Source organism: Virgibacillus sp. CM-4, from assembly GCF_000445495.1.
Taxonomy (GTDB): domain Bacteria; phylum Bacillota; class Bacilli; order Bacillales; family Amphibacillaceae; genus Virgibacillus; species Virgibacillus salexigens.
In genome coordinates, this window is sequence record NZ_AUQA01000007.1 from 230,686 (window position 1) to 346,028 (window position 115,343).

At 36.5% G+C, this 115,343-nt stretch carries 122 protein-coding genes, 1 tRNA gene, 2 pseudogenes and 1 other annotated feature (2 of these 126 only partly in view); of the genes and pseudogenes, 77 read left to right on the forward strand and 48 right to left on the reverse strand.

The genetic code is table 11. The features are described from left to right. The 7 genes from M948_RS39965 to M948_RS39995 form a co-directional block, all read left to right on the forward strand. Positions 1-546, forward strand: the 3' portion of a protein-coding gene (locus tag M948_RS39965) for a phosphatase PAP2 family protein (RefSeq protein WP_021292218.1). The gene continues 96 nt to the left of window position 1, outside the view; 546 of the gene's 642 nt are visible here — the last part of the coding sequence; the start codon falls outside the window, past its left edge; it ends in the stop codon at positions 544-546. Between the two features lie 92 nt (positions 547-638). Further along, a complete protein-coding gene (locus M948_RS39970) occupies positions 639-1,868 on the forward strand; it encodes an MFS transporter (protein ID WP_021292219.1) in 1,230 nt (409 codons plus the stop codon). Between the two features lie 12 nt (positions 1,869-1,880). Continuing rightward, positions 1,881-2,627 (forward strand): cell wall-active antibiotics response protein LiaF, encoded by a 747-nt coding sequence (gene liaF / locus M948_RS39975; protein WP_021292220.1) that lies wholly within the window; start codon positions 1,881-1,883, stop codon positions 2,625-2,627. Between the two features lie 12 nt (positions 2,628-2,639). Beyond that, positions 2,640-3,671 carry a sensor histidine kinase gene (locus tag M948_RS39980; RefSeq protein ID WP_021292221.1) on the forward strand — a complete coding sequence of 344 codons (1,032 nt, stop codon included), beginning with the start codon at positions 2,640-2,642 and terminating at the stop codon, positions 3,669-3,671. An 18-nt stretch (positions 3,672-3,689) separates the two neighbouring features. Continuing rightward, complete coding sequence (locus tag M948_RS39985; protein WP_021292222.1) at positions 3,690-4,322, forward strand: response regulator; 633 nt, start codon at positions 3,690-3,692, stop codon at positions 4,320-4,322. Between the two features lie 117 nt (positions 4,323-4,439). Then, the gene (locus tag M948_RS39990; RefSeq protein WP_021292223.1) at positions 4,440-4,874 is read left to right on the forward strand and encodes a disulfide oxidoreductase; all 435 of its coding nucleotides are present in this window, start codon (positions 4,440-4,442) and stop codon (positions 4,872-4,874) included. Next, on the forward strand, positions 4,875-5,354 hold the full coding sequence (locus tag M948_RS39995; RefSeq protein ID WP_021292224.1) for a thioredoxin family protein: 480 nt from the start codon (positions 4,875-4,877) through the stop codon (positions 5,352-5,354). It abuts the gene before it with no gap. A gap of 99 nt (positions 5,355-5,453) precedes the next feature. On the opposite strand, the gene M948_RS40000 is transcribed toward M948_RS39995, so the two are convergent. Continuing rightward, the gene (locus tag M948_RS40000) at positions 5,454-5,954 is read right to left on the reverse strand and encodes an antibiotic biosynthesis monooxygenase family protein (protein WP_231378706.1); all 501 of its coding nucleotides are present in this window, start codon (positions 5,952-5,954) and stop codon (positions 5,454-5,456) included. 718 nt (positions 5,955-6,672) lie between these two features. Here M948_RS40000 and M948_RS40005 point away from each other — a divergent pair. The 4 genes from M948_RS40005 (at position 6,673) to hemY (ending at position 12,359) form a co-directional block, all read left to right on the forward strand. After that, positions 6,673-8,841, forward strand: coding sequence for a transglycosylase domain-containing protein (locus M948_RS40005; protein ID WP_021292227.1), 2,169 nt, complete (start codon positions 6,673-6,675; stop codon positions 8,839-8,841). A 102-nt stretch (positions 8,842-8,943) separates the two neighbouring features. Then, positions 8,944-9,981, forward strand: a complete 1,038-nt coding sequence (hemE, locus tag M948_RS40010) for a uroporphyrinogen decarboxylase (protein WP_021292228.1) — start codon at positions 8,944-8,946, stop codon at positions 9,979-9,981. A gap of 30 nt (positions 9,982-10,011) precedes the next feature. After that, positions 10,012-10,953 (forward strand): ferrochelatase, encoded by a 942-nt coding sequence (gene hemH / locus M948_RS40015; protein ID WP_021292229.1) that lies wholly within the window; start codon positions 10,012-10,014, stop codon positions 10,951-10,953. Continuing rightward, positions 10,950-12,359, forward strand: coding sequence for a protoporphyrinogen oxidase (hemY, locus tag M948_RS40020; RefSeq protein WP_021292230.1), 1,410 nt, complete (start codon positions 10,950-10,952; stop codon positions 12,357-12,359). The genes hemH and hemY overlap by 4 nt, the downstream gene beginning before the upstream one ends. Before the next feature lie 123 nt (positions 12,360-12,482). On the opposite strand, the gene pepF (M948_RS40025) is transcribed toward hemY, so the two are convergent. Beyond that, positions 12,483-14,285: an oligoendopeptidase F gene (pepF, locus tag M948_RS40025; protein WP_021292231.1), complete on the reverse strand. Its 1,803-nt coding sequence runs from the start codon at positions 14,283-14,285 to the stop codon at positions 12,483-12,485. Positions 14,286-14,450: 165 nt separating this feature from the next. After that, positions 14,451-14,579, reverse strand: a complete 129-nt coding sequence (gene yhfH, locus M948_RS42985; RefSeq protein WP_021292232.1) for a protein YhfH — start codon at positions 14,577-14,579, stop codon at positions 14,451-14,453. Between the two features lie 104 nt (positions 14,580-14,683). On the opposite strand from yhfH, the gene M948_RS40030 reads away from it, so the two are divergent. The 5 genes from M948_RS40030 (at position 14,684) to M948_RS40045 (ending at position 19,131) form a co-directional block, all read left to right on the forward strand. Next, on the forward strand, positions 14,684-15,415 hold the full coding sequence (locus M948_RS40030) for an MBL fold metallo-hydrolase (protein WP_021292233.1): 732 nt from the start codon (positions 14,684-14,686) through the stop codon (positions 15,413-15,415). Between the two features lie 83 nt (positions 15,416-15,498). Then, positions 15,499-16,494, forward strand: coding sequence for a lipoate--protein ligase (locus M948_RS40035; RefSeq protein ID WP_021292234.1), 996 nt, complete (start codon positions 15,499-15,501; stop codon positions 16,492-16,494). Positions 16,495-16,711: 217 nt separating this feature from the next. Then, positions 16,712-18,247 (forward strand): fatty acid--CoA ligase family protein, encoded by a 1,536-nt coding sequence (locus M948_RS40040; RefSeq protein WP_021292235.1) that lies wholly within the window; start codon positions 16,712-16,714, stop codon positions 18,245-18,247. 102 nt (positions 18,248-18,349) lie between these two features. After that, complete coding sequence (locus tag M948_RS43330) at positions 18,350-18,505, forward strand: hypothetical protein (protein ID WP_021292236.1); 156 nt, start codon at positions 18,350-18,352, stop codon at positions 18,503-18,505. Positions 18,506-18,600: 95 nt separating this feature from the next. Further along, on the forward strand, positions 18,601-19,131 hold the full coding sequence (locus M948_RS40045) for a competence protein ComK (RefSeq protein ID WP_021292237.1): 531 nt from the start codon (positions 18,601-18,603) through the stop codon (positions 19,129-19,131). Here the strand turns inward: M948_RS40045 and M948_RS40050 are convergent. Continuing rightward, complete coding sequence (locus tag M948_RS40050) at positions 19,067-19,456, reverse strand: hypothetical protein (protein ID WP_021292238.1); 390 nt, start codon at positions 19,454-19,456, stop codon at positions 19,067-19,069. The two genes, M948_RS40045 and M948_RS40050, sit on opposite strands and share 65 nt — an antisense overlap. A gap of 196 nt (positions 19,457-19,652) precedes the next feature. Between M948_RS40050 and M948_RS40055 the strand changes: the two genes are divergently transcribed. The 4 genes from M948_RS40055 to addA all read left to right on the forward strand — a co-directional run bounded on the left by M948_RS40055 (position 19,653) and on the right by addA (position 28,243). After that, positions 19,653-20,309: a TVP38/TMEM64 family protein gene (locus tag M948_RS40055; protein ID WP_021292239.1), complete on the forward strand. Its 657-nt coding sequence runs from the start codon at positions 19,653-19,655 to the stop codon at positions 20,307-20,309. A gap of 55 nt (positions 20,310-20,364) precedes the next feature. After that, a complete protein-coding gene (gene lepB / locus M948_RS40060) occupies positions 20,365-20,919 on the forward strand; it encodes a signal peptidase I (RefSeq protein ID WP_021292240.1) in 555 nt (184 codons plus the stop codon). Between the two features lie 104 nt (positions 20,920-21,023). Next, a complete protein-coding gene (addB, locus tag M948_RS40065) occupies positions 21,024-24,521 on the forward strand; it encodes a helicase-exonuclease AddAB subunit AddB (RefSeq protein WP_021292241.1) in 3,498 nt (1,165 codons plus the stop codon). Further along, positions 24,515-28,243, forward strand: coding sequence for a helicase-exonuclease AddAB subunit AddA (gene addA, locus M948_RS40070; protein ID WP_021292242.1), 3,729 nt, complete (start codon positions 24,515-24,517; stop codon positions 28,241-28,243). The genes addB and addA overlap by 7 nt, the downstream gene beginning before the upstream one ends. A gap of 164 nt (positions 28,244-28,407) precedes the next feature. Here the strand turns inward: addA and M948_RS40075 are convergent, their stop codons facing one another. From M948_RS40075 to M948_RS40100, 6 genes are all read right to left on the reverse strand, one after another. Next, complete coding sequence (locus M948_RS40075; RefSeq protein WP_021292243.1) at positions 28,408-28,626, reverse strand: spore germination protein; 219 nt, start codon at positions 28,624-28,626, stop codon at positions 28,408-28,410. A gap of 70 nt (positions 28,627-28,696) precedes the next feature. Further along, on the reverse strand, positions 28,697-29,065 hold the full coding sequence (locus tag M948_RS40080; protein ID WP_021292244.1) for a spore germination protein GerPE: 369 nt from the start codon (positions 29,063-29,065) through the stop codon (positions 28,697-28,699). Between the two features lie 12 nt (positions 29,066-29,077). Beyond that, positions 29,078-29,254 (reverse strand): hypothetical protein, encoded by a 177-nt coding sequence (locus M948_RS40085; protein WP_021292245.1) that lies wholly within the window; start codon positions 29,252-29,254, stop codon positions 29,078-29,080. Positions 29,255-29,256: 2 nt separating this feature from the next. Further along, the gene (gerPC, locus tag M948_RS40090; protein ID WP_021292246.1) at positions 29,257-29,841 is read right to left on the reverse strand and encodes a spore germination protein GerPC; all 585 of its coding nucleotides are present in this window, start codon (positions 29,839-29,841) and stop codon (positions 29,257-29,259) included. Between the two features lie 76 nt (positions 29,842-29,917). After that, positions 29,918-30,118: a spore germination protein GerPB gene (locus tag M948_RS40095; protein WP_021292247.1), complete on the reverse strand. Its 201-nt coding sequence runs from the start codon at positions 30,116-30,118 to the stop codon at positions 29,918-29,920. A gap of 17 nt (positions 30,119-30,135) precedes the next feature. Beyond that, positions 30,136-30,348, reverse strand: coding sequence for a spore germination protein (locus M948_RS40100; protein ID WP_021292248.1), 213 nt, complete (start codon positions 30,346-30,348; stop codon positions 30,136-30,138). A gap of 118 nt (positions 30,349-30,466) precedes the next feature. Between M948_RS40100 and M948_RS40105 the strand changes: the two genes are divergently transcribed. After that, positions 30,467-31,654, forward strand: coding sequence for a DUF418 domain-containing protein (locus tag M948_RS40105; protein WP_031335773.1), 1,188 nt, complete (start codon positions 30,467-30,469; stop codon positions 31,652-31,654). Between the two features lie 16 nt (positions 31,655-31,670). Here M948_RS40105 and M948_RS40110 read toward each other — a convergent pair whose 3' ends face one another. Further along, positions 31,671-32,867, reverse strand: coding sequence for an ornithine--oxo-acid transaminase (locus M948_RS40110; RefSeq protein WP_021292250.1), 1,197 nt, complete (start codon positions 32,865-32,867; stop codon positions 31,671-31,673). A gap of 157 nt (positions 32,868-33,024) precedes the next feature. Here M948_RS40110 and M948_RS40115 point away from each other — a divergent pair, with 157 nt between their 5' ends. The 3 genes from M948_RS40115 (at position 33,025) to M948_RS40125 (ending at position 36,174) form a co-directional block, all read left to right on the forward strand. Continuing rightward, positions 33,025-33,390 carry a YisL family protein gene (locus tag M948_RS40115; protein WP_021292251.1) on the forward strand — a complete coding sequence of 122 codons (366 nt, stop codon included), beginning with the start codon at positions 33,025-33,027 and terminating at the stop codon, positions 33,388-33,390. A gap of 242 nt (positions 33,391-33,632) precedes the next feature. Next, the gene (locus tag M948_RS40120; protein WP_031335774.1) at positions 33,633-35,123 is read left to right on the forward strand and encodes an alpha-amylase family glycosyl hydrolase; all 1,491 of its coding nucleotides are present in this window, start codon (positions 33,633-33,635) and stop codon (positions 35,121-35,123) included. Between the two features lie 208 nt (positions 35,124-35,331). Further along, on the forward strand, positions 35,332-36,174 hold the full coding sequence (locus tag M948_RS40125) for a glycerophosphodiester phosphodiesterase (protein ID WP_021292253.1): 843 nt from the start codon (positions 35,332-35,334) through the stop codon (positions 36,172-36,174). A 165-nt stretch (positions 36,175-36,339) separates the two neighbouring features. Here M948_RS40125 and M948_RS40130 read toward each other — a convergent pair whose 3' ends face one another. The 3 genes from M948_RS40130 to M948_RS40140 all read right to left on the reverse strand — a co-directional run bounded on the left by M948_RS40130 (position 36,340) and on the right by M948_RS40140 (position 39,003). Further along, on the reverse strand, positions 36,340-37,212 hold the full coding sequence (locus M948_RS40130; protein WP_021292254.1) for an SDR family oxidoreductase: 873 nt from the start codon (positions 37,210-37,212) through the stop codon (positions 36,340-36,342). 186 nt (positions 37,213-37,398) lie between these two features. After that, the gene (gene yppF / locus M948_RS40135; protein ID WP_021292255.1) at positions 37,399-37,623 is read right to left on the reverse strand and encodes a YppF family protein; all 225 of its coding nucleotides are present in this window, start codon (positions 37,621-37,623) and stop codon (positions 37,399-37,401) included. A gap of 516 nt (positions 37,624-38,139) precedes the next feature. Beyond that, the gene (locus tag M948_RS40140; protein ID WP_021292256.1) at positions 38,140-39,003 is read right to left on the reverse strand and encodes a DegV family protein; all 864 of its coding nucleotides are present in this window, start codon (positions 39,001-39,003) and stop codon (positions 38,140-38,142) included. A 137-nt stretch (positions 39,004-39,140) separates the two neighbouring features. Here M948_RS40140 and M948_RS40145 point away from each other — a divergent pair, with 137 nt between their 5' ends. After that, positions 39,141-39,983 (forward strand): YitT family protein, encoded by an 843-nt coding sequence (locus M948_RS40145; RefSeq protein ID WP_021292257.1) that lies wholly within the window; start codon positions 39,141-39,143, stop codon positions 39,981-39,983. Between the two features lie 22 nt (positions 39,984-40,005). Further along, positions 40,006-40,422, forward strand: a complete 417-nt coding sequence (locus tag M948_RS40150; RefSeq protein WP_021292258.1) for a hypothetical protein — start codon at positions 40,006-40,008, stop codon at positions 40,420-40,422. A gap of 65 nt (positions 40,423-40,487) precedes the next feature. On the opposite strand, the gene M948_RS40155 is transcribed toward M948_RS40150, so the two are convergent. The 4 genes from M948_RS40155 to M948_RS40165 all read right to left on the reverse strand — a co-directional run bounded on the left by M948_RS40155 (position 40,488) and on the right by M948_RS40165 (position 42,325). Beyond that, the gene (locus M948_RS40155) at positions 40,488-40,751 is read right to left on the reverse strand and encodes a NifU N-terminal domain-containing protein (RefSeq protein ID WP_021292259.1); all 264 of its coding nucleotides are present in this window, start codon (positions 40,749-40,751) and stop codon (positions 40,488-40,490) included. A gap of 186 nt (positions 40,752-40,937) precedes the next feature. Continuing rightward, the gene (locus M948_RS40160; protein ID WP_021292260.1) at positions 40,938-41,153 is read right to left on the reverse strand and encodes a DUF3813 family protein; all 216 of its coding nucleotides are present in this window, start codon (positions 41,151-41,153) and stop codon (positions 40,938-40,940) included. Between the two features lies 1 nt (position 41,154). Continuing rightward, entirely contained in the window at positions 41,155-41,304 is a 150-nt protein-coding gene (locus M948_RS43505) for a hypothetical protein (RefSeq protein ID WP_021292261.1), read from the reverse strand. Positions 41,305-41,491: 187 nt separating this feature from the next. Next, positions 41,492-42,325 (reverse strand): Cof-type HAD-IIB family hydrolase, encoded by an 834-nt coding sequence (locus tag M948_RS40165; protein ID WP_021292262.1) that lies wholly within the window; start codon positions 42,323-42,325, stop codon positions 41,492-41,494. A 143-nt stretch (positions 42,326-42,468) separates the two neighbouring features. Here M948_RS40165 and M948_RS40170 point away from each other — a divergent pair, with 143 nt between their 5' ends. Together M948_RS40170 and M948_RS40175 are read left to right on the forward strand one after the other, a co-directional pair. Continuing rightward, a complete protein-coding gene (locus M948_RS40170; protein WP_021292263.1) occupies positions 42,469-43,230 on the forward strand; it encodes an alpha/beta fold hydrolase in 762 nt (253 codons plus the stop codon). A gap of 76 nt (positions 43,231-43,306) precedes the next feature. Continuing rightward, on the forward strand, positions 43,307-43,618 hold the full coding sequence (locus M948_RS40175; RefSeq protein WP_021292264.1) for a metal-sulfur cluster assembly factor: 312 nt from the start codon (positions 43,307-43,309) through the stop codon (positions 43,616-43,618). A 379-nt stretch (positions 43,619-43,997) separates the two neighbouring features. Here the strand turns inward: M948_RS40175 and M948_RS40180 are convergent, their stop codons facing one another. Then, on the reverse strand, positions 43,998-44,825 hold the full coding sequence (locus tag M948_RS40180; RefSeq protein WP_021292265.1) for an undecaprenyl-diphosphate phosphatase: 828 nt from the start codon (positions 44,823-44,825) through the stop codon (positions 43,998-44,000). An 87-nt stretch (positions 44,826-44,912) separates the two neighbouring features. Here M948_RS40180 and M948_RS40185 point away from each other — a divergent pair, with 87 nt between their 5' ends. Beyond that, complete coding sequence (locus tag M948_RS40185; RefSeq protein WP_021292266.1) at positions 44,913-45,230, forward strand: hypothetical protein; 318 nt, start codon at positions 44,913-44,915, stop codon at positions 45,228-45,230. Between the two features lie 148 nt (positions 45,231-45,378). Here the strand turns inward: M948_RS40185 and M948_RS40190 are convergent, their stop codons facing one another. Continuing rightward, on the reverse strand, positions 45,379-45,561 hold the full coding sequence (locus M948_RS40190) for a DUF2929 family protein (protein WP_021292267.1): 183 nt from the start codon (positions 45,559-45,561) through the stop codon (positions 45,379-45,381). Between the two features lie 109 nt (positions 45,562-45,670). Between M948_RS40190 and M948_RS40195 the strand changes: the two genes are divergently transcribed. The 6 genes from M948_RS40195 (at position 45,671) to M948_RS40220 (ending at position 50,218) form a co-directional block, all read left to right on the forward strand. After that, entirely contained in the window at positions 45,671-46,258 is a 588-nt protein-coding gene (locus tag M948_RS40195; RefSeq protein WP_148530716.1) for a hypothetical protein, read from the forward strand. Positions 46,259-46,310: 52 nt separating this feature from the next. After that, a complete protein-coding gene (locus M948_RS40200; RefSeq protein WP_038245629.1) occupies positions 46,311-46,625 on the forward strand; it encodes a hypothetical protein in 315 nt (104 codons plus the stop codon). A gap of 101 nt (positions 46,626-46,726) precedes the next feature. Then, a complete protein-coding gene (locus M948_RS40205; protein ID WP_021292270.1) occupies positions 46,727-47,668 on the forward strand; it encodes a beta-ketoacyl-ACP synthase III in 942 nt (313 codons plus the stop codon). Positions 47,669-47,690: 22 nt separating this feature from the next. Beyond that, on the forward strand, positions 47,691-48,929 hold the full coding sequence (fabF, locus tag M948_RS40210; protein WP_021292271.1) for a beta-ketoacyl-ACP synthase II: 1,239 nt from the start codon (positions 47,691-47,693) through the stop codon (positions 48,927-48,929). 128 nt (positions 48,930-49,057) lie between these two features. Beyond that, on the forward strand, positions 49,058-49,267 hold the full coding sequence (locus M948_RS40215) for a hypothetical protein (RefSeq protein WP_021292272.1): 210 nt from the start codon (positions 49,058-49,060) through the stop codon (positions 49,265-49,267). Positions 49,268-49,456: 189 nt separating this feature from the next. After that, the gene (locus tag M948_RS40220) at positions 49,457-50,218 is read left to right on the forward strand and encodes a YjbA family protein (RefSeq protein ID WP_021292273.1); all 762 of its coding nucleotides are present in this window, start codon (positions 49,457-49,459) and stop codon (positions 50,216-50,218) included. A gap of 60 nt (positions 50,219-50,278) precedes the next feature. On the opposite strand, the gene trpS is transcribed toward M948_RS40220, so the two are convergent. After that, a complete protein-coding gene (gene trpS, locus M948_RS40225) occupies positions 50,279-51,277 on the reverse strand; it encodes a tryptophan--tRNA ligase (protein ID WP_021292274.1) in 999 nt (332 codons plus the stop codon). Positions 51,278-51,334: 57 nt separating this feature from the next. Further along, positions 51,335-51,515: a binding site (T-box leader), on the reverse strand. A 140-nt stretch (positions 51,516-51,655) separates the two neighbouring features. On the opposite strand from trpS, the gene M948_RS40230 reads away from it, so the two are divergent. Continuing rightward, a complete protein-coding gene (locus tag M948_RS40230; RefSeq protein ID WP_021292275.1) occupies positions 51,656-52,606 on the forward strand; it encodes a ketopantoate reductase family protein in 951 nt (316 codons plus the stop codon). A 43-nt stretch (positions 52,607-52,649) separates the two neighbouring features. Here the strand turns inward: M948_RS40230 and panD are convergent, their stop codons facing one another. Together panD and panB are read right to left on the reverse strand one after the other, a co-directional pair. Beyond that, positions 52,650-53,039, reverse strand: a complete 390-nt coding sequence (panD, locus tag M948_RS40235) for an aspartate 1-decarboxylase (protein ID WP_021292276.1) — start codon at positions 53,037-53,039, stop codon at positions 52,650-52,652. Between the two features lie 50 nt (positions 53,040-53,089). Next, positions 53,090-53,914 (reverse strand): 3-methyl-2-oxobutanoate hydroxymethyltransferase, encoded by an 825-nt coding sequence (gene panB, locus M948_RS40240; RefSeq protein WP_021292277.1) that lies wholly within the window; start codon positions 53,912-53,914, stop codon positions 53,090-53,092. Between the two features lie 204 nt (positions 53,915-54,118). Here panB and M948_RS40245 point away from each other — a divergent pair, with 204 nt between their 5' ends. Next, positions 54,119-55,327, forward strand: coding sequence for a putative glycoside hydrolase (locus tag M948_RS40245; RefSeq protein WP_021292278.1), 1,209 nt, complete (start codon positions 54,119-54,121; stop codon positions 55,325-55,327). Positions 55,328-55,613: 286 nt separating this feature from the next. Further along, positions 55,614-56,195, forward strand: coding sequence for a GNAT family N-acetyltransferase (locus M948_RS40250; RefSeq protein ID WP_021292279.1), 582 nt, complete (start codon positions 55,614-55,616; stop codon positions 56,193-56,195). Between the two features lie 56 nt (positions 56,196-56,251). Here the strand turns inward: M948_RS40250 and M948_RS40255 are convergent, their stop codons facing one another. Next, positions 56,252-57,625 (reverse strand): ammonium transporter, encoded by a 1,374-nt coding sequence (locus tag M948_RS40255; RefSeq protein ID WP_021292280.1) that lies wholly within the window; start codon positions 57,623-57,625, stop codon positions 56,252-56,254. Positions 57,626-57,648: 23 nt separating this feature from the next. Next, the gene (locus M948_RS40260) at positions 57,649-57,990 is read right to left on the reverse strand and encodes a P-II family nitrogen regulator (protein WP_021292281.1); all 342 of its coding nucleotides are present in this window, start codon (positions 57,988-57,990) and stop codon (positions 57,649-57,651) included. Between the two features lie 396 nt (positions 57,991-58,386). Between M948_RS40260 and spxA the strand changes: the two genes are divergently transcribed. The 5 genes from spxA to pepF (M948_RS40285) all read left to right on the forward strand — a co-directional run bounded on the left by spxA (position 58,387) and on the right by pepF (M948_RS40285) (position 63,342). Beyond that, on the forward strand, positions 58,387-58,782 hold the full coding sequence (gene spxA, locus M948_RS40265; RefSeq protein WP_021292282.1) for a transcriptional regulator SpxA: 396 nt from the start codon (positions 58,387-58,389) through the stop codon (positions 58,780-58,782). 393 nt (positions 58,783-59,175) lie between these two features. After that, the gene (gene mecA / locus M948_RS40270; RefSeq protein ID WP_021292283.1) at positions 59,176-59,862 is read left to right on the forward strand and encodes an adaptor protein MecA; all 687 of its coding nucleotides are present in this window, start codon (positions 59,176-59,178) and stop codon (positions 59,860-59,862) included. 115 nt (positions 59,863-59,977) lie between these two features. Further along, the gene (locus M948_RS40275) at positions 59,978-60,184 is read left to right on the forward strand and encodes a hypothetical protein (RefSeq protein WP_021292284.1); all 207 of its coding nucleotides are present in this window, start codon (positions 59,978-59,980) and stop codon (positions 60,182-60,184) included. 36 nt (positions 60,185-60,220) lie between these two features. Beyond that, on the forward strand, positions 60,221-61,396 hold the full coding sequence (locus M948_RS40280; RefSeq protein WP_021292285.1) for a competence protein CoiA: 1,176 nt from the start codon (positions 60,221-60,223) through the stop codon (positions 61,394-61,396). A gap of 134 nt (positions 61,397-61,530) precedes the next feature. Continuing rightward, positions 61,531-63,342, forward strand: a complete 1,812-nt coding sequence (pepF, locus tag M948_RS40285) for an oligoendopeptidase F (RefSeq protein ID WP_021292286.1) — start codon at positions 61,531-61,533, stop codon at positions 63,340-63,342. Positions 63,343-63,390: 48 nt separating this feature from the next. Here pepF (M948_RS40285) and M948_RS40290 read toward each other — a convergent pair whose 3' ends face one another. The 4 genes from M948_RS40290 to M948_RS40305 all read right to left on the reverse strand — a co-directional run bounded on the left by M948_RS40290 (position 63,391) and on the right by M948_RS40305 (position 65,945). Beyond that, on the reverse strand, positions 63,391-63,570 hold the full coding sequence (locus tag M948_RS40290; protein ID WP_021292287.1) for a hypothetical protein: 180 nt from the start codon (positions 63,568-63,570) through the stop codon (positions 63,391-63,393). Positions 63,571-63,895: 325 nt separating this feature from the next. Further along, positions 63,896-64,786 carry a ClpXP adapter SpxH family protein gene (locus tag M948_RS40295; protein WP_021292288.1) on the reverse strand — a complete coding sequence of 297 codons (891 nt, stop codon included), beginning with the start codon at positions 64,784-64,786 and terminating at the stop codon, positions 63,896-63,898. A 17-nt stretch (positions 64,787-64,803) separates the two neighbouring features. After that, a complete protein-coding gene (locus M948_RS40300) occupies positions 64,804-65,184 on the reverse strand; it encodes a globin domain-containing protein (protein WP_021292289.1) in 381 nt (126 codons plus the stop codon). A gap of 194 nt (positions 65,185-65,378) precedes the next feature. Continuing rightward, positions 65,379-65,945 (reverse strand): CYTH domain-containing protein, encoded by a 567-nt coding sequence (locus M948_RS40305; protein ID WP_021292290.1) that lies wholly within the window; start codon positions 65,943-65,945, stop codon positions 65,379-65,381. 144 nt (positions 65,946-66,089) lie between these two features. Here M948_RS40305 and M948_RS40310 point away from each other — a divergent pair, with 144 nt between their 5' ends. From M948_RS40310 to M948_RS40320, 3 genes are read left to right on the forward strand one after another with little or no spacing between them, the layout of a single operon-like run. Continuing rightward, positions 66,090-66,698: a GTP pyrophosphokinase gene (locus M948_RS40310; protein WP_021292291.1), complete on the forward strand. Its 609-nt coding sequence runs from the start codon at positions 66,090-66,092 to the stop codon at positions 66,696-66,698. A gap of 49 nt (positions 66,699-66,747) precedes the next feature. After that, positions 66,748-67,551, forward strand: coding sequence for an NAD kinase (locus M948_RS40315; RefSeq protein WP_021292292.1), 804 nt, complete (start codon positions 66,748-66,750; stop codon positions 67,549-67,551). Positions 67,552-67,577: 26 nt separating this feature from the next. Beyond that, positions 67,578-68,459, forward strand: coding sequence for an RluA family pseudouridine synthase (locus M948_RS40320; RefSeq protein ID WP_021292293.1), 882 nt, complete (start codon positions 67,578-67,580; stop codon positions 68,457-68,459). On the opposite strand, the gene prpE is transcribed toward M948_RS40320, so the two are convergent. Next, a complete protein-coding gene (gene prpE / locus M948_RS40325; protein WP_021292294.1) occupies positions 68,443-69,183 on the reverse strand; it encodes a bis(5'-nucleosyl)-tetraphosphatase PrpE in 741 nt (246 codons plus the stop codon). The genes M948_RS40320 and prpE overlap by 17 nt on opposite strands. A 180-nt stretch (positions 69,184-69,363) precedes the next feature. Here prpE and mgtE point away from each other — a divergent pair, with 180 nt between their 5' ends. Together mgtE and M948_RS40335 are read left to right on the forward strand one after the other, a co-directional pair. Continuing rightward, the gene (gene mgtE / locus M948_RS40330; RefSeq protein WP_021292295.1) at positions 69,364-70,749 is read left to right on the forward strand and encodes a magnesium transporter; all 1,386 of its coding nucleotides are present in this window, start codon (positions 69,364-69,366) and stop codon (positions 70,747-70,749) included. Between the two features lie 401 nt (positions 70,750-71,150). Beyond that, the gene (locus M948_RS40335; protein ID WP_021292296.1) at positions 71,151-71,621 is read left to right on the forward strand and encodes a CotO family spore coat protein; all 471 of its coding nucleotides are present in this window, start codon (positions 71,151-71,153) and stop codon (positions 71,619-71,621) included. A gap of 138 nt (positions 71,622-71,759) precedes the next feature. Here M948_RS40335 and M948_RS40340 read toward each other — a convergent pair whose 3' ends face one another. Continuing rightward, positions 71,760-72,218 (reverse strand): CotY/CotZ family spore coat protein, encoded by a 459-nt coding sequence (locus tag M948_RS40340; protein ID WP_021292297.1) that lies wholly within the window; start codon positions 72,216-72,218, stop codon positions 71,760-71,762. A gap of 228 nt (positions 72,219-72,446) precedes the next feature. On the opposite strand from M948_RS40340, the gene M948_RS40345 reads away from it, so the two are divergent. The 3 genes from M948_RS40345 to M948_RS40355 all read left to right on the forward strand — a co-directional run bounded on the left by M948_RS40345 (position 72,447) and on the right by M948_RS40355 (position 73,334). Next, positions 72,447-72,731 carry a hypothetical protein gene (locus M948_RS40345; protein WP_021292298.1) on the forward strand — a complete coding sequence of 95 codons (285 nt, stop codon included), beginning with the start codon at positions 72,447-72,449 and terminating at the stop codon, positions 72,729-72,731. A gap of 59 nt (positions 72,732-72,790) precedes the next feature. Continuing rightward, on the forward strand, positions 72,791-72,994 hold the full coding sequence (locus M948_RS40350; RefSeq protein WP_021292299.1) for a hypothetical protein: 204 nt from the start codon (positions 72,791-72,793) through the stop codon (positions 72,992-72,994). 82 nt (positions 72,995-73,076) lie between these two features. After that, on the forward strand, positions 73,077-73,334 hold the full coding sequence (locus M948_RS40355) for a hypothetical protein (protein WP_021292300.1): 258 nt from the start codon (positions 73,077-73,079) through the stop codon (positions 73,332-73,334). Between the two features lie 31 nt (positions 73,335-73,365). Here M948_RS40355 and M948_RS40360 read toward each other — a convergent pair whose 3' ends face one another. The 13 genes from M948_RS40360 to M948_RS40420 form a co-directional block, all read right to left on the reverse strand. Continuing rightward, the gene (locus M948_RS40360) at positions 73,366-74,073 is read right to left on the reverse strand and encodes a DUF421 domain-containing protein (RefSeq protein WP_021292301.1); all 708 of its coding nucleotides are present in this window, start codon (positions 74,071-74,073) and stop codon (positions 73,366-73,368) included. 125 nt (positions 74,074-74,198) lie between these two features. Continuing rightward, the gene (locus M948_RS40365; RefSeq protein WP_021292302.1) at positions 74,199-74,624 is read right to left on the reverse strand and encodes a GNAT family N-acetyltransferase; all 426 of its coding nucleotides are present in this window, start codon (positions 74,622-74,624) and stop codon (positions 74,199-74,201) included. Continuing rightward, positions 74,621-75,139 carry a YjcG family protein gene (locus tag M948_RS40370; RefSeq protein WP_021292303.1) on the reverse strand — a complete coding sequence of 173 codons (519 nt, stop codon included), beginning with the start codon at positions 75,137-75,139 and terminating at the stop codon, positions 74,621-74,623. Before M948_RS40370 ends, M948_RS40365 begins: the two co-directional genes overlap by 4 nt. Before the next feature lie 206 nt (positions 75,140-75,345). Continuing rightward, the gene (locus tag M948_RS40375) at positions 75,346-76,071 is read right to left on the reverse strand and encodes an alpha/beta hydrolase (RefSeq protein WP_021292304.1); all 726 of its coding nucleotides are present in this window, start codon (positions 76,069-76,071) and stop codon (positions 75,346-75,348) included. A 53-nt stretch (positions 76,072-76,124) separates the two neighbouring features. Beyond that, a complete protein-coding gene (locus M948_RS40380; RefSeq protein ID WP_021292305.1) occupies positions 76,125-77,948 on the reverse strand; it encodes an ABC transporter ATP-binding protein in 1,824 nt (607 codons plus the stop codon). After that, positions 77,938-79,668, reverse strand: a complete 1,731-nt coding sequence (locus M948_RS40385) for an ABC transporter ATP-binding protein (RefSeq protein WP_021292306.1) — start codon at positions 79,666-79,668, stop codon at positions 77,938-77,940. The genes M948_RS40380 and M948_RS40385 overlap by 11 nt, the downstream gene beginning before the upstream one ends. A gap of 287 nt (positions 79,669-79,955) precedes the next feature. Continuing rightward, positions 79,956-80,780, reverse strand: coding sequence for a carbohydrate ABC transporter permease (locus tag M948_RS40390; protein ID WP_021292307.1), 825 nt, complete (start codon positions 80,778-80,780; stop codon positions 79,956-79,958). Beyond that, positions 80,780-81,688, reverse strand: a complete 909-nt coding sequence (locus M948_RS40395; RefSeq protein WP_021292308.1) for a carbohydrate ABC transporter permease — start codon at positions 81,686-81,688, stop codon at positions 80,780-80,782. Before M948_RS40395 ends, M948_RS40390 begins: the two co-directional genes overlap by 1 nt. 30 nt (positions 81,689-81,718) lie before the next feature. Beyond that, on the reverse strand, positions 81,719-82,975 hold the full coding sequence (locus M948_RS40400; protein WP_021292309.1) for an ABC transporter substrate-binding protein: 1,257 nt from the start codon (positions 82,973-82,975) through the stop codon (positions 81,719-81,721). 43 nt (positions 82,976-83,018) lie between these two features. Further along, positions 83,019-84,041 carry a LacI family DNA-binding transcriptional regulator gene (locus M948_RS40405; protein ID WP_021292310.1) on the reverse strand — a complete coding sequence of 341 codons (1,023 nt, stop codon included), beginning with the start codon at positions 84,039-84,041 and terminating at the stop codon, positions 83,019-83,021. A gap of 207 nt (positions 84,042-84,248) precedes the next feature. Beyond that, positions 84,249-85,547 carry an alpha-glucosidase/alpha-galactosidase gene (locus M948_RS40410; protein WP_021292311.1) on the reverse strand — a complete coding sequence of 433 codons (1,299 nt, stop codon included), beginning with the start codon at positions 85,545-85,547 and terminating at the stop codon, positions 84,249-84,251. Between the two features lie 108 nt (positions 85,548-85,655). Beyond that, a complete protein-coding gene (locus M948_RS40415; protein ID WP_021292312.1) occupies positions 85,656-86,534 on the reverse strand; it encodes an AraC family transcriptional regulator in 879 nt (292 codons plus the stop codon). Between the two features lie 37 nt (positions 86,535-86,571). After that, positions 86,572-88,041, reverse strand: a complete 1,470-nt coding sequence (locus M948_RS40420) for a flavin monoamine oxidase family protein (protein WP_021292313.1) — start codon at positions 88,039-88,041, stop codon at positions 86,572-86,574. A 200-nt stretch (positions 88,042-88,241) separates the two neighbouring features. Here M948_RS40420 and M948_RS42635 point away from each other — a divergent pair, with 200 nt between their 5' ends. The 7 genes from M948_RS42635 (at position 88,242) to M948_RS40450 (ending at position 95,034) form a co-directional block, all read left to right on the forward strand. Beyond that, positions 88,242-88,943 (forward strand): hypothetical protein, encoded by a 702-nt coding sequence (locus M948_RS42635; RefSeq protein ID WP_021292314.1) that lies wholly within the window; start codon positions 88,242-88,244, stop codon positions 88,941-88,943. A gap of 692 nt (positions 88,944-89,635) precedes the next feature. After that, positions 89,636-89,830 (forward strand): hypothetical protein, encoded by a 195-nt coding sequence (locus M948_RS43760; RefSeq protein WP_021292315.1) that lies wholly within the window; start codon positions 89,636-89,638, stop codon positions 89,828-89,830. 5 nt (positions 89,831-89,835) lie between these two features. Continuing rightward, complete coding sequence (locus tag M948_RS43765; protein ID WP_231378707.1) at positions 89,836-90,048, forward strand: YrvL family regulatory protein; 213 nt, start codon at positions 89,836-89,838, stop codon at positions 90,046-90,048. 526 nt (positions 90,049-90,574) lie between these two features. Then, the gene (locus M948_RS40435) at positions 90,575-91,261 is read left to right on the forward strand and encodes a response regulator transcription factor (protein WP_021292318.1); all 687 of its coding nucleotides are present in this window, start codon (positions 90,575-90,577) and stop codon (positions 91,259-91,261) included. Continuing rightward, positions 91,258-93,042 carry a sensor histidine kinase gene (locus tag M948_RS40440; protein WP_021292319.1) on the forward strand — a complete coding sequence of 595 codons (1,785 nt, stop codon included), beginning with the start codon at positions 91,258-91,260 and terminating at the stop codon, positions 93,040-93,042. The genes M948_RS40435 and M948_RS40440 overlap by 4 nt, the downstream gene beginning before the upstream one ends. A gap of 415 nt (positions 93,043-93,457) precedes the next feature. Then, on the forward strand, positions 93,458-94,309 hold the full coding sequence (locus tag M948_RS40445; RefSeq protein WP_031335783.1) for a polysaccharide deacetylase family protein: 852 nt from the start codon (positions 93,458-93,460) through the stop codon (positions 94,307-94,309). A gap of 38 nt (positions 94,310-94,347) precedes the next feature. After that, positions 94,348-95,034, forward strand: coding sequence for an N-acetylmuramoyl-L-alanine amidase family protein (locus M948_RS40450; protein ID WP_021292321.1), 687 nt, complete (start codon positions 94,348-94,350; stop codon positions 95,032-95,034). Between the two features lie 485 nt (positions 95,035-95,519). Here M948_RS40450 and M948_RS40455 read toward each other — a convergent pair whose 3' ends face one another. Continuing rightward, the gene (locus M948_RS40455) at positions 95,520-96,539 is read right to left on the reverse strand and encodes an alpha/beta fold hydrolase (RefSeq protein WP_021292322.1); all 1,020 of its coding nucleotides are present in this window, start codon (positions 96,537-96,539) and stop codon (positions 95,520-95,522) included. A gap of 143 nt (positions 96,540-96,682) precedes the next feature. Between M948_RS40455 and M948_RS40460 the strand changes: the two genes are divergently transcribed. The 11 genes and pseudogenes from M948_RS40460 to M948_RS42995 all read left to right on the forward strand — a co-directional run. Further along, the gene (locus M948_RS40460) at positions 96,683-97,591 is read left to right on the forward strand and encodes a LysR family transcriptional regulator (RefSeq protein ID WP_021292323.1); all 909 of its coding nucleotides are present in this window, start codon (positions 96,683-96,685) and stop codon (positions 97,589-97,591) included. Positions 97,592-98,135: 544 nt separating this feature from the next. Next, a complete protein-coding gene (gene map, locus M948_RS40465; protein WP_021292324.1) occupies positions 98,136-98,879 on the forward strand; it encodes a type I methionyl aminopeptidase in 744 nt (247 codons plus the stop codon). A gap of 95 nt (positions 98,880-98,974) precedes the next feature. After that, positions 98,975-99,208, forward strand: a complete 234-nt coding sequence (locus M948_RS40470) for a hypothetical protein (protein WP_021292325.1) — start codon at positions 98,975-98,977, stop codon at positions 99,206-99,208. Between the two features lie 128 nt (positions 99,209-99,336). After that, positions 99,337-99,516 (forward strand): DUF3784 domain-containing protein, encoded by a 180-nt coding sequence (locus tag M948_RS43770; RefSeq protein WP_155974838.1) that lies wholly within the window; start codon positions 99,337-99,339, stop codon positions 99,514-99,516. A 406-nt stretch (positions 99,517-99,922) separates the two neighbouring features. Further along, complete coding sequence (locus M948_RS0122285; RefSeq protein WP_188943829.1) at positions 99,923-100,225, forward strand: PH domain-containing protein; 303 nt, start codon at positions 99,923-99,925, stop codon at positions 100,223-100,225. Positions 100,226-100,384: 159 nt separating this feature from the next. Beyond that, a complete protein-coding gene (locus tag M948_RS40480; RefSeq protein WP_021292327.1) occupies positions 100,385-100,705 on the forward strand; it encodes a hypothetical protein in 321 nt (106 codons plus the stop codon). 73 nt (positions 100,706-100,778) lie between these two features. Beyond that, complete coding sequence (locus M948_RS40485; protein ID WP_021292328.1) at positions 100,779-101,120, forward strand: hypothetical protein; 342 nt, start codon at positions 100,779-100,781, stop codon at positions 101,118-101,120. Between the two features lie 236 nt (positions 101,121-101,356). Continuing rightward, positions 101,357-101,744 (forward strand): annotated as a pseudogene (locus M948_RS42990) (NUDIX hydrolase). Between the two features lie 84 nt (positions 101,745-101,828). Next, complete coding sequence (locus M948_RS40490; protein ID WP_021292329.1) at positions 101,829-102,398, forward strand: non-canonical purine NTP pyrophosphatase; 570 nt, start codon at positions 101,829-101,831, stop codon at positions 102,396-102,398. A 188-nt stretch (positions 102,399-102,586) separates the two neighbouring features. Next, positions 102,587-102,895, forward strand: coding sequence for a TIGR04104 family putative zinc finger protein (locus M948_RS40495; protein ID WP_021292330.1), 309 nt, complete (start codon positions 102,587-102,589; stop codon positions 102,893-102,895). A gap of 110 nt (positions 102,896-103,005) precedes the next feature. Beyond that, positions 103,006-103,190, forward strand: a pseudogene (locus M948_RS42995) (GNAT family N-acetyltransferase); the annotation flags it as partial. A gap of 212 nt (positions 103,191-103,402) precedes the next feature. On the opposite strand, the gene M948_RS40500 reads toward M948_RS42995, so the two are convergent. Further along, on the reverse strand, positions 103,403-104,641 hold the full coding sequence (locus M948_RS40500; protein ID WP_021292332.1) for a CynX/NimT family MFS transporter: 1,239 nt from the start codon (positions 104,639-104,641) through the stop codon (positions 103,403-103,405). A 226-nt stretch (positions 104,642-104,867) separates the two neighbouring features. On the opposite strand from M948_RS40500, the gene M948_RS40505 reads away from it, so the two are divergent. The 7 genes from M948_RS40505 to ppsA all read left to right on the forward strand — a co-directional run bounded on the left by M948_RS40505 (position 104,868) and on the right by ppsA (position 113,089). Beyond that, positions 104,868-105,296, forward strand: a complete 429-nt coding sequence (locus tag M948_RS40505) for an RDD family protein (protein WP_021292333.1) — start codon at positions 104,868-104,870, stop codon at positions 105,294-105,296. A gap of 125 nt (positions 105,297-105,421) precedes the next feature. After that, positions 105,422-106,060: a hypothetical protein gene (locus M948_RS40510; RefSeq protein ID WP_021292334.1), complete on the forward strand. Its 639-nt coding sequence runs from the start codon at positions 105,422-105,424 to the stop codon at positions 106,058-106,060. Positions 106,061-106,314: 254 nt separating this feature from the next. Continuing rightward, on the forward strand, positions 106,315-107,103 hold the full coding sequence (locus M948_RS40515) for a phosphotransferase (protein ID WP_021292335.1): 789 nt from the start codon (positions 106,315-106,317) through the stop codon (positions 107,101-107,103). A 61-nt stretch (positions 107,104-107,164) separates the two neighbouring features. Further along, on the forward strand, positions 107,165-107,602 hold the full coding sequence (locus M948_RS40520; RefSeq protein WP_021292336.1) for a GNAT family N-acetyltransferase: 438 nt from the start codon (positions 107,165-107,167) through the stop codon (positions 107,600-107,602). 478 nt (positions 107,603-108,080) lie between these two features. Continuing rightward, positions 108,081-108,668 carry a DUF1062 domain-containing protein gene (locus M948_RS40525; RefSeq protein WP_021292337.1) on the forward strand — a complete coding sequence of 196 codons (588 nt, stop codon included), beginning with the start codon at positions 108,081-108,083 and terminating at the stop codon, positions 108,666-108,668. Between the two features lie 344 nt (positions 108,669-109,012). Then, the gene (locus M948_RS40530; RefSeq protein WP_021292338.1) at positions 109,013-110,275 is read left to right on the forward strand and encodes an Nramp family divalent metal transporter; all 1,263 of its coding nucleotides are present in this window, start codon (positions 109,013-109,015) and stop codon (positions 110,273-110,275) included. 183 nt (positions 110,276-110,458) lie between these two features. Next, complete coding sequence (gene ppsA / locus M948_RS40535; protein ID WP_021292339.1) at positions 110,459-113,089, forward strand: phosphoenolpyruvate synthase; 2,631 nt, start codon at positions 110,459-110,461, stop codon at positions 113,087-113,089. 299 nt (positions 113,090-113,388) lie between these two features. On the opposite strand, the gene M948_RS40540 is transcribed toward ppsA, so the two are convergent. Next, a tRNA-Val gene (locus M948_RS40540) sits at positions 113,389-113,461 on the reverse strand. A 1,036-nt stretch (positions 113,462-114,497) separates the two neighbouring features. On the opposite strand from M948_RS40540, the gene M948_RS40545 reads away from it, so the two are divergent. After that, positions 114,498-114,929, forward strand: coding sequence for a hypothetical protein (locus M948_RS40545; protein WP_021292340.1), 432 nt, complete (start codon positions 114,498-114,500; stop codon positions 114,927-114,929). A 332-nt stretch (positions 114,930-115,261) separates the two neighbouring features. On the opposite strand, the gene M948_RS40550 is transcribed toward M948_RS40545, so the two are convergent. Then, positions 115,262-115,343, reverse strand: partial view of a helix-turn-helix domain-containing protein gene (locus M948_RS40550; RefSeq protein ID WP_021292341.1) — the 3' end only. It continues 152 nt past the right edge of the window; 82 of the gene's 234 nt are visible here — the last part of the coding sequence; the start codon falls outside the window, past its right edge — the gene reads right to left on this strand; it ends in the stop codon at positions 115,262-115,264.

The following is a 115,343-nucleotide window of genomic DNA, read 5'->3' on the forward strand; positions in this document are numbered from 1 at the left end:
CCTTATGTGGATCAATGGACAAGAGAACCGGTTGAGCAATTAGCAAACACAGGGATGTACAGCATCTTCCGTTGGATAACCGAATTAGGATCATCTACCTTTACCATACCGCTCGTAATTATTATGGGCATGATCTTATGGCGGATGTACCAAAATTGGCTACCTGCATTGGTTTTTAGCGGAGGAACATTAGCAACACATTATTTAAATGTAGCAATAAAACATCTAGTCAATAGAGAACGTCCCAGTATATTAGTTGCAGCTAATGCAGAAGGACATAGTTTCCCTTCCGGGCATGCAATGATATCGATGGTATGCTATGGTTTATTAGCTTATTTTTTCTCAAAAAAGGTTAAATCATCAAAGAAGAAATTGTTTATTGAGTGTTTCTTTGCATTGCTTATTTTATTAATTGGAGTTAGTCGATATATCATTAATGTTCACTATTTGACAGATGTTTTGGCAGGGTTCTTTATTGGCTTTTTATGTTTAATTGCATGCATATATTTATTTCAGTTTCTAATGAGAAAGCAACGCTCAGTCTAGGGGCGGATAGAAAAGCATCCCTTGGTAGGTTTCCCTCGTTTTGGGATATAGGTAAGCTAACATTATATCAATCGAGGGGGGAGATTTTTGTCATGGATGCTGTTGTTCAAGAAAAGCAGGTAATACCAATATTAAAAAACCGGAATTTTCTACTTTTATTTATAGGGTCGCTTTTTTCTGCTCCTGGTTATTATGTTTATTTAATTGGAGCGGAATGGTTAATGCTTTCTTTAAATGATAATCGCTTTTACTTTGGCATGTTATTCTTTGCTGCCTCCATTCCTCGTTTGCTGTTATTAACAATGGGTGGAATTGTGGCAGATCGTTATAATAAGCGAACAGTATTATTTATTTCGGATTTATCCCGTGCGCTTTTAATTGTTATTTTATTGGTTTTACTATATCTCGATGCAGTATCTGCTTGGCATTTAATTGGTTTAGCAGCATTATTTGGTATTGCAGATGCGTTCAGCTATCCAGTTATAAATTCATTAACACCAATGGTACTAGAGGAGAATCAATTACAGCGGGGGAATTCGTTTATTCAAATGACGATGCAAATTAGTCCGATTTTTGGTCCCGCCTTAGGTGGGACATTAATTGCAGTCTTAGGGTTCAAAGGGGTTTTTACTGTAGCTTGTGTCATGTTATTAGCTGCTTCCGTTACCGTTATCTTTATCCGGTTAAAACCAGAAGAGACACCTATCGTATCCTCGCCATGGGAAGATCTTAAAGAAGGATATAGGTATGCTCGCAGGAATCGACTCATTTTGTCTATCGTAAGTATGGGATTTTTTATTAACTTCTTTTTTACAGGTCCATATACCATTGGTATACCAATCATTGTAAAGGATATCTTTCAAAGTAGTTCGATTAGTCTGGCTATCGTACAAACTGCGATGGGGGTAGGAGCCTTAATCGGTGCGATCTTCTTAGCATCAAAAAAATTAAAAAAACCTGGGATAACTATGCTTACAAGTTTAGCATTATTGGGATGTATTTACACTAGTATTGGCATGTCCAGTTATCTTTATCTCACAGCAGTATTGGTAGCGATGATGGCATTTTTATTGCAGCTAATTAATATTCCAATTACTACAGTTTTGCAAGAAACGACAGAGAAACGTATGCTTGGGAGAATGATGAGTCTGCTTATGACTGTATCTACAGGGCTTATCCCGGTTTCTTATATCGCAACTTCTTTATTAATAGCTATGGGGCTATCGATTCTAACGATTATTATGGTCTCTGGACTGGTAATTCTATTTATTGCTCTCTATAATTTGAAGAATAAACCGCTTCGTACGCTTGGAACTTCGTAAAGGGTGAAAAAAATGAAACAATTTGCACGCATTGTTGTCGCAATTTTTTTAATTATTATTGGTTTGCTATGGATATTAGCGAATATCAATGTAATATCGTTTGATGTTGCTTTTTTATGGGCCTATATATATCCGGTAATCTTGGTTATTTTCGGCAGTAGATGGCTGATTAATTATGTCCGAAAAGATGGTGGAAGTTGGTTTTGGGGTTGTTTCTTTATCCTGTTTGGATTGTTATTACTGTTGGACCGTTTTCAAATAATCGCTTTTTCCTTTTGGGATGTACTAAAGCTATGGCCGTTATTAATTATCTATGTTGGCTTCATGTTAATTAGTCGAAGAAACTATAATATTATTAATGCAGGAAGAGATAAGCCAGGGGCAAAAAATGGGACTGGTTCGCTTTTTTCTATTGGGAGTTATGATTATACCGAAGAAAATTGGAAGGCGGAACCAATGAAGTTAAATAACATGGCTGGGGATTTTTATTTCGACTTCTCTAAGGCTTTTATCCCAGAGGAGGAAATCCCAATTAGCATTCGCTCTCTAGCAGGAGATGTAACTATATTAATGCCTGAAACAATCCCTTTTCACGTAGAAGCATCAATGAAAGCCGGGGAAATTAACATTCTAGGCAGGGTGGCAGAAGGGGTAAATCGATCATTAGCATTTACAAGTGATGAGTATGACGCTTCAATTCGAAAAATTAATTTTACAATTATCCTAAAAGCAGGATCTATCAAAATCGATTATGTATAGGGAGGAGGTCGTATGAATAAACGATTTGCTAGTATTCGTTATAGTTATATTCGCTCTCATTTTCAAGGTCTATTTCTTACTGTTGTTACGATTCTCTCTATCTTACTCACTATTTATGTATTCATTCAACCAGACTGGTTATCTGCAGCAAGTATATTTCTGTTTATTTCGTTATATAGTGGTATTGGTTTCATTGTTACCGTCTATGCGGGATTTAAATCTGGTGGAGATATTAAAAATCGATTAGACTATTTATCCGTCCAAATTACCCAGTTTGCAAATGGAAATTACCAATCACGACTTTATTTTAATGAAGGGGATGAAATGGAGCGTATTGCCAATGAAATGAACGACTTAGGAGAGAAATTACAAAATCAAGTGAAATCTTTACAACGAATGGCAGATGAAAAATCAGATTTTGCAAAGTCAGCACATAAAGCAGCTGTTATCGAGGAAAGACAGCGATTAGCAAGGGATTTACACGATGCTGTAAGTCAACAATTATTTGCAGTCACCATGTTATCCGAGGCAGCTGTAAGGCAATTAGAAAACAATCCAGAAAAAGCCAAATTGCAAATACAAGAAGTAGCTAAAGCAGCTTTACAATCTCAATCAGAAATGCGGGCGTTGTTATTACATCTTCGTCCTGTTCATTTATCAGGAGAATCCTTATCAGAAGGGTTAACAAAGCTAATAAAAGAATTACAACAAAAAAGCCAAATAGATTTTCATCTTACTATTCCAGTGGATCTTTCGGTTTCGGTAACAATAGAAGACCATATGTTTCGAATTGCTCAAGAATCATTATCGAATATATTACGCCATTCAAATGCTTCAGAAGTAAAGATCATGATAAAGGAACGCCCAGGAGAATTATATTTTCATGTGCAAGACAATGGGAGGGGCTTTGATATGGAGCAAGAACGCAAAACGTCTTATGGCTTAAAAACAATGAAAGAACGTAGTGAAGAATTAGGAGGTGTTTTTGCCATCCGTTCAAACATAGGTGAAGGAACATATATAGATATTCGTATTCCATGTTAAAGGAGAAGGGGTAGTAGAATGATACGAGTTATCGTTGTAGACGATCATGAAATTGTGAGAAAGGGGATTATCGCATATTTACAAACAGATTGCGAGATTGAAGTTGTAGGTGAATCTTCAAATGGGAATGATGGAGCTGCGTTAATTATCCAAGAAAAACCGGATGTTGTACTTATGGATTTAATTATGGATAATGGAACTGGGATAGAAGCAACGAAACAAGTAATGGAATCTCATCCACTATGTAAAATTATTATATTAACAAGCTATTATGATGATGAACAAGTATTCCCAGCAATAGAAGCTGGTGCTTTCAGCTACTTATTAAAGACCTCCTCCGCTACAGAAATTACAGATGCAATCAAAAAGGCTGTCAAAGGGGAAACCGTCATTGAACCGAAAGTAGCTGGAAAGATGATGTCTAGCTTCCGAACGATCGATCGAAAATCACATGATGATTTAACAGAAAGAGAATTAGAAGTTCTGCTTTGTATTGGAAATGGTATGACAAACCAAGAAATAAGCAATCAATTATATATCGGTATTAAAACAGTAAAAACTCATGTAAGTAATATTCTATCGAAGCTTGAGGTGAATGATCGGACCCAAGCAGCAGTTTATGTACATCGAAATAAATTGACAGGTAATTAATCGTATAGATTTTCATAAAATTGTCACATAAACAAAATGAATAAAGCGTCACCCTTTGTCTTTCATCTCCCACATTTGTATAATACAGATGTAACTAAAAAAGAAAGGACTTCTTCTATGGCGAATCTATCGAAAAAAGCAGAGAATTTGCTAATGTTAATCTGGGCTCAAGCTTTAATTGCAATGCTAGGAAGTTTGTTTTTTTCAGAAATTATTGGGTATGAACCTTGTGAGTTATGTTGGTATCAACGGATCTTAATGTATCCTTTAGTTATTATTTATGGTATTGCAGCCTATAAGAGAAATCTCTCTATTGCATTACCGGGGTTGTTTTTGAGCGGGATAGGCGCGTTGGTTTCCATTTATCATTACGCTGTTCAGAAATTACCTGCATTACAGGAGGCAGGAGGTTCTTGTGGTACGGTTCCTTGTAATCTTACATATATTGATTATTTTGGATTCATTACCATTCCATTTCTAGCAGGTATCGCCTTCATTATCATATTTGTATTGCATGTAATTCTAAGGAAGCACCAAAGGGAGATGAAATAAATGAAGAAAAAAATGTTGATTTTTATTGGTATTATTGTTTTATTATTCGCAGGGTTATATTTTGTAATTGATTATAAGAATAATCAAGCAGTGGAGAACAATGACAACCCCTATGGTGATAAAGATCTTGAACAAGCAACAATTGATCAGCTTGATGACCCTAATTATCAAAATCAAATCATGCCAGACGAGTTGTCAGATGAAGTAGAGAGTGGTGAACCGGTTACTGTGTATTTCTATGATCCATTATGCCCGCATTGTCAGCAAACAACGCCATACCTTGTTCCATTAGCAGAAGAAAATAATATCGATATGAAAAAGATGAATTTACTAGAATTTCAAGATCAATGGAACGCTTATGGTATTGAATCTACGCCAACATTAATCCATTTCGATAATGGTGAAGAAGTTGCTCGAATTGTAGGGGATAAGGGAGAAGAAAATTTTCAATCCTTTTTTGACCAATATGTAAATAATTAAATGAAAAAAAGCCAACTGCAGGACAGTTGGCTTTTTACTTTTATCATGATCGACTAGTTGGGACACTATGTTTAAAGGTACAGAAGTGGCAAAGGCATCTTATTCTTCCGTTACCATATGATAGGTGGTAAGAAATGGTTGGTCAGCAAAATACGCAGGAGGTTTTCCGGATGATTGCCCCTTATGAGATTTTTTGAATGCGTCCGAGTTCTTCCAGTTATCAAAATCTTGAACGGAACGCCATTGTGTAAAAACAATATACGTATTCCCCTTTTTTGGTTTTAATAACCGAAATGCTTGAAAGCCCGGCATCATTTCAACATCATGTTTGCGATTTTTAAAACGATCTTCAAAGACTGGCTGCCCTTCTTCTGTTACGGGTATATTATTCATAACGACATATCCTTCTTCTTGAATCTTTCCATTCTCTATTATAATGTCGTATTCTCTTCCAGATGCAAATATGCTTTTTTTCTTATCTTCGTAATAAGCCAGCGCTCCTGAATTAGAACGCATAATCCAAATTCGTTTATCGGGATGGTTGTCATCCAGTTTTTGCAGAAAATCTATCGTTCCATTAGTCATAAAAGCTTTCATCATTGTTTTCCCCTTTCATATGACTTCCTATTTTCATCATAACCGATGTGTAGATAGGGTAGTCAACTATTATTTAGAAAAACTTATCATTTCATAGTTACAAAGATACTTAAATAGATTGGGGAGTTAGTTATCAATAGGACTTTAAGCTTGACCGACTATCATTTGATGTGATGTATGGAACTTATCCTGCGTTTGCTTATGAAGTAAGTAATCCGAATGTAATGTTTTATATTGGAGATAATATGGAAAATAAAGCCATTCATACCATGGATGAATAGGGGAGGGTATCTTATAAAACAAGCGCTATCATCAAGCAATACGTATCAACGAACGCCCAAGCGAATGTTGAATTTACTATTTGGACGGAAACCCGTATAAAAACAGAAGTGGATGACAGTGGACATACAAATCAAATTTTCTCCAATTAAAAGTGAACAAAAAAACGTTATGTGAATATTGGTAAGATCAAGTATATGTCTAATGGTTTCCTAAACAGACAAAATCGGATTCGACTTTTGGAATACATATGAAATTATTCTAAACCTTAACTCCTGAACTTAAATTGTATCTTTCTAGATAACCTGAAACGTTTATTTAACAAGTTGGATTTTCGGTTGTTCAATAATTTGTAATAATTATTAATTAATATGAAGTATAAAGCTTTAAGATTGTAAATATATGTCGTATAATGTAGGGGTGAATGTGTAGAGGTGAACAAATGAGCAGAATAGAAAGAAGGAATCAGAAGCGTTCTCACTTGATCGGCAGATTGAAAATAATTGCATTCAGTTGTTTACTTATTATATTTCTTGGGTTCATTGGATATGCTGCTATTGTTTTTGGAGGACGATTCGTTGTTGATGACGATAAATTTCTTTTAGATGCAACTACGACCATTGAAACAGAAGAAGGGCAGATAATTGGCCGATTATATAATGAGAATCGCAAACTGACAACACTTGGTGATATTCCAGAACATGTAAGACAAGCGTTTATTGCCATTGAAGATAGACGCTTTTATGGACATGCAGGTGTTGATTTTCGTTCTGTGTTTCGTGCTGTTTATAAAGATATTCTAGCTATGGCCAAAGTTGAAGGGGCGAGTACAATAACCCAGCAGCTTGCTAAGAACTTATTTCTAACAAATGATAAAACGTGGTTGCGAAAGACAAAGGAAGTAATGGCAGCTGTTTATCTAGAACAAACATTATCTAAAGATAAGATTCTAGAATTATATTTAAATGAAATTTATTTTGGACATGGGGTATATGGGATAGCTACAGCCGCAGAGTATTATTTTTCAAAAAATATTAAAGATCTGACTGTAGATGAAGGAGCGATGTTGGCTGGAATGGCAAAAGCGCCTAATGGATATTCGCCAATTAATCATCCTGAAAAAGCAAAAAGTCGTAGAAACACAGTGCTTCATGCTATGGAAGCAACCGGGGTATTAACGTCAAAACAACTGGCTACAGAGGAAGAGAAGCCGCTTGGATTAGAAGTGAATAAGTGGAATCCGTCCCCATGGACAGCTAGTTATGTCGATTATGTAATGAAAGAGGCAGCTAGTAAGCACGATATGTCCTTAGAAGAGTTAAAGCGAGGTGGTTATCGTATCATTGTAAATATGGATAATCACGTGCAAGAGAAAGCCTATGAACAGTTTAAAAATGCTGATTATTTCCCAGGGAATACAGAAGGGGTCGAAGGGGCTTTTATGATGATGGATCATGGAACGGGCAAAGTTGTTTCGGTGATCGGTGGTAGGGATTTCCAATTAGGTGATTTAAACCGGGCTACCGTTGCAAGACAACCAGGTTCAACCATGAAACCATTAGCGGTTTATGGGCCCGCAATGATGGAAAATGAAAAATATCAGCCTTACACACTTATACCAGATCAGAAAATTGATTATGATGGTTATACAGCCGAAAATTATGATAACGAATATACAGGAGCGGTTTCAATTTATGAAGCGATTGTTCATTCGAAAAACGCTCCAGCTGTATGGTTATTAAATGAGATTGGAATCTCAACTGGAAAGGCATACTTAGATAATATGAATTTATCAGTAGAGGATGATGGATTAGCAATTGCTTTAGGTGGATTATCAAAAGGTGTTACCCCTGCTAAATTAATGGAAAGTTATAGTTCCTTTGCTACAAATGGTAATATGGTTGAATCGCATTCAATTGAACGAATCGTACAAAATGGACAAACCCTTTTCAAAGCTAATCCAGAGATGAAAGAAGTGTTCGCCCCCCAGGTGGCTTGGAATATGACAGAAATGCTTGAGGAAACCGTTGCAAGTGGGACTGCAAGTTCAGGAAACTATTCAAAAGCATTAGCAGGAAAAACAGGTTCAACACAACACCCGCAAGTAGAAGGGCAAACCAAGGATGCTTGGTTCGCTGGATACACACCACAATATGTAATGACATTGTGGATGGGATACGATACATCCGATAAAGCGCATTTTCTAACAGGAGGAAGTGAATATCCAACTAGGTTAGTAAAATCGATTTTAACAGAGGTAGATAAAGAACAAGCCCTAACAGAGACATTTGCTAAACCTGAAGCGGTATCGGCCTTACCAAAACCAATTCAACTTCCAGAAATAAAAAACGTACAAGTAAGTTATCAGTTTGGAAGCCTACCTTTTGGAAAAGGAAAATTAACCTGGCAGGGATCCAATGACGAGCGTGTCATCTATCGTATTTACCGAGAGAAAGAGGGGATTGATGAACGCATTGGAGAGGTCGAAGGAAAGAGAGAGTTTGTAATCGATAATGCTCTATTTCATTCAAAGAGCTATTATATCGTTCCTTACAATCCATTAACCAAAACAGAAGGAAAGCGCTCAGAATCTGTCAAGCTTTCTTGGTAATTTAGACAAATTCATGACAATCAATAACCATTACTATACAGTTTCTATTGAAATCGATATAGTTATTAGTGGCAAAAGTAGTACGTGAAAAGGATGGATGGTATGTCAAAGCAATTAAATGATACGATAATTCGAGCATATAAAGGAGAAACTACTAATTATACACCCACTTGGTTTATGAGGCAGGCAGGTAGATCGCAGCCAGAATATCGTGAGCTAAAAGAAAAGTATTCGTTATTTGAAATTACGCATGAACCGGAATTATGTGCTTATGTAACAAGGCTTCCTGTTGAAAATTATGATGTTGATGCCGCGATTTTGTACAAGGACATAATGTCGCCATTACCTTCCATCGGAGTTGATGTGGAGATTAAATCTGGTATCGGTCCAGTAATTCATAATCCAATTACTTCCCTACAGGATGTTGAGAAATTGGGAACCATTCATCCACAAGCGGATGTTCCTTATGTTCTCGATACCATTCGCTTGCTGACAGAAGAACAATTGAAAGTACCGTTAATTGGCTTTAGTGGTGCACCATTTACATTAGCAAGTTATATGATTGAAGGTGGTCCTTCTAAGAATTACAACAAAACAAAAGCATTTATGTATCGACAGTCTGAAGCTTGGTTTGCGTTAATGGATAAGCTAGCTGATATGATCATTTCGTATGTGGATGCACAAGTCGAAGCTGGTGCGAAAGCTATTCAAATCTTCGATTCGTGGGTAGGAAATTTAAATGTTATGGACTATCGTATCTTTATTAAGCCTGTCATGACCCGCATTTTTTCTGAATTAAGACGACATGATGTTCCGTTAATCATCTTTGGTGTAGGAGCAAGACATCTTCTTCTGGAATGGAATGACCTGCCAGTAGATGTGATCGGCCTGGATTGGCGTACATCTATTATGGAAGCAAGACAAATGGGTGTAACTAAAGTAATTCAAGGAAACTTAGACCCAACGATATTACTTACAAATTGGGAGACAATTGAGAAACGCACAACGTCCATTCTGGATGAAGGTCGTGCAGATGGAAATCATGTATTTAATTTGGGGCATGGTGTTACACCAGATATTACACCAGCTACACTTAAAAGATTAACAGCCTTTATTCATGAATACACAGGGAAAGATTAATAAATTATTAAGTGAAGAGGTGCTTTGAAAATGGCAAAACAAAAAATGGGATTATTAGTAATGGCATATGGAACACCATATAAGGAAGAAGATATTGAGCGTTATTATACACATATTCGCCATGGAAGGAAACCAGATGAAGAAGCATTGCAAGATTTAAAAGATCGTTATAAAGCAATCGGTGGAATTTCTCCATTAGCCCAAATCACAGAACAGCAAGCTGAAACCTTAGAAGCAACATTAAATGAAGTACAGAATGAAATCGAATTTAAAGCATATATCGGACTGAAACATATTGAGCCGTTTATTGAAGATGCAGTTGCACAAATGGCTGAGGACGGAATCGAGGAAGCCGTGTCTATTGTGTTAGCTCCACATTATTCTACGTTTAGTGTAAAATCTTATAACCAACGAGCGAATGATGAGGCGGCGAAGTATGGTGTAACTTCTATCACATCCGTAGAAAGCTGGTATAATGAGCCTAGATTTATTCAATACTGGGCTGATCAGATTAATGCTGTTTATAATGGAATGCCCAATGAAGATAGAGAAAAAGCAGTATTGATAGTATCTGCTCACAGTCTTCCGGAGAAAATATTGCAAAATGGCGACCCTTATCCACAACAATTGGCAGAAACGGCACAGCTAATCTCTGAGGCAACGGGTATTACGCATTATGAAATTGGTTGGCAAAGTGAAGGCAATACGCCAGATCCATGGTTAGGACCTGATGTTCAGGATCTAACAAGAGAACTGTTTGAGCAAAAAGGATATCGTGCATTTGTCTATGCCCCAGTTGGTTTTATTGCAGATCATTTGGAAGTATTATATGACAATGATTATGAATGCAAAGTGGTATGTGATGAATTAGGTGCGTCGTATTATCGTCCGGAAATGCCAAATGTTCATCCACAATTTATTAAAACATTAGCTGAAGTGGTTATGAAAAAGGTAAAGCGTGAGGTTAGATGAAACCGAGCAAACAAATAGTGATTATAGGTGGCGGAATAACTGGGTTATCCGCAGCCTATTACATACAAAGAGAAATAAAAGCAAAAAAGCTTCCTTATACAGTAAAGCTGGTAGAAGCAAGTGAACGCTTAGGCGGAAAAATAAAAACCTTAAAGCGTGATGGGTTTACGATTGAACAAGGTCCTGATTCGTTATTATCCCGCAAACCTACAGCTATGAAATTGGTGAAAGAATTAGGTCTAGAAGATCAAGTTATTCGTAATGCAACTGGCCAATCTTATCTTTTAGTTGATAATAAATTACATAAGATGCCAAAAGGAACGTATATGGGAGTCCCGAAAAATGTTCGTTCCCTTTTATCATCAACAGTTTTATCTTCTAAAGGTAAAATACGTGCTTTAGCTGATATCATGGTGTCAAAAGGAAAAGCAGATACGGATCAATCATTAGGCGCTTTCTTTCGACGTCGTTTTGGTAATGAATTGTTAGTGAACCAAGTGGAAGCACTGTTATCTGGGATTCATTCTGGAAATATTGATCAGATGAGCTTGAAAGCAACATATCCAACCTTTTTAGAACTAGAACAAACCTATGGCAGTGTAATGAAAGGGTTATCCAAGACAATGCCGAAGCCGACGAAAACGAAGCGTAACCAACCATCTTCTGGAGCCTTCTTCTCATTTAAAAATGGATTGGAGACATTAATACACCGGCTTGAGGATAAATTAGATCTAGGAATGCTTCATAAGGGAACGGCAGTTGATCATATTGAGAAAAAGAATTATGGTTATCATCTTCTATTAAGTGATGGAAATGTTTTGCAGGCAGATGCCGTTATTGTGTCGACTCCTCACCTTACTGTTCCAAAAATTTTTAGTCAATATGATTTCTTCCATGTGTTTAAAGGTGTCCCAGCAACATCAACCGCAAATGTGGTCTTAGCATTTGACCAATCGGCGATAAAAAATGATATAGATGGTACTGGTTTCCTTGTTTCCAGAAATAGTAATTATCAAATTACTGCATGTACGTGGACCCATAAAAAGTGGCCAACGACTTCTCCTGAAGGAAAAATTTTATTGCGTTGTTATGTTGGCAGACCTGGAAACGAAGATATAGTAGACTTATCAGACGATGAGCTGACAGATATTGTACTTAATGACTTGAATAAAATAATGAAAATCAAGGATGATCCTGAGTTTTGTGTCATAACGCGTTGGAAAAATGCAAGACCACAGTACACTGTCGGTCATGTCGAACGGCTAGCTGAAGTAAGAAGAAAGACCGAAAGATATCTTCCAGGTGTCTTCTTAACAGGTTGCTCTTATGATGGTGCAGGCATCCCTGATTGTATTGAACAAGGGGAGAATACGGTAAGCGAAGTATTGCGTTTTTTACAAGATTAATTTATGAAACCTAACGCTAAAGCTTAACTAAAAAGACCCTTAAAAAAGCTTGAGAAAATGATTCTCAAGCTTTTTAAAACTTTATAACTTCAAACATGGATGAAATAACAGGTGCTTAATAATTTAGTTGTAGCTTTCTTCGAGCTGATCAATCAGTGAATCGACGAAAGCAACAGCATCTTTAATTGCATCTGGTTTTGACATATCAACACCTGCCTTTTGAATCAGATCCAATGGTTTCATCGTTCCACCTGATTTTAGCACGTCAAGCCAGCGATTGACTGCAGGCTGCCCTTCTTCTTGAATTTGTTTTGCAACAGCCGTAGATACTGTTAACCCTGCAGAATAGGTGTATGGATATAATCCCATATAATAATGAGGTTGTCGCATCCAAGTTAGTCCTGCACCATCGTCGAAAGTGACAGTGTCTTGCCAAAAATTTTTAAGCGCTCCTCTTTTTAATTCAGATAATACATTAGCAGTTAGTGGAGTACCTGTTTCTGCCGATTGATATACATTTTTTTGAAATTCTGCTTCTAAAAGATGCGTAACAAAATTATGATAATATGTTCCAAGTAGTTGGGTAATAATCCAACGTTTCATTCGTTTATCGTTTGTGTTACCTAATAAATGGTTGGCTAGGAGTAATTCATTCAAGGTGGATGGAGCTTCCACAAAGTAAGTAGATGGACGTGTATTCAAAAGGGATTGATTCTTTCCCGCCAAATAAAAATGTCCTGCATGGCCTAATTCATGGGCTAAGACGAAGGCTCCTCTCATCGTATCTGTCCATGTAATGAGAATATAGGGATGTACCCCATATGGACTAGAGCAAAAAGCGCCTGTTGCTTTCCCAACATTATCAGCTAAATCTACCCAGCGATTATCAATAGCTTGTTTGGTAATGCCACGATATTCTTCTCCCATAATCGTTAGAGCATCTAAAATAGTAGAAGTGGCTTCTGCGTATGTTGTTACTGGATTAAAGTCAGGATCCAACGGTGCTTTGAGATCATAGTAATGTAATTCAGGTAAACCTAACTTCTCTTGTTTTAGCCTAGCAAACCGGCGCATGTGAGGAGCTAACTCTTGTTGTAATAGTTGGAGCTGGTTTTCATACATTTCAAATGTTACTTGTTGTGGATGAAGCAGCATTTCAGTAACAGATGAGTAGTTTCTTAGTTTGGCCATGGTTACCTGCTTCGTAACCTCTGTTGCATATACAGCTGCGTAAGTATGTTTATACTGATCTAATGTCCTGACAAAGGATTTATATGCTTTCCTTCGTGTATTTTCTTCTGCGGCAAGCTCATATCGGTCTTCATATAAAGCAGCTGACATGGGAAGTTCATTTCCTGCATCATCCGTTATCGAATCAAATGTCAGATCAGAGGATTTGCTTCGTTGGTAAATCATATAAGGAGCATCATGAATTTCTGATAAAGCAGCAATGGTTTTCTCTACGATCGGTGCAAGTGCATATGGTTTCTTTTCCATCACATCTTTGAGCATCTTTAGATAGGGTTGCAGGGAACGCTGCTCTTGTAAAAATAAATCAATGGTGTGTGCAGGAAGATCTAATAATTCAGATTCTATAAATGCAAGTTCTGTATTAATCAAGGCTATCGCCTTCGCAACGCGTGAAGAATCACGTTGATTGATTGGGTTTGTTCCATCTGCATTTGAGCGTAAATTAGCATATACTGCTACTCGAATAACACGCTTTTGAAAATCCTCAAACGTAGTTAAACAGTGATCTAATGTCTCAGCATTCTCTCCTAAATTACCTTTAAAACGGGTGACTTTATGTACATCTTGCTGAATAGCTTCTAATTCTGTTTCCCATGCTTGATAAGTTGGAAATAAGTCATATAGATCCCAGGTAAGTTCCATTGGCACTTCCGAACGTTTAGGTCTTGTTACCACGTATGTATACCCCTTTCTCTTAACTATTTCGTAACTCTAAGTAATTATAATATAAAAATAGTAATAATGGTATGTTTTTTCAGAAAAAAACAGCTATCAATGGATAGCTGTTGGTAGAACATTGGATATGCGTATAGTACAGTAGAAAGAAGAATAAAGAAGGTGTTACCTAGCTGGATGATCACAATCGTCACATAAATTACCATAGCAATCGGCTTTCTCTATCATTTCATTTCCGCATTTACTACACTTTTTCTTAGGTAAATTACGAAAAAATTCGATGACGTTCATCATGTGATTTCTCCTCCTCTAGTTTGAATTATTTTTATTGTAATATAACAGTATTCAATCAGTCAACACTGTGTTACAACAAAAACTAAAATTAGGAGTGTGTACCTATGAAGTTTACGGTTATTGGTTATTGGGGAGGTTATCCTGCTCCAAATGAAGCGACTTCCTGTTATTTACTTGAATCAGGTGGCTTTTCCCTTGTCATTGATATGGGGAGTGGTGCCTTGGCAAAATTACAGCAATATAAGACAGTTACCGAGATTGATGCAGTCATTCTTTCTCATTATCATTTTGATCATGTTGCTGATATTGGTGTTTTGCAATATGCCCGATTAGTTACCTATTATATAACAGGAAAGGATAAAGTATTACCAATTTATGGACATGAGGAAGATGAAGCTGGATTTCAATCTTTGACGCATACATATACAAAGGGAGTGGCATATGATCCAAAAGAATCTTTGGAAGTGGGAGCCTTTACCATTTCTTTTTTAAAGACAAAACATCCCGTACCTTGTTATGGAATGCGTATTACTGATGGAACAAATTGTATTGTCTATACGGCTGATACAAGTTACCGAAAGGAGTGGATACCATTTGCAAAAAATGCAGATTTATTAATCACGGATTGTAATTTTTATGCCGATCAAGATGGAGAAAATGCTGGACATATGACAAGTAAACAAGGTGGTAAGATTGCAGAGGAAGCAAATGTAAAGCAATTACTGCTTAGCCACTTACCACAATATGGAGATCGTAACCAATTAATTGAAGAGACGAAGGAAGTCTTTTCTAGAACGGTTCAATTAGCTCATGCCGGTTTTATTTGGGAAAGCTAGGTTTATCTTTTGATTACTCCTTTAATTTACATTAAACTTAAACTATACAAAAGACCTATTTATATTGAAGGGAGTAAAAACGTATGAAGTTTATTGATAATAAAGGTATTACTGATCCATCAATTAATCTTGCTTTAGAAGAATATGTGTTGAAAAATTTTGGCGAACAGGATACATATTTACTATTCTACGTGAATGAACCATCTATTATTATTGGGCGTAACCAAAATACTGTAGAAGAAATCAATACGCAATATGTGGATGAGAATGGAATAAAGGTAGTGCGTCGTCTTTCCGGTGGAGGCGCTGTTTACCATGATGAAGGAAACTTGAATTTTAGCTTTATAACGAAGGATGACGGGAATAGCTTTCAAAATTTTGCTAAGTTTACACAACCAATGGTAGATGCATTAAATAAACTTGGGGTACCTGCCGAATTAAAAGGGAGGAATGATCTTACTGTGGAAGGCAGGAAAATTTCTGGAAATGCCATGTATTCTACAAAAGGTAAAATGTTTAGTCATGGCACACTCATGCTTGATTCTGAAATTGAGAACGTTGTTTCTGCATTGAATGTAAGAAAAGAAAAAATAGAATCTAAAGGAATCAAATCCATTCGTAGCCGTGTCGCAAATATTTCGGAGTTTCTAGAAAATAAAATTACAGTAGAGCAGTTTAAAGAAATTATATTGCAATATGTCTTCCATGTAGACGATATAATAGACGTACCTCGTTATGAACTATCCGAAGAAGATTGGGAAAATGTCCATCAAATTTCCAGAGAGCGCTATCAAAATTGGGAATGGAACTATGGGAAGTCTCCATCCTTTAATATTCAAGAATCTTATAAATTTGATGCTGGCTTTGTAGATGTTCGCCTTGATGTCAAAAAAGGAATTATTGAGAATTGCAAAATTTACGGAGATTTCTTTGGAGTTGGAGAAATTAGTGTTATTGAGGACAAGCTAACTGGAGTCCGCCATAATCGACAAGCAATAGAAGAAGCACTTGCTGGTGTGGATGTTCCACACTATCTAGGAAGGATTTCAAAAGAGGATTTTGTCAACTTGATATATTAAGTAAAAGCAGCCTTTTATTTGGGGCTGCTTTTTGATTAGGTTTATATAATATTTTGGCAGCGCTTCCACTTGAAAAGAAGATACCAGTACTTTATACTTGAAATAGTAAAATAATTCATATGGTTTTGACGGATAGAAGATTGTTTCGTGTACATCTTCTTTTAAATCTTAAAATATGAATGATCATTCATTCATATTTTTTCAGGGAGGAATATTAGTGAATGTAAGTGATCAATTAAGTGAGACTGCTAAACAGTATCCGGAAAAGATAGCTTATGTATATCAAGGAAAAGAAACAAGCTATGCTGAGTTGGATCGTGCTATCACGCAGTTTGCTTCTGGTTTGATGTCTTTAGGTTATCAAAAAGGTGACCATGTTGCTTTGATTGTCGGAAATAGTCCTTATTATATTGTTGGATTATACGGCGCGTTACGGCTTGGGTTAGTTGTCATTCCAATCAATCCGTTATATACATCAACTGAAATGAGCTATATTATTAAAAATGGAGATGTCAAAGCCATTATTACCATGGATAATTTACTTGAGAAATTTAAGACGATCAATGACCAATTTTCAAAGGTTAACCATTACATCGTTTGTGATTCTCATTCTAATCAACAACCTGTTTCCTTTCTCCAAGAAAATTCAAAATCATTCACAGCGGTTTTAAAATTAGGATCTCCCCACTTTACCGGTCCAGTATTAGAAGAGGATTCAATGGCAATTATTCTATACACATCAGGGACGACAGGAACACCTAAGGGTGCTATGCTTTCCCACAAGAACCTATACTCCAATGCTAAAGATACAGCAGATTATTTGCAGATAAACGAACATGATCGCGTTATTGCTGCGTTGCCAATGTTTCATGTGTTCTGTTTGACCGTATCGCTTAATGCGCCGTTAATGAACGGGGGAACAGTGCTTATCTTACCTAAGTTTTCTCCAACAGAAGTATTTAAAATAAGCAAACAGAATGAAGCAACCATTTTTGCTGGTGTGCCGACAATGTATAACTATTTATTGCGAGGTGGGAAGGCGAAAGTCGATTATTTTTCAAGTATTCGCTTGTGCATCTCTGGGGGCGCTTCTATGCCCGTTTCATTATTAAAAGCGTTTGAAGAAGCATTTCATGTTAAAGTTTCCGAAGGCTATGGATTATCAGAAGCTTCTCCTGTCACTTGTTTTAATCCGCTGGATCGTCCGCGAAAGCCAGGATCAATTGGATGTAGCATTTTAAATGTTGAAAATAAAGTCGTGGATGAGCTAGGTCAAGAAGTTCCTATTGGAGAAATAGGCGAACTAATTGTGCGTGGACCAAATGTCATGTTGGGATACTATAAAATGCCAGAAGAAACAGCGGCTGCTTTAAAGGATGGTTGGCTTTATACTGGTGATATGGCTCGTATGGATGATGAAAACTATTTTTATATAGTAGATCGAAAAAAAGATATGGTTCTTGTCGGCGGGTATAATGTTTATCCACGTGAAGTAGAAGAGGTACTATATGCTCATCCGAATGTGACTGAAGTTGCGGTTATTGGTGTCCCAGATCCACAGACTGGTGAAGCGGTACATAGTTTTGTAGTCATCGATAAGCCCTCACTGACAGAAGAAGACTTAATTGAATATTGCCAAGCCCATTTAGTGAAATATAAAGTCCCTACGTCCATTGATTTCTTAGAGGAATTACCAAAAAACACAACAGGTAAGATTCTGCGTAAAAATTTAAGAGATAAAGTTCGCTATTAACTTCCCTAAAGCTTTGAGGTATTAACTACACCTTAAAGCTTTTTTGTGTATGAATAACATATTAATCCTGGGGGAGAATGAGTAGAAGAAGGAGGGATAAAAATGGGCTTTGAATCTAACCGTTCAACAAAAGAACTAGATACATTTACTTTGTTAAACCCGCAATTTGATGTATTCGAACATAAAGAAAGATTGTATAGCAGCGAAGGGGACGTCATAACGGAAAAAGAAAAAGACACTACATCATCTAATTTTTAGAAAATATAGATTTTATATTCCATTTTACCTATAAATTTGTTAAATTAGTAAATAAGCCACTTTCTTTTCTATTTTTATAGAAAGGATGAAAATTTTTGATAAATCTTTATATGCAATCTCCAGAAGTTACTCCTCTAACCGTAGCACTTGTAGCTCAACGTAATTCTAGCAATAAACCAATTACTATGGTATTGGAAGAAGAAGCAGAGTATCCTGTTAATTATTCTCCTAGTAAAATTGTTGATCATGCGTGCAAGTTTTTCGGTTCAAGTCTAAAAGGCAGGCAAGAAGGGACAAAAGACATTTGCGGCATCACCCATAAAGCTCCAATTACGATTGATCCAATTAGTGGTATGTATTTCTTCCCTACCACTTCTCCCACAAGCTCAAATTGTTCATGGATTGCCCATTCCCATATTGATCAAGTTTTAAAAGCAGATAACTATGGTACAGAAATCCTATTTAAAAATGGAAAACGTATATTGATTGATATATCATATGGATCTGCTTTAAATCAGATTCAGCGAACAGCTCAATTTCGCTACTTGTTGGACAATCGGATTAAGTTTCTACAAAAGCAAATTGGGGGTCGGACTGCAGAGTTTTTCGCATCAATTCCCGAATAATAAGCTGTACTTTTTTGCGAATAGCAGGATTAAAATAATTTCGTTTTTCTTCACGCCCTCGGCAAAGGAACAGATAAGAAGAAAAGGAATCATTTTTTTCTAAGGTAACTACTTTTAATTGCATGGTTTGCATTGTTTTGCGCAAGCTTCTTCGTTCATTTAATGCTTCTGTTTCCATTTTCTTTAACAGTTCCATATATGGCTCTTTTATTTTAAATCCTCCGTTTTGGATATGCTGGATATCTTGTTGTATCACGACCATGGCCATCGATAGAAATAGAAAACGTGAGGCAATGGTAAATTCCTCTTCATTTAGATAGCGCATGATAATTCCCTCCTTAAACAGAACATTTGTTCTTTATCTAGTATATGCTAAATCATATAAAATATTCAATAGACAAGGCTTAAAAATGAAAAGAAAGTGGCAAAATAGTGATATTACTATGCATATCTATTGGATTACATTAAAATATACATATATCTAATATCTTGATCTTTTACATATTGAGGAGATTTACTGCATGTTTTTATTAGACGTTCAACTATCAGATTGGAAAACGATGATTGAAAATGACACTTTTGATGAATATATCATGCAATTACTAAATAACTATGAGAATCTAGGACCGCTTCCAGGGATATTGTTACCGTTTGTGGAAGCATTTCTGCCATTTCTCCCACTGGTTGTATTTGTATTTGCGAATGCGGCTGCTTATGGACTAATGGAGGGATTTTTATTATCTTGGTTAGGAGCTGGACTTGGAGCTATCCTTGTTTTTCTAGTTATTCGTAAGCTTGGTAATAGGAAAGTGTTTAGAGCGGTTCGGGAAAATAAACAAGTGAAGAGAGTAACTAGCTGGTTAGAGAGACATGGTTTTGGACCCTTATTTTTGCTTATGTGCTTTCCATTTTCTCCATCGGCAGTGATTAATGTTGTTGCTGGTTTATCAAAGGTAAGCACGCAACAGTTTATATTGGCTGTGATCATGGGGAAATCAGTAATGATTTTTTCAATTGCTTATGTAGGTTCAAGTATTATGGAGTTCGCCAAAAATCCAGTTAAGACGATTGTAGTTGGTGGATGTATTGTCTTATTTTGGATGATTGGTAAATATATTGAAAAACGGTTGCAAAAAAAGGCGCTGTTAAAGGATAAAATGGGCTCTGAGAACGATTAAGACGGGATAAACCAGGGTAAGATGTTAAGAGAACTTACTCTGGAGGAAGATGAACATGAAGAAAATAAAATATCGGAAAGTGGTTCCAGTTATTTTACTTGGAGTCATTCTTGCAATTGTATTCCGTACAGCTATATTTGCAAGCTATGTGGTAGATGGAGAATCGATGGAACCGACATTAAATGATGGTAATTTGCTAATGGTTAATAAAGTAGTATATGATTTAGCAGATGTTGATCGTTTTGATGTCATTGTGTTTCATGCGAATAAACAAGAAGACTATGTTAAGCGAGTTATTGGAATACCAGGTGATGAAATAGAATATAGAGACGATAAATTATATATCAATGGGAAATATGTAGAGGAAGAATTTCTAAATGATTATGCAAAAGCGACAACTGGAGAAAAACCATATACAGAGAATTTCAATTTAAAAGAGGTTACTGGTAAAAAAACCGTGCCGAATGGAAAGCTATTCGTAATGGGCGATAATCGCGGAGATAGTTTAGATAGCAGGTCTTTTGGTTTTATCTCACAGACACAGCTCGTTGGCAAAGTAGATGTGAAGTATTGGCCGCTTTCACAAGCAAGTTTAAGCCTTGGCAAATAGTTATGTAGAAGCTCTTATCTTTGATAAAATAAAAGATAAGAGCTTCTTTATGCAGTAAATATATCTTATTAATAATTGTTTAATAACTGAATGGAGGAAACAGAATGGGACTCCGTTTTATTACAGGACGAGCAGGAACGGGGAAGAGTGGTCGTTCCTTAGACGAAATAAAAGCAAAACTACTGGAGGATCCACAAGGTCCACCAATTTTTTATATTGTACCAGATCAGATGACATTTCAACAGGAGTATACCCTGTTTAATAATAGTGAGATTACCGGAAGTATTCGCGCACAAGTTGCAAGTTTCTCTCGATTAGCTTGGAGAGTACTGCAGGAAACAGGTGGGGGAACGAAACAATTTATTAGTACCATCGGAATCCAAATGATGCTTCGTAAGATAATTGAAGAAAAGCAGGGAGATTGGCGTGTATTTCAAAAAGCGATGGAGAAACAAGGATTTCTCCAGCAGCTGGAAACGATGATAACTGAGTTTAAACGTTATACAATCACCCCTGAGACGTTGCATATGCAAATTGAAGAAATTGAGCACTATGTACATAAAGAACCTGGGGAAGTAGGTCTGGTAAATAAGCTAGAAGATTTAGTCTATATATATGAAAAGCTATTATTTGCCTTGCAAGGGAAATATATAGATGGAGAAGATCAACTGCAATTATTAGCAGATAAAATCCCAGCGTCTTCTTTATTAAGTGAAGCCGAAATTTACTTCGATGGTTTTCACCGTTTTACACCAACAGAAATGATGGTAGTAGAAGCGCTTATGAAAAAATGTAAAACGGTCACGGTAGCTTTAACAGTGGAAAAGCCAGAAGAATACGAGGCTTCTGAATTAGATTTATTTTATCAAACAACCGAGACATATTTTATGCTGAAACAGACAGCAGAAGTAAATCAAGTGAATATTGAAGCGAATATTGAATTAGATCCGGAAAATGGGAGGTTTCGAGATCGCCCTCATTTTGCTCATTTAGAACGGAATTTTGATATTCGCCCTGTACCGGAATATCGCGGAGAGGTTCCTTTACAAATTGCTGAAGCTGTTCACCCTCGTGCGGAGGTCGAAGGAGCTGCACAGGAAATTACTCGGCTTGTTCGTGATGAAGGCTATAGATATCAGGATATCGCAGTTTTTATTCGACAAACGGATACGTACCATGATTTGATTACAACCATTTTTAGTGATTACGAAATTCCGGTATTTATTGATGAAAAGCGTACCATGTTGAACCATGCATTAATTGAATTTATCCGATCAGTGCTAGATATAGTGGAAGGCAATTGGCGTTATGATGCTGTTTTTCGTGTGTTAAAAACAGGTTTTATTCCCATTCAAAATAACGAATATCCATTAACTGCAGATGCCATTGATGAGCTAGAGAATTATGTCTTAGAATATGGTATTCGCTCACGAGAGCGCTGGCTTAGTGATGAAGAGTGGGTGTTTCAGCGATTTCGCGGTTTTGAACAATCAGCACAAACCGATGCAGAGAAAACAGCACAAATAAGAATAAATCAATATCGTAAACAAGTTGTACAGGCATTAGGATCATTTGATAACAGGATTAGACAAGCGAATACGATTCAAGAAAAATGTGAAGTTATTTACTTATTATTAGAAGAGTTACAAGTTCCGGCCCGTTTGGAACAAATGCGTGCAGATTTCGATGAAAATAATGAGCTAGAAAAAGGGAGAGAACAGGAGCAAGTTTGGGAAGCTGTAATCCAATTGTTTGATGAAATGGTTGAAATGGCTGGAGATGAAACAATATCCCTAACAACATTCCGAAAAACATTGGATGCCGGGTTTGAAACATTAACATTTGCGCATGTACCTCCTAGTATTGATCATGTGATTGTTGGTTCTATCGACCGTTCACGTATAAGTGGAATTGCTTGCGCATTTCTTCTCGGAGTTAACGAAGGAGTATGGCCAATGAAACCTGCTTCAGACGGACTCATTAATGAACATGAAAGAGAAATATTGGCAGGTCACGGTCTGCAATTAGCAGAAAGTAGTAGACGACAGCTTCTAGACGATTGGTTCTACATGTATATTGCCTTTACAGTGCCAAGAGATAGATTATGGATTAGCTATGCTCTTAGTGATGAAGAAGGCAAAACAAAAATGCCATCTCAGTTAATCAAACGAATGGAAGACTTATTCCCAAGTTGCAGTAATCATCTATTTTTGCAAGATCCAGATGAATTATTGGATGCAGGTCGGTTTATTACAACGCCTACGAAAACGAGGGCAGCCTTAACTGCTCAATTAGCAAGGCATCGCAAAGGCTATCCAGTTAAATCCATTTGGTGGTATGTTCTGAATTGGTATATTGAGCATGATCCGAAGTATCATACAACTTATCAAGTATTACAAAGCTTATATTACAAAAATTTACCTATCAATCTATCAGAAGAAACGGTTGAAGAGCTTTATCCTAAACAGGTGAGAGCAAGTGTTTCTCGTCTGGAAACCTATTACCGCTGTTCTTATCAGCATTTTGCTAAATATAGTTTAGGACTGGAAGAGCGCAGAACATATAAATTAGATGCTCCAGATATTGGACAATTATTCCATGAGGCATTAAAAACAATTACGGAATGGATTCAATCAGACGGAAAAGATTATGCACAATTAAACCAGACGGATGCGAATAACTATGCATCTAAAGCAGTGAAATCCTTAGCGCCGGTTTTACAACATCAAATATTACACAGTTCAAACCGATATAAATACATTCAACAAAAATTGGAAGAAGTAATTGCACGTGCTGCCTTTGTACTTAGCGAGCAAGCCAGGCAAAGTAATTTCTCACCAGTTGGCTTGGAACTGGGATTTGGACAAAACCAAAAACTACCGCCATTAACAATTCCATTAGACAATGGGTTCGAATTAATGCTGCGTGGACGGATAGATCGAGTTGATCGTGCCTTAAAAGACGACTCCTTGTTCCTTCGAATTATTGATTATAAATCAAGTGCAAAAGGACTGAATCTAATCGAAGTTTATTATGGATTAGCATTACAGATGCTTACGTATTTAGATGTAGTGTTAACTCATTCTGAAAACTGGTTAGGTGTAAAGGCCACACCAGCTGGAGTCTTATATTTCCACGTGCACAACCCAATGATAGCTGGAAAAGAAAAAATGGATGATGTCACGATTCAAGAAGAATTGTTTAAAAAGTATAAGATGCAGGGATTGTTATTATCTGATGAAGAGATTGTCAGATGGATGGATACAGCATTAGATTCTGGATCAAGCCAAATTGTACCTGCTGGTGTGAAGAAAAAAGGAGGATTCTATAGTTATTCAAAAATTGCAGATGAGCAAACCTTTGCAAGTTTACAAAGCCATATGCATCAGCTGATGGCAGGAGCAGGAATGGATATTACTAACGGAGGAGTCCATTTAAATCCATATCAATATAAACAGCACGTAGCTTGCACATATTGTCCGTTTCATTCCGTTTGCCAATTTGATCCAGATTTGATAACGAATGATTATCGAAAGTTAACGGATATGAAAGAAGAAGAGATATTACAGTATTTACGAGAAGAGGAGGGGAACGGATGGTAAATTGGACAAAGGAGCAAGAGGAAGCAATTTATACTAGTGGAAGTGATGTGCTCGTAGCGGCAGCAGCGGGATCCGGAAAAACGGCAGTCTTGGTAGAGCGGATTATTCAAAAGTTATTAGATAAAGATCATCCAGTAGATATTGATTCCTTACTTGTTGTTACCTTTACGAACGCTGCTGCACAGGAAATGCGAAATCGAGTTGGTACAGCTTTAGAAAAAGCTTTGGCAAATGATCCTTCTTCCCTTCATTTGAAAAAGCAATTATCTTTATTGCAGCGTGCTTCGATTTCAACCTTACATTCATTCTGTTTAGATGTAGTAAAACAATATGCTTATCTATTAGATATCGATCCAGCTTTTCGAATTGCAAATGATATGGAAGCTGATTTAATTAAGCAGGAAGTAATGGATGAATTATTTGAGAATTGGTATGGTTCGCAAGGAGAAGAGCAGGAATTATTCTTCCAAGTCGTTGATCGCTTCTCTAGTGACCGAAGTGATGCAGAAGTAGAGGATTTAATTCTTTCCCTTTATTCATTTGCTGTACAGAATCCATGGCCTGATCAATGGCTTGACCAATTAGCTGAAGCGTATTATATACCGGAAGACTATCAACAAGAGGATTTATTTTGGTTAGACATTTTAAAGCGGGAAGTTCAACATAAGTTTGAAGCGATTCAACAAGAAATGGCAATGGCGTGGAACATTGCAAAGGAAAATGATGGCCCTTATCAATATGTGGAAACCGTTGAAAATGATATGCATTTATTACAGCAGGCATTGGATGCGGTTCATGACTGGAATCAATTACATGAGATGATGAATAGTCTCGCTTTTGGAAAGCTTCCTAGTAAAAAGTCTGATGTCAATGAAGATAAAAAAAAGCAGGTTCAAAAGCTACGAAACAATTATAAAAAACGCTGGAATGATATGAAACAAGAATGGTTTAGCCGAGATTTAACTAGCCATGTAGAAGATATGCAGGAAATGACACCGGTTATTAAAAAATTAGTTGAGCTGGTTAAGGAATTCAAACAGCACTTTATTGACGAGAAACGTGAGCGAGCCATGGTCGACTTTACGGATTTGGAACATTACTGTCTTCAACTATTAATTGATGAAACAAATGGTTTTGATTTCAAGTCGCCTGTACCGTCAAAAGTTGCTAAAGGCTTCCAGCAGCAGTTCTCTGAGTTATTGATCGATGAATATCAGGATACCAACCTAGTTCAAGAGACAATTCTCCAATTGATCAGTGACCAGGTTGGTTCGGGGAATCGGTTCATGGTAGGGGATGTAAAACAAAGTATATATCGATTTCGTCATGCAGAACCAACGTTATTTATAGGAAAATACAAAAGGTTTCAACAGATGAATCATCCTGGGAAACGAATTGATTTAGCTCGTAATTTTCGTAGCAGAGCACCCGTTTTAACTGGTACTAATTATATATTTAGACAAATCTTAGATGAAACACTGGGTGAAATTAGTTATGACGAAAATGCGGAGCTGATTTATGGGAATAAGATGTATGATGAATTACCCTATTCTGAACCAAATCCAGAATTATTGATTATTGATCGAGATAGTGAAGAACAAGAGACGCCAGAGGAAGAGGACTTTCGAGATTTAGAAAAAGCAGAATTGGAAGCTAGGGCATATGCAGATAAGATTAAAAAGTGGATTGGACAGAAAGGAGATGCGCCATTACAAGTTGTCGATAAGGAAACACAAATACAGCGAGATATGCAATATCGCGATGTTGTCATTTTATTACGCTCGATGACATGGGCACCTGCAATTAGTGATGAATTAAAGAAACAAGGAATTCCTGTTTATGCCGAGTTAACTTCAGGTTACTTCGAAGCAATTGAAGTAAAAGTCATGATAAGTCTATTGAAAGTCGTGGATAACCCAAGACAAGATATTCCGCTGGCCTCTGTACTGCGATCCCCAATTGTAGGGTTAAATGAGGAGGAATTAGCTGCTATTCGACTTGCTGGTAAAAATTTTGCTTTTTATGATGCGTTAAAGGAATACGTTAAACAACATATAAATACAACGGCTGAAAAAATACAACGGTTTATAGATAAACGAGAAACGTATCGAATCTCCTCTAGACAAGGGGCGTTGTCGGAACTGATTTGGCAAATTTATAGAGAGACTGGGTACTATGATTTTGTTGGAGGGATGCCAGGCGGGAGGCAGCGTCAAGCTAATTTACGAGCACTTTATGATCGAGCAAGAACGTATGAAACAACTTCATTCCGTGGGTTATTCCGCTTCCTTCGGTTTATTGAACGAATGGAAGAAAGAGGAGATGATCTTGGGGCAGCACGTGCCTTAAGTGAGCAGGAGGATGTCGTACGAATTATGACGATTCATAAAAGTAAGGGCCTAGAATTTCCAGTCGTCCTGTTAGGGGGAATGGACAAACAATTTAATCTCATGGATCTCAATCAGAAGTATTTACTACACAAAGATTACGGATTTGCTAGTAAATATATTGATCCAGTTAAACGAATTACCTATCCGACGCTTTTCTATCATGCCTTAAAAAGGGAAAAATTACGTGAGCAGTTAGCTGAGGAAATGCGTGTCCTGTATGTTGCTTTAACTCGTGCTAAGGAAAAGCTGGTTATGGTCGGGAATGTTGCTTCATTCACAAAAAAAATTGACAAATGGGAAAAAATTCGTGACCATCAAGAATGGGTTCTTCCCGCTTATTTTCGAATGGAGTCCAAAACATATCTTGACTGGGTTGGCCCTGCATTGCTTCGTCATCGTGAAAATCAGTTGCTTCGAACAGATGAATTCCAGGAAATAATTAGTTCTGCAGTACAACATGATTCTTCACATTGGGATGTAACGCTTATTCATGGAAGCGAATTGGTAAATACCGATCAGTTACAAGAACATGAAGATGAACAATTATTCAACCATATCTCTACATGGCAGCCAATGGAGGGACTAAAAGACAACGAACTTAGTAAGCTAGTGAATCACCGTCTGCGTTTTATATATCCTTATAAGGAAGCAGCTATATCCAGAGCAAAACAGACAGTTACCGAAATAAAACGGCAACAGGAATTAAAAGATGAATATAGTGCTGAACAGCTCGTAACACCTTTTCAAAAGCCGATCGTTAAACGACCAGCTTTCATGCAGCGAGAAAAAACAATCACATCTGCGGAAAAAGGAACGATTATCCATACTGCTATGCAACATTTGCCTATGAATCGCCGATTGACTCTAATTGAAATCGAAGAAGAATTAGAAAAAATGGTAGAGAAAGAGATTCTAAGCAAAGAAGAAGTAGAACGTATTGATCTCCAAACAATTGAACAATTTTATGATACAGAGTTAGCCGAATATATGAGGGAAGTACCAAACTTGTATCGTGAGGTTCCATTCAGTTTAGCACTGCCAGCCAGTGAAGTTTATCCGTCATGGCAGAGCAATCAAGAAGAGAATGTGTTAATTCAAGGGGTTATTGATGGGATTATACCGAAAGATGAGGGTTGGATAATCATTGATTATAAGACGGATGCTATCGAAGAAGCTTGGACTGAAGAAACAAAACAAAAAATGCTTGACCGGTATTATACACAGATGAAATTATACCGATATGCAATTGAAGTAATTTGGAAGCAGCCTGTCAAGGCGACATATCTATACTTTTTCGCTAAAAATGCGCTTGTAGAAGTTCCAAATGAGTGATACTTGGATAAAAGTGCGATGCAAGAACGATGTTAACAAGTCAAATGATTAGACTACTACCTCATGGTGGAAGTAAACCGAAACAAATAGTAATTTTGAATGCGTTGTTTATAGGAAAGGGACGAAGACCACAATCCATTACGATTGTGGTCTTGCCTTTTGTCTTATGCGTTTGCTGTAATATTTTGATCATAGCCATCAGGGTCGAATGGATTTGTTGAGCTAATTCCATTATTTGTACAGATAAAGTCACCAGTATTTAATGAACCTGATCCAGCATTTGTTTTTGCTGTATCCTTCGGAGATAAATAAAAGGAGTCTCCGAAGTTAACGACCCCTCCCCCTACACTAACAATCTTTATCGGTCCGACAATCGCGGGCATTTTACCACCTTCTAACAAAAGTATTTCATACATTAGCTTATGTTTAAAGTAAGCTAATGGTGTGTAGATCCTAATCTCTTAATTCCCTAAAATGTTTAATTCTTGCGTCTGCGTTAATATGACTGACACTCCCTATTTGCATTAAGGAAGAGGAGCTTATACCTATTGTACGTACATGGTTTACTTGAATGCTATCATCATGGTGAAAGGTAGTTTTATTTACTTTCTTTGAAGAAGGGATCCAATTGGCTTGCTGTGTAAATAAAGCATAATTGTTAAAGTACTTTTCATCTTCTCTGGTAAATCTTACACCTTCTTTTTGTACAGCGATTCCTCTTGATTCCAAGTTTGCATCGACGGTATCTCCAATCGCTACAATCCCACTAAAGGAAACAGAATTCGTATAGATATCACATACATCTGCTGTTCGTTTATTCATACGTTTTACTCCTTACGTAGGTCCCAAAGGTACAATATTGCTGATTGTAAATGCTTCTGGGGGGGTATCAAAGAAGGATGACAAGCTAATCTCGTCGTTATCCCCAATTAAGAAAACAGATGATGCAGAAACATTATCAATGGATACATTTTCAACATTTAAACCCCAATTATGAACTTCCATGTTCATACTTATTCTCCTTTTTGATTACTAGATTGCATGTAACTTGCTAGTGATTGATTAATTTCGCTCTTTATCTTATTTGTTATATAGGCATGAAGTTCTTCTCTTGATTGTATTTTTCTGTGCTTTGTTGCTTCATTTTCATGATAGGCAATCCGTCCGGGTAGTTGTTTTTCGATATCCTTAATGAGAATAGAAGGATAACCATCATCCAAGGTTACATTATGATCTGAAGCGAGTTGACGAATAATAGTTGGTCCTGAATCATTTAAATAACTGCTTAATTCTGATTGTAAGGTTTGTTTTAGAGGTGGTTGATAATTAGGCGGCGTACCTGGTTGGTTAGGGAATCCATTTTCTTCTAGATTTACTAAATCCTGCGGCGACAAACCAATATGAAGTGTTCCATCTAAATGTTCGATTTTTAATTGATCAAAATGGTATTCCACTTTTTCAATCTTATTCGAATTAGTATGTTGTAGGCTCTCTTCAAGTTGATTTACTCGTGACATCAATGTTTGGATAATGGTTTCCTGTTGCTTCATATACTCATGTATATCGTTAAGATAATTAGACCAATTAGTTGAATTCATGAAAATAAACCCCCTCCCATGGATGGTAGACGAATGCCTATGTTTAATTTATGCACTTCTACCCAAAATGTGCGTGTTAAGGGGCTAGTGGGACAAGCGGAGTTGTATCACCAATTGCTTCAGCTTCTTCTACAGGCTCTGCATATCCACCTGTGTTATAAATATCTGATTGGGATTGAAGGCTTCCAGTACTTCCTATTTGTAATACAGATGAATTGGTGATTGCTCCAACTTTAATCATATATATACTAATGGATTGATGGACAGTTAAATTCATGTTTTTCCCTCCAATAGCTAGTTCACTGGCTGGTCGACTTTGTCTGGATCATACACATATGTTTTAGAATTTCCAAGGTGGACGCGAATTCCGTCTCCTGTGTTAAATGATCCACCACCAGCATAAGTTTTTGCAGAGCTATCTGGGGACATCGAATAGACATCCCCAATATTAAAAATACTGGAGGAAGATAAGTTAATTACTTTCACTGCACCGACTTTTGCGGGCATATAGATTCCCCCTTTATGTTAGTTTATGTATATAAGGTTTTTTGTTGAAACGTTTGGCAGGAATAATGCAATTTTTCTAGAATAAAGGGTAGAAAAAATACAGAAAGGAATTAAGGAAATGACTACAATGACACCAGTTAATGAGAAAGACCGACTTCGTTGGATCGATGCTGCTCGTGGATTTGCCTTATTTGGAATTCTTGTTGTAAATATCGGCGCATTTAGTGCTCCATTTTTTATTTACGGAGGAGAAGGGATCGTTTGGAATTCTAGCATCGATCGTTTGGCACAAGCGGTAATTGATATATTTTTTCAAGCTAGCTTTTACACCTTATTTTCTTTTTTATTTGGTTTTGGATTACAATTAATGAAGGATCGTTTAACATCCCGACGTGTATCCGTATATCCAATTTTAATTAGAAGGATGCTTATATTAACAGGAATTGGATTGGTTCATGCTTTTTTGATTTGGCATGGTGATATCTTACTAACTTATGGCATAATAGGATTAATATCTTTACTATTTTTAAACCAAAGGGATAAGACCATACGGCGGTTTGGAATTAGTTTACTTGTAATTATTGTCGGCCTTTTCACAGTCATGTTATATAGTTCCCGTCAGTTTTTAGATACGTATGATCAAATGTTAATAAGTCAAGCCTTTGAAAATTATCAAAGCTCATCTATGGCAGCCATCCTATCGCAAAACTACCAGGATTGGATGTATGCAAATGGAGGCATAGGCCTCATTCTTTCTATTTCAACTATCTTGCCGTTATTCTTATTTGGGATGTATGTAGCTAGAAAACGTTGGCTGCATCAACCAACACAGCATCGTTCGATATTATTTAAACTATGGTTTTATTCATCCATTTTATTTTTGATACTTAAATTGGGACCATACTTTTACGGGAATCCTGCTTGGTTCTCCATGATTCAAGATAATATCGGTGGAACCTTTTCGGCATTATTTTATATTACATCGGTTACCTTAATAGCTCAAACATCCGTAGGTGAATGGTGTATGAGACCTTTTGTTTATGTAGGGAGAATGGCACTATCCAATTATATTTCACAATCCGTTATTTGTTTTTTATTGTTTTATGGGATAGGAATTGGATTATATGGAAAAGTGTCACCTATTTTAGGGATTGTAATGGCTATAGTTATTTATAGCTTACAGGTAGTCTATAGCAAATGGTGGTTTACACACTATCAATTTGGTCCACTAGAATGGGTATGGCGAAGTCTTACGTATAAAAAGAAACAGACTTTTAGAAGACGAAATAAAAGCAGCTTGAAATAGTCAAGCTGCTTTACGTCTATGCGCTTAGTACTTCACGAATTTGGTCGATTGCCCAATCTAAATCTTCTTTATCAATGATTAGTGGTGGCGCAAAGCGAATCACATTTTCATGGGTTTCTTTACAAAGAAGTCCTTTTTCCTTTAATGCCTCACAATAAGGGCGAGCAGCCTCATGCAATTCTACTCCAATAAATAATCCTTTGCCACGTACCTCTTTAATTAATGGATTGGAAATTGCGTTTAATTCATCCATCATATAGTTTCCTAGTTCTAGTGAACGGTCGGCTAAATTTTCTTCTTCTAACACTTCTAAAGCAGCAATTGATACAGCGCACGCTAGTGGATTTCCGCCAAATGTTGAACCGTGTGAGCCGGGGTTAAATACACCAAGTATATCTTTATTAGCAACTACACAGGATATTGGAAATACGCCGCCACCTAATGCCTTTCCAAGTATTTGGACATCTGGGGTAACATGTTCCCAGTCACATGCGAACATTTTTCCAGTTCGAGCAAGTCCTGCTTGAATCTCATCAGCAATATATAATACATTATTTTCTTTACATACTTCGTAAGCTTCCTTCAAAAATCCCTCTGGTGGAATAATGATGCCAGCTTCTCCTTGAATTGGTTCAAAAAGAAAGCCTGCCGTATTTTCGGTAATAGCGCCCTTTAACGCCTCAATATCTCCATAAGGAATTGTCTTAATGCCTGGAAGCATTGGACCAAAGCCGCGCTTATATTCTGCCTCTGATGATAAAGATACTGCAGTCATCGTACGACCATGGAAATTACCTTCACAAGCGATAATTTCTGCTTTGTTTTCATCTACACCTTTTACATCATATGCCCAGCGTCTTGCTGCCTTAATTGCAGTTTCCACTGCTTCAGCCCCTGTATTCATAGGTAGGACCATGTCTTTATTCGTTAATTTACAAATCTTTTCAAACCAAGGGCCAAGTTGATCGTTATGGAAGGCACGTGAAGTTAATGTTAACTTATCAGCTTGTTTCTTTAGTGCTTCTATAATTTTAGGATGACGATGTCCTTGATTTACTGCAGAATAGGCACTGAGCATGTCCATAAATCGGTTTCCTTCTGGATCTTCTACCCAAACACCTTCCGCTTTTGAAATGACAACGGGAAGGGGATGATAGTTTTTTGCACCGTATTCCTGTGTCTGATCAATAATTTCTTGACTAGTCTGTACCATATGATCCCTCCGAATTTTAAAAATAATCTACAAAAACAGTATAACAGTTTTTATTCAGAAATTGATACAGAAATTTGTCACGATTTTTTCGAATGATTTATGAGATGTAACATGGTATGATAGCTGTAGTCACTGATATTGGACAGGAGGTAAAGAAATGAATACACATATGCATATCACTGCATGGGCTCTTGGATTTATTTTATTTACAATTGCATACGTCATGTACAAACAAGGAAAGATGAAACCTGGAAAAATTACGCACATGATTCTCCGATTAGATTACTTATTTATTCTGTATACGGGTGGAAGCCTAATCACTCCTTATTTCAACGGGAGTCCGCTTATGCCTGAGGCAATCGTTAAAGGATTAGCTGGAATTTGGATGATTGCCATAATGGAAATGCTGCTCGTTAGATTGCCAAAACAAAAACCATTAAAGGGGTTATGGGTGCAGTTTGTTATCGCAATTATTATTCTGCTAGCATTAGGTTTCTTTAGATTACCAATGGGGCTTAATTAAATGAACAAGAAGTGTAAGGTTGTCCGTAACAAGGGCAATCTTTTTTTCTATAGAACGAGGTATGACCGATTGCATTGCTACGATTTCTTATGATAGCAATTAATGAATAGCTATCATTGGAAGGAAGTGAAGGGCCTCAAAATTATGAATGATTTCTAACAAAGCTTTATTCCATGTTGACTAATTAGATGAAAGATTGATAATAGTACAAGAGGTATTATGGAATGATGGAGGAAGTAAATATGAAAAGAACAATTGGTATACTATTTATTGCTGTATTTGTGCTCTTCGTTCATTCACCAAGTTATGCTCAAGCTCAAACTAGTGAAATAGAAGAAGAAATCTTATATAGTATCATCATTGATCGGTATAATAACCTGAATCATGATCGTGACAAACAAGTTCAATTAGATGATCCAAACGCTTATCATGGTGGAGATTTGGAAGGGATTACAGCGAAACTCGATTCTTTTGAGGAACTTGACTATACAACGTTGGTTCTTTCCCCGCTAATGAATAATGCGTCTGGAGGATATCATGGGTATTGGATTGAAGATTTTTATAGTGTGGAAGAGCAATTCGGAAATATGGAAGATTTACATACCCTAATTGAAGAAGCGCATAAACGGGATATAAAAGTAATTATGGAATTCGTAACAAATTATGTTGCAGAAAGTCACCCGATTATAGAAGATAGTGACAAAACAGATTGGGTCGACGAAGATAATCAAATAAATACAGCTTGGGGAGAAAAGGCAGTCAGATTAAATCAACGTAATGCTGCTGTTCAACAATACTTAATCGATGTAGCCAATTATTGGATGAGTGAAACAGATATTGATGGCTTTAAATTACATGCAGCTGATCAGTCATCTCAGGAATTTATTACGAACTTAACGCGGGCAATTAAAGCTAAAAATGAGGATTTTTATTTACTTGCAGATGTGCTACATCAACATGCTGATACGACGTCATTACAGGAAAATAATCATATCGATGCAGTTGATAATTACTCCTTGCAAGAGAAGATGGCGAAAGTTTTTTCTAAAGCAGGAACCCCTGTATCGGATTTAAACCAATCGTTGGGGACTGGGAATGCTTCTCAGATGATATTTATCGATGACAAGACAACAGAACGCTTTACCCAAGCCTTAGCCGAAAATGGGAGGAATGCACTGACTACGTGGAAGCTTGCATTAACCTATATGTATACATTGCCAGGCGTACCTGAAATATATCAAGGAACCGAACTACCTATGTATGGAACAGGTTTAGAAGAAGTCCAGCAACTTGTTCAATTTAATAGTGGAAATCCTGACTTAACAGAGTTTCATAATCGTATATCCTCTCTGCGCATCCAGTTTCCAGTACTGACGCATGGTGATTACCAAATGGTAGCTTCGAAGGGAGCCATGACGGTATTTAAACGTAGTTATGAAGGGGAATCCATGTATATTGCAATTAACAATGATGAGGAATCTCAATCTGTTTCTATATCTGATTTGCCATCGGGTGTAGAATTACGAGGATATTTAGGTGACAACACAGTTAGGGAAGACGAAGATGGAATATATAAACTTGGTTTGGCACGAGAAACTGCTGAAGTATATACTGTCGAAGAAGATAACGGTTTGAATTGGCTGTTTATCGGATTTGTTGTTGGGATATTTATTCTATTTATTATCGGAGTAATTGTACTTAGTGCCAAACAGAAACATCGAAAAACAAAATAATCGATAATCGATAAAAAATACTTGTGAAGAGATACCGCAAGTATTTTTTATTTTATCGCTCTTTTTATCGTGCCAATGGTAATGATGAAAATTTTCCTATTACTATCGATGTGTTTTTCCTTACAATCTCTTAATCTCGCCTTTAGTTCGAATTAATAATGTTTCCATACAATAGAATTAAATACATTGCAAAGGAGAGGGAGATTGAATGAAACGCATGTTTTTAATTTTTGTTATGGTATTGGTAATGATGGCGATGTACACCGTATCTACGTCTGCAGCTAGTAATTCAATGGGGAAGAGACATCATGTAGAAAACATCGCACATCGAGGAGCATCAGGGCATGCTCCAGAAAACACGATGGCTGCTTTTCATAAGGCTTTTTGGATGAAGGCAGACTACATCGAGGTAGATGTCCAAATGTCAAAAGACGGGGAATTAGTAATTATTCATGATACTACTTTAGATCGTACAACAGATGGATCTGGACTAGTTAGTGAGCATACGTTAGAAGAAATGAAGCAGTTAGATGCTGGAAGTTGGTTTAGTAATGAATATGCTGGAGAAAAAATTCCTACATTGGAAGAAGTGTTGGATGAATTTCGTGGGAAGATTGGAATTCTTATTGAATTGAAGTCACCTGAGCTTTATCCAGGTATTGAGGAAAAAGTAGCAGAAGCACTGAAAGATAGAAATATGGATAAACCTAGAAATAATAAAATTATTATTCAATCGTTTAACCATGACTCGGTAATCAAAACAAAATCACTTTTACCGAGGGTTCCTTTAGGTGTATTAGCAGGGATGAGTTGGCAGGATGTAACAGATGAAGAGATAGAGGAGTTTGCTACATATGCGGATTATTTTAATCCAAATCAAAACATTTTAAACCCTGAGTTAGTTGAGCGAATTCATGATAAGAAACTAAAAATCTGGCCTTACACAGTAAGGGAACAGGAACAAGCTGACCGATTATTGAAGCTTGGGGTTGATGGGATAATTACAGACTTTCCAGAATATGTTTATCATCACCCACGTCCACGGAGATAACCATAAAAAGCTGCTGTCACGAAAGTCACGACAGCAGCTTTTTTTATTGTCTAGGAATTTATATTGTAGAGTAAAGAATGAAATAATTAATCAATTACAAAGTTTTATTAGAAAAAACTCCTAGGATTGGAAGCAAACATGTAAATTACAAAATTAAACGTATCATCAACCATTTATTATGGTTCCACCATTTACGTGAATCATTTGCCCCGTTACATAACTAGAGTCAGCACAAGCTAAATAGACATAAGCGGGAGCTAGTTCTTCTGGCTGTCCTGGACGCTTCATAGGTGTATCTCCCCCGAAATTGTCGACCTTGTCCTCTGTGAATGTAGAAGGAATAAGTGGTGTCCAAATTGGACCTGGCGCGACACCATTGACACGTATACCTTTGTCCGCAAGCTGTTCCGCTAATGAACGCGTGAATGAAGTAATCGCCCCTTTGGTTGCTGAATAATCAATTAAATCTTTATTTCCTTTATATGCGGTTATAGAAGATGTATTAATAATCGAATTGCCTTTTTTAAAGTTAGGGAGAACAGCTTTTGTAAGATAAAACATACTGAAAATATTGGTGCGGAATGTCTTTTCCAATTGAGTGCTTGTTATGTCTAAGAAGTTTGCCTGTGGGTGTTGTTCTGCAGCATTATTAACTAAAATATCAATTTTGCTGAATTTTTCTAAGGCCTCCGTGACAGCAGCTTCACAGAATGATTGATTCCCAACGTCGCCATCCATTAGAAGACACTTTTGCCCTTCTTGTTCTACGAGACGTTTGGTTGCTTGTGCATCTTCATGCTCATTTAGATAAATAATTGCGACATCTGCACCTTCCCGTGCAAAATGAACACTAACAGCTCGTCCTATTCCGCTATCTCCTCCTGTTATTAGCGCTACTTTGCCATGTAATTTATTACTTCCATTGTAATTCGGACGTATATATGTTGGTTCTGGCACCATTTTAGATTCTATCCCAGGTTGTTTAGTTTGGTGTTGGGCAGGGGGGGTTAACTTCCCATTTTCTTTGTCCATCTTCATTTTTCTCTTCCTCCTCAACAAGAAATGTTTGGTTTTATATTCCCCTAATGATGGAATTCAATCCTTTATAATTTAGATGGAAAGGAATAAAATTGACTGAACAGCAAGCAGACCTGTACTCACTTAGAAACAAAAAAAGAGCTTGTAGAAAATCAATCTCTACAAACTGATAAGCACTAGAATATGTTAGTGAAAAGAGGTAGGAAATATCTGTTTTGGTGACTCATACGAAAATTCGTGGGCAGATATTGCTCCTTGAATTTTTAAAAATGAATAAATTTCCCGATATTTCACAATATCGATTTCACCCGTTATATACTTTTTTTGGTAATGATCTAGAATATCATTCATCGAATTGGGTAGTTGATTTTTTTCATGATGATACATTTGAATGAGCTGATCGATGTACATGTCATCCTCTCCTCATAATAAGTGTACAACCTACTAATATCAGTTTATGAGTTATTGTTAGAATTCATGTTAGAAAAAGTAAAACCAATAATTTCTATATCCATTTTCTATTTGCTTGGTTGGTTTTGAATGAAAACAGGCTTATGTTCAGTCCATCGGTTTGTACGAGTGGCTCTTACCCAGACTTATTTTCAATCCATTTTGTTGGAGGTATCAGCAATGAAAATGGAAGTACAACTGGAGTATAGGGCAGAATATTAAAAGTCCTTTTTCAATTTGCTTTACTTGATTTACGTATTGGTTTGGAACGATGGCCTATACTAATAAGGGATCGACCTTGTATGTATTTTGTTGGGGATAAATTTCTCTTTAGAAAATTGATGGATAATTCGAGGTTTATTTCGGTATAAACACGTATTTTTATAGAATCCTTCCAATTTTCATTTGCGTAGTCAGTTAGACGAAAAGGAAAGAAGTAGGTTACAATATCATAATAAAAAAGCTTAACCCAAATGGTTAAGCTTCGTATTGCTTATTAATAAAGAAAAGAGCGATTGTTCCAGGGCCGGAATGTGATCCAATCGCTGAACCTACCATTTCAATGACGACTTCATTTACATTCAATCGTTCCTTAATCATGGAGGCTAACTGTTCTGCTCGCTTGAGATCATCTCCATGGGAAATTCCAATGGTATGATTGGAAAAATCACCACCGCGTTCTTCCATGATTTCAAGCATACGATTAAACAATTTTTTTGAGCCCCGTATTTTTTCTAAGGGGATTAGTTTTCCATCTTCTACATGAAGAATTGGTTTGATTTTTAATAAGGATCCAACAAACGCTGCGGTACGACTGACACGTCCACCGCGATATAAGTATTCCAAATCATCAACAGTAAAGATGTGTTCCATCTTCGACGCATAGTTATGACTCGATGCAATGATTTCTTTGGGATCATCGCTTTGCTTAGCAAGTTCAGCAGCGTGTAAAACAACAAGACCATAACCTAGGGATGCACATTTTGTATCAACTACATAAATGGGGGCATCCGGATAACTTTCTTTTACTTCCTGTTCCATCATTTTAGCTGTTTGATATGTACCTGATAATTCGGATGAAAAAGCAAGATAAATAAGTGTTTGATTCGTTTCAGCGTATGATGTGAAAATAGATTTAAACGTTTGAGGGGAAACCTGTGAAGTTTTAGGGCTTTTCCCTTCACGCATTGCATGATAAACTGTTTTAGGGCTAATGGATTTTCCATCTTCATAGTCCTCGTTATCTAAATGAACAGTCAAAGATACCATTTCTATATCGTATTTGTTGTAATAATCTTTGGATAAATCACATGCGGAATCCGCAAGTATTTTAATCGCCATAAATTTCACCTGCATTTCATAAACTAGTCTTGTTTTTAGTTTAAAGCGATTTGTTAAGATAGTCAAAGTATATTGATGTAAAATTTCTAAAAATGGAAAAATAATTGATGATTGTCACAATCGAAGGAGGGACACCTTTGTTTATATTTGAAGCTAAACGGATAATTGTTGTAATTTTTGGTGCACTATTAAATGCATTATCTTTGAACTTTTTCTTAGAAGGAGCAAATGTTTATGCTAGTGGCTTTACTGGAGCTGCACAGTTAATTTCCAGTGTATTTAATGACTTTCTAGGCATTGGAGTCAGTACAGGTATTTTGCTAGCATTACTTAATATTCCAGTCGCTATCTTAGGTTGGTTTAAAGTCGGAAGAGGATTTACTGTTTACAGTATTATTTCGGTGCTCTTTACTACTATATTTCTAGAACTTACTCCAATGTTAGTCATTTCGGAAGATATTATATTAAATGCGGTGTTTGGTGGTGTTATTGCAGGTACAGGTGTCGGGCTTACATTAAAAGTCGGCGCATCTACTGGTGGGATGGATATTGTTGCCATGGTGCTGTCGAGAATGAAGGATAAACCAATTGGAACGTATTTCTTAATGCTAAACGCTGTTATTATTGCTATGGCTGGCGTTCTTTATCAACCGGAAAATGCGCTTTATACTCTATTAACATTATATGTAACGACAAGAGTAATTGATGCACTTCATACTCGACATGAGAAAGTGACAGCAATGATTATTACACATAAAGCAGATGAATTACAGGCTGAAATTCATAAAACAATGGTTCGGGGAATCACGATACTTCCAGCTAAGGGAGCTTACACAAAAACAGACAAGCATATGATGTATTTAGTTGTTACCAGATATGAATTATATGATTTGGAACGAATTATTAATGAAGTTGATCCAAATGCGTTTACAAATATCGTCCAAACTACAGGGATTTTTGGCTTTTTCCGTAGAGATTAAATGAAAGATAAAGGGGATTACAATGAAATATTTTGGTTTCGTAATAATATTGGCATGTATTATGGTGGCATGCAGTAACCAAGAATCAGAAAAGTCGACGCAGACGGAAAATCAACAAGATGAAACAATACAACATACAACGGCAGTTAGCTTACGTAATGTGGATGTAAAAGTGGAAAACGGCAATGCTGTCATTAATGGTGAAGTTCAAGCGAGCAATACGAATGTTTACTATATACTTGAATATAACAATCAAACAACGATAGAGGAGCAAGAAGTTGAGCTAGAGAATATGGATGAAAAATGGCAAGACTTCTCCATTAAAATGAAGCTTCCAGAGGATTCGACTTCGAGAGACGAGCCTCCTATTATTACATTTTATGGTAAGAATGATCAAGGAGAAAAAGTGAACGCGAACTATATTCCTGTGGATATGTGAAAATAAGCGATGTAAACAAAAAGGTCATGCATTTAAATTGCTGACCTTTTTGTTTACATTATCTATTAATAACCATGTTTTTCTAAAACTTCAGTTACCTTAGGGGTCACATCATCCCATTCAGCATCGAATTGTTTGTTAACCGTAATGAAATTCTGATATCCAAATACATTATCGACACCTTCTAAGTGCATAAGATCGTTAAGAATTTCATGATCACTCGTTTGTCCTGGCATTACAGATACACTATTTGTTCCTTCAAAAATCAATTTGTCTGTAGTGAATTTCAGTGCATTTGGGTTTGGGGTGGCTTCTACTCGAATTCCCATTCGTCATCCCTCCTAGATCATACTTATCATCTATATTAGCAGAAATAGCAGGCATACAAAAGCATTTTGTCGAATAATCGTATTTAAAATAATTATGTAATAACCACTCCTAGCACATGAGGCTAGAAGTAGTTATTTGTTTCACATAGTTCTTTATAGAAATTACGTTGACAAAATTAGCAGAGGTTACTGTAATTGATTATGCTGCTTTAATTGATTTTCCAATTGCTGCAATTGCTGTTTTTCTTGAGCAGTTGCTTCATTATATGCAGCTTGAATCGCATTTTGGGCAGCTTGCTTATCTTGTGCATTCGCTGTATTTCCTTGCTGATTCATAAAATTGGATACAGCATTTTTAGCTTGTTGGAATAAATTGTTGTTATTATTTGTGTTATTTTGCAACCTAAAAACCTCCTACTGTATGGGTATCTGTTTCTGCACGCTTTCGTTCTGCTTCGGAGAATCGATCACGGTACGGAAAACGTTCATCATGTTTTTTTACTGAATCTGCACTTTGTTGACTAAAACGCTTCGATTTACTTCCTTTTCCCACGATACTTCCCCCTCAATTCGAAAGAATCATGCTGCATTATCGAAAGTTTAATTAGCGTATTGGTCGGACTATGGCCATAATCCTTTGATTCATGCTCTTAATAAGAAGTTAAAAAAGCGAACGCATTTTGCGTTCACTTCTAGTATGGCAGCAATCGTTGAATTCTATAGTAGGAAAATTTTGCGAATCAAACGGATTTTGCTTCAAGGTTTAAGTAAGATTCTAAAAATTTTCCGATTCCATCAGCTTCATTTGTGTCTGTTATGTGATTACTTACTGCTTTAAGCTCGTCAATTGCATTGCTCATGGCTACACCCACTCCAGCATAATCAATCATTTCTAAATCATTATCCTCATCACCAAAAGCAATAATACGCTCTTTCGGAATATGATAATAATGTGCAATTTTTTGCAATCCAACTGCTTTGTTCATACCTTTACGGACGATTTCAATAATATTCCAAGGAGCTCCCCATTTCCGATGTTCAATTAAGTCGGCGTGGTAATCATCAAGATGATCACGTAATGTTAAAATATGATCTTCCTTTGGGTGTATTAGCAGAGAAGTAGGATCCTCTGTTAATTTGTTCTTGAGACTTCCAATAGTAAATGGAGGATCGTTTTCTGTCATATGAAAGATATCAATTATGGCTTGGTCGAACTGATCGAGATAAACCTCATCCATGACTTCTGCTAATACATTATGAACATTCAGTTCATAGCAAGCGTCAATAATTTTATGTGCTGTTCGAATGGACATGGGGCTATGTAATGCATCCCATCTTGAATCGGCTGGATGGTGAATTAATGCTCCATTAAAATTAACCATTGGCGTTGTTAATCGAAGCCGATGATAGTATTCAATGCTTGCTCGATGTGGTCTTCCTGTTGCGATAACAACAATATGACCTGCTTCTATCGCTGTTTCAACAAGTTTCTTCGTATGTGGACTGATGACTTTTTTATCCGTGAGAAGAGTTCCATCTAAATCTAAAGCAATTAAATGTCTGTTTGTTTGCATAATTATTTCACCTCATCTGTCAATAGTGTATAGTTGATATGTAGAGATGTAAAGTAAAAATTCCTTTGCATTAGTTGCAATTTATTTCTTATGGGTAGTAAAATAATTTACATGACTGAAAACGTACATAAGGAGATAATGGCATGATCGGAGTATATAAAGAAGAAATTAAAACCATTCCAAGCCTAATAGTTGTTGATGCCGAAAACGAAAATAAAGCTTTACCAGTAATCACCTTTTTCCATGGGTTTACGAGTGCAAAAGAACATAATTTGCCATTAGCATATTTACTTGCAGAAGAAGGGTATCGTGTTGTTCTCCCAGATAGTAAATACCATGGTGCAAGAGAAAATGAAATATCTGAGATGAGAAGGCAGGTTTCTTTTTGGGATATCGTCATGCAAAATGTTATCGAATTAAAGGATATAAAAGATTATTTGGATAGCACAGGTTTATTATTAGATAACCGTTTTGGAATTGCCGGTACTAGTATGGGAGGAATTACAACTTCAGCAGCTCTCACGCAATATCCTTGGATTAAGACAGCAGTAATATTAATGGGGTCTCCTAAGATAACCACTTATGCGAAGACACTTGTAAACAGTTTCAAGAAAATGGGGAATTTGCCTATAACTGATGAAGAAATTAGCCATTTGTACGATCAATTAAAACAATATGATTTATCTGAACAGCCGGAGAAACTGAATCAACGACCACTCATGTTCTGGCATGGAGAAGATGATCCAGTTGTGCCATTTGATCATTCTTATACATTCTATGAGAAAGTGGCATCGGAATATACAAATAAAGATAATATTTTCTTTATTAAAGAGGCTAATCGTGGCCACAAAGTAGGTCGGTTTGCTATATTAGAAACTGCGAAATGGTTTACCAAACATTTGTAAGTTTTAAAGCAGTGTTATTTAAAATCAATTAAAAATATGTTTAAATAGTAATAACAAGATAGAGGAGGTACAGGGTATGGATGAAGCGCTTAAGGAAAATCTAATGGGTGCCCTAGAGAATGTTATTGACCCTGAATTAGGCATTGATATTGTTAATTTAGGTTTAATATATGATGTTGATTTGAATGAAGAGGGCATTTGCAATGTCACCATGACATTAACCGCGATGGGATGCCCATTAGCTGCACATATTGAGCAAGATGTAAAACATGCGCTTGCGGATATTCCAGAAGTAAAAGAAACAGAAGTAAATATTGTATGGAATCCTCCTTGGGGAAAAGAAAGAATGTCTCGTTATGCTAAGATTGCATTAGGGATTCCAGATTAATCGGTAAAAGGTTCATTCATGAGGTTGTAATCATGAATGAACCTTTTGTACATTTAAATTGTACAAAGTTACATTGTTCACATTGATTGCATTTTTAAATGGTCGAAATCGTAAATAACAATCTTTCCGTGATGAATTGAAATAATCGATAGCCGATTGACTCACTAAGTAATCGGTTTACACTTTCTATTTTGTTATGGTTTGTAAGAGGCAGATGAATGCATACTCCTTGAGTCTTTCTAACCACTATAAATAATTAGGGTCTTTCAAAAATGGTTGCAGGTTAGCTGCATACGTTTGTTGATAAAATCAAATTCCTCCAATATTTCCATTAAGCATTATAAAAACAGCAGTCATTGAGAACTGCTGTTTTAACTATTTATAGGAAAATAATAACAAGTATTCCGACGATAAAGCAATAAAAGGCAAAGTATTTTAAATTACCTTTCGCCATAATATTAGCAAACCATTTAAGAGCAAAATAGGATGCAATAATGGATGCTAAGAATGCAATAGCATATGGTATCATTAATGTGTCGAAATTAGGATCTGTAAATATGTCGGTTATTTTTAATACGGTTATTCCTAAGCTTACTGGAATATAAAGTAAAAAGGAAAAGCGAAAAGCTGTTTCGCGTTTCATGCCAACTAACATTGCTGCAACAATCGTTGCTCCAGAACGACTAATACCTGGAATTAACGCAATCGCTTGAGCAGCTCCGACAATCAAGGCATCTTTAATTGTTAATTCCCCATCATTTTTCTTCCCTCGTAAATTACGAATTATCCACAAGGCAGCCCCAGTAATAAGTAACGTGTAGCCGACAATGACAACTCCACTTAATCGCTCACTAATCATATCTTCAAATAGGAGTCCGAGGATACCTGTAGGGATTGTTGCAATGACTAAGAATAGGATAAATCGAAAATCTTCCTTCGCTTCTTCATCTCTATCCTTTTGAACAATGAATCGAAGGCCATTGCGAATTAAGCGTGCGATATCTTTACGGAATACGATAAAAACAGCAATCAATGAGCCAAAATTGACGAGTATCTCAAAAGATAACCCTTTAATTTCTAATCCAAACAGATCCCGTAAGATTACTAAATGACCACTTGAAGAAATTGGAATTGGTTCTGTAAAACCTTGAAATAAGCCAAGAATTAAATACTTAATTAACAAACCTAGTTCAGTTAATGTTTCCATAATGTATCTCCTTATAGAATTATTAATTTTTTATGTCACCAACCCATGGGCGAATGAATAGGCTAGCTGGTGAGGAGGTTGATAGGAATGACGGACCGAAATCAACAAATATACGATGTATGTAAAGATCATATGCATGCCTATGTGCTTATAGAATTAGTCGATGGCTCAAGTGTAGACGGAATTATTACTGGACTGGATAATGAATCCGTTTATCTTGCTGTACCACTTGAACCTCATGAACAACTTCAGGGTGGTGGGTCACATCATAGACAATTCGGTTATGGTTATCCTGGTTATGGTGGTCCAGGGTATGGATACGGCTATGGACCTGGACCACGATTTAGAAGGCTAATTCTGCCTTTAACTGCTTTAGCGGCATTGAGTATACTTCCATGGTATTAACATTATTACATTAACAGGGCCTAAAATGGGAAACCCTTGCCCTGTATAGTAAGAATGGGCAAGGGTTTATTTCAATCATACAGCTGGTCTCTGCCATAGAGAAATTGAGTTACCTAATATTATTATAGGTAGGATATATCAGTTCGGTTTAGTTCTCAGCGTTATCATCGTGGATAGCACTATCACCTAAAATGACAATAGCTATAAACATGATAACTGCGAAAACAATTGTACCCATCATACTAAAGCTGTCACCGCGCATACTTGATAAAACATAAGAAAGTACGCCACTTATTACAAGTGCCCAGATAATTGTTGCAATGTACCTCATGTATACACCTCATTTTTACATTTAACTCTAGTTTATCTTGTTTTAGTTTACCAAAACCAATCGTAAAAAAAAAGGATAATTTTATAACAAAGGGGAAGGGGGAATGTTATTGATGACATGTTTAGTTGTAAATTGTAATCATTGGATAGGATATCATATTGTAAATGGATTATTAGAGGATGATTGGCTGGTAGAAGGAGTAATCGATAAAGAAGAGAAGGATACACTAAGTATGTTTTTTGGTCGAAATAGCAATTTCTCATTTTGCGAGAATGTGGAAAAGAAAGTTTATGACACAGTGATTTCCGTTGGTGTTCCATTGAAAGAAATAGATCATGTACACACGAATCGTTCTGTTATCATTCATCCAACTGTTCCTGAAAACATGAAGGAAGATACAATATTAATAAAAGCTCCGCTATTGTTTGGAGAATGGATGCCAATGAACGAAAATGGAATGTATCGCAACCACCTGTTTATCCCTTTTGACTCGACATATTTTCTTACCGAAGCTGTTTATATTGAGGATTTTGTTTCTTATTTAGTGAAATGGTTAAACGACGATATTGCTGATAACAAGAAAAGTGCAATAATAAAACTTGAACATTCAACATATACTCGGGACAATAGACCTATCGAAAAGAAATTAGAGCAAGTAAAAGAACATTATCATCAATTTAAAAAGTATACGGAATAATACTCGCTTTGGTCTAGTTTATTTTCTCTTAAAGAAGCCGGGAGTGCCTACATTGCATAAATCGTATGTATCGTATACCCTAGTAATCCTTTTTGCAGCCATCTTTATAAGTGGTTGCAGTTCAATGATGGACGAGCCAAATCGAATTCATAGTGTAGGTATGGTACAAACGGATTCAAATACAGATCAAGCTTGGAATGATACAAATGTCTACTTTAGGGAACACCTAACCACTGAGCGAGCGATTACAGAGGCAGTGGAAGAATTTTTGAATCATGCAGCGATTAGGGAGATTCCACCAAGGCTTCGAAAAGAATTAAAAAAGATAATCAACGATTACCGAGGAGCTAATTTACTCCCACAGTGAAACTGCATAATGATTAGGTTCTTGCAAATTAGGGCTAAATGAATTAAAATTAGTACCAAGTCATAAGAATAGATATTAATACTTTTTAAGGAGATGGAAAAATGGATGTAGGTGTTCTAGGAGTCGGTCACTTTGTTCCAGAGAAAGTCGTGACTAATAAAGACTTAGAAAAAATTGTAGAGACGAATGACGAATGGATTCGTACTAGAACCGGTATCGAAGAGCGAAGAATTGCAGAAGACAACATGGATACCTCAGATATGGCATTTTTAGCTGCTAAGGATGCACTAGCAAATGCGGAAATGCATCCGGAAGAAATTGATCTTATTTTAGTTGCTACTGTAACACCAGACACCCCTTTTCCGTCTGTAGCATGTATAATTCAAGATAGATTAGGGGCAAAAAATGCAGCTGCAATGGATGTTAGCGCTGCTTGTGCTGGATTTATGTATGGAATGGTAACAGCAAAACAATTTATCGAAACAAATACGTATAAAAATGTACTTGTTGTTGGAGTAGAAAAACTTTCAAAAATTACAGATTGGTCCGATCGCAGTACTTGTGTTTTATTTGGTGATGGAGCAGGAGCAGCAGTTATGGGCGAGGTATCTGAAGGCAGAGGAATTCTTTCCTTTGAACTAGGTTCAAATGGCGCTGGTGGTAAGGAGCTATATCAAGATAAAGATAGTGGCTATATCTATATGAACGGACGTGAAGTATTTAAATTTGCTGTTCGGCAAATGCCAGAGTCTTCTGTCAATGTAATAAAAGCAGCTGGACATGATAAAGAGGATGTTGATTATTTAGTTCCACATCAAGCGAATATTCGAATTATGGAAGCTGCAAGAGAAAGACTTGAAATTTCTGATGAGAAGATGGCAAAGACGGTTAAAAAATACGGAAATAATTCCGCTGCTTCTATACCAATTGCTTTATCAGAATCGGTAAAAGATGGTAAAATAAATGACGAGGATTTGGTCGTTTTAGTAGGCTTTGGAGGCGGATTAACGTGGGGAGCCTTAGCATTACGTTGGGGAAGATAAATGTAAGTAGGAGGACAACCTTATGGAGCAAAGAAGAGTAGTTATTACTGGACTTGGGGCAGTAACCCCAGTAGGAAATAATGTAAATCAAATGTGGGAAAGTATAATTAACGGGAAATCCGGAATTGATTTTGTGACAAAAGTAGACAGTCAACAATTCACTGCAAAAGTAGCTGCAGAAGTAAAAGATTTTGATGCTACCAAGTATATAGAGAAAAAAGACGTACGTAAGATGGATTTATTCACGCAATACGCTGTAGCGGCATCCAAAATGGCAGTAGAAGATGCCAATTTGATTATTGATGAAACGAATACAAACCGTGTTGGTGTATGGATTGGTTCTGGGATTGGTGGTATGCAAACTTGGGAAGATCAACATCGTAAATTCATGGAAAAAGGACCGAAGCGTGTTAGTCCATTCTTTGTGCCGATGATGATTCCAGATATGGCTGCTGGTCAAGTATCTATTCAATTAGGAGCAAAAGGAATAAATTCTTGTACAACAACTGCATGTGCTTCAGGTGCAAACTCCATTGGAGATGCGTTTAAGGCTATTCAACGTGGAGATGCAGATTATATGATTACTGGGGGGGCAGAAGCTCCCATATCGAATATGGCATTTGCGGGCTTCTCTTCAGCCAAAGCGCTATCCTTGAATGAAGATCCACAAACCGCGAGTCGCCCTTTTGACAAAGAACGAGATGGTTTTGTAATGGGGGAAGGATCCGGTATTTTAGTCTTAGAAGATTTAGAGACTGCACTTGCTCGAGATGCCCATATATATGCAGAAATTGTTGGGTACGGAGCGACTGGAGACGCATACCATATAACAGCTCCAGCTGAAAACGGGGAAGGGGCAGCACGGGCAATGCAGCATGCGTTGGATGACGCTTCGATTACTGCTGGACAAATTGACTATATCAATGCGCATGGAACGAGTACGGCATTGAATGATAAATTTGAAACAGCTGCAATTAAAGCTGTAATGTCAGAAGATGCGTATAATGTTGCCATTTCATCTACCAAATCGATGACTGGACACTTGCTTGGAGCAGCTGGGGGAATTGAGTCTGTTATAGCTGTTAAATCAATAACAGATGGTATTATACCTCCGACAACCAATTATGAAACACCAGATGCTGATTGCGACTTAGATTATGTTCCAAATGAAGCTAGACAGCAAGATGTAAATGTTGTTCTCAGCAACTCACTAGGATTTGGCGGCCATAATGTTGCTTTAGTATTTAAAAAATATGAATAAATAGCAAATCGATCCCATGAAGGGGTCGATTTTTTGTTTACCAATTGTAAAAGCTTGTACAATTTTTTTCATGTAATAGGTAAGACAAGCATACTCTATTAAAAAGTGGACAAGGTAGGCGACAATTTATGGGGTATGTATTTCTGTTTTTAATGGGATTCGGTTTTGCTGTAATGGGTGGAGTAACTATCATTGCTTATATGAACTTTCTTCCAGCTGGTCTATCATGGGGAGAATATTTTAGTTTTATTTTGAGCCGAATTGAATGTTATTTTTTACCAATAGGAATTGTTATGATGAGTCTGGTTATCAGCCGTTTACCAAATAAACTTAAATGATAAGTGAAAGATAAAGGTTTTCAATTGAACCATTTCCATGCATGAATTACCTTGCTTGATAATTACTACCAAGAAGAATACTATATTTTGGAAAAAATATCATGCCGCAAATATGGCAGACTTAGAATATTTTTCTAAATCATGGTCATAATGTATGTTAAGTTCTGATTGAAAAGTGAGGGTTGTTTTATGCTATATATGCATGATGTATGGGTGAATTGGTTTGAAGGAGAAGAAAATGGCTATAATGTTTGTTATTTTCAAGAATGGCGCAAGGAGGACGGCATAGAATTACTCGATCAGGTGCCATTACTATACATAACAAAGGACTTGTATAACTTTATTGAAAATGATATGCATGAACTGCCAAAAGCTTTATTAGATGCTATTTATAAACGTGCTTATATGCGAAAAGGGCAAGAAAGAACCGTTTTAGACTATGCTTGTATTGTGACAGATGGTAATGACATGTTGGCATTTGATACAATCGGCTATAAAATTCCAGTTCGAAAAAGTCGTTTAATTCCCAGACAAGAACAGTTGGTGTACGACATGATTAAGAACACCAAACCTCAGTCATTTAAATATGATAATAAATATTATAAAAAGGAATACCATATGTTGTCGATGCCGCCCGAACTCGTTTTTGGGTTAACGAGAAGAGAAAGACAGCTGAAACAACTATTAATGATGGCACTTGATCAGCTACGGACGGCTAATCATTTAGAAGAACTTCGTTACTGGTTAACGGAATGGGACCCAAAAAATTATCCATATATCCGGTTTATGGATGAAGAGAAAGTTTGGACAGCTTTATATGAGGGTGTCAGACAAGGTTGGAGTACAAGGCATGAGGACCTGTGTGCGAAGTTAATAAAAGGACAGCCTTTCCTAGAAAAAATGTGGGAAATTGAAAACGGTCAAGAACAAAATACATCGAAGCAAAAATAAGGGATAGATATAATAAACAAGAGGAGGGTCTCATAACAAAGATCATCCTCTTGTTTACGTTTACTTTTTCTTCTTTTTAACTCTACCTAACCCCATTGCTTTTTTTGCTTTAGCAACGGTGCGATTTGCTGTCATTCCTGCCTTATCTGCTCCACGATCTAAAATATTATCAAGATCTTCAGAGTCAATCAATGCATAGTATTTGTTTTGAATTGGTTCTAATAAATGAATAACAGCATTAGCCACATCTTGCTTGAAAACACCATAGCCCTTACCTTCATATTTTTCTTCCAATACATCAATGGATTCACCTGAACAAATAGAGTAAATCGTAAGTAAGTTCGAAACACCAGGTTTATTTTCTTTATCGTACTTTACTTTTCCTTCCGAGTCGGTGACCGCACTTTTAATTTTCTTTTCAATTTTCTTTGGTTCATCAAGCATTGAAATAAATCCTTTTTCATTCGAATCGGATTTACTCATTTTCTTCGTTGGATCTTGTAAAGACATAATCCGAGCACCAACTTTTGGAATACTGACCTCTGGAACCGTAAAGATATCATTATATTTGTTATTAAACCGTTGGGCTAGGTTCCTTGTTAACTCTAAATGCTGCTTTTGATCTTCACCGACCGGGACGATATCGGTATTATATAAAAGAATGTCAGCAGCCATTAGTGTTGGATAGGTCAGTAAACCAGAAGAAATAGCTGTTTCTTTGTTTGATTTATCTTTAAATTGTGTCATTCGTTCAAGCTCACCCATATAACTAATAGATTGTAACATCCAACCTAACTGCGTATGTGCTGCAACTTCAGATTGAATAAACAGTGTTGATTTCTCTGGATCAATGCCAGAAGCTAAATAGAGAGCTGCTAAAGAACGTATATTGTTTCTTAGCTTTAATCGATCTTGTGGAACGGTAATAGCGTGCTCATCAACGATACAGAAAAAACAGTCATGATCCTCCTGTAATTGAGTGAAATGCTTTAATGCTCCTAAATAATTTCCTAATGTTAAAGTACCACTTGGTTGAATCCCTGAAAAAATCGTCTTCATCTTGCTCACTCCATTTCTTAGTAATACCCATATAAAAAAGTCCATTCATCCCCATACAACAGGGACGAATGAACCGCGGTACCACCCTTATTATCTTATTATATAAGATCACTTTTGATTATAAGCTCCAAAGGCCCAATTCCAATTATCCATAGTACTTGTTTCCACCTACCACAAGCTCTCTAATTAACCTAATCTAGTGAATAATTGTACTTTCATACTTTTTCATAGCTCATACGTATTTATTTGACACTATTATATAGGATTTGAAAGGTTAAAATCAAGTTTTGCTGTTGAAAGAATTACCGATTATACGTATGGTAAGGATAGTACAAGTGAATACGAAATGGTGAAAAAGCCGTAAAGGAGTAAATTCACATGAAAATATTAATTCTTGGTGCTGGTGCAATGGGGAGTCTTTTCGCTGGAAAATTAACGAAATGTGGATTCGATGTCACGCTGTATAATAGACCAAATAACCATGTAGAAATAATGAAGCAGCAAGGTATGCAAATGGTTCATGATAAAGGTGATTTTGCTACCCTCCATGTACCAGTTTATACGAACCCTGCCGATTTATCTGGAGATTACGAGCTTATGCTTGTATTGATAAAATCTTTTGCAACTAAGGCTGTATTAGAAAAGGTATTACCAATGGTCGATGACAAGACCCCAATCCTTACCTTGCAAAATGGAATAGGTAACCTTGAATTAATTCAACAATTAGCACCGACACATGAAGTTTTTGTTGGTGGAACTAGTGCTGGGGCAGGTTGGGTGAAGCAGGGAGTAATAGAACAACGGGCTTGGGGGAAAACATTTATTGGATCAACGAAACCGACTAATGAGAATGTCGATTTTTTAAAGAAGGTTGCTGCTACATTTTCCGAAAGTGGATTGGAAACGTTAGTGTCTGACAATGTACAATCTATAATTTGGAGTAAATTGGTAGTAAATATAGCTTATAATGGTCTAACTGCTGTAACACGTTTGAAAAACGGGGAGGCTATTGAGTATAAGGAAGGGAAAGAACTTGTTTCAAAGCTAGTAGAGGAAGCTGTTGAGGTTGCACATGCAAAAGAAATATCCTTATTGTATAAAGATCCTGTTCAAGAATGTATACGCTTAGGGATTGAAGAGATTGGGAGAAATATATCATCTATGCTTACAGATGTTCTTCATCAGCGTAAAACAGAAATAGAAGTTATCAATGGTGCGATTGTTAAAGAAGGAAAAAGGCTACAAATTGCTACTCCATATAATAATATGATGTATAAATTAGTGAAAATGATAGATCAGAGTTATCCACGTACAATTCTACATCCTTAATATGTATAGAACAGTCTGATTCTAGATTCAGACTGTTCTTTGATTAAGAATTTATTGTTGTTAATGGCGGTTCTTGTTCCAATAGGTTTGTAACCTCGTTTTTGTCATTCATGATTGCAACTAATGGACGATGGGAATGAAGCTCTTCACCTGAAAGGAGTGCATAGGAGACAATAATGACGACATCATCTTTTTGAACAAGTCTTGCTGCAGCTCCATTTAAGCAAATTACGCCAGAGCCTCTTTGTCCTGCTATAACGTACGTTTCTAACCGAGCGCCATTGTTATTGTTTACAATTTGAACCTTTTCATGTGGCAATATATTTACTTTATCCAAAATATCTTGATCAATTGTAACACTACCTACATAGTTTAAATTAGCTTCTGTGACACGTGCACGATGTATCTTACTTTTCATCATTGTTCGGAACATGTGATTAACTCCTTTTCATTCATTGTTAATCAAAATTGAATAAGTGAACCTCATTCTGGGAGGAGGTCTTTACTTTTTATGAAGAAGGAATGTTCGTCCGACGGGAAGTTTTGAGTTTTTACATCGGATATATATCCTTTAATCGCTTCTAATCCAATTTGATTAACATCACTATAAGGTTTAACGAATCTTGGTAGGCGATCGACACCATATTTTAGAATATCGTGATAAACAAGGACTTGTCCATCACATTTCGAACCAGCACCTATTCCAATAGTTGGTATATCAATAGATGCTGTTATGATGTCAGCTAGTTCTTTTGGAACGCATTCCAAAACAAGTGCTACAGCACCAGACGCAGCCACTTTCTTAGCATCATGTAGTAGTTTAGCTGCAGCTGCTTTATCTTTCCCTTGAACTTTAAATCCTCCTAATACATTAACGGACTGCGGTGTTAAGCCCAAATGACCAATAGCCGGAATACCTGCCTCTGTTAATCGTTGGATAAATTCAATAATCCCTGCTGAGGCACCCTCAATTTTCAAGCTTTGTGCATTGGTTTCCTGAAAGATTTTGGCTGCCTGACGTAATGAATCTTCTGTGGAAATATGATAGGACATAAACGGCATATCGACGACAGCAAAAGTATTTGGTGCGCCTCTCTTTACAGCTTTTCCATGATGAATCATGTTTTCTACTGTTACTTGTACCGTTGAATCATATCCAAGTACGACCATTCCTAATGAGTCACCGACAAGTATCGTATCAATGCCTGCCTGTTCTGCATGTTTAGCAGAAGGATAATCATAAGCAGTAACCATGGTGATTTTTTCATGATTTTGTTTCATTTTTTTTAAATCTAATATGGTAAGCATAAATAAACTCTCTCCTCAATTAAGTTATAGAGGCTATTCGTGTTTGTTTTTACTGGATTTGATGATGTTTATTATACAACAAAGGGGGAAAAGAATAAATCAAGCCTGATTATTTTCTTCAAAATCTTGTATTTTTCGTTCAAAATTGACATGTTTTCCTTTATACTAGACTCATATTACAATGAAATTGGGGATTGATTGCTTATGCAGAGAAAGCGAGGATTAATTGTAGCCATACTTAGTACAGTGCTACTAAGCATTCCGGCAATTGTAAGTGGGGAAGACGCTCAGGAAATAAAGCCACATCATGAGAGGGAGATCAGCTTAAAGCCACTTGAACTAGAAAATACGATGAAACGATTTGTACATACCTCAAGTTATGATTTCGAATATCCTGATGCGGTAAGAGGAATATATGTGACTGGAAATTCTGCTGGTGGCAGTCGGTTTAATTCCTTGGTTGATTTTGTCGATGAAACCGATTTGAATACCATGGTAATTGATATTAAAGAAGATAATGGTCACTTAACGTTTAAACCAGAAGAAGGTTCCCCATATGAAGATATGGCAAAAAATTTAATTGATGATCCTGAACAAATGATGAAAGTATTAGAAGAAAAACAAATTTATCCAATTGCACGAATTGTAGTATTTAAGGATTCGGTTTTAGCAGAAAAACGTCCAGATTTATCGTTTACCAAAGATGGGGAAGTATGGAAAAATGGTAAAGGAGAAGCGTTTGTTAGTCCGTTTCAAACCGAAGTTTGGGAATATAACGTTGAGGTTGCTAAAATGGCAGCAGCAATGGGATTCCAAGAGATACAATTTGATTATGTTCGTTTTCCTGAAGGTTTTGAGACAAGAGATAAGGAATTGGAATATTCTTTAGGAGAATATGAAAACCTAGAAATGAACAATATTAAGAAACGAGTTAAAGCAGTAACTGACTTTGTGCATTTTGCAAGTGAAGAATTGTCTAATTATGATGTTGATGTCTCTGCTGATATATTTGGATATGCTGCTACTATCGAAGAAACGCCTGGTATAGGACAAAATTTCTCTAAGATTGCAGATAATGTTGATGTAATTTCGTCGATGATTTATCCAAGCCATTGGACACCTTATTTTGGAATTGAAAAACCAGATGAAGAACCATACAAATTAGTTAATGCGTATGCAAAGGTGGAAAATAAAGTTTTAGATAAATTAGATAACCCACCAGTTTCTAGACCTTGGATACAGGACTTCGAAGCTCCTTGGCTTTATTCAGGAGCAACAAAGCAGTATGGTAAAGCTGAGGTGGAAGCCCAAATTAAAGCCCTAGCAGAGAATGATATCCATGAATTCTTACTTTGGAATGCTGGTAATACGTATACGGAAAATGTAGATTATACAGTCGGAATGAGCAAATAACGAATAGAGCAGACCAATTAAAAGGTCTGCTTTTTTAAAGCTATTAATTTAGAAACCTACAACCATTTTTGGAGAGGATTGCGTATACTTTTTTGAAGCAAGAAACCCTCTGAGGGGACAAGCTCCTTGTTGGGAGAACGTAATCCTTCAAGGATCTTCTCTTTTTTTCTACATGATATATCCTATCTTGGGAAATCTAAAATAACACAATATTGTGGCTTCTATTTAACAAAATTTTATTTTTTCGTTATACTAAATAGGACTACTAAAAATAAGGAGTAGATCAATGAATTGGTATGAGAAATTGAATAAGTATTTTCCTGTAGAAGAGATGAAATCCAAAAAACATATGGAAATGCTCTTAGAGGAAAAAGGTGACGTCTATTACAAAGACGAGAGTGATAAGCATGTTTTGATGTATGCTGAATTTGACACATTTCTGTTTATCGACTATTTATGGGTATCAGCAAAAACAAGGGGTCAAGGTATTGGTCACAAATTAATTGAGAAATTAAAAGCCAAAAACAAACCAATTATTCTCGAAGTAGAGCCTGTTGATTATGAGGATTCAGATACAGAAAAACGACTACATTTTTACAATAGGGAAGGGTTTTGTCATGCCCAGGCTATCGGTTATACCCGTAGATCTTTAGCGACAAATGAAGATACACCGATGGAAATCCTGTACTGGTCACCGAATGATGAATCGGAAGACTTTATTTATGAACAAATGAAAAAGATGTATGAAGATATACACACGTATAAAGATGAAGAGATATACGGAAAAGCTTATCAGGGGGTTGATGAAGTATTAACCTATGATAAAAATCGATCCTCCGCTAACATCTTAGATAATTTGAAAAGTTAAACAAAAGCCTCTTATTCCTCGTAGAATAAGAGGCTTTTTAACAATTGTTTTGTTAATTACGAGGATTTTTGCTGTGGCTCCCCTGTAGTAGTCAAATTATTTAAACGATCTGCCAAGCCAAGGTTATTTAATAATGGTTCTTCATCATCAGAGATCAGAGCTTCTTTTAGTTCATATGCGTTCGAACCATGTTCAGCAAAGTCTAATCCTGCGATTTCTTCTTCTTCAGAAACACGTAATGATGTAAATTGTTTTACAATGAATAAGAATACACCTAATGTGATCATTGTCCAAGCAATAACTGCTGCGACACCAATCCCTTGAATAACGAGCTGTGTAAAACCATTCCCATAAAATAAACCAGTTGAAGTAGAGAATAAACCAATAGCTAGCGTACCCCAAATACCACAAATTCCGTGAACAGTTATTGCCCCCACTGGATCATCAATACGTAATTTCGTATCCAATAAGTGAATCCCTTCCACAAGGATAATTCCTGAAATAAGGCCAACGGCGATGGATCCACCTAAAGAAATTTCAGCACAGCCAGCCGTTATACCAACTAGTCCTCCTAAAACACCATTTAACGATAATGATGTATCTACCCGTTTAAAACGTAATTTTGTATATGCAGCAGACGACACCAGTGCGGCGGAAGTCGATAAGAGCGTTGTTCCAATTACCATTGGTACAAGTGCTGGATCGGCTGCCAGCGTACTTCCCCCATTGAAGCCAAACCAGCCAAGCCATAAAATGAATACTCCTAGAGCACCAATTGGTATATTATGCCCCTGTATAACATTAACTTTTTTACTAGAGTACTTTCCAAGGCGTGGTCCTAAGAACAATACTGCTGTTAAGGCTCCGACTGCCCCGGTTAAATGAACCACTGTAGAACCTGCGAAATCGCTAAACCCTAGATCGGTCAGCCAGCCATCACCTTGCCATACCCAATGGCCAACTATTGGATACACAAATGCTGTCATAGCAACAACAATCAGTACGTAAACACCTAACTTCATTCGTTCAGCAACAGCACCAGAAATAATTGTTGCACAGGTTGCTATAAACATTGCCTGGAAAACAAAAAACTCGATATCTTCAACCCCGCTTAGCATGAAACCATCTGTGCCTATAAATGAACCTCCTGAAGTCCCAAACATAATTCCATAACCAACAACAAAAAATAGGATAGCAGCAACACTAATGGTTAAGAAATTTTTAATTAATATGTTTAGTGAGTTTTTGGCACGAGTAAACCCTGATTCCACCATAGCAAAACCTGCATGCATAAAAAATACAAGGAAAGCTCCAAGCATAACCCATACGAGATTAATGGATAATTCCAAGGAAGCGGTAGTTGGTGCAGCGTAAACAGGAGATGCGATGAGGAAAAGGATGAAAAATAACAGTAAACTCTTCTTAATCATGAATAAATCCTCCTTCAATTTTTTTACAAGACAGCCACTTTGCCTCGTTCACCTGTACGTATTCGTATTGTTTCTTCAATTGGAGAAACAAAGATTTTACCGTCTCCAATGTTGCCAGTGCTGCAATTTTTAATGATGATATCTAGAATTTCATCCAGTCTCTGCTCTTCCACAATTGTCTCTACTTTAATTTTTGGAAGTAGCTGTAATTGAAAAGTAGTTCCTCGGAATATCCCTTTTTGCCCCTTTTGTTTTCCTGTACCAGCGGCCTCAGTAACAGTTAATCCACCAATTCCTGCTGCAGATAACGCCTTGCGTAGAGCTTGGAACTTTTCTGGACGAATAATAGCCTCGATTTTTTTCATTTATATCACCCCTTTTTATTATGTTAGGAAACCTTACATTATAAGTTATGTAAAATATCATAATAGGAAATTAGTTAAAAATCAAGAGGTTTTGGCTAATTTTTTAGAAAATTTTGAAGTAAACGCTTGCAAGAAATAATTGCTGTGATTTGAAAAATTTTTTCAAATAAAAGGTTTAATTAAAAATGATTAGGGGTAACTTACATATATAATGAAACAATTTACATTTCGTAAACATCTATAAAAAACTCGATTTTTTCTTGAATATCCTCTACCTTTCGCTTGACAATTGTAGTATAATTTACATATAGGGTTATTTAAACTTATTTTAATTTGATAAGTACTCAATGTTTATGAAATGAATAAACCCATATTAGAATGAGGAGTGAAGTTTTAATGGTTACACTTTATACCTCACCAAGTTGTACATCTTGCAGAAAAGCAAAAGCATGGTTGGAAGAGCATGATATCCCGTTTACGGAGCGTAACATATTTTCCGAACCACTTACACTGGATGAAATAAAGGAAATTTTGCGTATGACGGAAGATGGTACGGATGAGATCATTTCAACTCGGTCAAAGGTTTTTCAGAAGTTAGATGTTAATATTGATCAATTACCGATGAAAGATCTTTTCAATTTAATTCAACAAAATCCAGGTCTTTTGAGAAGACCAATTATTTTGGATGAAAAGCGCCTGCAAGTAGGATATAACGAAGATGAGATTCGCCGTTTCTTACCGAGAACGGTGCGGACTTTTCAATTACGTGAGGCGCAACGAATGGTCAATTAAATCCATTTCATATATAAAAAAACGCAGATCGAAATTTCAAGATCTGCGTTTTTTTATCGCTTCGCTCCGTATCAAGAATACGACAAATCGTTACTAATTTCGTCACAAAAATATGGGTGACAAATCTTTAAGAATACGTTAAAATATGTTACTAATTAAATAGGCATATATGTTTCCAAGTTGATAAGTGCTATCATACAATAGAAATAGAATGATGTAACCACTCATTTCTGAAACATGAATTACAGGAAGGATAGCATCACCATTAATGTGGAAGCATAGATTAAATAATAATGATTATTGCATATCAATTTAGGGTACATGTTATAACAAGAAGTTATATTTGGTGAAGCTAATCTTCCACCTACCTAAAAAGAAGGGGGAGAAAACGTAATGGAAATTGAAAGAATTAATGAGAATACGATAAAGTTCTACATTTCATATATTGATATTGAAGATCGCGGTTTTGAACGTGAAGAAATTTGGTATAACCGTGAAAGAAGCGAGCAATTGTTCTGGCAAATGATGGACGAAGTTAATTATAAGGAAGATTTCAATGTGGAAGGTCCATTATGGATACAAGTCCAAGCATTAGAAAAAGGGCTAGAAATCATTGTTACAAAAGCCCAAATCTCTAAGAATGGAGAAAATATCGAACTACAGACGGAGGATGGAAATACCGTTGACTTTCCTGTAGATAAGAAAATTGAAAATATGTTAGAAGATAAATTCGGTAAACATGATGATGAAGAGACAGAACAGGAAGATGAAGAAGATAAATTGTGGATTATTGCTGATTTTAGTGACTTTGAAGATGTTATTCAATTAAGCCATTACTTTAGAGAAAATCATGAAGGTACAAAAGAAACACTATATCATTATAACGATAAGTATTATTTATATATGGAATTCTCAGAAGAAGAGCTTGATGAAAAAGAGCAAGAAGACATTATAAGTAAAGTATTTGAATTTGGTAATGATTCGGATATTACATTCCATTTGCTAGAAGAATATGGGAAAAAGATTTTTGTGAACGATACATTTGTTCAAATTAGATCACATTTCCCGGTACAAGTATAGACACTCTTTATGAAAGGGTGTCTTTTTATTTATCCATTATATTGACTTCTAAGTTTCTGCTTCAGCCTTTCTTTTATCAACAATTTTGATAAAATGGAGAAAATGAGGTGAACTTATGAAGAATCTTTCCTTATACGGTAAGGTGTATTGTGTTGCAGGTATTCTATTTTTCATTTTTGGCATTTTCTTATTTGTTCAGCGAATAGGTGATCCATTTCAATGGCGAGATCATTATCTTCCCATATCATTTATTTTCCTAGCATTATTTTTTATGTTAACTTCTTATATGACATCTCGCAAAAGGAATAAAGGAAATAACTAACCTCTGTCGAAATTATTCAGACGGAGGTGTTTTTTTATGTTGCAAGCGATTACCCATCAAGGCGATCAAATAATAATCGCTGCAAAATCACATGCAGCCATTCAGAAATTAAAAGCGAGCAATCAGAAGTACTATTGTCCTGTTTGTCATTCAGAAGTACGTATTCGTGCAGGAACAGAGGTAATTCCTCACTTCGCTCATCATGCTAATGCAAAATGTTTCTCAATAGAAGGTGGGGAAGGGGAATATCATGAACAAGGTAAGTTAATGATATATCAATGGTTAGAGAAGCAACAGCTAGATGTAAAGCTAGAACCATATCTTTCCCTAATTAAGCAGCGTCCTGATATGTTGGTAGAGATCGGAAACAAACAAATAGCAATTGAATTCCAATGCGCGACGATTCCAAAAGAGGTAATAAATAATAGAAGTAAAGGGTATCAATCTAGTGGTATCCAACCTATTTGGATTATTGGAGCTAACCAATTGAAAAGAATAACAGCAACAACGCTTCGTATTTCTCCTTTTTTATTATCAATGATGCATCAGTTTCCTTCTTCTACTTCTAATAAGCTCTTCTTCTTTTGCCCCGATACGAAACAGTTTGTAATTGCTCAACATGTATTTATTATCAATAAACGATCTGCTATAGCAAAATTCAGGGTAAGACAACTAATGAAAACAACCATAGTCGACCTGTTCCGTGAAAAATTACTTGCAGATCAAGAATTACTTAGCTTGTGGATGCGTGAAAAAGAAAAATTTCGAACAAAGCCAATCCATGTTTCAAGACTTGGCCATCTTTGGCAGCAGTGGTTATATCGTAACCAAACTTCTATTATATACCTCCCCTCAATCATACACTTACCAGTAGAATCTCAATACTTCATGAAAACTCCTCTTTGGATTTGGCAGAGTAAATTGGTCGTGGAGTATTTAGTAAAAATTTCGGTCGGTTCCTACCTTGAACGTTCTCGCATTAATGATTTATTTCAATCGGAGGATCATTACTCAAAAAAGGATTTTCCGCTTATTTATCAAGTAAAAGACCCAATTAATCAATATTTACAACTTCTTTGTAAGCTTGGAATCATAAAGCAATACAATTTATCTTTGTACAAAAAGCAAAAGAACATTATCTTCCATGCAAATCTAGAACAAGCAATCAACGCAGATCGAATACTCTTAAAGCAGTTGATGAATGCAAAATAAGAGCATGTTTTAGAAAGAATAAGCTATACTAAATAATAGATGTTTCAAAAAAGAAGATTTTGTTTGCTATTTACAGGATTTTAATGCCATTATCAAGAAGTAGTAGTAAATGATAGAAAAAGGAGGAATTAGCTTTGGCAAAAGCAAAAAAAGAGTTACCAAAACGAGAAGAAATTCCGGTGGAATCCACATGGAAACTCGAAGATATATTCGAAACGGATGATGCATGGGAATCAGAATTAAAGAGTTTACAAGCAGATATTCCGGAGATAGAAAAATACCAAGGGACATTATCTGAATCAGCTACGACTTTATATGAACTTCTAAAACTCCAAGATAAGCTTTCTCAACGATTAGGAAAGCTGTTTACATATGCGCATATGCGTTATGACCAAGATACAACCAATTCTTTTTATCAACGGTTAAACGCACAGGCTGAGAGTGTATTAACTGTAGCATCAAGTAAGATGAGTTTTATTGTTCCGGAGATACTATCCATTGATGAAGAAAAACTAAATCGTTTTTTAGAAGAAGAGAAGGGATTACAGGATTATCAAAAGACATTAGATGAGATTACCAGGCAACGTCCACATATTCTAAGTGAGCGAGAAGAAGCAATTTTAGCAGAAGCATCTGAGCCTTTATCTGCGCCATCGCAAACATTTAGCATGCTAAATGACGCAGATCTCACGTTCCCTTCCATAAAGGATGAAAATGGAGAAGAAGTGGATGTGACACATGGTCGTTATATTCGTTTCTTAGAGTCTAAAGACCGCAATGTACGGGAAGCTGCGTTTAAGGCTGTTTATCAAACATATGGTAAATTTCAGAACACCTTTGCTTCAACATTAAGCGGAAACATTAAAAAAGATAATTTCGTTGCCAAGGTTAGAAACTATGATTCAGCAAGACAATCCGCATTGGATGATAATCATATTCCAGAGCAAGTATACGATAATTTGGTCGAAGCAGTAAATGAACGTTTGCCATTACTTCATCGCTATGTGAATCTGCGTAAGAAAGTTTTAGGCTTAGATGAGCTTCATATGTATGATTTGTACACACCGCTTGTTAAAGATGTAGATATGGAGATTACTTATGAAAAAGCACAGCAATATGTATTAGACGGGTTGAAGCCATTAGGTGACGAGTACTTGTCAAAAGTCAAGGAAGGTTATCAGAACCGTTGGATAGACGTAGAGGAAAACAAAGGTAAACGCAGCGGTGCTTATTCTTCTGGAGCATATGGTACGAATCCATATATTCTATTGAATTGGCAGGATAACGTAAATGATATGTTTACATTAGCCCATGAGCTTGGTCATTCCATTCATAGTTATTACACGAGGGAAAACCAACCATTTCGCTATGGAAATTATTCGATCTTCGTAGCTGAAGTTGCTTCAACGTGTAATGAGGCCTTACTAAATGATTATTTACTAAATAATCTAGATGATGAGAAACAAAAGCTATATTTACTCAACCATTTTCTTGAAGGGTTTAGAGGTACTGTATTCCGTCAAACCATGTTTGCTGAGTTTGAACATGTGATTCATGTAAAGCAACAAGAAGGAGAAGCATTAACGGCTGAGAAGTTAACGGAAATTTATTATGATTTAAATAAAAAATATTTTGGAGAAGAAGTTGTCTCAGATGAAGAAATTGGCTTAGAATGGGCAAGAATTCCCCATTTCTATTACAATTATTATGTATATCAGTATGCTACAGGTTATTCAGCTGCTACAGCGCTAGCAAGCCAGATTTTAGATGAAAAAGAAGGTGCGGTAGAGCGTTATATTGATTTCTTGAAAGCGGGAAGCAGTGATTACCCAATTGAAGTCTTGAAAAAAGCTGGTGTCGATATGACACAAAAGCAAGTGATTCTAGATGCTCTTGATGTATTTGAAGAAAAACTAACACAAATGGAGCAATTGCTTGCAGAGTAATCTCCAATAATAAAAGCAGGATGACCTCTATAAGGTTATCCTGCTTTTTTAACGCATGCCACGGTATAAACGTTTGTTTGTAAACGAATAAATGGTCAAATAGATCGATACAAATAAAAGTGGTAAGGTTATATATAAAGGGATAACTTGCATTAAACCTAGAATATTTAGAAAGAAAGCAAAAGCAGTCATTAGTAAGAATAGGAATGGTTGAACAAAATGTTGCACTTAATCACCTCTTATCAGAAAGAATGCTAGTATAGCTTATGAATGTCGTTATTCATTTAGAAGTGACATTTTTGTGAAATCATGAACATACTACTTGAATCTCAAAAAATAACTTGGTATATTATTATTGTAAGTTAAATACAAACAAAAACCCCTTTGTTTGATCATGAAACTTTCTCCCATCCCCCTTTGTTATTACAAAGAGAGACTAGAAGGATATACGCTGCCCCGTATATCCTTCTTTTTTATCCATGCGGCAAGTAAACGTGAAACATAGAATTGTTATTCTTAGGAAAATAAAAAAAGCCTCAAATAAGGCTTTGAATTAATCTTCATATTTCCAAAAATCACCGTACTTTACTGGAATTCTCTCTACTTTTTGTTTTAATTGAAGTTTTTTCATTTCTTTTTCGGCCTTTGCTATGGACCAATCATATACAACAGCAATTTCTTTTGTGCTAACTGTTTTAAAAACGGAGAGAAAATGTTCCAATGTCGGTTTTTCCGAAGGAATAGGTTGCTTCTCTAAAATTTCTCTTAGTACACGTACATAAATATCATATGGATAAAGGCCAGAGATTTTAATACCTTGTTCCTCCGTTACTTGATTAAAAAACACAATGGTGGGAATGTAATCTACTTCCATTTCTTGTGTTAATTTCAAATCACATTGAAATGCTTTCTTTGCCGATGAAGAATAAAGGTCTGTTGAAAATTCCTCAATATCTAAGTTAGCAGCTTTTGCACAAGAATAAAGTATTTCTTCGTCCGAAATATCTTGTTTATATAGAAATGCACTCTCTTGAACTTTACGAAGGAAAGTCCTTCCAGATTTTTTGCCCTGTAACTCTGCAGCTTTAATTGCCAAGGATGCGATCCAAGGAAATGAGACTGGGTTTTCTAGCCATAAATCACCATCACAACACATACCTGTTCGTTTTGAAGTTTTTTCCCATATATCTTTAATTTTTCTGGGGCGGTCAAATTGATCTTTGTTAAGTGTGTTTAAGTGACCACTTATAATCGGTCTGATTGTGAAGAAACGCCCATATTCCATCGATAATTTTTTTAGGAATGGCTCTAATGACCAGCATTCAGGACATAACGGATCTACAAAAACGTAAATCTCAATTGGTTTTTGAACAAGATTAAAGCTATATTTTTCAGATGTGTTTGATTGATAGATGGATTCAACTCCAGAATGTTCCCAATTCACACCGATTCTCCTTTCTCCTATTCTGGCGTGTTCATCATGTGGTTCGCAGTTAAGGTTAATTTCTCAAATATAGCTGTGCGATAAGGTTCATCGATTTCTGCTTCTACTAGTGCATGTGCCATACAATCAAGCCAAGCATCCCTGCGTGTAGGTGTAATTTCAAAAGGTAAATGTCTTCTACGTAACATTGGATGCCCTCGTTCTTCAGCGTATAGTGAAGGTCCCCCAAAGAATTGGGTGAGAAAAAGTTTCTGTTTGTGGATTGTCTCTGTTAAGTCTTCTGGAAAGATTGGAATTAAATCGGGATGGTTTCCTACGCGCTTATAAAAAGCATGAACAAGCTTTTCAATCGTAGTAAATCCACCAATTGCTTCAAACATTGTTCCAGTCTGTTTCATTGTTATCTTTCCCCTTGTTTGTTTCTATATATTGTAGCAACGTAATGGTTACTGGGCAAATAATCTGATTAGAAAGGCTGGGCTGAAAGTCCTGATAGTTGTAATTCAGTTACTGCCAGATGCACCTTCCCCACAATATTAATGCAAATAAATAAATGATTTAAATATCCTAGTCTGAATATTCTATAATGATTTTATAAACTAGTAAAAAAACGTTTAATCTTATTCGGTGTTTCCCGTTTCGGTATTTTATATTTAGACAGCAATTCATTGAATTTTGCTTTTCCGTTCTCGGTCGATGTAGCTTCCAATTCTAGTTCATAATCCGATTTCCCATTGTACGTACTATAATCCAGTACTAAAAGAATATCCTCTCTTTGAACCTCGCGTCGTTCGGTTGATAAACTTCCATAGCATACGAGTGAATCAACAGAAATTCCTAATTGTTCTAGTTGAGTAGCTGTATCTTCTTTCTTCAAGATAGTTCCGTTAATACTTTGCAGTGCTTCGTTTTTTGTTAAAAAATCATGTGTTTCTAAAAGTCCGTGTTCATGCGGTTCTTTTAATGTTAGACGATAATAACCATTTTTCTCTCTAATTCGCAGTGCACAGCCTAACTCTTGCAAAGCCAAATCCTTTGTTTCAAAATAATAATTGGTTTGAGTATCACTATATGCAGGAAAAGGTATTTGATTCAATAATCGATGATATTCTTTTTGTGTTAATAAATTTTTAAACTCAATTTCTATTTCTTGTCCCATCGTGACCCTCCACATAAAAAAATTAGGCTATTACCGATTATCGCGAATTTGTAATTATTTTGCAAAGATTAGTCATTGAACGATTCTATGATACAATAATAGATGCTTCATACATAAGATGATTTCAATTAGGTGGTGTCGAATGTGAACTGGAAATCAATGCTTGCCCCATACGCGCAAGTGGTAGAAGAATTAAAAGTTAAATTAAAAGGAATACGAAAACAATTTGAATATGAATCCGAACATTCACCTATCGAATTTATTACTGGCCGTGTGAAGCCAGTACCAAGCATCTTAGAAAAAGCAGAAAATAGAAAAATTCCACTTGAAAACATTGATACGGAAATCCAAGATATAGCTGGAGTGAGAGTGGTATGCCAATTTGTGGATGATATATATGCGATTGTTGAAATGATTCGTGCAAGGAAAGATTTATTGATTGTGGAGGAGAAGGACTATGTCTCTAAGAAAAAAGATAGTGGATATCGCTCGTATCATCTTATAATTGAATATCCTGTCGAGACCATTGATGGGATGAAGAAATTGCTAGCTGAGATACAAATTCGTACATTAGCTATGAATTTTTGGGCGACAAATGAACACTCGTTAAATTATAAATATAAAGGAAGTATACCTGCTGATATAAAAGAACGATTGCAAAAGGCAGCTGAGGCTGCTTTTAAATTAGATGAAGAAATGTCAATGATCAAACATGAGGTACAAGAAGCGCAACGTATATTTCACAGAAAATAGAATGTGATTGGAAGATAGGGAAATCATAGGTAATGGAAGGGGGAAAAGCATGAAGTTCGCAATTGTATCAAAAGGAGATAATCGCTCCGAACAAATTATGGCTACAATGAAGCAATATTTAACTGATTTTCAATTAGAATATAATGAAGTTGAACCGGACCTTGTAATATCTGTAGGAGGAGATGGGACTTTTTTAGAAGCATTCCACTCCTATGTACATCGACTTAATGAGACAGCCTTTATTGGGGTACATACTGGACATTTAGGTTTTTATGCAGACTGGGTACCGGATGAAGTAGAAAAATTAATAATAGAAATTGCTAAAACACCTTTTCAAATTGTTGAGTATCCTTTATTGGAAGTTACGATTCGTGCAAAATCAGGAGGTAGTGAGGATCGCTTCCTTGCGCTTAATGAAGCGACCATAAAAACTGCCGATGGATCTGTTGTTTTTGATGTGGAGATTAAAGGAGAACATTTTGAAACCTTTCGAGGGGACGGACTTTGTGTTTCCACTCCTTCCGGCAGTACAGCTTATAATAAAGCATTAGGCGGTGGAATTATCCATCCTTCTCTCGATGCTATTCAATTAACAGAGATGGCCTCAATAAATAATCGAGTTTTTCGTACAATTGGCTCTCCATTAATTTTACCGAAACATCATACATGTTTATTAAAGCCAATTGTTGATCGCAGCTTTTTGATCGCAATTGATCACTTCACCACCAATTATACAAATGTAAAATCAATTCAATGTCGTGTTGCAGAAGAACGAATTCGATTCGCGAGATTTCGTCAGTTTCCATTTTGGAATCGAGTAAGAGAATCATTCGTTTCAGATGATAATAATTAGCAGAATAGAAAGAGAAGAAAAAGTATATGGAATGGACGATTAAGAAGGCACATGAAGGAATGCTTATACGTGAATTCTTACGCGAAGAACAAGGATTTTCGCGTAGGATTGTAAAATCCATCAAATTTGATGGTGGAAGAATTATGGTAAATGGAAAGACGCAGACGGTGCGTTATTCTTTAGTAGCAGGAGATAAGCTTACTGTCATTTTTCCAGAAGAACAACACGGCGATCATATGCAGCCAGAACAGCTTGATTTAGCCATTATGTATGAAGATGCAGATATTATAGTTATTAATAAAGCTGCTGGTATGGCTGTTATTCCTTCGCTTCATCATCCGACCGGAACCGTTGCTAATGGCTTATTGGCTCATTATAGCAAGCAGGATATTCACTTTACGATTCATATTGTGACAAGGTTAGATCGTGATACATCTGGATTAATGCTTGTTGCTAAACATCGATACAGTCACTCCATATTGGCTGAATCGCAAAAAATGGGGGAAGTGAAGCGGCATTATCAAGCAATTGTTCAAGGGAAAATGGAACAAAAAAAGGGAACGATAAATAAACCTATTGGTAGAAAACCAGGATCCATTATTGAACGGGAAATTAGAATGGATGGAAAATCAGCTATAACCCATTATTTAGTAGAGAAACAAGCGGATGCATTCGCATTAGCTGATGTTCGACTAGAAACGGGCAGGACGCATCAAATCCGTGTTCATTTCTCAGGTATTGGTCATCCCCTTTGTGGTGATACGTTGTATGGTGGGAGTAAACAATTCATCGATCGTCAGGCTTTACATTGTTATCAACTATCTTTTAACCATCCTATTACGAAGGAACCTTTCTACTTTTCTGCCAACATGCCAGCTGATATGGCCGCAATTATGCAAAATAAGTAAACTTTTCTTCGATAAACGGCTGCTTCGATGGGACGGACGTTATTTTTTCCTCTGGAAGACGAAATGCTGTTAGTTTATTGCCAAATACACATCCTGTATCAATATTAATGGTCTGATGAACAATACGTGGCTGTAGAACAGGCGTGTGTCCATATATAATCCAAGTACCTCCGTAATATTCCTGTGCCCAATCCCGACGAATTGGTCGCCCATCGGGATGTATTTCTCCAGTAGTGTCTCCATACAAAACAAAGGATTTCACTTGTTTATCGGTTCTGCCAATGTACGCTTGCTTTATTCCTGCATGGGCAATAATTGCATTTGCTTGAGGAAGCTGTAAATAAAGTGGCGCTTGTTCATATAGATGCATAAATTGAGAACGAACGGTGTCTTGTTGATAGGAAGTAAGCTTTTCATATTCTGCAACCGTCGTTTCTAATCCATGGCGCTGTTGAACGGGATTGCCTGAAAAATAACGGTATAACTTATTGCAATGGTTTCCTGGTACATACAAGGCATTCTGATTTGCAATTACCATTTGATAAACAAGGTTGATAACATCTATAGAGTGCGGTCCACGATCGGTTATATCACCAACAAAAACAGGAATACGTCCATCAGGGTGAGTGAAATTTGAATGGACTTTAGTATATCCTAGTTTTTGGAATAAACGTTCTAGTTCCTCTAAACAGCCATGTACATCGCCGATTACATCAATTTTCATCAAATCGCTCCTTGATTTGTATCTTTTTTTTGGATATGATATGTTGCGGGAATTATCGTCTGCCTTTGAACGGAATTGTACTATATTATATAAAAGGAACTACCATAATCCAAGTAACTTTGTTTGATTGTACATGCGACGGGTAAACTTTAAGATAGGGAAGAAGAAGGATGTGATCATATGGAATCCAATAATCGTTTTGATAAAGAGTATGAAGTACAGTATGAGCATCATTGGGAGAAATTACAGCAAGCGCTGGCACAAGATCATATGGAAGGATTTCGTAGCGAGTTTCTTGATATGCATCCCTATGATCAAGCCATATTTTTCATGGAGCAGGAAAAGGAAGCACGTCTACAAATCTATACCTATTTATCACCAGAAGAAGTCGGAGACATCATGGAAAGCATGAATGAAGAGGATACGCAAGTTCTGATGGGTGAGATGGATCCACGATTTGCATCGATGGTGTTAGCTGAGATGTCTGCCGATAATGCAGTGGATATACTTAATGAGTTAGAGAAGGATCAAGTTGCCAGTTTTTTAACGATTATGGAGAAAGAATCGGCAGAAGAAATTAAACAATTACTCCATTATGAAGAAAAAACTGCTGGAAGTATTATGACGACAGAGTTTGTAGCTACGTATAAAAATTACATGGCCAAACAAACGATGCAAGCTTTAAAAGAAGAAGCGCCGGATGCTGAGACTATTTATTATTTATATGTACTGGACGAAGAAAAACGGTTAGTTGGTGTACTTTCGTTAAGGGATTTAATTGTAGCAGATGAAGAGACGTTAATTGAAGATATTATGAGTGAGAAGATTGTAGCTGTCTCAGTAGGCAAAGACCAAGAGGAAGTTGCCCAAATGATGCGGGATTATGATTTCCTCGCTTTGCCTGTTGTTGATTTTCAAGACCATTTACTAGGAATCATTACAGTTGATGATATTTTGGATGTTATGGAAGAAGAAGCGAGTGAAGATTATTCGAAATTAGCCGGGGTCTCCGACATGGATAAACCAGATGATAATGCATTTGTTTCCGCTCGTAAACGACTACCATGGCTCGTTATCCTCTTGTTTTTAGGGATGTTTACTGCAAGCCTAATTGGCCGCTTTGAAGAAACACTTAATCAAGTCGCAGTACTAGCTATTTTTATTCCATTAATTGCGGGGATGGCCGGTAATACAGGTACGCAAGCCTTAGCTGTTGCTGTCCGAGGTCTAGCAAATGGAGACTATGGAAAGCAAGGAAAGTGGAAATTAGTAATGCGAGAAGCTTGTACAGGCCTAATCAATGGTATTGTATGTGGCATTGTTATAACCATTGTGATTTATTTATGGAAAGATGATATTTATTTAGGGTTACTTGTTGGTATTTCGATTGCTGCTACTTTGTTAGTCGCTACATTAGCGGGAGCACTTGTACCTATGCTTATGGATCGTATGAAGATTGATCCAGCTGTTGCATCAGGACCGTTCATTACAACGATTAACGATATTATCTCTATTCTCATCTATTTTGGTATGGCAACTGCTTTTATGGGGTTTCTGATTCAATAGTGTTTTCGTAAGGCTGTCGAGGAGAAATACTCGACAGCCTTATTTTAGTTCTGACGCTAAAACAACAAATTTGAAACATAATATTCTCACAGATGTTCATGTCACTTTGGAAAATGTGCACGATTCCAAGCCTTATCTATCCTTCACCTATCCAGGTTAAAGTCTTTTTCTGTGTTAAAGGAACTTCCAAGGCAAATCTGCGAGGCTTCTCTACAAGCTGAACTAAACCGCATAGTCTTTGTTATATGTATTCGAGATTTATCGCTCTTTTTTTTGATTATTTTAATCTCGCTATTTTTTTAGATATTAAAATAAACAAAGAAAATTAGTAGGGGCAACACATTTCCAAAAATGGGTTCATATAATGGTTTGAGGAAGACTGGAAGGAGGAGAGATAAAGGATGGGAAAGAAGTACGCAAAAAACCCATTGCTTTTTATTCATCAACCTAAGGAAGTCGATTTGCAAGCGCCTATGCAGCATATGTATGTAACCCCTAAAAACAAAAAAGAAACAGGAAATGAAAAAGTAGAAAACTTCGATAATAAAGGAACTCAAGAAGCCGTTAAAAAAGGGGGAAGGCATCCGGCATTTGATGAACAAAATGAAGTGAAACGAAATAATGATCCAAAAGAGGAAACGAAACAAACAAAATTCAAGGATATGTCCATTGAAGAAAAAGTGGACTATTTTGTTAATTCTCCAAGCTATGCACCAAAACTACGCTGTGAAATTAAAACAGAAGAAAGAACTTTTCGTGGAGTCATTACGGGTTCGGAAGGCAATTATGTGTATATAAGAGTCGGAAATCGATCATCAAGTACAAAGGTTTCACTTGATGATATAAAGCATATAAGATTACTAGGATTTTAATGTTATATTGAAAGTATCCGCCGGTGGTTGTACCGGCGGTTTTCGTTTATTTTATATGATTGGTGTCCTATGTTCTCTAACTATAAAATTGATAAAAAAACACTGAGGTGAAGCCACCCCAGTGTTTTGTTTATGCAATTAGTTTAGTGCATTAATTGCTGGTAAGCAAGTTACGTGACAGAAGCAGTTTAAGTCAGCAGTGATACAGATGCCTGTTGCGCAAAGTGGATCTGTTTCTTGGTCACAAGGATCTTTAGGACATGCATATTCATCTTCTGGATCTCTTAATAGTTCTAGAACTGCGCAGCAATCATCGGTTATTTTCTTAACTCGGAAGAAAAAGCTTCCAACTACATCGCCGATATCGCTTGGGTGAGCACCGAATCCTTTGAAAGGTTTGCAGTCCCCTTTGCAATAAAGTATTACTGGTACTGTATCAAGACCATTCCCGTTATCATTGTCTCCCAACAAATCATGAATGGATTGTTCGCAACTTGAGTCACAGCAATTCTCAACGATATCATTTTGTGCCTCTACAATTTCTTTTAAAATATCACATACACAGTTACCTGTATCAAAATCTTTTCCACAACCCATGAATTATTTCTCCTTTCGAATTGGAATTGACTCATTTGTCCTTAATAGAATATGTGCGTTTATAAGGATTGTGTGGGCGCTCACACTAATTATTGAGAATGATTCGTGATATTTATCCTGTGGGGCATGTATACTGTATTTTTGCTAAATTCCGGGCGGATGTCTATACCTCATCGGCATACATACATAGACTAATAACGATCATATGTATAGAAGGAGTGAAAGTGAATGTCGGAAGGTAAGAAACAGGTAATCCATGTGAAGGATCTTGTTATAAAGGCGGATAATGTTAGAATTGAACCATCTCGAGAGTCAAGACCTCAGCCCCGCCCACCTCGTCATCGAAGGGATCCATTTTTAGGAAGACGTCCGATGAACGAGGAAGATAGGGAAGAACATGAAGATAAAGAGTTTGAAAGTAGCAGTGAAGAACAGCATCATGAAGATGATCGTAGGGAGGAAGAACGTGACGACCATGACGATAGGAAACGGGGACCATTCTCTTTGTTTTAAATAATTGGGGGTTTGAAGCAGCTGTATTAAGCTGCTTTTTTGTCTCTGAGGGGGATAATATGAAAATTTCAGAACCAGAATGGATGAGACATTTTCATGCAATTGAGAAGCATTTAGGAAAAAACGAAAAGTGGCTTCAGTTTCCTGAAAAAAAGGTGAAAGCTTTTGAGGAAGAAATGGACCAATGGAATAGTGACTTTTTATCAATGATTACAAATGTTGAAGATCTAATAAAAGAATTAGAAAAAAAGATGGAAGAGTAGGATTAACTTTTTGAGAAAAAGGGTATATGAATAGTCGTAAACAAAATTTTCAGACGAATGGTATAAAAAGGAGCTGATGGTGATGGGGTATATTTTGCCAATTCAGCATTATCAATATCAACAATATCACCGTAGAACTGCTACAACAGATGAAAACGCATTTCATATTGAACGTCCTTTTAAAGTTATGCTTGAACAACAACATCAGCAGTTATCCAAGCAGTATGAACGATTCTATCCAGCTGGTTATGATCGTTATCTTATTACACCTGTTAAAGCTAGTGAAAACATATTTGCCTCATTAACGGGAAAGGGAAGACGAATTAACAGAACCATCTAATAATACCAATTGATGCTTAGCCTAATGTTTGCTAAGCATCAAATTTATGGTGTTCCCTATTAACAAATGGAAGAACGAACAAATCTTGCCCCTTCATATATTCGGCGTAAAATACATCTTTTATATGATCATAATCCTGTGCTTTCAATTGCTCTTGCAGCCATTCCTCTGTTAAATTTTTTTCTTTCAGATTATCGTAGACAATTTCACCATCATTAATTAATGTAGTCGCAAGATTAATTTCTTGAGGAGAGACATGAAGGTCTTGTTTATTCGGCATTTGATACTCGGGTTTACGAATAACGGATATCGTCCCGTTTGTTTCTATAAATGCAAATTCCACTTCACGTAAGGAAAATACGTCCTTTGTACGGAGTAAACTTTGTAATTGATTCACATCTAAGCTATTTTTTTTCATTACGTCACGAATTAATTTTCCTCTATAAATAACAAAGTCCGGACCACCTTCAATAAGATGCCTAGTACGCTTGATTTTTTGGGTAATTACTTCAGTTATATAAATCAATGCTCCCCATAAAAGAATAACAAACGCAATTTCAGGAATACCGGCTTCTTTATCAAATAAGGCATTCCCAACTAATTCACCTAGAATTAGTGAAGAGATAAAGTCAAAGGGAGTTAACTGGGTGATTTGCGTTTTTCCTAATACTTTGGTTAATATAAATAAGGCAAAAAAGCCGAATACTGTATCACCAAACATTTGCAGGTATGGATCCATCAATTGTGCCCCCTTCAAACAAGATCACCATTTAGCATTGCCTGTAATGGGAAATTCATTCATGAAAAAGGATATGTTAAGAAAACGTAACATGAAAAAAGCATTTCTAAAAAGAAATGCTTTTTCTATGTTAATTGCTTAACCATGGTTACATGAGGGATACCTGCATCCATGAATTGTTCCGATATAGTCTGATAACCCAATCGTTGATAAAAAGCTTCTGCATGTGTTTGACCATTAAGCTTTGCATGCTGGTAACCTTCTTCAGCAATTACTGCTTCCATAGCTTTAATAAGCTGTTTGCCAATGGATTGCCCACGATACGCTTTTAAGACACATATTCGTTCAAGTTTCCCATATTGATCGACAAAACGAAGCCGGCTTGCTGCAATCGGCTTGTCCTGGTCATAAGCAACAAAATGAATGGCCGTTTCATCGTAGCTATCCAGTTCTTCTTCAGGGGAAACCTTTTGTTCGTCTACAAATACAACCGTACGAATGTGATAAGCTTGCTCAATTGCTTCTTTTGATGTAACGACTTTTATATTCACACAAATTCCTTCCCGAATACAAACGAATCATGAACCGTCCATGAGCCGTTGTCTAATTGATACATTAGTTGAAAACGATCAACGGTATCTTCAATTTGGATATCTTTCATTTTCATACTGCCAAAAATATCGGAGTATTCATCATGGGAAAGCTTTTGAGCAATTGTAATATGCGGGACAAACGCATACTCTTGATTTTCTGAAAAGGTACCAGAATGCATTTTTTTATATAAATCATTAAGTTCTTTAATTGGTTCAATCTTGAAGTATATCGTATTGGTAACTGGTGCAAACGTACTTACTTTGTTAATGTTTATTTTAAAAGGTTCTGTTTCATTTGCAATGTGCTTAAGCTCTGTAACTACTTCCTCCAATTGATCCCCATCTGCTTCAAATGCTTCTTTCAACGTAATATGTGGAGGAATTAACGCGTAATGCGGGTCATAACGTTTTCTGTATGAATTTGCTTCATCCTGTACGGCCTTCGTTGGAAAAATAACAATACCATATTTCATAATAAAACCTCCTATTTTATCAAACACTTTGATTCATTTGTAATGGTTTGGTTCATATGTTGCTAAAAGCTAGATAGGTTTTTTACTACTTTCCTATTGCGTTTGTTAACAATAAGTATAGTTTTTTAAGTTACCCTTTATTATAACAAAAAATATGGCAAAATAAGAGATTTTTTTGCACTATCTGAAAAATTAAATGTAATTACCTAATCAAACATTGTTGTCAGTGCACGCTTCATATCTTTTTGCCAGTATTTCCAAGTATGTTCACCTTGTAATAGCTCATGATATTCATAACTAAACCCCTTATTCGTTAAGATTTGATACAATGCACGATTTGGTGTTAAAAAGTCTTGCGTTTTTCCGTCAGTAGTAGTTACCTTTGTTTCTTCACTTCCGATTGTATGATAAATATCGATAGCATCTAAATTCGTTGCTTGATTGGCTGCTTCTAATACGGTTTCATCCACATAAGGGGACTGCATGATCACATTCCCGAATGTATGTGGGTATCGAATTGCAGTCATAAACGCCAATGTCCCTGCTAACGAATCGCCCATTAAGGTTCTTGATTGTCCCATATGAAAGGTGGGGAGCAGCTCATCTAAAAAAGGCACAACTTCGTTAACTAGGAATTTTGTATAGGATTGATTTTGTTCCCCTTGTGGGTGGTATTTTTTACGACGATCGAATTTGTCTTGATAGTGAATGCCAACAAAGATCGTATTTGTCATGTCTTCATTTTCATGAAGTCGATCGCTTAGCGTCGCAATTCGGCCCATTTGATAATAGTCATTGCCATCTTGCATAATGCAAATATGATACTTATAAAGCGATGAGAACGATTGAGGCTGATAGATCTTTAATGCTATCGTTTCATCTAAATAGTTGCTATTGATTTGTTTTTCTATCATGGAACCTTTTCTACCCAAGTTGATCTCCCTTTCTCTGTAAAAATTCCCCGTATTTACATAGATATACCATTTTAATTAGCTTTGCTTTGTTGCATTTGGTTCTGGTTTAATTGGTAGTATTTCCCCTGCTGTGCTAGCAATTGATGATGGTTGCCTTGCTCAATAATCTCTCCGTGCTCTAGCATAATAATATGGTCCGCCTCTTGGATCGTATTCAATCGATGAGCGATTACAAAACTTGTGCGTCCTTCCATTAATCGTTTGAGTGCCTCTTGAATTTTTAATTCAGTAATCGTGTCAATATTACTGGTTGCCTCATCTAAAATCAAGATGGTAGGTTCTGCAAGTAAAGCACGAGCAATTGTTAATAATTGTTTTTGACCTTGGCTAATTCCACTCCCTGATTGATCTAACATCGTATCATAGCCATTTGGTAATTTCTCTATAAATTCATGAGCATTAGCATTTTTGGCTGCTTGCATTACCTCCTGATCAGTAGCTGCTAATTTCCCATATCGAATATTCTCACGGATAGTAGCATGGAATAAGAAAGCATCTTGTAGGACAAAAGCCATATGTTGACGCAAATTAGCTCGTTTAATGCTTTTTAAAGATGTTCCATCTATCCTGATATCCCCTTCGTCATAGTTATAAAACCGAGCAAGCAAATTAATGATGGTAGTTTTTCCTGCTCCAGTATGTCCTACTAGAGCAACGGTTTCTCCCGGGTTTGCTTCAAAGCTAATTCCTTTAAGAATGGCAGTATCCTCATATCCGAAGTAGACATGGTCAAAGATAATATGACCGGTTATTGAATGTAGTTCCTTGGCATCTTCTTCATCCGTTTCTTCTTGTTTCTCGTCGATCACACGAAAGACACGTTCTGCTCCTGCTACCGCAGATAAAAGAATGTTAAATTGATTAGATAGTTCATTTAGGGGGCGGGTAAATTGTCTCGCATACTCGGTAAAAATAACAATTACACCTACCGTCACAAAACCTTTAATAGCTAATAGTCCACCAACCAATGCGATGAGCCCGAAGCTTAAAAAATTAAGCATATTCATGACTTTAGGAATAAATCCAGAAATGGTTAGAGCCCAGAATCCAACATGATTTAAGTCTTTATTTCGTTGCTCAAATTCGCGCATGACCCGGTTTTCTTGAGAGAAGGTTTTTACAATATGCTGTCCGGATACAATTTCTTCTACATAGCCATTGACCTCGCCAAGGTTCCGCTGTTGCAATTTATATAATGGACCAGTGCGTTTCGTAATCCAACGTATACCTAGAAACATAACAGGAATAATGGTCATGGTTACAAGCGTTAAAAGGGGGCTAAGGTAAATCATCACGCCTATTGTCCCAATTAGTGTTAACACACTAGAGAATATCTGTATAACGGATTGATTAAGCGTGTTATTTACATTATCAATATCATTGGTAATTCTACTCATCAGTTCACCATGTTGGCGTTGATCAAAATAAGCGATAGGTAGTCGATGAAATTGAGAGAATAATTCCGATCTTAAAGAAAATACAGTTTGTTGTGCGATACCAATCATCCAATAATTTTGTAAAAATACCGAAAGGGAATGACCGAGATAAATGACGACTAACCAGATTAGTAAAGTAGTTAATCCTGCTGTTTCTTTAGTGACAATAAAGTCATCTATCGCCATACCGATCATAAAGGGACCAAGTAAGCTTAACCCAGAGCTTGCAATAACCATTAATATAACAAGGACTAATTTCATTTTCTCTCTTGCTAAATAAGACCATATGCGCTTAACTGTACCTGTTGTATCTTTGGCACGTTTTTTTTTATCTACGTGAATCGAGTCGATTGGAATTTTCTCATATTGAAAAGGTTGTTTTAATGAATTACTCGACATTTGCATACTCCTTTCCAAATTGAGACGTAACGATTCGTTGATATAGAGAGGAGGAATGAAGCAATTCCTCATGCGTTCCAATTGCAAGTACTTTTCCTTCATCAATTAATAATATTCGATCAGCCCGCATTGCCGTCGAAATTTTTTGGGTAATAAGTAACGTTGTACATTCATAGGACTCCATTGCGTGTAGCAACTTTGATTCTGTCGTGAGGTCGAGGGCGCTCGTACTGTCATCCAACATTAGAATCTTCGGATTTCGAATAAGTGCTCTGGCAATGGAAATTCGCTGTTTCTGACCACCAGATAAGTTGACCCCTTTTTGCCCAACTTTCGTTTGATATTGGTTGTCAAGCTCCATAATCGCATCATGGATTTGTGCATCTTTGGCTGCGTGAATAATTTCCTTAGTAGAAGCATGTTCTTTCCCCCAAGCAATATTCTCAGCTACTGTACCGGTAAATAATAGCGGGCTTTGAGGTACGTATCCAATACTTCTCCGCAAATTATCTAATGTATAATCAGTCGTTGGTCGATGATCAATCCGTATTTCGCCTTCTGTTGCATCATAGAGGCGTGGTATTAATTGAAATAACGATGTCTTACCTGATCCAGTAGAGCCAATAACTGCTAAACGTTCACCTGGATTCACAGAAAAACGAACATTACTTAAAACAGACTTCGTTGTTCCTGGATAAATAAATGAAACATGATCAAATGTAATAAAACCTTGCTTAACACGAAGAGAGCTATCTGCTTCATCATGATCTTTTAGATCCGCATCAACGTTTAATACCTGATCCACACGATCAGCAGAAGCTTTCATTCGTGAGATTCCCATGATAATAAAGGTAAACATAGAAATAGACATTGCAACCCGCATCGCATAATTGATGATCGCAACTACATCTCCGACACTAGTTGTACCGGAAATCGTCTGAAGGTTACCAAACCAGATAATGAAAATTAAACTCAGGTTCATAACGAATAAAAGCACAGGCATCGACGACTCTATGAACCGAAAAGTATAGCGGGTACGATTTGCTAAGGTTTGGTTTGCTTCAGTAAACCGTGTTTCTTCATGATTTCTTCGTGAAAAAGCTTTAATTAGCCGCATCCCGGAAAGGTTTTCTTGCATCACGCGATTTACTTTGTCAATACTATTTTGTATCTTATTGAATAAACCGCTGGCTCGTTTTAATACCCATAAGATAAACCCTACTAATATTGGAACAGTAATTAAAAAGATAAGTGCAAGTCTAGCATTAACGACAAAAGCCATGATTACACCACCGATCACTAATAATGGTGCTTTTGACATAATTCGCAATATCATATAAATCGTATTTTGAATTTGCCGTACGTCGTTGGTGAAGCGAGTCATTAACCCAGAAGTTGGATACTGATTTAAATTAGCGAAGGAGAATGCTTGAATCTTAGCAAATAATTTTTTGCGTATATCATGAGCAAAACCCCATCCGACATGGGATGAATAAAATGAATTGATAATTCCTGCAATGAAGGCTATAAAAGCAAGACCGATCATAATCACACCCCACATCATGATGGTGTCTATGTCTTGGTTTACCACCCCTTCATTGATCATTTTTCCTAGAAAGAAGGGAAGCATTAACTCTACCGTAAGCTCGATTAACATGAGTAAAAAAGCAACAACGGCCGGGAGCTTATACGGTTTTAAAAAAGCTAAGACTGTTTTCATGATGACCCTCCACCCAGCATACAGTTTTCTACTATTATAAATGGAATAAAATTTTTTATCCAACATCCTATTCCGCAAGTTATTACCATTTAAGGTTATACCCTATACCTTGCATAATAAGTAATCCAAGATCTTTAGAAGCAAGTCGAGGCCAGCTCTGGCATTTGCTTGTTTTAAAAAGAGAAGGGGAGCAAGCAAGAAGAAAAAGCTTGATGCATTTGGTTCGCATCAAGCCAATAGAAGTGGAAAACAGGTAATAACTGCTAAGTTATCCTAAAAAATAACGGTTATTCTTTGACAGATCCTGATGCAAGACCTTTAATAAAGTACTTCTGTAAGAATAGAAACAGAACCACCATCGGCAGCATGGCAATAATTGCTGCTGCACCGACAAGGTTGAGATTATTCGCATTTTCGCCGAAAAAGCTTGATAATGCTACAGTCATCGTTTGAACATCTTTATCTTGTAGGAAGAAGATCGCAAATTGATAATCATTCCAAATGAAGACACAAGAAATTATTAAGATAGATGCCGTGACCGGTTTTAGTAATGGGAAGATAATCCGAAAGAAAATGGTTGCTGTACTTGCACCGTCTATTCGAGCTGCATCTTCTAACGATTTAGGTATTGTTGAGCGGATAAAGCCAGCATATAAGAAGATCGTTAAGGGTAGATATGCAGCTACGTTATTAAGAATGGCTACAAGATGGGTATTCATTAAGCCGATATTAACAACGAGCTGATAAAGCGGGACGAGTGCCGCTAATGGGGGCACTACCATAATAGCGATAAACAACATATACATCCATTTATTCAATTTCGTTTGTCGTCTAGCTAATGGATAAGCGGCTAGTGAGCCAATAAATATAAGCAATAATGCAGCGAAAAAAGTAATTATTGTTGTATTAAGGAGTGCATGACCTAAATTGGCTTGCTGCCAGGCAAGAGTAAAGTTCTCCCAGCTTATATCCCTTGGGAAAATCCATTTTGAACTGAAGTTTCCCCTTGCCTTTAAGGAGGTTGTCACAAGGATATAAAAGGGGAGAATATGCAATGCGACGATAAGGAGTGCTATGATCGTAAACAGTCTTTTTTTTACGATGGGATGCATTATGCCTCAACCTCCTTCCTACGAAAATACAATAATGCTGAAAGACTTAGTAGCAGGACAATTACCATCATTAACACCCCTTGTGTAGCTGCGTATCCAGCATCTTGTCTGGAAAAATATAGATTATGCATAAAGGTCGACATAGACTGGGAGGCGTTACCAGGACCGCCGTTCGTTAACGAAATAATGACATCAAATAGCTTCAATCCCCCAATTATATTGATAACCATATTAATGGTTATGGATGGCATTAATAGTGGTAGTGTGATGTTTTTAAATCGTTGAAAGGGGCTTGCTCCATCTATTTCGGCGGCTTCATAGTAATCCTTCTGAATACTTTGTAATCCAGCCAAATAAATGATCATTGCGATTCCAACAAATTGAAATGTATTTACGAATACGATAATCCAAATATTCATGTCAGGGTTGCCTAATATATTAACTTTCTCCAATCCTAACCAAAGGAGCACATCATTAAATGCTCCGCCTTGGTAAGCAAAAAAGAAATACCAGATATACCCCATCACTAAGGGACTAATAATAACGGGCAAGTAAATAATCGTACGTGTCAATGTTCGAAAGTGGAAGCTCTGGTTTAATAATAGAGCATAAAGCAGTCCAATAATATTCTGCAACAATGTACTCCCAATTCCATAAATTAATGTATTTCGTACAACTAACCATGTATCGGGATCAGAAAGCATTCGCGTATATTGTTTGAATCCAATAAAATCATACATTTGAGAAAAACCATTCCAGTTTGTGAACGAGATGCGAATCCCATTGATAAATGGATAGATAATAAAAAGTCCAACAAATAACAATGCAGGTAGATACATCCACCATAATGAAGAAATCCGTTTCTTCTTAGTATTCGACTGTTGGAGAGAATGCGTGTATGCTTTCATTTAAATCAACTCCTATTGATAAGCGCAATTCTACTTCCCTTGATCCCGTAGTCGTTCAAATTCACTTCCTGTAGATTCGGACACTTGTTCAGGAGTTAAAGCACCGGATAGCAGTTCTTGTGCTGTATTTCCTAATACATCCCACATCCCACTTGGCAAATAAATTCGATCAAAATAAGGCTCTACTTGGACATCCGCGTACTTTTGATAATCGTCTGAGTAATAGACATCTGCTGTGGCATTGGTTAATCCGGCAGGTAGGGAGGTTCCTTCTGCTATCGCTTTAACTAAATCTGGCTGTGCTAAGAATTCAATAAATTTGCGAGCCGCTTCAGGGTGTTCCGTATCTTTCCAGATTGCCATCGTATGACGTTCGCCTCCAATCCAACTTTGTTCCCCGCCTTCATGAATCGCAGGTACAGGAATAACTCCTAATTCTGCATCCGGGTTTAATTCCTTTACGGATTGAATCGGCGTTGTGGCCATAACAAACCCAATCTTATCTTGAGCAAGTAGTTGAGGTAGTTCATGAATTTGTGCGGTAAGCACGTCTTCATTTAATAGTTCTTTATTTTGCATTTCTTTTAGTTTTTTAGGTAAAAAAGTGTATTTCGACCAATCGAAGCTTCCTGTTTCTAATTCCTTACTGAAATTGTGTTCCGGATGTGTAATGAGTAAAGGAGTAGCGAATTCGTCAAGAAATTGCCCAAGCTGTGACTTTTCTGATCCTGCAAACCAAAGAGGAGTAACTTCTCCATTACTTTTTTCTTTTATTTTTTCAAGCGCATCCATGAATTGATCAAACGTTTCAGGAGGTTTAATACCATATTTATCCAAAACATGTTTATTGTAAGTTAAACCGTCTTTTGCTTGGTTGAGAGGATAGGCATAGACCTTTCCTTGATCATCGGTGAAAATAGATTCTAAGGCAGGATCTAAATCAGCTACCCAATCCATATCGGATAAGTCCATCACATATTCGCCATAACGTTGCTGTGCCCATCCGTGTGTGTCAAATAAATCAGGCATATCATTAGCTGCCATCTTCACTCGAAGCATGTCCTCATAATCACCACCAGGAAAATTATAATCAATCTGAATATCTGGGTTCGCTTCTTCGAATTTAGCTGCTGCATGTTCGATTGCTTGCTGATCTGATTCATTTGTGACAGTAGAAAATAACGATAAAGTGACCTTTCCGCTCTCTTTATTAGAACCGTCAGAGCACCCGATTAATACAATGCTGCAAATGAGAAGTGTAAAGCTAATCTTTAAAAGCGCTTTCATAATATCAATCCTTCCGCTATTTTAATGGAAAACATCATTTAACTTACGTTGTCATCTTCGTGCTTTCACGTTGGATTAATGTTGTAGGTACTGTTACCTTTAATGGTAGATCACGCCCTTTTAGTCGTTCGACTAATAATTTCACACCGATTTTTCCCATCCATTCGGTTGGAACATGAATGGTAGAAAGAGGAGGGTTTGCAAATTGAGCCATTTCAATATCGTCAAAGCCAATAATTTTTATATCTTCTGGAACACGTAATCCGGATTCTCGTAGTGCACGTAATGCTCCAATCGCCATTGGATCACTTGCAATAAAGAAAGCATTTGGCAGCCCGCCTTGTTCAATTGCTTGTTTCATAAGCCGATAACCTGTCGTCATTGTGAATTCCCCAATATGCACATGACGCTTGTCGTATTGCTTTATTTCACGCATACGTTGTTTGAATGTTAAATAGCGTTCGTCCTCATATGTGTGGGAAAGTTGATTATTCGTATATTCGGTTTGCCTCCCTCCGATAAACCCGATTGTATTGATATTACTCTCCAATAAATGATCCAATGCTAGATTCGTAGCTTTCTGAAAATCAATTACAACTGAATCATACGTATCTTCGTCTGGAGAGCAATCAATAAACGTGATACATTTCATTTTTCCTCGAATATACTGTATTAGTTCGGTATCTACTTTTCCAATTATGATCAAGCCATCCAAATTAGGATTTAATTGAGTAGTATTAAAATTATATTTTCGGTATATTTCCATGCTTTCAATTCCAAGTGCTTTACATTCCTGCTCAACTCCTTGCCGTATCGAAAGAAAATACGGATCATTTAATTCTTCTTCTTGCGATAAACATAAGAAAATACCAATTCGGTAGGGAGCTTGGCTATAAGTATGTTGTTTGCGAACACGGATCGTCTGATAGTTTAATTGTTTAGCTGCATCAACGATACGGTTTCTTGTATCCGCCGAGACAGATAGGGTATGATCATGATTTAATACACGGGAAACGGTAGCCTGTGATACGTTAGCTAAATTAGCGACATCTTTTATGGTTGCCATTGTCTTCACCTTTTCTTGTATTTAGTAAAAAATGAGGTGGTTGAATAAAAAAATAATGAAATAGAAGCGATGTAAATAGGATGATTTTTTACGAAAGTTTACTTGATTTGAGTTCATTTTATGTGTTCATGGGAGAAGATATAACTTAAAAAACTAATTATTTTACTAAAAAATCTCTCGCTGAACCTAAGCGAGAGATTTTGTTAATTACGTATAAGCTGGTAGCCAGCTGCCATGTGCTTCAATCAAGTCATCACAAAGAGAAACAATATCATCAATCGATAATTCAGCAGCGGTATGTGGATCTAAAAGTGCGGCCTGATAGATCTTTTCTTTCTTCTTCGTAAGAGCCGCTTCGATTGTTAATAATTGTGTATGGATATTTGTCCGGTTGAGTGCTGCGAGCTGCTCAGGAAGGTCGCCTACATGAGTTGGTGTAACCCCGGATGCGTCGACCAGGCATGGAACTTCCACTACAGCTTTTTCTGGTAAATTACGAATGAGGCCGCCAGTATTTAGGACATTACCGCCAATTTTAAATGGCTGATTCGTTTCCATTGCCTCGATAATATACGAACCATATTCCATGGTACGTTCATGATGTAAATGTTTATTATGAACAAGATCTTCTCGCATCTGTTTCCATCCTTCTATTTGATTCACACAACGACGAGGATACTCATCTAACGGAATATTATATTGTTCTATCAGTTCTGGATAGTTCTTTTTAATAAAGTATGGATGATATTCTGCATTATGCTCGGAAGACTCCGTAACATAATAGCCGAAGCGTTGCATTAATTCAAAACGGACCATATCATCATGTTTTTCAGATTGCTTTTGGCGGGCACGTTGTTTGATTTCTGGATAAAGGTCTTTGCCATTTCTTGTAATCTCCAAAAGCCAAGCCATATGATTAATTCCAGCAATCTTCCATTGAATATTATCGAAGGGCATATCTAATGATTCTAATAAATGGCTTGCACAGACTTGCACGCTATGACATAAGCCGACTGTCTTAATTCCTTCTTGGAGCAAAACATTGGTTAATACAGCCATTGGATTCGTGTAATTAAGAAACCATGCATCTGGACAAACTTCTTTCATGTCTTTAGCAAATGCTTGTATAACTGGTATGGTACGGAGGTTACGAAAGATTCCTCCAATTCCGATCGTGTCTGCGATTGTTTGGCGAAGTCCATACTTCTTTGGCATCTCAAAGTCGGTAATTGTACACGGATCATAACCGCCTACTTGAATAGCATTAATTACATAGGTTGCATTTCGCAGAGCTTCTTTTCGGTCATGATAGGTAATAATAGTTACATTGGATTGTAGGTTCTTTTTCATTGTATTTAACAATAACTCTGAATCTCGTAAACGTTCATGATCGACATCATACAATGCGAACTCAAACGATTGCAACGCATCGACAGTCATGCAGTCGCCTAGTAAATTTTTAGCAAACACCGTACTGCCTGCACCTAAAAAGGTAATCTTAGACATCAACATTCCCCCCTGATAAATAATTGCCTTCTTGAACTACATGTTATGCGAAGAAATGTAGCTTTACAATCGTAAAAAAAATAAAATGAGGTAAATTATTGCTTGTATTTAATCGATAAAAAAATGATCAACAGGCATATAGGATTGGTTTTTTCGATATTCACTAGGAGGGACATTGATCATGTTTTTAAAAACTTTACTAAAATAATTACCACTACGAAAGCCAACCGCTGTTGCAATTTCTGCAATGGTTAGATCACTATTCTTTAGTAAAAAGATGGATTGATGTATTCGTAATTTTGCAAGGTATTTCATCGGCGTCTCTTTTACTGTGTGATGGAAGAGTCTTGTAAAATGATACTTTGATAAACCAGTAACAGCAACAATATCATCCAAGACAAGATTTTCCGCAAACTTGCTTTGCATAAAGGAGATGGCTTTATAAATCGTGAGGGGGAACGGGCTTTGACTCTGCTCTTCATATTCTACGTATTGCAGATAATCCATTAGAAAGCTGTAGGCGTATTGCGATGCTTTATATGCTTGTTCAATTCCTGAAGTCGCAATTTCCTCTAATAAATGAAAGATGCGCTTAATAGGTTTCGCATGAAGGGGAAACGTAAATAGATGTCCATGTTTCGTGGTGATCTGTTCAAAGAAGCGGGTTACTTCATTTCCAAATAACGTAATAAAGATAAATTCCCAGCTAGAAGATTGATCAGGTAAATAATAACAGTGATCACTCGGGATCTGCACAAGAAATGCGTGTCCTTTTGATAAATCATACGTCTGCTCTCCAATTCGGATAGCACCTTGTCCATGTAATGTATATTGAAATACCCATCTTCCTTCTTCACTCCGTTCTAAGCCATTCCATTGATAAGAAGGGCACGTTCTTGTTTCTTTTCCAATGGAGTGAAGGCCGGCAATCCGCATTTGCAGATCGCCTTTGAATTTAAAACCAAAACTATTCGTTGAAGAAGTCATTTCGTATGCCACCTTATTTTATAATTAGTAGTAATGATTATTCTCTTGCATTGATCTCATACGCAGTGCGAATACCAGACTCAATTGCTCCTTCTATCCAGCCGTGAAAGGAAGAAGTATGCTCTCCAGCGAAGTGTAATCGTCCCTCAGGTTGGCGAATAACCTCTGAAAATTCTTTTCCTTGTCCAGGGGTAAATAACGTAAATGCCCCTGCTGAGTATGGATTTAGGCTCCAATTATAGGATACAGCCTTAATATATTCTTGGAAGACGATATTGCCGTAGATTTTTGCTATGTCTTTTAACAATGCTCGAGCTAACTGCTGTGGTGGTAAACTCGCCCAGAGAATTGCATCTTCGCCCCAACTGTAGCTAGCTAACAAAATCGCTGGTCCTGGCTCACCTATTCCATGGCTTGGAATATAAGAAAAACGCGTAGGGATATCTGAAATAGCATTCCCGAGATGAAGTTTTTCCCAGAATCGGTGTTTAAATTCAATTCCAATTTTAACCGAGGGTACATTGATCAGTTCCCGAATAATTTGCCATTTTTCAAAGGAAATGGAGTTATAAGGAATAACATCGATAAACTGAAAAACAGGAAAGGGAATGGTGACAATCGTATAATCTCCATCAACCCATGTTGTTTTATGAGTTAGCGAATTCCACGACTGAACTCGTACGCCATGATTATGTTGATAGATTCGCTCTACTTTTTGATTGACGTACGTATGTGGTTGAAGCTGATTTAGAAAGGCATATGGAAGTCGATCATTACCACCATCTATTTCCAGAAACTCAACGGATTCACCAAATATAGGATACGTAATATCTGTCAGAATATCGACAAAGGAAGCTTGAGGAAAACCTTCGATTCCTAGCATAACACCAATGCTGCGAATGGCGGGTATAGATAGTGGTCGACCAATAGGATTATATTGTAGAAATTCGCCCATCGAGTATTCACTAAATTCCTCTTCCAGCCGTGCTTGTTCTTCAGGTGAACTATTATTATATAAGTCAAGAAATGGCTGTGTTGCCTCTAAAAATAACGCTGTTGCTGTTTTTCCCTTTTCATTTTCATTCACCGGAAATTGTAAAATATCAGGGTTTTCTTCATATACTGCTCTTGTTGTTAATACATTATTGACATAAATTATATCTTCGGGAGTCGTATTTAGAAAATGATTGACTGGTAGATGGAATCGTTTCATGTATTCAAGGACCAACGCATGATTATCCGGAATTCGCATTGCCCCCACATCTAAATAATTTCCTGCTGAAAAAGGTTCTCTCAGCGTATAAACCCTTCCACCAATGCGATCATTACCTTCCAGGATGGTTACTTGGTGTCCCGCTTGTTTTAATAAGGAAGCAGCAACAAGGCCCGCCATACCTGCACCAATAATAATTACACTCTTCGGATGTGAAGAAGTCGTTAATCCATTGCGAATAATGGATAGCATATCTTCTGGGTAACGAAGGGAAGCAAAATCAGAATTGTTCATGTCAGTAACCACCTTTCTTCCTTCCTATAACTATGTGAAAAGAAGGTGGGATATGTAAGGCTAAAGGAGAGCCCTCGGCTAAGTATGATGGATTCATACATTTTGTATGACGTAATTACCCTGTATCTTTAGTTATGTTTACTGTCTTGCTGTTAGGGAAAATGTTTCCTATAGAGGACTTCAGGAAAGGTGGAATGACGATGCATGTCAGAAGCATAATGATGGGAATCCTGGTTGTTAGCATCACCCTAGCTGGATGTAACACAAATCTTGAAGCAGCAGATGATGATCCGAATGCAACTACGAATGAAACAAATGAAGCTGCTAATGACAAGCAACCCAATGAAGCAGCTGGTACTAGCTCGGAATCCAATGTGGAACAATCACATAATGATGACAACTCTGCAGCCAATGAATCAAATAGGAATAACGATGATAATTCAAGCAAACAACGTTCCATTCCGGATGAACTAGAAAAGCATACATTTAATACTTCGGAAGAAGCAGCTAATTACATGGAAGGCTATCGTAACATAAAACAAACAAACATTGACCTAGGTTTTGGTATTGAAGGATCTAGAGATGCAGGTGCAGGTCACCAGTATATCTCTTGGAATGAAGGCCGCTGGTTTATTGGATTGGATTATCCTACTGATACCCAATATGTAACAGAAAAATATCCTAATAATACAGCGCTTGCAAAACAAATGGTTAGCTATTTAGAAAGTCACTATTTACCTGCTCCTCAAGATAAAGGAGTCATAAAAGTTCGTGGTTTTAAAGATTCTCCTCAAGTGAAAATACAATGGCAGGTAGATAAAGTCGTCTATGAAATTAATTCAGATAAGAATAACCCAATAGAAGCCATTCAAAAAGCAATTGATGCTGGCAAATCACTTTAAGTCATTTGTAAGAGATGAAGGCAGAACGTAGTAATGGCATGTTCATTTACAGGAAGCTAAGTGAACATGCCTTTTTTAATTTCCAAGGGAAAATAGGAGGCCGCCTGTACAAGTTAGCCAATCATCACAGGTTGGATGAAAATTCCAGTATTATTATTTTTTTGTAGAGAAATTCTGATACAATATACTATTCAGATTAAGAAATTTATTATTATCAGGGGATTTTTTAGGGAGGTAAAAGATTAAGAGGTTATTGCTACTTACCGACGTTATGTTTGTATTGTCCCAATCGTTAACCTGCATAATGTTATTCAAGTATAGATAACATCAGATAAATTTATGTAAGTATCCGGTTTATAAAAATTTTTATAGGTTGGCATATTTGTCTTTTAATTGGAATGGTTCTTCTCAACCTAGATAGGGAGGCATAGGTAGCATTTTGAAATCTTATCATTTTCTGGTTATGGATTAATAACTGATTATATAAGTTCTTGCCACTTTGATGTTAGTGAGAGGATAGAAGAGATGAAGAAAAAACAAAAAGCATGTGGTTGGCTGTTTATAATTATTTTTGTTTTATATTATATGTATCAGCTTAAACCTTTTATTACGATACGTGGTAATTTACATATAGGGAGATTTTCTTTAATGGAGTTTGGAAGTTGGATTTTAACTGAAGGAGAAACAAATTTATGCCAGAACACAAAAATAATTTATTCCGTGATATGAATATAAGAGAAAAGACGGCAACAATTGTCGGAATTGGATCTCTTATTATTTTAGTTCTGAGCTTTGTAATAGGGCTTTATTTCTTTGGACTAGCAGGGATTTTTAACTGCTTGGCGTTCAGTATAATTCAATTTGGTCTTTGGCTATTTTTGTTATAAGTTTTTTGATTCTAGGAATCATTGTTGAAATTTTTTTCAAAGTAATTTATAAGCTGTCGGTTCGTAATATAACGGGGAGAATCAAAGTGTTTTTCGTCCGAATTAGCGTTGCGGCCTTATCCAACTGGCTCGTTCTGTTTACAGTGGATGAATTTATGAAAAGTATGATACTCTCCATAAGATCAGAAATATTATTGCGTTGTTGCTTGCGATACTAGAAGTTGTATTTGATGATGATAAATATAAAAGAAAAGAATGATTGGCTGATGCTTACAAATGAGAAAATGCTTATCATTAATGAAATGATAAATGTCTTGTCTCTTAAAATAGAGGAGAGTTAACACAATTTGATAAAAGGATGAGTAAAATGAAATTACCTTCTTTGAAGAAGGTAATGATTTTATCGTGGAGTTTAATACTATTAACATTATCACTTTATGAATGTAAAACTACTGATATTGCTTCTTACGAAGACAATATCGAAAAGGCACAAGAAAAGGATATATCCCTATGCGGTTGGTGACAGCTTCGCTGGTATTACCCCAACTAAGGGTTGCAAATTCGTTCTTTTCTAATATTGCTTTTGTATGGATAAAATAAAAATGTGGGATGTGCAATTAATTGACAACGATCCTAAAGAGGGTTTATCAATTATGATATCAAGTTAACTTCTTTATCTCATCTTTATATCGTTATGATATTCTTTCATAGGTACTTACCTTTTTGACATTGCGAGGGAGAAAAATGCAAAAAACATTACTAATTGTAGAAGATGAAGACATTTTACGTGAAATAGTGAAAGATTATTTATTGAATGAAGGATATGAAGTATTAGAAGCAGTAGATGGAAATGAAGCTTTGGCTATATTTGAAGAACGTGAAGTACATTTAATAATTTTAGATATTATGCTGCCAGAGTTAGATGGATGGTCTGTTTGTAGACGAATTCGCAAATCATCGAATGTGCCTATTATTATATTGACAGCTCGTGTGGATGAAGACGATACGTTACTTGGTTTTGAATTAGGGGCTGATGATTATGTTACAAAACCTTACAGTCCACCAATTTTATTGGCGAGAGTGAAACGATTAATGGAAAGTCGATATGCTTATACAGGAGAGTTATCTAATGAAGATATCTTAACTAGAAATGGTATCCATGTCCATTTCCCTTCACGTACCGTGACAGTAGATGAAGAAAAGATAGGTTTAACACACACAGAATATGAAATATTAACATATTTAATGCAAAATCCAGGGATTATTATTACGAGAGAACAGCTAATCACTAAAATTTGGGGGTATGAATTTGCTGGTGATGATCGTACAGTCAATAGTCATATTCGTAATTTACGTCATAAATTAGGAAATAAAGCAAATAGTATTGTAACTGTTATTCGAGCTGGTTATAAATTTGAGGGTAAGGCATGAAAATAGGAATTGTATCAAAATTATTTATACTTACAACATTATTATGTATGCTCATTTTAACGACAATTTTTATTGGACAAACTATATTTTTTAAGCAATATTATGCAAACCAAAAGGTAAATGATATTGAAACAAGTATTCAATCTTTTAAAAAAGAGTACATAAAGGCAGGAGGAGATGTACAGAAAATTCAAAAGCTAGAGCAGGATTTCTACCAAGAAAATACGACGTGGATTACAACATTAGATAGTGTAGGAAATATAAAATACGCAAATGATTTTTCTGTAAAAGTTCAATTAGATCCTTCTCGAAATAAGGATTTCTCCAATCGTGTCATTAACATCCCATTGTATAGCTTCATTGGATTAGAAGATTTGCAAAGGGTAAGGTTTGAATTAGAACAGGGAAATCGTATTATGATTGATGGAGTAAAAAAAGATGATAAAGTGGTTCCTGCTATATTAACGGTCGAAAATAGGAATGTTGCATTGGATAATGGGCAACTATCAGAAAAGTTATATGGCAAAAAAGATGCACCAGAGCCTATTCCAAAGGGTAGCTCGCAGATATTCTTAAAGGGAGTCATTAAGAAATTACAATTACCAGTAGGGACCTTCGGTTCGAACATTTATACGAATCGTGTGTTTATAGATAGAGTAAAACAATTTCAAGTAAACCTACTATTAAATAAAAATCAAACTAGCGATGCTGAAACATTGGACTATGAGGAAAATAATATTAATTACAAAATATTTATTAGACCCATAAAAGATACTACAGGTAAAACTATTTATATTTTTGCTATGACATCATTACAACCAGTTGATGAGGCTGTACAAATGTTAGAAGGTTATTACCCATACTTAGTTATATTTGTACTACTTCTTATTGTTCTGGCATCATTTTATTATTCAAAAAAGATTGCGAAACCGTTGTTACAAATAAACGATACTACAAACAAGATGGCAAATCTGGACTTTTCAGAGACAATACCCATTACCTCTAAAGATGAAATTGGTACTCTATCACACAATATTAATACTCTCTCTACTACTTTGCATTCGTATATTAATCAATTGCAACAAGATATAGAGAAAGAAAAACAATTAGAAAATACACGTAAAGAATTTATTTCTAGTGTTTCACATGAATTAAAGACACCTTTAAGTATTATGAAGAGTTGCATCTCCATTTTGGAAGATGGTGTTGCTAGTAATAAAAAAGATTATTATTTTAAAGCAATGGCTAATGAAGTAGATAAAATGGATATGCTCATTGTTGATATGCTCGAATTAGCAAAATTTGAATCTGGTACGTATAAAATGAAAATGGATGTCTTCTATATTGACCAAGTCATTGAGTATATATGCGAGCAATTAGATTTAGACATAGCGAACAAGCAATTACATGTTCATAAACAACTTTCTAAGATTATGGTGGTTGCCAATCAACATCGAATAGAGCAAGTGATTACGAACTTTATTACCAATGCGATTCGCTACACGCCAGAAAATAAAAGCATTATTATTTCCGCGATAGAAGAGCCGGAGCGTGTAAAAGTAAGTGTGGAAAATAAAGGCGCTCATATTGCGCAGGAACATTTAGAGAAAATATGGGATCGTTTTTATCGCGGAGATACGTCTCGCAGGCGTTCGAATGGTGGAACAGGATTAGGGCTTGCTATTTCAAAAAATGTTTTAGAGCTGCATGAGTCGCAATATGGTGTATCGAATACTGAAGATGGAGTGCAGTTTTTCTTCTATTTAAACAAAAAAGGATAGATATTTTATTTAGTAACCTATTCAATTTGCCAAACTTAAGGGATAATATTGAGTTTTTAATTTATTTGAGCCATCCGATCAATAGGCCTTTACCAAAGGTATCGAACGGATGGCTTTTTTTCACAGACAAGCTCATAGACCATATTCATTCTAGTCAAAACACCATTAAAAAATTTAATTAATCCTAATAGAAGCCTAAATTACTGTGAAATCCGTAAGTCAAATAGCCGTTATATCGCGGGTATTTGACTTACGGATTTTTTATGCCAGGTTATAGAATACACTCACATTTCTGAGGGCTAGCCTCATTTTTAATTCTTTAAATGATATTGATATTATCTTCACCTAATCTTTATCTGCCTCTATTAATCTTTAAACAGTACAAAGATGCTTTGAAAAAGAAGGGATAAAAAAAATGGCGTTAAAGCGGAAAAGTCAGTGGATAAAGAGGTTAAAAAGGAAAAAAATCATAAGTTTGGGACTCCTATTAGTAACTATTTTCCTATCATTCTTTCTAATAAGTACAGTTACTTCTCCTTCTCCAGTGAAAGAGGTAGAAAAATTTGTGAAAAATGATGCAGCAAAAAGGAAAACAGGGAAATTAGAATCACTGCCAACCAATTCAAAAAGGGCTGACGGGAAAGTCGTTTACTTAACATTTGATGACGGCCCATCTTCTGCAACAGACGATATCCTTGAAACCTTAAAAAAACATGATGCTAAAGCGACGTTTTTTATGCTTTCACCTCATATGAAGGAGCGTCCTAATGTAGTAAAACAAGTGGTTAAGGAGGGGCATGGCGTTGGGATACATGGTGTAACACATGATGTCAATCGATTTTACCTTTCTAAACAAACGGCTCTCAGTGAAATGAATGAAGCCCAAAAAGCACTCGAAAGTATTACTGGAATTCATTCCGTACTTATTCGAACTCCGTACGGAAGTGTACCGTATTTAACCAAACCGTTCAGAGAAGCTCTGCATGCACAAGGCTACGAATTGTGGGATTGGAATATCGACAGCAATGACTGGGACCTGCCAGAGGGGGAATATGTGGAAAACCTTATTGAACAAATTCAATCATTGGAAGGAAATGACGCCACACCAGTTGTGTTGTTGCATGATCAATCCAAAACAGCGAAATATTTACCGGAGCTATTGAGCTATTTAACAAAACAGGGGTTTCTAATGAAGAAAATTGATGCTTCTGTTGAACCGGTACAATTCAATTGCTATGACCGTTGCCATCGTCTTGATGCTTCATAGCACTCCAGAACTATATTAAAAAGAAAGAAGGCAGAAACATGAAAAAAAATATGTTATTTATTACATTGTTCTTATTTTCAACTTTAATATTATCGGCTTGCACTAGCAATTCCGACAACAATAACGTTAAGCATAATAACAGTAAAAACAGTAATACAGCTTTTAAGGTTGTCATTGATGCGGGACATGGCGGTAAAGATGTCGGGGCGTCAGGCGAAAGTGGCCAGTATGAAAAGGATTTTACTTTGAGTGTGTCAAAAAAGGTGGAAAAGCTATTGGGACAGGATCCTGCAATAGAAGTTTTTATGACGAGAACGGACGATAGCTTTCTATCACAAGAAAGCCGATACAGACCCAAATATGCAAATGATATAGATGCAGATTTATTTATATCTATACACGGGAATACTTTTTCTGATCCCAATGTTTCGGGTACGGAAACATTTTATTATCACAACAATTCCCGCCTTTTTGCTGAAACCTTACAGAAACATGTGGTTGAAGCAACTGGATTTAGGGATAGAGGGATAAAGAAGCAAGATCTATTTGTTGTAAAGGATACGAAAATGCCGGCGGCTTTGATAGAAGTAGGTTATCTGACGAATCTTGATGATGAGTCTAAAATGTGGAAAGACGATTTTCAAAATCGAGTTGCCACTTCAATTGTTGAAGGGATAAAAGAATACCAAGAGAAATCAGAAAAACAGGGAAATTGGATCTTTTAAAGGGTAAAAATCTTTCTCATAACTTCTTATTCTAATCGGCTTTCCCGCAATTTTTTAGTGCGTACAGATTGTGCTGGTTAAAGCTTCTCTCTAGAAAATTTAACATACCCTCATCCAAGTAGGACGGGGGTATGCATGTTAAAGTATTTAACTTAAATGTAGCGTTGAAATAATGTTTGATCAAACATACCTCGCAAACCCACGTTTTACGTAAAATTAAAAGAATCCGTTTTGAAAAAAGATTAATCAAAACGAATTCATTTATTGTGAAGAACTATGCATTTTTCATAAAAAAGTTTGATCATTTTCTATTTGTGTTGTTCCACTATCAGCCTTTAATGGAATCTAAAACATAGTTTGAATTCTAAAATCACTTATTTCTATTAATCTATCCTATAATTTAATACAATTCTTCACAATTGTCTTTAATTGTAGTATATGTTTTTAGAATAGTGGACAACAAAAAATATAAAGCTACTTTTCATTTATCCGTTCGTACTAAGTGCCAACAAGCGTTTTAGGTTGTCATCAATAAATTTATTATCGACACTGTTAATTCCGCGTCCGGCAAAATGGCCCCAGATCGACTCGATAGGATTAAAAATAGCATTAGGTATAAGCTTAGCCTCGTATTTGTTATCTTCAGCTGTACAGAATAGATCCGTGCTCCCTGGCATGACACAGGCTAGCGCTTTAATGCTTTTGAGCGTCTCATCGAAATCTCCGTTATATGCGGGGTTTGCACTAAGATCTGCATGTTGGCCTGTCCATAACATGGCCAGAACATTGTGCGGATCCATCCTCATAAAGCTATCTTCCCAGACGCCAACTACAAAATCTGCCAATGAGTCAAATCCCAGCTCACGATAAAGTTCCTCTTTGTAAAAGGCCTGCGATACGCCCCATCCCGCATATACGCGGCCAACGGCGCGCATGTCTGCTGAAGTCAACTGGTTTAGTTTACTTGAATCGAAGCCAACTGCAGCCATGAGCGCAGCTTTCATTCCGTCTAGGACCACATACGTTTGCGGCCAAGTCTTTGCACCTCCGCAGAAAGGTGCTATTCGTTCCACTATGTCGGGATAACTTGCCCCCCATTGGAATGATTGAACGCCTCCCATTGACCATCCAACTACGAGAGCAATCTTTTGAATGCCGAATTTTTCGGTCATCAGCCGATGTTGTAATTTGACGTTGTCATAGATCGTTACCTGAGGGAAATTAGCCCTGTCGAATGGGGGAGGCGTGTTACTAGGAGACGAAGATAATCCGTTCCCCAGCAGATTTGGAACGATAATGAAATATTTCTGCGGATCTAGTGCCATGCCGTTTCCAATCAACCATTCATTCTGAGCATGCTGGTCGCCAAAAGCAGTTGGATAGACGATGACATTATCTTTCTTTTCATTCAATTTTCCATAAGTTTTATAAGCAAGAAATGCGCTCGGTAACGTCACTCCTGATTGCAAGGTTACGTCACCCAAATCAAAAATCTCATAATCCATTGTATTGTCTCTCCCTTCAAAATGAAATCATACATTTAGAATGTATTTCTTGTACTTAGTATAAACCTATGGTACTCTCAAAAAAAGTGAATAAAATTAAAAACTGTATTCAATAATACTGAAAGTGGAATGGGGGTAGTATGATGGAATTACGCCAACTGAATACGTTTCGCACGGTTGCATCAACTTTAAACTTCAGTCGGGCTGCGGAAGCGCTGAACTACGTCCCCTCCAACGTCACGATGCAAATAAAAGCATTGGAGGATGAACTTGGTGTTCGTCTCTTTGACCGATTGGGCAAGCAGCTCGTTCTCACAACTGCGGGTAAGCGCTTTTTAACTCATGTCCAAAGTGTTCTAGACAAATTGGACGAAGCTCGCAGTGCCGTTCATGACGATGAAAATCTAAGTGGCACTCTGACGATAAGTGCCAACGAGGTTCTTTGCGCCTATCGGCTTCCAGTTGTCTTCCAGCTATTTCGTTCGCGCTATCCAGGGGTTCGTCTCATCTTCCGTTCTGTTCCAAATCAGGAACTCAAGCAAACGCTCTTTGAGGGAACCGCGGATGTCGTCTTTATGCTGGACGAAACCATTCTCTCAAGCGGACTTGCAGTGGAACCGTTAATGGAAGAAACTTTCCGCTTTTTCGTTGCTCCAGATCATCCCCTCGCGAAACGAACTGTACTACAGTTGGAAGATTTTCACGGAGAAGTGTTCCTGGTCAATGAAAAAGGTTGTACCTATCGAACTATGTTTGACCGGTCATTTGAGAAAAAGGGCATTGATGATATTACTTATTTAGAGTTTCAAAATGCCGAAGCCATTAAACAATGTGCAATTACGAGAATCGGCATTGCTTTTCTTCCAGAAATAACAGTGAAAGCCGAAGTTGAACGGGGGGAACTTGTTGCTCTTCCATGGCAGATTCCGGACTTGCACGTGTATACACATATGGCATGGCATAAAGACAAATGGCTTTCACCAATCATATTATCTTTCATAGAAGCAGCAAGGGAAGTTATAGCTATAGAGGAGGAGAATAAAACGGTTTAGTCCATTTATCGATATTTTCCTAAACTAGTAAGGCATCTTGGTGTGATAACTAAGGTGACTTACTTATGATCCTCTATAAATAATGAGTTATATTTTACAGTATTATTTAATAGAGGATTCTAACAGTCGTTTACTAAGATTGCGTGAAGAGTCTTTAGATAATCATATCCAAAGGGGCAAAACGGTTTAACTTTTTTATAAACGGTACAACTTTATTTTAAATCTACATTAAACAACTTGATTGCAGTCTTGACATTTCCTTATTGGTTGGTGACAGCTTCACTGGTATTCCCCCATAAACTGGCCTAATAAAGATAGCAAACAACAAAAAAAGATAGACAGTAAAATTCGTAAATATATAGTTAAAAAGCAAGATGAAAATCCACTTCTCAATTTACGCCAATTAGATTATTAAGCAATCGGGCGCGTTCATCGAATAATGCCTCCTTCTGTTATAGAGCCATATTGTTGCATGAAAATCTGTTCCGTTTAGAAACTAAATGGAATACTAATCATAAAATACATTAAAAAGTGAGGATATATAATGGTTGCAAAGACTAAAAAGGATTTTGATGGATTGAGAGTAATTGGTGAAATTTGTGGGGCAATTCGAGATGAATTAGTCCATAGTACGAAACCTGGAATTACCACAAAAGAACTCGATGAAATTGCGAGAGAGATGTTTGAAATAGCAGAAGCTCAATCTGCCCCAAAAGGAGAATACGATTTTCCTGGATATACGTGTATTAGCATAAATAATGAAGTAGCGCACGGGATTCCGAAGAGGAAACGGACCATTCGAGAAGGGGACATAGTAAATATTGACGTTTCAGGTTCAAAAAACGGGTATTTTGCAGATACTGGAATTTCCTTTGTAGTTGGGAAAGGAGAGGCAACTTTACAGAAAATATGTGACGTTGCTAAGGAAGCATTCGACGCCGGACTTAAGAAGGCAAAGCCAGGTTTGAAAAAAAGCGCGCTCGGAAAAGCTGTACACAACGTAGCGAAAAAGCATGGCTTTACAGTCATAAAAAACCTTACTGGACACGGTGTTGGGCGTTCGATTCATGAAGAACCAAAACATATTTTCAATTACTTCGCCCGTTGGGATGATAAAATTTTAAAAGATGGTATGGTAATTGCCTTTGAACCTTTTATCTCTACATTTGAAGAAGAAGTCTTCCAATCCGAAGATGGATGGACTTTCCTAACCAATGAAAGCGCTGTTGCTCAATACGAACATACGATTATTCTTACCAAGGAAGGACCAATTATTACTACATTGTAAAAGCGCTAATGCCACAAACGGGCGCAGTTATGGAACAAGGCTATACTTCAAAATGGGTCAGATTGAGAAATACTTGTATGCATAGGGGGGAATAAATGTTCAATGGAAAATTAGCAAGTGCTGAAGCTGTAAAGTGTTATGATGATGTACTCAAAAGTATAAATGATTTGAATGAAGATAACGCAAAGGCACTTTTGAAACAAGTTTATGCTAGATTGGATATCGTTCAAAATGGAAATGGTGAATATAAAAGTGAACAATGCGTTACGGATTTAATATCAAGTTTTACAGAACTTGTTAGGTTTGCAAACAATAAGGAAGAGAATTAGGGTTGCTTTTTATCAAGGTTACGCCGCTATAGGGGCGCATTTCCGGAGTAAGAATTTGCTCTATTTTGGTATAGGATTCCAATGTTTAACAAGCTATTGAAATATTTTATTTCTTACTGGGGATAAAAATGATTGTATTGATGTTTGTCATTGGGTTGTTTATTGTGTTAGGAATTTTACTGATCAATGGCAAAGGCTCTTCCTTAATCGCAGGCTATAATACAATGCCTCCGGAAGAAAAGGAAAAATATGATACAGTTGCCCTGTGGCAAGTTTATGGGGAAGATGATGTTCACTTTGTCATTTAGTATGTTGTTTTGGGTACTTAGTGAAGCATATGAGATTGGTGCGTTATTCGCCTTTGGTCTTGTCTTATTTATTGGCATAATTGTATTTATGCTTATATACGTTAATACAGGAAATAGATTTAAGAAGTAATATAATTATCAATCATTTCGATGATGAATATTGGATTAATAAAAATGTTACAGTTCGACAAACGTGCGCAATTCTTTAATAAAGATCTGCGCTTATTTTTCCTTTAAAGGGCCATATTGTGAAAGAGGTGAGCCAAATATTTTTTGTATCTAAGAAAGACGCTTTATACTCTGTTGTTATATGGGGAACCATAGTTTTATTTTAAGTGTTGTTATTCGTTCTATTTTTACTTTTAGCGTATCTAATCTCATTGAAGGACTAGTTGGATTAATTATAGTGGTTTTACTTATTTGGGTGTGGTTTGGTACGGGTTATCAAATTGCAAACGATATTATTAAAGTAAAGGCTGGTCCGTTCAAAAAAACCATAAATATACAAGAAATTAACAAAATAAGTAAGGGGAAAAGTGTGTGGACAGCAGCTGCTTTAGCTACTGATAGATTGGTAATACAGTACGCAAACTATAACTGGGGTATCCTTGTGTCGCCTAAGAATGAGTATGATTTCATTAAACTCCTTCTGAGTAAAAAACCACAAATTCAAATTGAAAAAACGTTATCCAAAATATATAAGATTTAAGATTCAACTATTATTTTTTTGAATGGTTAATCTAGAAAGTTGCAGTAGTGTAATTCTGCAATCGAGCGCAATTCTGGAGTAAGAATCTGCGCTCTATTTATGAATCGGGCCATTTTGTTGAGGAGAAATTTAGAAAGAAAAAATGAGGTGGGATGAAATATGATTGATGCTGGTTGGCTTAATATCGGCAGTTTGATACTTGGATTAGTAGCTTGGATAATTCCTACTATTAATCTTGCGGGAGATAAAAAACAAAAGAATAAGAAATGGGTTGCTCTTACCATTATCAGTTTCAGCGCTTGCGCTATAGCAATATGTTTTCAAATTTTTTATAACCTTTACTTGGTAAAAATTGAAGACTTTGCAGCTCTGGCAGATACAATGCGAGGTGTAGCTGTTGCTTCAACGGTACTTGTCATTGTTACCATTTTATTAAATGCACTTACGTTGTTTTTATATCGGAATAGGGACGCATTGTAAAACAATCGGGCGCTTTTCTTTAATAGGGATAGCGCCAGTATCGCAAATAAAGGAAATTAACGGAAGGAATGAGGTGTTCTTCATTACCTTTTCATTAATATTTTTAGTGGTTATAGGAATTATCGCTTTTTTAACGTTTATTGTTCCTGCATTTATGAATAAAAAAATTTCATATGGAATATTGCGTCTTTTAGTTATGCATTGGTTACTTTTTTTAACTGGTGTTTACACTTTATTACCAACAAATATTGCAGACGCCATATTTATGCCCGTATGGTTAGTATTATGCGTAGCAGGTGCATTAACGGCTATTTATGAATTTGAAAACAATAAAGGTTTTGCCATCCCTGTTGCTGGTTTAACAACAATCCGTTTATTATTTAGCATTTTCATTAATGGAAGCTCCAAAATGTAAGTATCGTTTATTAAGCAAACGGGCGCTTTAACGGAATAAAAAAGCGTTCAAATTTCATTATCGGGCCATTATCTGGAATAACTTATTGTGGAGCGATGCCTTTAAAGAAAATTAGATTTGTAGGTTAAAGGTTGTGAAAATTTTGTATTTAAAGTAACGGGTAAAAGAATTGAACAAGGAATTTTAATTCTAAACAGAGAATGTTAAATGTTTTCCAGACGAAAGGGGATATTTATATGACCAAATGGTTAGGGTCTGCAGGAGTTTGTGTTATAGAAAAAAAGTACTGATGGTACTTCAGGGAACAACGGATGAACCAAAGCGTTGATCTGTTCCTTCTGGTAGCTTAGAAGAGGGTGAAACTTTTGAAGAATGTTGTGTTAGAGAAATAAGGGAAGAAACAGGTTATGATGTTGAAATACTTCGACCTATTTTTAAAAAGGAAAGTCAATACGGAGAAGCTAAATATTTTGAAGGGAAGATTATTGGTGGAAAAGCAAAAATTCAAGACCCTGATAATCTAATTTATGATATAGCTTGGAAATCAGCAGCAGAAATAGAGAACTAGATTTATCATTTCCAGAGGACAAAAATTTTTTAATCGATTACATTCAAAAAATATAATATTCAGCTAATGGGGGGCGATAGTAGGGACAATAAATCCCATAATATAGTTATTATTTTGAACAGGAAAGGAAGTTTATAGTAATGAAAGAAATAATGTTTGTTACCACTAATAAAGGGAAGATTGCTTCTGCTCAGAAAGACTTAAATAATATAAAAGTATTACCTATTGAAGCAGACTTGATTGAACCTAGAAGTGATGATATCAAAGAAATTGCTAAACATAAAGTTTTACAAGCGTATGAAATTGTAAAACAACCTTGCATAGCCCTAGATTCAGGTTTTTTTATATCCGAATTAAACGGATTTCCCAAAGCTTATGTAAATCATATGTTGGACACTATTGGAATAAAAGGAGTTCTAAAATTGATGAATAATGTTCAGAACCGATATAGTGAGTTTAGATCTTGCTTAACTTACTATGATGGAGAAATAATGGCATTCTTTGAAAGTAAATCTCCTGGTATCATATCAAATGAAATTAAAGGAATTGAAAATGACAAAAAATGGTCAGATCTTTGGTATATTTTCATTCCAGAGAACTTTGGTAAAACATTAGCTGAATTTAATGAAGAGGATTTTATGAATTATAAAAATGTAAAAGAAGACTCTTGTATGATTAAATTTAGAGAATGGTATAACGATACCTTTTAATTAATAGCTTTATTAAGTAAACGGGGCTTTTCAGGAATAAAAGTGCAGCCTACATACAGTAAAACACTCTTCCGCAAAAGTTTAACCAGAAATATCTGGTTAACCTTATATTACGAACGGGCGCAAATAAGGAATGAGCGCCCTTTCTTGCAGAAATAGGCAATTTTGCAAAACAAGGGGGGATTAAAATGCCTACTTGCGAGAATTGCAACAATAAATGGAGCTGGAAACAAACCATCAAAAAAACTGCTACATTGGACTCTGCAATAACCTGCCCTTATTGTGGAGAAAAACAATATCAAACACAAAAATCAAAAACAAAATGCGCTTTATTAACTCCTGTTATTCTACTACCTATGCTATTGAACTTTTTCTTTGAACCAGGAGTACATGTGCCAATTTTACTTGCTGTTCTCTTCCTGTTAGCTATGTCGCTTTTTCCGTTTTTAGTGGAGATAGGTAATAAGGAAGAGTACATTAACTTTTTCGATAAGTAAGGACAAGAAAGACGGGATTTCCGGAATCGGGCTATATTGTCGCGCATATAGTGGTCATTTATTTTCAGGAAACGTTGTAAAAAGTCTAAAATAATTGAGTGGGTGAATTTATGAGGGCTAGCCTTGTTAAAGCAACAGAAAATGATGCAGAATCTATTTTTGATATTCAAGTTAAGGCATTTACACCATTGTTAGGGTAGTACAGAGAATAAAAAGACCTAATGGTGGTTTTTATAAGATATTAGTTGACGGTGAAATTGTAGGCGCTATCTGCATTTTTTGGAAAGAGGATGCATAGTTTTGGATTAGTCCAATGCTTATTTTACCTTCATATCAAGGCAAAGGAATAGGGACGTACGATAATGTAATTGGGATACGATGATGTAGCTGGTTCCAAGTATCATAAAGGAAATGATACAATTGCTTTATTAGTCGAGAAATAAGTCAAAAGGACAAAAGGTCATACGACAGTATTATTGTACTAAAACCATAGAAAAGGTGAGGCGGTTAAACCTCACCTTTTGTTGATTTTGGTTCAAAAGAGATCTTTTCATTTTTACCTGCAATTGTACCAAAAAAGGCAATACATAAGGAAGCTGTCATTAGAATAGCTAGCGGCACAGCCCAACCGTTTGTCCATTCCGCAATCGATCCAAGAAGAAATGGTCCAAGTGCTGCAATCATATATCCAATCGATTGTGCCATACTTGATAACTGTGAAGATTCCGAAACGGTGTTCGTGCGGAGAACAAAGAACATCATTGCTAAGCTAAATGTTGTTCCAGCACCGATACCAGTTAATATGAGAAAAGCAATGATTACATCAGATGATGTGAGAGTAATTCCCAATAAGCCAAAGAAAAAGAGTAGACCAGAAATACATGCAATCAGGCGCTGACTTTGAAGTCTTGCAGCAATAATTGGTGCTATAAAAGTAGTCGGGATGAGCCCTAATTGATAAATAGCAATGAGCCATCCAGCTTCACTCTCAGTAAATCCTTTTGTTAGTAAAATATCTGGTAGCCATGTAAATAAACTATACGGTATTAAAGATTGTAGTCCCATAAAGAATGTTACTGCCCATGCAATTTTTGATTTAAATATAGCTTTAGATGGTTGGCTTTTTACTTCCACAAACACTTTTTTATTCGATGAACGAATCGCTGGTAGTCGAAGCAATAACACAATTATCGAAAGAAAAGAAAGTAAACTCCAAATTTGCATTGCATTTCGCCAATCTAATGTAGCTATTGAAGCTATGGGTACGGAAACGCCGGAAGCGAGCGCACCAAAAATATTCATAGAGACGGAATAAAGTCCTGTCATCAACCCGATATGAAAGGGAAAACTGGATTTTATTAACCCTGGCATGAGGATATTACCAACCGCAATCGCCATACCAAGCAAGAGTGTACCAAAAAGTAAGATGGAAATGCCACCTAGTGATCGAATAACGATACCTAAGGATAAAAATATCATGGCAATGAAAAGCGTTATCTCCATCCCAAATTTACTTGATAATTTTGGAACAAATGGTGAGAAAATTCCAAAAGCAAGTAATGGAAGTGTATTGACTAGACCGATCATGGAATTGGAAGCCGCTAATTCCTCACGAAAAAAGGGAATGAGTGGTCCAACAGAAGTAATCGGGGAACGTAATGTTGCAGCAATAAGTAAGATAACTAAAATTAATAATATTGTATAATAACGTTGTTTTGTGTATGTTGAAATGGTAAAGCGAGGCATATAGATACTCCTTTAACAATAGACTTAATTTTTGATAATAAGAATATAATCATAACAAAAATCAAGGACTTGCGGAAGAAAAAGTTTATTTACAATTCGTGAGGATCATTTGTTGTGGAGATTGAGGAAGCAACAGGGGCACTGCGCTATTAAATGGGGTTACTATTGTATATACTGGTATAAGAGAAATGCTTCGTTCCACAGTTAGAAAAAAGGAGGTTTAATATTGGAATCAAAAATTCATGCTCATTTTTTAGAAAGATTGTTGGCTCGTTTTTTAGACTTCAATATCTTAACCGTTTTCATTAGTTTATTATTTTTTGTGTTAACAGGAGATTTCTCCATTGATTGGAGAAGCGGGATAACTTGGGATATATTTTACGCATTGTATTTAGTTGTTACTCCGGTACTTTGGTCAGGATTTATTATTGGAAAACGTATTTGTAAAATTAGATTAATACGTACCGATGGTAATAGTGTTCAGCTTTCAAATACTTTTTTTAGAGAAGTTATTGGTTTTCATCTAATTGGCATACTTACACTTGGATTATCGTTATTTATAAGTGTTTTTATGGTTCTATTCCGAACAGACAAAAGGGCTATTCACGATATGTTGGGCGGGACTTACGTAGATAAAGCTTATCCATCTTTTTAAAATCAATGAAAATTTGTAAGGGTTGATCCAAATGGAGAAAATGAAGAACGATTAAAAATTTGGAGAACTTCTGAGCTTTTTAATTTGTGCTAACGCTTTTGCAGCATTAAGAAAGGAGGGATAGTATGAACAAAAAATTCTTACGAACGGTTCTTTGGTCACTATTTGTATCGATCTTATTACTAGCATGTATATGGTTGTTTTTTAAAAATATGGAATTAGAAGATGAAAACGAAAGATACGAAAAATATATCGAAAATATTGCTATTCAATATATGGAAGAAGTGGATCAATCGGTTTTATTCTTAGATGATATTGTGCAGGAAGTGTCCAAACAAAATAGCTTAACTCAACATCAAAAAGAGGACCTAGTTGAAACGTTTAATAATTTTTCATTGCATATTCAAGATATGCAAGAACTACTTGTTGAAACCACTCCTATTGAAAAAGAAGAACTTCCAATTCAAGAAACAGTTAAGAAAGCCAAGAAGTACTGCAACCATTTCAATCGAGTAGAAATGTCTACGAAAGAAATCTCTTTCGATTATATGGAAATATCAACGTTAGAAGAAGTCAAGGATTTTACAGAGCAATTATCTAAGGTTGCAACAGTAAAAGAAGAAGAGAAAGAGAATACATGGACAAGTACCTATTGGAAAAGTAAGCTAGATTCGTATGAGAGAGCTACGTATGAATTTAAAAACAAGTATCACTTTTTAGATGCAGGCGATTTTTGGACGGAAACAAACAAGACTTGTGGTTAATGGGCTTACTAGAAAAAAGAACAATATGGCATCGATACAAAGGACAATCTATAGGAATAAGTAGTAATGGAAGGATGGAAGAAGGAAAGTGAAAATATAGTTATAGAATAGAAGAATTGGTTTATACCCATTTGCCATTCCCATTTTTAAAAAGTTCACCGTCTCCTATTGCTTCCATAATGATCAATATAAATTATAATTCATCTAATAGATAAATTTATCAAGAAATCGATTTTGAAAGGAGGAACAGCCAGATGTCAAGTGGTCAACCGGAAGAAAAGCTATCAGGAGGGAATATCTCTAGTGTCTATCGTTCTGGAGAAACGGTGAAACGAGACTTGAACCCAAATAGTACAAAGATTCATAAGTTATTAAAGCATTTGGAGGACAAAGGTTTTAGCTATTCTCCAAAATTTATTGGAATGGATGAACAAGGAAGGGAACTATTATCATTTATTAAAGGGGAGGCAGGAAATTATCCTGTAAAAGAATACATGTGGGCGGATGATGTTTTAAAAGAAATAGCCAGCATGCTCCGTCTATATCATGATTCGGTTCGTGACGTTTCATTTAATGATTGGGAGTCAATCGATAACACCCCACAACCATATGAAGTTCTATGTCATAATGATTTTGCAATTTACAACATTATCTTTGACGATGAACGACCAGTAGGAATTATTGACTTTGACGTTGCTGGACCTGGTCCAAGAATGTGGGATATAGCGTATACCCTTTATACTTGTGTTCCCTTAAGTAGATTTTATCTTACAGAAAAAGGTGAAAAAGTGTATTATCATGCATCAAAGCACGCCGACCGTATAAAACAGCGAGTTCAATTGTTTCTTGAATCATACGGCGAGCGAATAGAAGATAAGTATTTGGAAATGGTATTGTTACGATTAGAAGGATTAACCCAAACCATTATTAGAAAAGCTAATGAAGGTGATCGTGCTTTTCAAAAGATGATAGACGAAGGGCATCTGGAACATTATTATAAGGATATTTCCTTCATTCGTGAATATGGGAGAGATTGGATATAACTGAACTTCATTGGAGAATAGTAATACAATAGGTTAGCCAAATAACAAGGGGGATTAAAAGTTGGACACGTTAACTATAAAAGAACTTCAGTCAAAACATGAAATGATGGAAGCTTTTCCTGTCATGAAACAATTACGAACTCACCTAGATGAAGAAACCTATTTGGAGCTTAGCTTAGAAGCAAAAGAGAAAGATAGATATAAAATGTTTGCATTATTAGATGAAGGCGAAATAATCGCAGTAACTGGATTTAAACCGATGGTAACACTATATTATGGCAGATTTGTTTGGGTTTGTGATTTAGTAACAGACAAGAATAAACGTTCTAATGGCTATGGTGAAAAACTGCTTTCATATGTTCATAATTGGGCAAAAGCAAACAACTATGAAAGTGTTGCGTTATCATCGGGGTTACAACGCACGGATGCACATCGCTTTTATGAGAATAGAATGGACTATGACAAAGTCAGTTATGTATTTAAAGCAGCTATGGAGTAATATCAATTTTTGACCTTTTGCTTAAAGATAAATACGAATGGCTATATCTTAGTAGAGTTACATATGTAGGGGTAATGAACGCTAGTATTAAAAGATCCAAAAAAGGACACCTTTGGATAGCCAACAGGGGGAGAGCAAGCCAATAGTGATTTTCGGAATATTATCATTAAAATAATAATTATTATTGATATAAAGTATAATGATGGTATACTAATATATAGGAGAAATACGGAAGGTGGAATTGGAATTGCCAACATACTTGTAATGGTTTAGCAACTAAATAGTACATTTCTTTTTTGAATATTATTATTCAATGACAGGAGAAGTGTGCCTATTTTTAACCATTACAGGGAACGCAGGAAAGTCAGTTGTTTTACTTCCAGCGGGATGCCTATAAGGTATTCCGCTTTTTTATAGGAAATCTTTCTCCATTCAACCGTATTTTGCGTTCCTCTGAATAAATAGGAGGAATGAGTGTATGGGTTTCATTAATTTATTCACTTATGAGATTATTGCTCAGGAAACGCCTTTTATAAGAAGAAATTGTAATAAATGTAAAACGAACACAGAATTTTATTGTAGTGAGAAATTCAGGATGAATGCGAATCAAAAAATAGTTGATATTTGGCTTATTTATAACTGTATACATTGTGAGGGGACTTGGAATTACCCCATTTTATCGAGAGTAAATATTAATAAAATGGACTCTAAGGTAATTCGAAAATTTATGAATAATGATAAAGAGACAGTCTGGTACTATGCTTTTCAAATCAACAAATTAAGGAAACGATGTAATGGCGTTAATACAGATATACGATTCGAGTTAAGAAAAGAAAAGCTCGCCATACTATCTAATGAGATTACTATTAAACTTTGCTATAAATATGATTTTGGTCTTAGAACCGATAAGCTACTAGCAGAAATTTTTGGCATTTCAAGATCAAAACTAAAAAAATTGTATCAGAATGGAACTATTCTGCTAAATCCAAACATTAATATAAAGAGCAAAGTTATCGATAATTTACAAATTACAGTCATAGGTGATGGTACAAAGTTGATGCTTTGACAAAATAGTTTAAAAGGAGGTTGAAACAGCAAGGCTATTCTCTAAGAAGGGGGTCAGCTAGTTTATATTGAGCAATCAGATGCGATAGTTACAAAGCGATCATCAAAAATGTTCGCTTTGTTTCTTTTTGTGAAAGTTCTATCGTATGTTTGGGTCATTCTGTTGAAATTAAATTAGCACAGCAGAATAGTTGGAGAATGTTGTTTAACTTGTGTCAACGATAGCTGTATTACTTCCTTTAAGTATATTATGTAGATATTTTTAAAAATTAATTCTTGTGATAATATATGGAATAATAAAATAATGTAGATATATCATTGAAGGCTAACAGAGGAGGAATAAATATGGCTATTCACGCTAGGGGTGACCTCGAAGGTTCATCTGAATTAGGTAAAAGCAAACTAGCATTAGTTGGACCAGGATTGGTTGTTGCGGCGGCAGGTGTAGGATCAGGAGATTTAGTTGCTGCACTTATCGTAGGTGCCGATTTTGGTTTAGTGTTGATATGGGCAGTTATCCTAGGAGCTATTATAAAATATTTTTTGAATGAGGGAGTAGGGCGTTGGTATTTAGCCACAGGTCAAACCATTTTGCAAGGTTGGCGATCATTAGGGCGTTGGGTATCTGGTTATTACGTACTTTATGTCGTCTTATTTGGACTAATTTATGGTGCCGCGGTCACATCAGCATGCGCATTGTTTATGTCAGCCATGTTTCCGATTCTTCCAATATGGGGGTGGGCTATCATTCATGCCCTCGCCGGGTTGGTTGTAGGATGGTTTGGTCGTTATAGGAAGTTTGAACGGATCATGCAGGTTTTAGTGGTAGTCATGTTTATTACAGTAGTAGGGTCAGCTTTACTCGTATTTCCAAGTATAGGAGGACTAGTTAACGGACTCATACCTAGGATGCCTGAGGGATCTTTTATTCAGACGCTTGGACTCATTAGCGGTGTAGGCGGTGCTGCTTCAATCCCTTATTATTGCTACTGGATTCGTGAAAAGGGGTGGCGTGGCAGTTTGTGGATATCTGTGATGCGTTTAGATTCCGCTATAGCATATATTTTTACTGCTATTTTTTGCTTTTCACTTATAATAGTTGCAAATGAATTTTTACATGGTAGAGGGTTGACAATTAGCGGTACTGAAGGTCTTGTCACAATGGCCAATATTTATGGTGAGAGGTTTGGAACAGTGGCTACTTGGCTGCTACTCATTGGTTTTTGGTCTGCTTCATTTACGTCATTATTATCTGCTTGGAATGGTCTTCCTTATATATTCGCAGACTTTGTACAGATATTAAAAAACAAAAATTCAAACAAGAATATTTCAGAAAAGGATCCTGCCTTTCGGGCTTATCTTTTATGGCTTACATTTCCTTCCATGCTGTTTTTATTTGTTAATGATCCTATATTGCTTGTTTTTATAGGGTTAGCATTTAGCGCAACCATTTTGCCCTTTCTTGCGTTTACTTTGATGCTACTGCTAAACTCAAAAAAAGTAACGGAAAAATATAAAAACGGAGTAATCAATAATCTTATTTTAGGGGCTATAGTCATTCTATTTATAACTCTATCAGTTATTGAATTGTATCATTCTTTAGTATAAGTCCTGTTTTAGCATGTAACTGGCAGTACCCTTCTTTTTAACAGGAAAAGGCATAAAAAGGTAGCTAGAGCCTATCGATTCATCCTAATGATACTTCCTAAGCGCCTCCTGGAAGAAAGGAAGGCTTATTTGAAAATATGATTCGATATGGCATCGAACGATAAATAAAGGGGGGAATTACCGATGGGAAACTATGTTCTCAATTTTAAAGAAATCAATGAAGGTGATCTACTGTTCGTCGGTGGTAAAGGGCTAAACTTGGGGAAGTTATCAAGGATTGAAGGTATCCAGGTTCCAGAAGGTTTCTGTGTTACGACTGATGCCTATAAAAAAATAATCAATCAAAATGCAGAGGTCAATACCTTGATCGATCAGCTTTGCACGTTAAAGGTAGAAGATAGGGAGCGTATCACAGAAATCAGTCGAAAAATTCGATATGTGATCGAAAGTCTAAAAATTCCTACAGTGATAGAGGAAGAGATTTTCTACAGCTACACAAAGCTTGGCGAAGACGAGGCTTTTGCAATCCGATCGAGCGCAACGGCTGAGGATTTGCCGAATGCCTCCTTTGCAGGGCAACAGGACACGTATTTAAACATCGTTGGGAAAGAGGCAATCCTGAAGCATATCAGCAAGTGCTGGGCCTCTCTTTTTACTGATCGGGCAGTGACCTACCGTATGCAAAACAACTTCGATCACCGTAAAGTCTATCTGTCTATTATCATTCAGCGAATGGTTTTTCCAAAAGGATCTGGGATTTTATTTACTGCAGATCCAGTCACTTCGAACCGGAGGGTATTGTCTATTGATGCAAGCTTTGGCTTGGGAGAGGCACTCGTATCTGGGCTAGTGACAGCCGATAATTATAAGGTTCGTGAAGGTGAACTGATTGAAAAAATGATTTCTACTAAAAAAATCGCTATATATGCATTGAAATCTGGCGGTACGGAAGAGCGTGAACTTGACCATGCGCAACAAAATCAACAAACGTTAACCGATGCTCAAATCGTCAATTTGGAACGTATGGCAAGGAAGATCGAGAGCTATTTCGGATCGCCGCAGGATATCGAATGGTGTCTGGCTGATGGGATGATCTATATCGTCCAGAGCCGACCCATCACGACATTATACCCACTTCCTGAGAAGAGTGATGACCAACTAAGGGTTTATATGTCGGCGGGACATCAGCAGATGATGACAGAGCCGATCTATCCACTGGGGATGTCCTTTTTCGAATTCATGAATTACGAAGTGATTACTGCAGGTGGAAGACTGTTTATCGATTTGACGCATGATCTCGCGTCACCGATTGGACGTAAAATCGGCCTTAAAACGATGGGGAAGAACGACCCCTTGATGTATCACGCCCTGTTCAATTTGCTGAAAAGGAAACAGCTCATTAAATCTCTTCCTAAAGGGAAGCGGATATTCAAGTTAGGTTCTGAGGAACTTTCTTGGTCATTGCTCGTTCATGCAATAAAGGTTTACCAGAGGAATGATCATTCGCTCGTCAAACAGCTTATTGCTAAAAGTGAAGACTCGATAAAGACTGTTCAGAGCGAAATCACAAATAAATCTGGGGATGAATTGTTTGCATTCATAATAGAAGATCAAAAACAGCTGAAAAGAGACATGTTTGATCCACGGAGTCTAGGCGTTATCATGACCGCGATGATCACAGCGTACCGGATCAATAAGAACATGGAAAAATGGCTGGGAGAAAAGAATGCAGCTGATACTCTATCCCAATCGGTCCCTGATAATGTGACGTCTGAAATGGGGCTTGCGCTTCTCGATGTATCGGATGTCGTACGGAAATACCCGGAAGTTATCGCCTATTTTGAAAAGATGGAAAACGGAGACATTTTTGATGAACTTCCGAAGCTGGAAGGCGGGGAGGCCGTTCGTGATTCGATGCAGGCCTTTCTTGATAAATATGGTATGCGCTGCTCTGGTGAAATCGATATCACGAAAACCCGATGGAGTGAACAGCCTTCTTTACTCGTTCCTGTCATTTTGAACAACATTCAGAACTTCGAGCCAAATGCGCGTATAGCGAAATTTGAAAAGGGGCTACTGGAAGCAAAAGCGAAGGAAGGTAATCTCTTAAAACGCTTGGAGAATCTGCCCAAAGGAAAGAAAAAAGCCAAAAAGACAAAGAAAATGATCTGTGTTCTGCGGAATTACATTGGTTATCGGGAATATCCAAAATATAACTGGATCTTCCGTATGTTTGTCTATAAAAGAGCATTGATGAAAGAGGCTGCCAAATTAGTCGAAAAGGGCATCATCAATGAAAAGGAAGACGTCTATTGCTTATCTTTTGAGGAATTCAGAAATGCAGTTCGCACCAGTCAGCTTGATTATAAGATCATCGCCGAGAGAAAGGAATCATACGAGTATTTTGAAACATTAACACCTCCACGGTTGATGACATCCGAGGGGGAGGTCATTTTTGGCGAGTACAATATGGAAAATGTGCCAGAAGGCGCATTGGCGGGAATTCCGGTTTCATCCGGCATGATCGAAGGCAGAGCCAGAGTTATAATGAAAATGGAAGATGCTGAAATCGAAAAGGGGGATATCCTCGTAACAGCGTTTACCGATCCGAGTTGGACGCCGCTGTTTGTATCGTTGCAGGGGTTGGTTACAGAGGTCGGTGGAATGATGACGCACGGTGCCGTCATTGCACGCGAATATGGTCTCCCGGCAGTAGTCGGGGTCGAAAGCGCTACGAAGGAAATCAAAGACGGACAGCGGATCCGCATTAATGGGACAGAAGGATATGTTGAAATTTTAGATGAAACAGATTAACCTAAGTTTTATTGTAATTCCGAATAAACTCCGTCGTGTGTTGGGATTAACATAGAAATTATATTGACTTTTTACGAGATTTTATATGGGGAATATATCCATTATCCCCAAAAAGTATTCGATGTGTTTTCGATATAGTGATCGATGCCTATTTAGTATATAACGGCTACTAGACGTATTTGAGAAAATCATAAAGACGCTGTGACTACTGAAGAAAAATAGAGGTTTTAGGCCTGTACCAGCAAGTGAAAAAAGTCTGTATCCCTGATACACAGGGGATACAGACTTCTGCTTTATAATGATTCCGATTGGGCTCGAACCAACGACCTCCACCCTGTCAAGGTGGCGCTCTCCCTGCTGAGCTACGGAATCATAAATATGATATTCGTTTTGGTACGCTACAAAACGCTATGATATCGGTGTTCTTTTACGTTAAGTCAATCGAAATGTCATACGAATAATAACGTAAATTTCACACGCTCTATGCTTGTATTATACCGATAGCACCGCTTCCATGCAAGTATAAATTTTTTGTCAGTTAGAAGGTGCATTCGCAAGGTGGAATACCACACCCATATTGCACGCATAAAATTGCTTGCGGAAATGCCTGAAGGGTCACACGTGTAAACGGCTTACGACCTGATACTAATTCCAGACACTATATAAGAAGAAACTCGTCAGATACCGAAAAATACCCGATACAAATACGTTTACTTATGCGCGATTATTGGCTTCCGATTATTTCCGATTTAACGGCGATTTTAACTTGGGATTTCATGCGGAATTTTACGGCATTTTATCGGTCATAGTCGGTAATTTATCGTACAATATAGCGCATGAATTTCGGGTAATAGTCCGTTAAAATTCCCAAACCAGGCGAACCCTGCCAGCGCGTGACCCTTCGATCACTTTCGGAAGTTGATCGGAGGATATATTCCGGTAATTATTAACGAAAATGTCCCGGAAATTATAGGCGATTTTTCTTCGAAAATTTATGCAAAATTATACGACGGTTACTTTACGTAAAAATAGCGTATATCAACGTTCATGAAACGGTGCATAAGAAATGTATAAGCGTTTATAACGATGGATGGCGGAATCTTTGGCGCTCAACTACGCTTACTTAACGTAAGGTTACATAACAAAGGTTATAGGAAGTAAAAACGAATAAGTATGCATTGAATATACACCCTTTATATACCGCCATTACCGACTTATTGTAGCAAACGTATTCGGGCGAGGAAAACGATCGCATGTATAAAAATTTAATCGGGGCCGGGGTGGTCCGTAGTTAGAGATCGTTGTCAGCTAGAGTTTTGATACGGGATATAAAATAACGCTTTGGCCGTATTTACATAATATTGGAAATAGTGTAAGCTATATGAATAAAAAGGAGGTCTATTTTACTATGAAAAAATATCTAATTTTATTTATTGGTATCGTATTTCTAGTTACCTTGTCCGCTTGTAATAACGCTGGTGCTTCCGAAGAATTAACAACGGATGATGTCGTATCTGCTTTTAAAGACGCGGGCTTAGAGGCGGAGGAACCAAAAGAAATGACGAAGGACGATTACGGAATCGCACCGATGAAAGCAGACGAAGGGGTACGTTTTCTCATTCCTTCACTCGGATCAGATTCGGGCGGGCGCATATTTACATACGAAAATGACGCGGATTTAGACGAAATGAAAGAGTACTACGACACTTTAGGCGAAGAAACTGCGATGCTCTTCTCTTGGACGATTAAGCACGAAAATGTCCTCGTACAAATTAACGGCGATTTAGAAGAAAGCAAGTATAACGAGTATAAATCTGCGTTAGAGAATATCGGAAAATAAGGCGCCGTAATTGGCGCTTTTTTGTTTACGTCGAAAATATAGATCAATGGAAATAAGAAAGCCGCTAGCTTAAGACTAACGACTTTCGTTTATGAAATCTATGTTATTTTTTATTTATAGTAATCGTTATGTTTAATTTTCTCGAGATGTAAAGAAAGATTAAGATAGCATAAAATATCTCCATAATTACCTCCGAAAAGTAAATTAGAGATACAACCGGTTGCCTCTGTACAGAGTATAACCCGATAAATAGTGAGATGCAATTTTCCTTTAATAAAATCTGTAAAATTAATGTTTAGAATCCTTATATAACAAGGTTTATTGCTTTAAATTTAATTTTTAACTTCTTTAATTTCGAGTAAATCACATAATTTTATATCCATTGCAATACAAATAGCTGCGATTGACTCTCGG

What these genes read in the sequence shown, in the direction of transcription:
- M948_RS39970 (WP_021292219.1), top strand. Translation starts at nt 639, where the DNA reads ATGGATGCTGTTGTTCAAGAAAAGCAGGTAATACCAATATTAAAAAAC.
- liaF (WP_021292220.1), top strand. Translation starts at nt 1,881, where the DNA reads ATGAAACAATTTGCACGCATTGTTGTCGCAATTTTTTTAATTATTATT.
- M948_RS39980 (WP_021292221.1), top strand. Translation starts at nt 2,640, where the DNA reads ATGAATAAACGATTTGCTAGTATTCGTTATAGTTATATTCGCTCTCAT.
- M948_RS39985 (WP_021292222.1), top strand. Translation starts at nt 3,690, where the DNA reads ATGATACGAGTTATCGTTGTAGACGATCATGAAATTGTGAGAAAGGGG.
- M948_RS39990 (WP_021292223.1), top strand. Translation starts at nt 4,440, where the DNA reads ATGGCGAATCTATCGAAAAAAGCAGAGAATTTGCTAATGTTAATCTGG.
- M948_RS39995 (WP_021292224.1), top strand. Translation starts at nt 4,875, where the DNA reads ATGAAGAAAAAAATGTTGATTTTTATTGGTATTATTGTTTTATTATTC.
- M948_RS40000 (WP_231378706.1), bottom strand. Translation starts at nt 5,954, where the DNA reads ATGATGAAAGCTTTTATGACTAATGGAACGATAGATTTTCTGCAAAAA.
- M948_RS40005 (WP_021292227.1), top strand. Translation starts at nt 6,673, where the DNA reads ATGAGCAGAATAGAAAGAAGGAATCAGAAGCGTTCTCACTTGATCGGC.
- hemE (WP_021292228.1), top strand. Translation starts at nt 8,944, where the DNA reads ATGTCAAAGCAATTAAATGATACGATAATTCGAGCATATAAAGGAGAA.
- hemH (WP_021292229.1), top strand. Translation starts at nt 10,012, where the DNA reads ATGGCAAAACAAAAAATGGGATTATTAGTAATGGCATATGGAACACCA.
- hemY (WP_021292230.1), top strand. Translation starts at nt 10,950, where the DNA reads ATGAAACCGAGCAAACAAATAGTGATTATAGGTGGCGGAATAACTGGG.
- yhfH (WP_021292232.1), bottom strand. Translation starts at nt 14,579, where the DNA reads ATGATGAACGTCATCGAATTTTTTCGTAATTTACCTAAGAAAAAGTGT.
- M948_RS40030 (WP_021292233.1), top strand. Translation starts at nt 14,684, where the DNA reads ATGAAGTTTACGGTTATTGGTTATTGGGGAGGTTATCCTGCTCCAAAT.
- M948_RS40035 (WP_021292234.1), top strand. Translation starts at nt 15,499, where the DNA reads ATGAAGTTTATTGATAATAAAGGTATTACTGATCCATCAATTAATCTT.
- M948_RS43330 (WP_021292236.1), top strand. Translation starts at nt 18,350, where the DNA reads ATGGGCTTTGAATCTAACCGTTCAACAAAAGAACTAGATACATTTACT.
- M948_RS40050 (WP_021292238.1), bottom strand. Translation starts at nt 19,456, where the DNA reads ATGCGCTATCTAAATGAAGAGGAATTTACCATTGCCTCACGTTTTCTA.
- M948_RS40055 (WP_021292239.1), top strand. Translation starts at nt 19,653, where the DNA reads ATGTTTTTATTAGACGTTCAACTATCAGATTGGAAAACGATGATTGAA.
- lepB (WP_021292240.1), top strand. Translation starts at nt 20,365, where the DNA reads ATGAAGAAAATAAAATATCGGAAAGTGGTTCCAGTTATTTTACTTGGA.
- addB (WP_021292241.1), top strand. Translation starts at nt 21,024, where the DNA reads ATGGGACTCCGTTTTATTACAGGACGAGCAGGAACGGGGAAGAGTGGT.
- addA (WP_021292242.1), top strand. Translation starts at nt 24,515, where the DNA reads ATGGTAAATTGGACAAAGGAGCAAGAGGAAGCAATTTATACTAGTGGA.
- M948_RS40075 (WP_021292243.1), bottom strand. Translation starts at nt 28,626, where the DNA reads ATGCCCGCGATTGTCGGACCGATAAAGATTGTTAGTGTAGGGGGAGGG.
- M948_RS40080 (WP_021292244.1), bottom strand. Translation starts at nt 29,065, where the DNA reads ATGAATAAACGAACAGCAGATGTATGTGATATCTATACGAATTCTGTT.
- M948_RS40085 (WP_021292245.1), bottom strand. Translation starts at nt 29,254, where the DNA reads ATGAACATGGAAGTTCATAATTGGGGTTTAAATGTTGAAAATGTATCC.
- gerPC (WP_021292246.1), bottom strand. Translation starts at nt 29,841, where the DNA reads ATGAATTCAACTAATTGGTCTAATTATCTTAACGATATACATGAGTAT.
- M948_RS40095 (WP_021292247.1), bottom strand. Translation starts at nt 30,118, where the DNA reads ATGAATTTAACTGTCCATCAATCCATTAGTATATATATGATTAAAGTT.
- M948_RS40100 (WP_021292248.1), bottom strand. Translation starts at nt 30,348, where the DNA reads ATGCCCGCAAAAGTCGGTGCAGTGAAAGTAATTAACTTATCTTCCTCC.
- M948_RS40105 (WP_031335773.1), top strand. Translation starts at nt 30,467, where the DNA reads ATGACTACAATGACACCAGTTAATGAGAAAGACCGACTTCGTTGGATC.
- M948_RS40110 (WP_021292250.1), bottom strand. Translation starts at nt 32,867, where the DNA reads ATGGTACAGACTAGTCAAGAAATTATTGATCAGACACAGGAATACGGT.
- M948_RS40115 (WP_021292251.1), top strand. Translation starts at nt 33,025, where the DNA reads ATGAATACACATATGCATATCACTGCATGGGCTCTTGGATTTATTTTA.
- M948_RS40120 (WP_031335774.1), top strand. Translation starts at nt 33,633, where the DNA reads ATGAAAAGAACAATTGGTATACTATTTATTGCTGTATTTGTGCTCTTC.
- M948_RS40125 (WP_021292253.1), top strand. Translation starts at nt 35,332, where the DNA reads ATGAAACGCATGTTTTTAATTTTTGTTATGGTATTGGTAATGATGGCG.
- M948_RS40130 (WP_021292254.1), bottom strand. Translation starts at nt 37,212, where the DNA reads ATGAAGATGGACAAAGAAAATGGGAAGTTAACCCCCCCTGCCCAACAC.
- yppF (WP_021292255.1), bottom strand. Translation starts at nt 37,623, where the DNA reads ATGTACATCGATCAGCTCATTCAAATGTATCATCATGAAAAAAATCAA.
- M948_RS40140 (WP_021292256.1), bottom strand. Translation starts at nt 39,003, where the DNA reads ATGGCGATTAAAATACTTGCGGATTCCGCATGTGATTTATCCAAAGAT.
- M948_RS40150 (WP_021292258.1), top strand. Translation starts at nt 40,006, where the DNA reads ATGAAATATTTTGGTTTCGTAATAATATTGGCATGTATTATGGTGGCA.
- M948_RS40155 (WP_021292259.1), bottom strand. Translation starts at nt 40,751, where the DNA reads ATGGGAATTCGAGTAGAAGCCACCCCAAACCCAAATGCACTGAAATTC.
- M948_RS40165 (WP_021292262.1), bottom strand. Translation starts at nt 42,325, where the DNA reads ATGCAAACAAACAGACATTTAATTGCTTTAGATTTAGATGGAACTCTT.
- M948_RS40170 (WP_021292263.1), top strand. Translation starts at nt 42,469, where the DNA reads ATGATCGGAGTATATAAAGAAGAAATTAAAACCATTCCAAGCCTAATA.
- M948_RS40175 (WP_021292264.1), top strand. Translation starts at nt 43,307, where the DNA reads ATGGATGAAGCGCTTAAGGAAAATCTAATGGGTGCCCTAGAGAATGTT.
- M948_RS40180 (WP_021292265.1), bottom strand. Translation starts at nt 44,825, where the DNA reads ATGGAAACATTAACTGAACTAGGTTTGTTAATTAAGTATTTAATTCTT.
- M948_RS40185 (WP_021292266.1), top strand. Translation starts at nt 44,913, where the DNA reads ATGACGGACCGAAATCAACAAATATACGATGTATGTAAAGATCATATG.
- M948_RS40190 (WP_021292267.1), bottom strand. Translation starts at nt 45,561, where the DNA reads ATGAGGTACATTGCAACAATTATCTGGGCACTTGTAATAAGTGGCGTA.
- M948_RS40205 (WP_021292270.1), top strand. Translation starts at nt 46,727, where the DNA reads ATGGATGTAGGTGTTCTAGGAGTCGGTCACTTTGTTCCAGAGAAAGTC.
- fabF (WP_021292271.1), top strand. Translation starts at nt 47,691, where the DNA reads ATGGAGCAAAGAAGAGTAGTTATTACTGGACTTGGGGCAGTAACCCCA.
- M948_RS40215 (WP_021292272.1), top strand. Translation starts at nt 49,058, where the DNA reads ATGGGGTATGTATTTCTGTTTTTAATGGGATTCGGTTTTGCTGTAATG.
- M948_RS40220 (WP_021292273.1), top strand. Translation starts at nt 49,457, where the DNA reads ATGCTATATATGCATGATGTATGGGTGAATTGGTTTGAAGGAGAAGAA.
- trpS (WP_021292274.1), bottom strand. Translation starts at nt 51,277, where the DNA reads ATGAAGACGATTTTTTCAGGGATTCAACCAAGTGGTACTTTAACATTA.
- M948_RS40230 (WP_021292275.1), top strand. Translation starts at nt 51,656, where the DNA reads ATGAAAATATTAATTCTTGGTGCTGGTGCAATGGGGAGTCTTTTCGCT.
- panD (WP_021292276.1), bottom strand. Translation starts at nt 53,039, where the DNA reads ATGTTCCGAACAATGATGAAAAGTAAGATACATCGTGCACGTGTCACA.
- panB (WP_021292277.1), bottom strand. Translation starts at nt 53,914, where the DNA reads ATGCTTACCATATTAGATTTAAAAAAAATGAAACAAAATCATGAAAAA.
- M948_RS40245 (WP_021292278.1), top strand. Translation starts at nt 54,119, where the DNA reads ATGCAGAGAAAGCGAGGATTAATTGTAGCCATACTTAGTACAGTGCTA.
- M948_RS40250 (WP_021292279.1), top strand. Translation starts at nt 55,614, where the DNA reads ATGAATTGGTATGAGAAATTGAATAAGTATTTTCCTGTAGAAGAGATG.
- M948_RS40255 (WP_021292280.1), bottom strand. Translation starts at nt 57,625, where the DNA reads ATGATTAAGAAGAGTTTACTGTTATTTTTCATCCTTTTCCTCATCGCA.
- M948_RS40260 (WP_021292281.1), bottom strand. Translation starts at nt 57,990, where the DNA reads ATGAAAAAAATCGAGGCTATTATTCGTCCAGAAAAGTTCCAAGCTCTA.
- spxA (WP_021292282.1), top strand. Translation starts at nt 58,387, where the DNA reads ATGGTTACACTTTATACCTCACCAAGTTGTACATCTTGCAGAAAAGCA.
- mecA (WP_021292283.1), top strand. Translation starts at nt 59,176, where the DNA reads ATGGAAATTGAAAGAATTAATGAGAATACGATAAAGTTCTACATTTCA.
- M948_RS40275 (WP_021292284.1), top strand. Translation starts at nt 59,978, where the DNA reads ATGAAGAATCTTTCCTTATACGGTAAGGTGTATTGTGTTGCAGGTATT.
- M948_RS40280 (WP_021292285.1), top strand. Translation starts at nt 60,221, where the DNA reads ATGTTGCAAGCGATTACCCATCAAGGCGATCAAATAATAATCGCTGCA.
- M948_RS40300 (WP_021292289.1), bottom strand. Translation starts at nt 65,184, where the DNA reads ATGAAACAGACTGGAACAATGTTTGAAGCAATTGGTGGATTTACTACG.
- M948_RS40305 (WP_021292290.1), bottom strand. Translation starts at nt 65,945, where the DNA reads ATGGGACAAGAAATAGAAATTGAGTTTAAAAATTTATTAACACAAAAA.
- M948_RS40315 (WP_021292292.1), top strand. Translation starts at nt 66,748, where the DNA reads ATGAAGTTCGCAATTGTATCAAAAGGAGATAATCGCTCCGAACAAATT.
- M948_RS40320 (WP_021292293.1), top strand. Translation starts at nt 67,578, where the DNA reads ATGGAATGGACGATTAAGAAGGCACATGAAGGAATGCTTATACGTGAA.
- prpE (WP_021292294.1), bottom strand. Translation starts at nt 69,183, where the DNA reads ATGAAAATTGATGTAATCGGCGATGTACATGGCTGTTTAGAGGAACTA.
- mgtE (WP_021292295.1), top strand. Translation starts at nt 69,364, where the DNA reads ATGGAATCCAATAATCGTTTTGATAAAGAGTATGAAGTACAGTATGAG.
- M948_RS40335 (WP_021292296.1), top strand. Translation starts at nt 71,151, where the DNA reads ATGGGAAAGAAGTACGCAAAAAACCCATTGCTTTTTATTCATCAACCT.
- M948_RS40340 (WP_021292297.1), bottom strand. Translation starts at nt 72,218, where the DNA reads ATGGGTTGTGGAAAAGATTTTGATACAGGTAACTGTGTATGTGATATT.
- M948_RS40345 (WP_021292298.1), top strand. Translation starts at nt 72,447, where the DNA reads ATGTCGGAAGGTAAGAAACAGGTAATCCATGTGAAGGATCTTGTTATA.
- M948_RS40350 (WP_021292299.1), top strand. Translation starts at nt 72,791, where the DNA reads ATGAAAATTTCAGAACCAGAATGGATGAGACATTTTCATGCAATTGAG.
- M948_RS40355 (WP_021292300.1), top strand. Translation starts at nt 73,077, where the DNA reads ATGGGGTATATTTTGCCAATTCAGCATTATCAATATCAACAATATCAC.
- M948_RS40360 (WP_021292301.1), bottom strand. Translation starts at nt 74,073, where the DNA reads ATGGATCCATACCTGCAAATGTTTGGTGATACAGTATTCGGCTTTTTT.
- M948_RS40370 (WP_021292303.1), bottom strand. Translation starts at nt 75,139, where the DNA reads ATGAAATATGGTATTGTTATTTTTCCAACGAAGGCCGTACAGGATGAA.
- M948_RS40380 (WP_021292305.1), bottom strand. Translation starts at nt 77,948, where the DNA reads ATGTCGAGTAATTCATTAAAACAACCTTTTCAATATGAGAAAATTCCA.
- M948_RS40385 (WP_021292306.1), bottom strand. Translation starts at nt 79,668, where the DNA reads ATGAAAACAGTCTTAGCTTTTTTAAAACCGTATAAGCTCCCGGCCGTT.
- M948_RS40390 (WP_021292307.1), bottom strand. Translation starts at nt 80,780, where the DNA reads ATGCATCCCATCGTAAAAAAAAGACTGTTTACGATCATAGCACTCCTT.
- M948_RS40395 (WP_021292308.1), bottom strand. Translation starts at nt 81,688, where the DNA reads ATGAAAGCATACACGCATTCTCTCCAACAGTCGAATACTAAGAAGAAA.
- M948_RS40400 (WP_021292309.1), bottom strand. Translation starts at nt 82,975, where the DNA reads ATGAAAGCGCTTTTAAAGATTAGCTTTACACTTCTCATTTGCAGCATT.
- M948_RS40405 (WP_021292310.1), bottom strand. Translation starts at nt 84,041, where the DNA reads ATGGCAACCATAAAAGATGTCGCTAATTTAGCTAACGTATCACAGGCT.
- M948_RS40410 (WP_021292311.1), bottom strand. Translation starts at nt 85,547, where the DNA reads ATGTCTAAGATTACCTTTTTAGGTGCAGGCAGTACGGTGTTTGCTAAA.
- M948_RS40415 (WP_021292312.1), bottom strand. Translation starts at nt 86,534, where the DNA reads ATGACTTCTTCAACGAATAGTTTTGGTTTTAAATTCAAAGGCGATCTG.
- M948_RS40420 (WP_021292313.1), bottom strand. Translation starts at nt 88,041, where the DNA reads ATGAACAATTCTGATTTTGCTTCCCTTCGTTACCCAGAAGATATGCTA.
- M948_RS42635 (WP_021292314.1), top strand. Translation starts at nt 88,242, where the DNA reads ATGCATGTCAGAAGCATAATGATGGGAATCCTGGTTGTTAGCATCACC.
- M948_RS43760 (WP_021292315.1), top strand. Translation starts at nt 89,636, where the DNA reads ATGCCAGAACACAAAAATAATTTATTCCGTGATATGAATATAAGAGAA.
- M948_RS40435 (WP_021292318.1), top strand. Translation starts at nt 90,575, where the DNA reads ATGCAAAAAACATTACTAATTGTAGAAGATGAAGACATTTTACGTGAA.
- M948_RS40440 (WP_021292319.1), top strand. Translation starts at nt 91,258, where the DNA reads ATGAAAATAGGAATTGTATCAAAATTATTTATACTTACAACATTATTA.
- M948_RS40445 (WP_031335783.1), top strand. Translation starts at nt 93,458, where the DNA reads ATGGCGTTAAAGCGGAAAAGTCAGTGGATAAAGAGGTTAAAAAGGAAA.
- M948_RS40450 (WP_021292321.1), top strand. Translation starts at nt 94,348, where the DNA reads ATGAAAAAAAATATGTTATTTATTACATTGTTCTTATTTTCAACTTTA.
- M948_RS40455 (WP_021292322.1), bottom strand. Translation starts at nt 96,539, where the DNA reads ATGGATTATGAGATTTTTGATTTGGGTGACGTAACCTTGCAATCAGGA.
- M948_RS40460 (WP_021292323.1), top strand. Translation starts at nt 96,683, where the DNA reads ATGGAATTACGCCAACTGAATACGTTTCGCACGGTTGCATCAACTTTA.
- map (WP_021292324.1), top strand. Translation starts at nt 98,136, where the DNA reads ATGGTTGCAAAGACTAAAAAGGATTTTGATGGATTGAGAGTAATTGGT.
- M948_RS40470 (WP_021292325.1), top strand. Translation starts at nt 98,975, where the DNA reads ATGTTCAATGGAAAATTAGCAAGTGCTGAAGCTGTAAAGTGTTATGAT.
- M948_RS43770 (WP_155974838.1), top strand. Translation starts at nt 99,337, where the DNA reads ATGATTGTATTGATGTTTGTCATTGGGTTGTTTATTGTGTTAGGAATT.
- M948_RS40480 (WP_021292327.1), top strand. Translation starts at nt 100,385, where the DNA reads ATGATTGATGCTGGTTGGCTTAATATCGGCAGTTTGATACTTGGATTA.
- M948_RS40490 (WP_021292329.1), top strand. Translation starts at nt 101,829, where the DNA reads ATGAAAGAAATAATGTTTGTTACCACTAATAAAGGGAAGATTGCTTCT.
- M948_RS40495 (WP_021292330.1), top strand. Translation starts at nt 102,587, where the DNA reads ATGCCTACTTGCGAGAATTGCAACAATAAATGGAGCTGGAAACAAACC.
- M948_RS40500 (WP_021292332.1), bottom strand. Translation starts at nt 104,641, where the DNA reads ATGCCTCGCTTTACCATTTCAACATACACAAAACAACGTTATTATACA.
- M948_RS40510 (WP_021292334.1), top strand. Translation starts at nt 105,422, where the DNA reads ATGAACAAAAAATTCTTACGAACGGTTCTTTGGTCACTATTTGTATCG.
- M948_RS40515 (WP_021292335.1), top strand. Translation starts at nt 106,315, where the DNA reads ATGTCAAGTGGTCAACCGGAAGAAAAGCTATCAGGAGGGAATATCTCT.
- M948_RS40525 (WP_021292337.1), top strand. Translation starts at nt 108,081, where the DNA reads ATGGGTTTCATTAATTTATTCACTTATGAGATTATTGCTCAGGAAACG.
- M948_RS40530 (WP_021292338.1), top strand. Translation starts at nt 109,013, where the DNA reads ATGGCTATTCACGCTAGGGGTGACCTCGAAGGTTCATCTGAATTAGGT.
- ppsA (WP_021292339.1), top strand. Translation starts at nt 110,459, where the DNA reads ATGGGAAACTATGTTCTCAATTTTAAAGAAATCAATGAAGGTGATCTA.
- M948_RS40545 (WP_021292340.1), top strand. Translation starts at nt 114,498, where the DNA reads ATGAAAAAATATCTAATTTTATTTATTGGTATCGTATTTCTAGTTACC.